Below are 115,343 nucleotides of genomic sequence, written 5' to 3' on the forward strand. Positions count from 1 at the left end.
GATACTTTAAATCCAGTTGTTTCAGATAGGTAAGTGACAACTGGTTTCCACGATTTAAATATTTTCACTGGGCTTTGCTGTGGCACGATACCTAGTGTGTATTCTTTTGCTTGCACTGACAATGACCATGCAAAGCAGCACGATAAAATACCTAAGAAGATAAGTTTCATAGTTCCTTTATCCTGATTTTTATAATTTTGTGGAGAGGCCAGTTTTCTCTAAGCCTTCGTTTCAGTATCAGTGAACAATGACAGCTTGCGCCATGCTATGGCCTGAATGAAGGTACTTTTTATAAACAAATTAGGTGATTAAAATTGAGTTAATGGCTTTAATTAATGGTTTTTTATTGAAGAGGTAAGCTATTTTTTTAACCAGTAATTTCTGCTTCAAAATAGTGCTTTATTTTTATACTTATTTTTAATTGTTTTCAGTGGCCTGAGAATCTTACTAAAAACGCTATAGTTTATGTGTAAATTGTATGCTATTTTTCAGCACTATAGACTGAAAAAAGGCCATAGAGGAGGTGCTGATTTATGGGTTATAAAGTAAGCACTAAAAGTGGGCGAACTTACCGTGCTTCAAAAATAGAACACAAACCGGGCTTTCTAGAAATGCACTGCTGGGACGGTGAACACCGCATACCAGCAGGTGAAGTGACTTACATAAAATCAACAGGTTTTGGCCAATCTGCCAAGAGCGTTTTTCCAGGTTTTTTAATGTTTTTTATCTTATTTGTCATTTTTTTCTTAGTGATTGTTAAAATTTTTGCACCGTATTAACTGTCCTCTGGCATTCAAAGCCGTTTATCTTGCTGCATAATTAATTAAAAAACTTTACTTGCATGCATTTCTGAAATTGTTATAGTCGAAGCATGAACACATTAAACACACAGCGATTTATGAAGCCAGTCGAGCAATCTGCCCTTAACGGGACGGGTTATTTCTGGCTGGGTTATTTTTACGTATTTAACGAATAGATCGCTACGTAAATTGTGTAGGCGGTCCTGGACCGCCTAAGAGAGAACCCCGATAGGCAGTCTGCTTATCGGGGTTTTTTTTGGATTGAGGAAAAGGAAATGAACAACAATATTTTAGAGGACTTGAACGTGCTAAGTACAGAACGACTAGTTACACCAGCTGAGCTTAAAGAGATTATTCCAGTCTCAGAAGCGGGCATGAAAACCGTCACAGAAGGTCGTAAAACGATCAAACGTATTTTGGACCGTACCGATCCGCGTTTATTCCTAGTGGTTGGGCCTTGCTCTATCCATGACCCAGAAGCTGCAATTGACTACGCAAAACGACTGCAAGTTCTGGCAGAAGAAGTCTCTGATACCCTCTACTTAGTTATGCGTGTTTACTTCGAAAAACCTCGTACTACGGTAGGTTGGAAAGGTCTGATTAATGATCCACACTTAGATAACTCTTTCGATATTGCTGAAGGCTTAAGTACAGGACGTAGACTTCTGACTGACCTTGCTGAGATGGGAATACCAACATCGACAGAAGCGCTTGACCCTGTTTCACCTCAATACTTGCAAGACTTGATCAGCTGGAGCGCAATTGGTGCACGTACGACCGAGTCACAAACTCACCGTGAAATGGCATCTGGTTTATCGTCTGCAGTTGGTTTCAAAAATGGCACGGATGGTGGTTTAACCGTCGCCCTGAATGCACTTCAGTCAGCTTCTGCACCGCACCGCTTCCTTGGTATTGACCATGAAGGCCAAGTTTCTGTGGTTCATACTCGCGGTAATCAACACGCACACATTGTATTGCGCGGTGGTAACAAGGGTAGTAACTACGATGCAGCAAGTGTTGCAGAGTGTGAAACGGCAATGGAAAATGCAGGTCATACCGCCAACATTATGATTGATTGCAGTCATGCAAATTCTGATAAAGACCACAACCGTCAGCGTAATGTTATGCAAGATGTAGGACAACAGATTGAAGAGGGTAACGACTCCGTGATCGGCTTCATGGTCGAAAGTAATATCGGCGAGGGTAATCAGAAGTTGACTGATAATCTGGACGATCTTAAATATGGCGTATCGATTACCGATGCTTGCGTAGATTGGGAAACGACTGAAACGATGATTCGTGACTTACGTGTGCAAGTGAAGGATGTTTTGACATCACGCACAGTTCAGTTGGCGAAGAAGGTTGCTTGATTTAACCTGACATTTACATTGAAAGCACCCGCATACCACTTGGCCTAGCGGGTGCTTTATCAATTTAATACCAGTCATTTTAGGTGTGTTTTTAAACGTACTTAGGGTGTTGTAACCCCAGTCCAAGCACGAACCTTCTCAAGGTAGAGACCAAAAGGACGGCTGATGACCAACATAATGAGCGACACTGATGCCATTAGAGTGAGTATTTCACTGCCATCTGCACCCGCTATGACAAGCGTTATCGCATAGATAGGAAGTTGGAAAGACATGAATGCAAGGCTATCGATAAGGGTCTTGCTCCAGACGTTTGTTGGGTTGGTGACTTTGAAGGCCCAGTCACGCCATACCCCATAAGGGCGGCCTGTTAATACCATCATTGGGATCATGATCAGGCGCGTTGTCAACATTTCGCTAAAGGCCATGCCGGCAATAAATATTTCTGTGGTTGCTGCGAGAATAGTGAAGAAGACGACTGTGGCGACAGTGTCGATGATGAAGCTGCGCATTTTCATTGAGTTGGTTCATTTGAGGTGTTTAGAGTCGCGAGGCTATCGACTCTCTAAATTGCTCAAACCCTATCATGCCCATTAGGTGATAAGTAGTCTCATCAATTTAATGCTGATTTTGCAGCACGATATTCTGTTACGGCTGGCGAAATGCTTACTCGATCCGCTTGTTACTCTTTGGTTACTTATTAAATATAGAGCGGTAACCGCTCATGTCTTGTGTTAGTGTTAGCTTGAACTTGGTGTTTTCTGTCTTTTATACCCCGTTAATAAGATGTTACACCGAATACTTGGAGATGATTCTTGAAATCTTACTTACACCAATTAACGTTGGTGAAACGTTATTTGTGGGTGTCTTTAAGTCTCACAGTCATTCCACTCGTCATTATTGTTGCGTTGTATGATGGCCACAATGCCTCCCTTGCTAATCGTCTGCTGCTTGAAAAAACAGAGGGAGAGATTCAAGCAACCGTTGTAAAGCTAGAAAGTTTTATCGACGTTCAAATCAAAAGGCTAAATGACCTAGCAGACCTGCAAGTGTTTGATAGTGTGTTTAACCGACAACTTCAAACACCTATTTTTTCTGAACAGTTGTTAGATTTTTTATATTTTGAAACTAGTGATGTCGATATATATAGCATTGAATTCTATGATGACAATGGGCTGTTTTTGTCATCCCTACCAAAGTCTAATGAAAAGGTTAACTACCTTCGTGAGTCAGGAACTCAAGTCGACCTAGTCACTGTGTCTGACCCAGTTTTACCGAGTTCTGGAAAGCCTGGGTGGTTTCATATTTATAAACGTGTGATTCGTAGAGCTGAAACGATTGGAACTATAGCCTTGAAGGTTAGGTTGAGTTCATTAACTGAAAAAACAGCCTCTCTTTATCATGCTGGTATCTACGAACCTGTCATTTTTACGCCTAATAAGAAGTCATTAAATACAGTCGGCACTGTCATAAATCATGAAGTTTCGCTCATTAACTCCCAGACCTTTATGGCTGGTTGGCATATTGGTTTAAAACAAAATAGTCAGCCGGTTGTGAAAACAGGAGTTAGGCATTGGTTACTATTTTTAGTGCTGCTAATGGCGGTCGGCATTATTTCACTTTTTTTAAGTATGTCCCGACGATTGGCTAGCTGGGTAATTCCGTTAAGTGATGGTGCTAGAGCGATCTCAAGAGGAGAGCTAAACGTCAAAGTAGCAGAGGATGGACCGGGAGAGTTAGGTATGTTGGCACGTTCGTTTAATGATATGAGTGATCAGCTAAGCTCAATGATCGAATCACGAGTAGATGTAGAACGAAGAGCGGCACTGGGTAATTTAGCGACTGGAATAGCGCATGAAATTCGTAATCCATTAGCGACCATAGGGACAACGGTTCATGGTTTGATTGGTTCTGAAAAGAGCCCAGAACGAAAAAAAATGTTAGAGGCCGTGGATGACGAAATCATACGTACGGATGCAATCGTAGAAGAGTTCATGAACTATGCGCGTCCACGTGAACCAAAAATGGAAACAGTCTCGATCAGTGACGTCTTTGATCATGTAAAAATATTGGTTTCAGCAACCGCTTTAGAGTCAGACGTTGAAATTAATTTGTTAGGCCAACGGTCTTTAATGGTGTTTGCTGACTTAGGGCACTTAAGGCAAGTATTGATGAACATTATTTTCAATGCATTGCAGGCTATGCCAAATGGGGGGCATTTACGCTTAAGAGCGGTGGCCAAAGGAGATGTTGCTGAGATTACTATTTCTGACACAGGTATCGGTATAGACGCTGATAAGTTAGCAAGCGTACAGCAGCCATTTTTCACCACTAAAAGAAGTGGTACAGGTTTAGGTTTATCAATATGTGCCCAATTGATTCAGTCCAATAATGGCTCATTAGATATTGATAGCCACCCAGGGGTCGGTACAACCGTCACCATAAGCCTCCCTTTGTTAAACAGTAATGATTTAGAAGGTGGCAATAAATGAGTTCAATAAAATGCTTAATTATTGATGATGAAGTTCAGTTGGCAAAGTCACTGTCTTACACGTTAAATTTGTCTGATATTAGTTGTATTGAGGCATATGACGGGAGTAGTGGTTTAGAGGCGTTGCAAGAGCATCGACCAGATATTGTTTTATTAGATTTAAGATTACCTGATATGTCGGGCTTGGAAGTATTAGCAAAAATAACTCAGTTGAGTTTAGACATTCCTGTGATCATGATTTCGGCTCATGGACAAACCAAAGATGCGGTCAGTGCGATAAAACAAGGTGCTGTTGATTACTTAACTAAACCATTTGATGTTGAGGATCTTGTGCGGTTAATCAATAGAACCTTGACTCAAAAGCGTTTGACTAAAGAGGTTCAGTATCATCGTAAGAAAGTAATATCTTCACAAACCTTAATTGGTGAAAGTCAGATTATGCGAACGTTGGTTGCTGACCTAGAAAATATAGCGAAAAGTAAGGCTAGAACCATTTTACTCAGTGGAGAAACGGGGGTTGGTAAAACTATTGTTGCTAAAGAAATCCATAATAAATCAGACAACAAAAACTCACCCTTTGTAGAGATTAACTGTTCATCATTACCCGAAAACCTCATTGAAGCAGAGTTATTCGGTGTAGAAAAAGGTGCTTACACCGGAGCCAATTCAACGCGTGTTGGATTAGTTGAAGTAGCAGAAAAAGGCACACTATTCTTAGATGAAATAGGTGAGCTCCCCTTAAATTTACAAGCTAAGTTATTAACGTTATTGGAGTCTTGGACCTACAGAGCCGTTGGTTCAACGCGAGAAAAAAAGGCCGATATTCGTGTCATTGTAGCGACAAATCGAAACCTTGAAGAAAGTGTAGAGAAAGGTGAGTTTCGGAAAGATCTATTTTTCAGGTTAAATATTATTCCTATTGAAGTACCTGCATTACGCTATCGAGGTGATGATATTTGGTTGCTTGCAAACTGCTTTGCCGAGCGTTTATCAAGTCGTGAAGGGTGTTTGCCTTTGGTGATGCCTAATAATATTCGAGTCATTTTTGAAAAATATGATTGGCCTGGAAACGTTAGAGAACTAAAAAATATTATTGAAAGATTAACGATCTTATACCCGAATAAAACGATCATACCGGCATGGTTGCCGATAGATCTAAGAGGCTCTCCCAGTAAGAGCGATAACATTAAAGATGCCATCCATGATGCTGAAAGGGAGTTAGTGCAGAGAGCGTTAGGAGAATGCGATGGCAAAAAAGGGTTAACGGCTGAAAAACTAGGTATCTCTCGTCATGCATTGAAGCGTCGTATACAAAAACTAGGTCTAGAGTGATTTATCCGATGATGAAACTAAGAAATCAAAACTGTCTGAGGTTGCTTCTGTATTGTTTGATGACATTTCAATTATTAACAAATGCTGTAGCTGCTACCGATACAACCACTGATGTTGTGAAAGTCGGCTGCTTGTATCCGCTGATAGGGCCCGGCGGACTATACGGTCGAGACAGTGTTGCCGCGATTAAAATTGCTTTAGACGACTTAAAAAATTCAACTCAATATGATTATCCGACGTTAGAAGTTTTGCTGGGTGATACCCGTTCCAAGTCATTGCGAGCGGTACACATTGCCCGTGGTTTTATCAAGGATGACAATGTCGACTTTTTGTGTGGTGTAGTGAGTTCAAAAATCGCATTAGAAGTGACTGAAGTTGCAAAAGAAAATGAGGTGTTTTTTATTGGTACAGACCATGCATCACCGCGTTTGATTGATGAAATGTTACATCCTTATTATTTTCGAGTTAGCAATGGAACAAGGCAATCCATGCAAGCTGGGGCAAAATATATTAAACAAAACTATTCTCACAAACCTAACTTAAAAATTGCTTTTATTGGCCCAGATTATGATTACGGTTATCAGGCATGGGAAGACTTGCGGTTTTTCTTAAAAAAAGAAAAAGTACCGTTTGAAATTGTAGGTGAATACTGGCCAAAATTATTTGAAACAGACTACTCAATCTATGTACATGAGTTGAACGCAAGTCAGCCTGACATCGTTGTAAATGGTCATTGGGGACAAGACTTTGTTACCTTTATTAAACAAGCTAAGCCTTTAGGTTTGTTTGATAATGCCAACATTATGAATTTTGATGCGGGTGGTAACTACGCAACCTTAGTGGCGATGGGAGACGATATGCCAATAGGTTTGGTTTTGTCCGCTAGGCATCATGTTAATTGGCCTGAAACAGAAAAAAACCGACATTTTGTAGAAACCTTTAGAGAGCGAGTAGGGCGATACCCAAGCTATGCCGCAGAAGGTGCTTATGCCGGTATCATTGCTATTGCTGAGTCTGTGCGCTTAGCGTCCAATAAGAATGATAAAGATCAGATACGGCATAACTTAGAAAACTTAGTCGTTAATTTGCCTGAGGATCCCGCTGGATTTTCTTCTCATATGGATCCTGTTAGTCACCAAATACTACAAGTCCAAGCTATAGGGAAAACGGTTCTCAATAATGAATATAAACCCGCCAAAGTACTTTTGGGTGATTGGTTTATACACTTTCCTAGTAAGCAGCTTCCTGCTGTATCCAACTAAATAACTCCCTTTTTAAGAAGCAGCGCTCGCTTTATATAATCTCAGATGAGCGGCTACCGCTCGTACATAATTATATTTCGAGCGATAACCGCTCGCACTTATTCTTCTTTTAGCTCAATGTAATAATAAGTTATTTTAAATCAGTGGTTTATGTTTTTATTACTGGTTGGCATGTTGTTTGCAATGTTTATTAGTAGTACAGAAAAGAGCCGTAAAAAGCTGTTTATTATTTTCAGTATGAAGACAACATATTCCGAGGAGGAATTGATCATGCAAAACAATACTCAAGTCTTGTCAAAGCGCACATCAATCTGGCTAGCCATTTTGGCTGTTTCGAGTGTCGCTGCCACTTTTTCAACGCAAGCTGTCGCAGATGATAAAGAAGTGAAGCTCGGCATAGTTACATTCTTGTCTGGTGGAGCCGCTGGTCCTTTTGGTATTCCGGCTCGTAACGCTGCCGAGTTAATGGTCGAATCAATTAACGCGGGTACAGTCCCAGCGCCATACTCGGCTAAAGGATTAGCGGGAGCAATGGTGACGCCGATTTATGTCGATGAGGCGAGTAAGCAGAAAGTTGCTGATTATAAAAAATTAGTCCAGAAAGATAGCGTTGACGCAATTGTTGGCTATATTTCTTCTGGAAGTTGTAAAGCTATTGCGCCAGTCGCTGAAGAAGAGAAAAAACTAACGGTACTCTTTGACTGTGGCACACCGCAAATCTTTGAAGATATTGTGACAGAGCCGAAGTACGTTTTCAGAACAGCAGCACACGCGACAATGGATAACGTCGCCGCCGCTAAATATGTTTTGGATACGCACCCCGATGCAAAATCGATTGCCGGTATCAATCAAAACTACGCGTGGGGACAAGATTCTTGGCGTGATTTCTCAGCATCAATGGCTGTACTTAAAACTGATGTGACCACCACAACGGAACAATTTCCTAAAATATATGCAGGTCAGTACGGCTCAGAAATTTCTGCATTATTGACGAAAAAGTCAGACATTGTTCACTCTAGTTTTTGGGGTGGAGATATGGAAGCGTTGGTTATTCAAGGTGGCGGTAGAAGCTTGTTTAAACGTAGTCAGGTAGTGCTCACTGCAGGTGAAACGGCTATTGAAGGCTTAGGCGCACAGATGCCTGATGGCACAATCATTGGTGCTCGTGGTCCCAATGGTCCGTTAGCGCCAGATAATGCGTTAAATGATTGGTTCCAAAAAGCGTATTCAGATCGTTATGGATCAAGCCCAACATACCCTTCATACCATATGGCACAGGCGATTTTAGGTGTTAAAGCAGCAATGGATAAAGCTGGTTCAACGGATCAAGAAGCAGTAATAGCAGCACTAAAAGGCTCTACGTTTGAATCTCCAAGCGGCACGGTTTCTATGGCGTTATCTGATGGTCATCAAGCGATTCAAGAAACGGCTTACGGTACTTATAAGTTTGATAAAGAGACTGGTAAGAGCACGTTAGTTAACATCAAACGTTATGCCGCAAACTGTGTTAATCCTCCTGAAGGCACTAAAAGTATCGACTGGATCAAATCTGGTTTTAAAGGTGCTGACTGCAAGTAAATAAATGTTCGCATTTTAGAGCCTCTCTTTCATCAGCAGTTATTTCATTTTTACGATGTAACTGCTGACGAGTTTTACTGAGAGGTCTCTTCTCGACTTCTATCTTATTACTTTTCAGGAGAGCATATGTTAACTGCAGTCGCTATAGCGGTAGATGGCTTGGGCTTTGCCGCCTGGCTTTTTCTATCCTCCGTTGGTTTAACACTGATTTATGGTGTTATGCGTATTTTGAACATTGCTCACGGTGGGTTTTACGCACTGGGTGCCTACTCGTCGGCATGGGCTATTGGTTTGTATACACAAACTGGATCAACAATCGCTTTAACTTATTTAATTATTCCATTAGCAGCTCTTGCGGTGGGTGTTATCGCTGGCTTGCTTATTGAGCGGGGCATTTTGCGCTTCATGTATGGCCGTGATGAAGTGTTAATGGTGCTAGTGACTTATGCAATTTTTCTTATCTTAGAAGATGTGACTAAGTTGATTTGGGGGACAGGTTCAATGGTCGCTTATCAACCGGCATACTTCCTAGGAACCATCGAGATTTTTGGTATCCCATACACCATCTATAAACTTTGTTTGGTTGGATTAGCCATCGTCGTCGGCGCCGTACTTTGGTGGGGATTGAACCGCACTCGTATAGGTAAACTTTTGCTCGTGGTTATTGAGGACCGAGAAATAAGTCGTGCATTAGGCATTAATGTCACATTGTTTTTTACGGTGACCTTTGTCATCGGCGTCACCTTAGGTGCTTTGGGAGGGGCTGTGACCGCACCTCAGATTTCAGTCGTTCCAGGGATTGGTGCCGAAATTATCGTTATGGCTTTTGCCGTCATCGTGATTGGTGGAATGGGCAGTATCGGAGGCGCAATCATCGGAGCCATCTTTGTTGGTTTTGCTAGAGCCTTGTCCGTTCACCTCTACCCGCCTGCTGAACTATTTTCCATCTACCTTGTGATGGCAGTCGTCTTAGCCTTTAAACCTTATGGTCTGTTCTCATTAGCAGAAGGGAGAAAGATATGAGGTCTCAATTAGATCGTACTGAAAAACTCCTAATCGTTGGTCTTCCCATTTTGATTGCCTTAGGTTTTATATTACCTGAGTGGATCGTTAATTATATTCAAGTGTCGCTAGGCACAGGTCTAGTTGCTCTGGGTGTCATGATTCAAATGCGAGCGGGTTTAGTGAGTTTTGGCCAAGGTTTGTATTTCTGTATCGGTGGATATGCTGCGGGAATGGCGGGTAAGTTCTTAGGTATTTCAGATATCTTTCTGCTACTTGCTTGTGGTCTTATCGCGAGTGTCACGATTGCTTTTGCGGCGGGTTTTTTATTACGTCGTTATCGTGAAATTTTCTTTGCCATGCTGTCACTAGCACTATCAATGATCCTATTTGGTCTGCTCTCGAAGTTAGAGATGTTAGGAAGTACTGATGGATTTAATCTACCTAGCGCGACTTATCTTGGATGGGCGCCAGAAGGTGATACGGCCAAACATGCGCTTTATGTCGCAACCTGCATCCCAACGATTATTTGTGCCTTCTTACTAAACCGCTATCTTCGCAGCCCTATGGGTTACATCGGTGAAGCGTTGCGTGAAAATGAAATTCGTTTGGAGTATTTAGGGACTTCTGCGCACCGAGCGGTACATATTAAATATGTCATCGCAGCGGGTGTGTCTGGTATCGGTGGGGTTTTATGGGCGTTAGCACTGGGCCATGTCGACCCAGAAATGACAAACTGGACGACCTCCGGTCAATTTGTATTTATCTCCATATTGAGTGGTACGGGTAATATTGTTGCACCCTTGTTTGGTACTTTTATCCTAGAAATTGTGCGTGTCTATGCGGTTGAGTTATCACCCAATACTTGGCAAATGATTCTCGGCACATTGATGCTGTTAACCATCATCTTTTTACCAAGAGGACTTTGGTCCTTGATACAAGAAAAGAAGCATGCCAAAAAGAGTGGAGGTGAAAAGTGAGTACTATTCTTGAAACGGTCAACTTAGAACGAACGTTCGGTGCGGTTGTTGCCGCCTCAAATATTAATATAAAAATATCTGCTGGCGAAATACTGGGTGTTATCGGCTCTAATGGTGCGGGTAAAACGACTTTCGTCAACATGGTAACGGGCTATTTAAAGCCTAGCTCTGGAAAGATTTTATACCGTGGTGAAGATATTACAGGTAAGCCAACCCGCGATATAACTCGCTTAGGTATCTGTCGTTCATTTCAGATACCACAGCTATTCCTTGAGTTGCCCGTCATAGACAACATCATTATCGCTTTGACCATCGCAAAGGAGGTTAAGCCATCATTATTGAAACCTGCTATCACGCCTGAAATAGTTGATGAGGCGATGGAGATTCTAAAGCGTTTTGAAGTGGCCCAATATGCAGAGAGTGAAGTTGGTGTATTGGCACAGGGGATTCGTAAGTTAGTCGATATTGCCATGGCTACCGTTAATAACCCCGACTTACTCTTTTTGGATGAACCAACCAGTGGTGTTAGTGCTGAAGAAAAAATCCAGATTATGGATGTTTTAATGGCTGCGTTAAAGACCACTAAAACAGCAGTACTGTTTATAGAGCATGATATGGAAATCGTTGAAAAATACGCTCCTCGTGTCGCGGCATTTTATGAGGGTACCATCCTAGCTGATGGCCCAACAGGGGAGGTTTTGGATGACCCGAAAGTGCGCGAGTTTGTAATAGGAACAGAATTTCATCGGAAAGTAGAAGAGAATCAAGTAGGAGGGTCAGTCTGATGTTGACGATTAATAATTTGAGTTTGTCGATTCAAAAAGTCCCTATCTTGAATGATATTGAGTTATCAATTGAGAAGGGGCAGACCGTGGGTTTGATAGGCCGTAATGGTGCTGGAAAAACTACATTGATGCGCGCAATTATGGGACTGATCGAGCTGGAGTCTGGTGAGATTTTTTATAAGGACACCGCTCTTCATCAGTCTAAAGCCTTTAAACACGCGCTTCTCGGTATTGGTTATTTGCCCGAGGATCGACGCTTAGTGCCCCACTTTACTGTCGAAGAAAACATTATGGTGCCGCTGTGGGCTAATAAAAATGCTGACTTGAAGCGCGTTAAATGGGTGTATGAACTGATGCCCGAGATAGGGCGTTTTGCTGATCGGCGCGCACTGACGTTAAGTGGTGGACAACAAAAGCTAGTGGCGTTAGCGAGAGCCTTAGTGGTTGGCTCTGACTTGTTGTTATTAGACGAACCTTTTGAAGGTGTGGCACCCGCACTGGCTCAACGTTTGATGGAAGTTATTTCTAGCCTTAAACAAGAGCACTTATCGGTACTTATTTCAGAGTCAGATTATTCACATTCTGAAAAAGTGGTGGATAAAGTGTACTCCATTGAGCGAGGATCAATTAGTACATTTAATCATGATGCGGTAGTCGCATAATAGGCTAAGAAGATAGCTGGTAGGTGTTTAACAACGGGGTGATTTCAATCGAAATCACCCCGTTTGGTGTAACGAATTTATCAGGAATAAAGCTACACAAGCGGCATAGCTTCACCCCAATCAAAACTCCTTACTTATCCCCACGTCCTAAGAACTTACGCTCTTCAACATGTACTTTAATAATGTCACCTGTAGAAATATGCTCAGGCACATTCACTGTCAAACCTGTCGACAAAATAGCAGGCTTAGTACGTGCAGTAGCAGAACCACCTTTTAGCGAAGGATCTGTTTCTGTGATCTCAAGCTCAACGTGCGTTGGCAGCTCTAGTCCAACAGCGACATCGTTGACAATAACTACCTGAATGCCCGGCGTTGACTCGGTAATAAACAGTAGCTCATCTTCGATAGCGTCTTTGCTTAGATTGTACTGCGAATAATCTTCAGAGTTCATGAAGACATACTCTTCACCATCAATGTAAGAAAACGTCACTGGCTCGCGTGATAAGTCAGCTAGGTCCAACATCACTGAGTCTTTAAATGTTTCGTCAATCTTGGCATTAGTTACAACGTCGTACATACGCATACGGTATAGGCTTCCGCCCGAACGACCTTGTGGTACAGAGCGCTCTATGTCACGAACGATATAAGTTTGGCCGTTAAAATCGACCGCCATATTCTTTTTGATTTCACTTGCTTTAGGCATGTTTCTCGACCCTGAATGTGTGTAATAAATATTGTAATGACAAGCATTGTAGCTGATTCATGGGGTGTGGTGTACAGACGCTTGTAAAGATGTGTCTAGATAAACGACGAAACAAAAAATTCCAACAAATGGCAAAAATGTCATTTTCCTGAAAGATTCATGTCAATGTTCAGGTGCAATACTGGCCTCACTTAAACGAAACATGAAAGGTTATCCCATGACAACACTATCAGAGCTTATTGCAACGTCAGCGTTAATCATTGGTTCGACTGCAGCGAATGCAGCGTACTTTGGCCCATCGTCAGACACAAAAAGTGAGCTAAGAACTGAGGTTAAAACGAGCCGTGAAGATGCTTATGAAGCAGCTGCAGCAAAGCTACATTCACTTAAGTCAGAATCTTCTCGAGAGCTAGCTAGCGAGCTAGAGCTATACTCTTCAAGCATAGACAAGAACACTGTCCAGCTAGATGAAGGTGCTTACATCACGATCGAAGAGCGTGTGACATTAAAAGGTGAGCTACGTTTCGTCGGCGTCATCCATGTACACGTTAGCTACGCGATGATGGATATGGTTAGCTAATGAGCCACTACAATACACAACAAAAAGCTCCGGCCAGTGGTCGGAGCTTTTTTGTTTGTGGCCTAAGCGCTTATTAAAAATAAGTCGGTTAAAGCTTCTCTAACTTCAAATCGAAGTGAACACTAATATAGTCTTCTTTGACCTTACCCGAAATTTCATAACCATCAGGGAAGTCAGCAGCCTTTTGCGGTACATAAGTCATCACCAAATCTTCACGCACCCCAAACACGGTATCTTGGTTTAAATAAGGATCATCTGACGGGAATACTTCTGTTACCAATGTCTTGAAGCCTGGAGCTTTAACGATGTAATGAAGGTGAGACGGACGCCAAGGATGTCTGCCAGCCGCTTCAAGAATCTTACCAACAGGGCCATCAGTAGGCACGGTATATTCCACAGGCTTGACCGTCGTAAAACAATACCAACCATTATCTTCTGGCGTCATTAGACCGTGAAAATCATAGATCTCCTGATCAGGGTCTTGGCTTGAGTACAGGCCATTAGGCGCTGTTTGCCATAGATCAACCGTGACACCTTGAATAGCGTTGCCTTCAGTATCAGTTACATAGCCTTCGACCAATAAAACTTCACCACCGAAGTCCTTCTTCATGTCGCCACCGACAGCTAAAGGTGGCGCGTTTGAAACATGGAATGGTCCAAGTACGCTTGAGCTAGTTGCGTCATCATTGGAGTGAAGCATATCAACCAGTGATGACAGACCAAGCACATCCGACATCAATACAAACTCATTGCGCTCTGGCGTGGTGATGTCACCTGTCCACTTCATCAGTTCAAGACCAGCTTGCCACTCATCATGAGTCAAATTAACGTCACGAGCAAAGTCATGCAAATGACTGGCAAGGCTCGTCATGATTTCTTTAACACGAGGGTCAGTGTCCTCACCGAAGTAGCTGGCATAAACCTCGGTGATATTGTCTTTAGTTACGTTACGCATTGGGAGAAAACCTTAATTGAGGAGAACCAAACTGAGTTGCGGATAAGCAATCAGGATTATAAGTACAACAAGCATCACTGCTGCAAACGGAAGCGCACCCAGAAATACATCCTTGAGCGTTATTCGATCATCATTAAGTGAGGCCTTAATAACGAAGCAGGAGATGCCCAGTGGCGGGGTGAGGAGACCGATTTCAGCACCGACAACCGTCACGATACCGAACCAAACAAGTGATAAACCCATTGGCTCAATCAGTGGTAAGAACAGCGGAACAACGATCAAAATGATAGAAGCGGTATCCAGCAGTGTTCCTAAAAACAGCATCAGTAATACATAGAAAACCATGATCTGGAATAGCGCGAAATCACTGTTCGTCATGTACTCGCCCAGTTGATTAGGCAAGCCTGCTAAACCAAGCATTCGACTATAAATAGACGCAGCGGTGATCAAGAACAAGATAGTCGCGGTGATATGACCGGTCTCTATCAGTACTTCCCAAAAGCCTTTCAACGTCATGCTGCGACGCAAAACCGCGATCACTAAACCGGCTAACGACCCAGCGGCACCCGCTTCAACCGGTGTCATCCAACCCGTATAAATACCACCTAATACAATCGTAATAAGTGACAGTGTTGGCAGTGTTTTTGAGGCTATTTCTTTCCACGGCATGCGCTCGTAGTCAGAGGCTGGTCTGCCGCCAACAAACTTAGGAAATAGCTTACCCATTCCCCAGATTGCACCGATGTAAGCAATGGCCAACATAATGCCAGGCACAACACCTGCTAAGAACATATCGCCCACTGACTGCTCAGCGACAAACGAATAGATAATGAGCATAGCAGATGGTGGAATGATCATCCCTAGTACCGATGATCCAGCAACAACACCAACGGCAAAGCGTGGGTTGTAGCCATTCTTCAACATCTGTGGGACGGAGACTTTTGCAAACACAGACGCAGAGGCAATAGAGGAGCCTGTTACCGCAGCAAAGACTGCATTTGCACCAACAGTTGCCATACCGATACCACCTTTAACACGACGGAAACCGGTACTCATTACTTCATAGATGTCTGACCCTAGTCTGGCCTTGGAGACTATGAGCCCCATAAAGGTAAACAAGGGGATGGTGGCAAACGCGTACTCCATTGCGCTATCGCCAATGGCGACTTTAAGTAAGTTAACGGAAAGGTCGAAGTTATCACGCATCAGCCAAATCGAAACAAACGATACAGCGGCTAGTGCAATGGGAATGTAGACGCCTATATAAATCAGCAGGACAATCGCTACAACTGAAATGGCACCAATTTCAATAGGAGACATTATTTGCTTCCTCCTGCTTTAGGAATCAATATTTTAAGAATAAACAACACAGTACACAGTGCCGCACTGCCCAGAATAATGAGTTTGATAGGCCACCAAGGTGCGGTAAATACACCGGGTATGCCGAAGTAATCTTTGCTTTCCCACATTTCAATAAATTCAGGAAACATCGCTAAAACGATGAGAGACATGACCGCTGCCGAGAGCAAGTTGATAAAGAAGTGAATGACGCGTGCGACTTTTGGTACTTTGTGCTCCAACAGTAGCAACATACCGTCTGAGCGAGTCAGTCGACCCACTCGGACAACGTCGGGGAGTTGTAAGAAAACGATTAACACCATCGAAAATTGAACAACTTCGACGGCGCCACGAAAGGGCGAATTAAACAACCCTCTCGCGAAGACGTCGTAGTTGATAATAATCACTAAGCCCAACACCACCAATGTGCCGATGACGTTGGCTAATTTGGAAATACTATTAGCGATCTTTGAGATACCATGAAAGGTGCTCTGAAACATACTTTCCATCCTCCTTTCAGGGATTTCAGTGTTTAATAGTAGGGGTTACTTAGCCGTCCAGTCGCGAACGCCAACGTGGCCAGCATCTTTCAACTTACCCAGGTAGGCATTCAGCATTTTTGTGCCGTCTTCGCCACGCTTGTTTAAGTTTTCAGCCCACTCAGTCGCAATATCAGGAATCGAATCGACCCAAGCTTTACGCTCTTCATCACTTAGCTTGGTAACTTTTCCGCCAGCTGCTTCATACGCTTTGATACTCTCAGCCGCTCGGTCCATTGCAAGTCCTGCAAGGTGATCACGGTAGTCAACTGCGACTGTTTGTAGTGCTGTTTTGACTTCGTCAGGTAGCTTTTTCCAGTAGTCTGCGTTTACTGTGACTGTTTTAGAGTTCACTGCTCCGAGACTCACATCCAACATGAACGGCGCAACTTCTGCCATTTTGAATGTCGCCGCCGCTTCAGGCCAAAGCATCGCGTGGTCAACAAGTCCTGTTTGAACCATGTTGTAGAAGTTAGTTAGACCACCACGAACACCCGCAGCATCTTTGATTCCTTCTAAATAACGCAGATTCATACCTGCACCAGCAACCTTGCTACCTTCCAAGTCTTTTACAGAGGTGATCTCTTTCTTACTAAAGATTTGGTAAGTGTCTAAAACAACACCTGTTGCTAGATACACTTGGTTTTGCTTTTTGAATTCGTTCTGCATTGCCGGAAATTCTTTAGCAATCTCATCAACAGCTTTAGACACTGCACGAGCATCACTAGAGACAAAAGGTGTCACCGCTGCAATAGCTTGGCTAGGTAATTTAGATGAATGAAAAATAGTAGTAACAATACCGATGTCACCTAATCCTAGCTTTACACCTTCTAATACACCTTTAGGTTTTACGATGGATCCACCGTAACTTTCCTGCCAATCCATTTTGTAATTGCCCGTCTTAGCAAGGCGAGCATCAACCGCAGGTATAAAGAAGTTAGTAAACTCCTTAACCCACAGTGCGCGAGAAGGGTAGCCGTCGATAACAACTGCTTTAATCGTGTCAGTCGCAAAGGCAGGCGCTGTTGTTATACAGCAAGCAGCCACACTTAGGCCTACCAAGGTTTTCTTGATCCAATGATTCATTTCTTCCTCCAAGTGGGGCGATATGCCCCGTTTCAAGCGGTTCGTTTAATTCATGATTTAAATAAAACGACAGGCTTGTTCAAAACTAAATCGTGGCAACTTTTGAAACAGTGCCGTTTCATCCGCGTAGCCAAAGTTACAAAGAAAATTTGATTTCCAACCGTTCTCAGAGAAAAACTCCTCGTCAACGATTTGATTTGAGAATCCAGACATCGCACCCACATCTAAACCCAATGCACGAGCGGCAATCATGAAATACCCACCTTGCAATGTAGAGTTACGATAAGCAGTGTCATAGGCATAAGCTTCATTGCCATCAAACATAGGCATACGGTTTTCATGTGGGAATAAGAATGGCAGTTGCTTCCAGAACTCAGGGTCCCAAGCAATGATGACGGTAGCAGGTGCATCCATCATTTTGTCTATGTTCTTAGCCTTAAGCGACTTTGCTAGTCGTTGCTTCGCTTCGTCGCTTTGTACGAATATGAATCGTGCAGGGCAAGTGTTCATGCTGGTAGGACCAGCGATCGTAATGTCAAAAAGGGTGCGAATGATGTCGTCAGACACCGGTTTATCTTGCCAAGCGTAATGAGAGCGAGCATCTGTGAGTATTAAATCGAGTGAAGCCTGATCTAGGCATTGCTTATTAGCGCGTACTTTGCGGACAGCTTCCTGTGCAAAAAGTCGTGCCTCAGCTAACTGTTCGGTATTCATTTCCATCGGTGACTCTCTCCTCTAATGACAAACACTTTTAAGCGACGTTGAAAATGTTCATTTGAAAATCTCACTTATATTTAACGATAAAATGATGTATTGTCAAATAATATCGATTTTATTATTTATCGTTAACTTAAAAGGAAGGAAACCAATGCCAGCATGGAATGATTATAAAAAAGAGGCTAAGGACAGAGGCTGCCTAGCTCATGAATTGTATGTAGTAGATACCGTGGTAGCGTCTTCACCAGAGCTTGTGAAGGCGACGTTAATGGAGCACTTGGCGTATCAACAAGAGATGGAGACTCAGGGGAAGTTAGCGTTTGCAGGGCCAGTATCGGACGAGTCTGGTGAGCTTATGCAGGGTAATGGATTAATCATTTATAAAGCCTCTTCACTAGAAGAAGCACGTGAGTTCGCTGAAAATGATCCAATGCATCAATCAGGAGCAAGAACGTATACACTGCGTCGCTGGTTGATAAATGAAGGCTCACTTTCAATAAATGTAGGGTTATCAACAGGAAAAATCAGTCTAAGCTAATATCTTTTGGTGATATGCTGTTAGATCCTCCAAAAACGTTTACCTTTTCAGTTTGTTAGAAAGCAGACTAGAATCCTTGAAAATTGATTTAGAGAAGTCGCCAAAACATGCCAAATGAAACAACCGCCAGCACAGAAAATACATCCCTGACGAACCAAACCTATCAGCGTATTTACACGATGATTATTCAGGGGGACTTAAAGCCGGGGGTTAAACTCAAGATCGAAGAGTTACGCAAAAATCTTGGGACAGGCGCAAGCCCAGTGCGTGAAGCGCTAAGCTTACTAACGTCTGATCATTTGGTTGATCGTATCGATCAGCGCGGTTTCAGGGTGTCTCATATCAGCGCAGACGGCTTCACTGAGCTACTCAAGACACGCTGTTGGCTGGAGGAGCGAGCACTGAGAGAGTCAATGGGGGCTAAAGACGTGCACTGGGAAGAACGCTTGGTGTTGGCTCATCATCGTTTGAAGCGTGAACACCGTATGCTTGAAGATAAGAAAACCCCTAACCCGGTTTGGGAGAGCAAACACAAGGAGTTCCATATGACCCTTCTGTCTGTTTGTGGCTCTTCTATTCTTATCAAGATCTGCGATCAGCTTTATGATCAGAACATTCGTTACCGAAATGCGGCTAAGACAATGGCCTACCCAACACGTGATGTAACGGCAGAACACGACACTATTCTTGAACATGTGTTGAATCATAATGTCGATAAAGCAGTTGAAGAATTAATTTCTCACTACACGAAGACAGGTGAGTTTTTGTCTATGCACCTAAAGCAGCTGGTCTTCTCTTAACCTTTTATGAACAAATAAACGACGTAAAAAATCTCAAAACTTAAAATATCGATATTTTTATAATTGACAAGTATAAAACGATTATTTAGGATGATCTCTAACGATAACTCACAAAAAAGAGATGATTATGAGATTGGTATCCTTTTTGCACAATGGAAAACAGCGTATTGGTTGCCCTGACGGCGATCAAATTATTGACCTTTCAATTGCGAACCCTGAGCTACCAACAGACTTACTGAGCCTTCTTGAAGCAGGCCCAGAAGCAATGACTCAAGCTAAAGCGGCTGCAGCTGATGCCGGTATGGATGCACGAGTGCCAAGCGCTGAGGTGACATACCTTCCTTTGATTGGACGCGCACCAAAAGTGATCTGCATTGGTCGTAACTATGCAGCACACGCCAAAGAAGGCGGGGTAGAACCACCGTCTTACCCAGAAATTTTCTACCGTGGAAATACATCTCTCATCGGTCACAACCAACCTATCATTCGTCCAGAATGCTCTGATAAATTAGATTACGAAGCTGAGTTAGTGGCTATCGTAGGTAAGCGTGCACGTCACGTATCGAGAGAGAACGGTTTGGATTATGTTGCAGGTTACTCAATCTTTAACGATGCAACACTGCGTGACTACCAGCGTAAAAGCTCACAGTGGACAATCGGTAAAAACTTTGACGACACCGGTGCCTTTGGTCCTGAGTTCGTCAGTGCAGATGAACTTCCCGCTGGCGCAGACGGTCTTAGAATACAAAGCCGTCTAAATGGCGAAATCATGCAAGATGCGAATACAAGTGATTTTATCTTTCCAATTGACGATCTTATTGCCAAGTTAAGTGAGTGCATGACGTTAGAGCCAGGTGACGTGATCGTTACTGGTACACCAGCAGGTGTTGGTTATGTGCGTAAGCCGCCAGTATTTATGAAGGAAGGCGATGTCTGCGAAGTTGAAATCGAAGGGCTTGGTATTCTAAGTAATCCTATACTCAACGAAGTTAGATAGTATTATCTGGCGTAGCCCAAGTGGTTGCGCCAATATGAGTTTAAATATAGTACGATGATTATATTAGTTGGCCAAAAGGGAAGACTTTAACGATGAAAAAGCTAGCAATGTTGGTTGCTGCAGGAATTCCTCTGCTAAGCATACTTTGGGCATTAGATGTTCCTCTTATGTTGGGACTGGCAGTGGCTAAAACGCAATTCCTTGCCGTGTTGTTTGGCTTGGGTGTCGCGCTGGTTTATTTGTCTAATATGTCCGCGGCCGTGACTAAGAAAAGTTACCTCGATATGGCTGCAGCGGCGGCATCGGTGCTTGTCTTTGGTTGGATTGGTGTTGAGTATCAGCGTTTTCTTGAAGACTTTGCGTATCTAACCATGGAAATGACGGTGCTAGGTGCAATCGCCGTCGTACTTACACTAGAAGCGCTTCGTCGGGCAACCGGTTGGATTTTACTCTGCTTGATTGCTACGTTTGTTTTATACGCATTGTTTGGTGGCAACATTCCAGCCCCATTAACAGGGACAAGCGTTACCCCACAAGAGCTAGCGGTTTACTTAGCGTTTGATCCAAATGCGCTATTAGGTACACCACTGAGTGTGGTTGCAACGATTGTCGTTGTGTTTATCTTCTTTGGTAAAATCTTGGTCAAAACAGGCTGCGGTGAGTTTTTCATCGACCTAGCAATGGCAGGAATGGGTAAGAAACGAGGTGGTGCGGCAAAGATATCAATTGTTGGCTCTGCACTGTTCGGTTCTATCTCAGGTAGTGCAGTGTCAAACGTTGTCACAACAGGTGTGATGACGATTCCTTTGATGCGTCGCTCAGGTTACACCGGTGTTCAAGCGGGCGCGATTGAGGCTATTGCCTCAACAGGTGGCCAGCTTATGCCGCCCATCATGGGTGCTGCGGCATTCTTGATGGCCCAGTCGCTAGAAATTCCTTATGCAGAAGTCGTTATGGCGGCATTGATTCCCGCGATACTGTATTACATCTCAGTATTCATTCAGGTCGACTTGATCGCTGCGCGTGATGATATTTCAGCGGTTGAAAGCGAGTACCGTTCGGTGGGACGAGTCATGCGTGAAGGCTGGCATTTCATCATCCCATTCGCAATTTTGTTATACGCAATGTTTGCACTCAACAGCTCAGCGGCGATGGCCGCGTTATACGGCACAGCGGCCATTATTATTGCAGGCTTCATCCGTAGTTACCGTGGTCACAAGTTAGATATCAGTGGTTTATTTAACGCATTGCCAGATACAGGAAAGTCAGTGGTAGAGCTGATTATGATTGTTGGTGGTGCAGGTTTAGTGATTGGTTTGTTGAATATCTCTTCAGGTGGTTTTGCATTAACACTAGCGTTAGTTCAGCTAGGTAGTGCCAGTATTGCCATCCTGTTATTGGTGTCGGCAGGTGTCTGTATCTTGTTAGGAATGGGGATGCCAACGTCAGGCGTGTATGTACTACTTGCTGCCTTAGTTGCACCATCGCTTATCGAGACAGGTATTGATCCAATGGCTGCTCACATGTTCATTCTTTACTTCGGAATGATGTCGATGATCACCCCACCGATTGCGCTGGCAGCCTTTGCCGCCGCAACCATCAGTGAAGAAAAGCCAATGAAGACAGGCTTTGAAGCGATGCGTTTAGGTTGGGTTGCTTATGTCATTCCTATGTTATTTATATTTACCCCTGCTTTAATTATGAAAGGGAATACCTTTGAGATCTTGCTAGCCTTTGTGCTCGCGGTGGTCGGTATTTACTTTATATCCGTGGCGATTGTTGGATTCTTTCAGAAAAAAGTGGGTGCATTGATTCGTTGGGCGCTACTGCTTGCTGGCGTATTGGCCATGCTGCCAGAGCAAGTGTTTGAGTTGGGTTACTTGCCAACAGTAGCAGGAGTTATTGCAGGAATAGGGTTGCTGTATGTCATGAAGCAACAGGCTAGAACAGTAGTGAGTATCTGACATCGCTAATTATATAAGTTAATTATCTAGATTAATGACCATGGTCAAATAATGGCCACGGCACTCAGGAGGAACATCATGAACAAACTAACAAAAATTTCAATGGTAGTCGCACTAGGTCTTGGAATCAGTAGTGTCGCTTCGGCAGAGGTTTATACGGTCGGAACTAATCCACAGGGGTCTCTGTTCTACTCAATGGGAACAGCCATGGCTAAAGTCATGGTTGAAAAAACGGATAAGCAATATCGTGTGTCGCCTTATGCGGGTTCATCGACGTTTATTCCTATGCTTAACACAGGTCGTTTAGCGTTCGGTTTTGCTAATGGTGGTGAAGCGACATTTGCCCACCAAGGTAAGGGTAACTTTAAGCGCGCTAACCCAAACTTACGTCTTGTGGGTGTTGCAATTGCCACACAAACGTCGTTTGCAGTACCGACTAATTCACCCGCTAAAACGGTTGAAGACTTAAAAGGTTTGCGTCTAGCGTCTGGGTATAACTCTGGTCGTACTTTCCACTTCTATTCAAATGCGGCACTTTCATCGGGCGGCATGACAATTGATGACGCTAAAAAAGTACCAATGCCTAACTTTGTTAAAGCAATCAACGGTATGTCAGAAGGGCGTATTGATGCGGCACTTGTACCAATGAATGCCGGTGTGGGTAAGAAAGCAATGGCAACCATGAAAGATGGCTGGCGCTATGTGTCATTGAATAACTCTGACGAAGCAAAAGCAGCAGTCACAGAAAATCTACCTTCTGCACGTATCGTGAGTGTGAAGCCAAGTGCAAGTAAGACGGGTGTTGTTACTGACCCAACAAACATGATCGAAGTTGATTTCTACATTCTAACCGGCGCGCACATGTCAGATGACGCAGTGTATGAGCTAGTTATGTCGATGAAAGATAATAAAGAAGCACTAGGTAACGCGTTTGCAGCTTATAAGCGTTTTGACCCGATGGGAATGGTTCAGCCAAACCCTGTTCCATACCATCCTGGTGCGATCAAAGCTTACAAAGAAATGGGGATTTGGAAAGAGTAATTTCTCGACCAAAGCCTAAAAATAATGCGCCTTAACCTTTCTATTTAGGCGCATTAGTTAAAATACTTAATCCTTGAGGAGGGAAATATGAGTATGTCAAAAATTAAAATAGCATTAGCGGTAACAGCATTAATCGGCTTTAGCAGCAGCGTGACCGCTGAAGAGCTTCGTGTTGGTACAGCGAGTCAGGGTGGTGCATTTTACCCAGTAGGTCAGGCTGTTTCGACGCTGGTAAATTCGCATGCTAAAGACTTAACGATGGTGCCTGTTGTAACGCAAGGTTCTGTTCAAAACCCTAAGCTAGTGAACAACGGCGAAGTTGATGTTGGTATCACTAACAACAACTTAGCGGTATTTGCTAACAAAGGCATCCTTGCTTATAAGAAAGATGGCGCGATGGAACTACGCGGTCTGGGTGCATTGCATTTCAGTATTTTGCACATGGTGACGTTGGCTGATTCAGACATCAATACCGTTGCTGATCTAAAGGGTAAGAAAATCGCAATTGGCCCAGCTGGTGGTGGAACGATTCCATTCACAAAGCAGGTGCTAGGCTTACATGGTGTTGATATTAAAGATATTACGCCAAGCTTCCTGTCTTACTCAGACGGTTTTAGCCAATTGTCAGATGGTAATGTTGACGCAGCATTTGCACTGAGTGGTTTCCCAGCAGGTGCGGTGATGCAAGCACGCGTGAACAAGAAACTGAAGTTCATCAAGATCACGCCTGAAGCATTAGCAACAGCACTCGGCAAGTATGAAAACTATAACGAAGTGACTGTGCCGAAAGATGTTTATGACATGGATGATGACAGCGTAGTACTTGGCGTAAATAACTTGTTATTTGTTCGTGCTGACATGGACGACGAAAAAGCATACCAAATCACTAAAGCGGTTTACGGTAACTTAGGTGAATTTCAGGAGCTGAACTCTCATGCGAAGCAGATCAATCCTGAAAACTCTAAAAAGCTAAAGATTCCACTACATCCTGGTGCAGCACGTTTCCATAACGAATAAGCGGTACTTGGTCTCATGAAGCACTAGTGAGACTCCCCAAGAAAGTCCTAGCGTACCGCGATCAGTGGCGCGCTAGGCACCCCTAATATTCTAAGGTTAAAGTATGTCATTCTCTTCTGAACGGGCGACAAAAGCCCTGATTGTCATTTTTGCGTTTTCCATTGGTTTGTTTCATCTCGCCAATGTGTCTGGTGTCTTTGTATTGTCGACGCAGAGCATTCGTATTTATCACCTGATGATGATGTTGGCACTGCTATTTTTATCCAAGCCGTCTTTTCCAAGTTTTAAAGACAAGGTCGTGGATAAGTGGGTCAGTGGTTTCCTGACTGTTGCATCCTTAGGGACAGGTCTTTACATGCTGTCGCGCTGGCAAGATATTGCGATGTCAGGTGGTGAGACTGAGTTGTTAGACGCAATCGTTGGTGTCGCAATATTGGCACTGGTACTTGAAGGCGCAAGGCGTGCGGTAGGTAATATTCTTGCCATCATCTGCCTAATGTTCTTTATCTACCCATTTGTAAGTCCGTATTTACCGGGCGTACTAGAAAGTCGTGGTTACTCACTACTGCGTATTTCTGAGATCTTGACGACAACATCTCAAGGTTTGTACGGCATCCCACTGGGTGTATCGGCAACCTACATCATTCTATTTTCTATCTACGGGGCCTTCCTAACTCAGTTTGGTGCTGGAGAGTTCTTTTTCAAAATAGCCAGCCGTGTCACGCAAAACATGCGTGCGGCGGGTGCTAAAACAGCCGTTATTTTCTCAACACTATTGGGAATGGTTTCTGGCTCAGCCGCTGGAAACGTGGCAGTTACCGGTACGCTCACCATCCCAATGATGAAGCGTGAAGGTTACAAAGGACATCAGGCAGGCGCGATTGAAGCGGTTGTGTCTACTGGTGGTCAGTTGATGCCACCTGTCATGGGTGCTGCGGCATTTATTATGGCCGAGATCATCGGTACGCCTTACACCAACATCATGAAAGCAGCGATTGTGCCTGCGTGTTTATTCTTCTTATCGATCTTTTTAGTGGTGCATTTACAAGCGTGTAAAGCCGATCTAAAACCGATGGAAGTGGACAGTGATGATCGCCCAATGTGGAAAGTGTTGTTAAGTGGTGGTCAGTACATCATCCCATTTGCAACGCTAGTGATTATGATCATTCAAGGTTATTCACCGTTTAAAGCGTGCTTCTACTCGATCCTTATCTTGCTGGCTTGCAACGTCATTTGGGAGCGTAAGATAAACAAAACGTTCTTTATTAAGTCGTTTAATGCGATCACCCAAGGTGCGAAGTCTGTTATCCCGATTGCAGTTGCATGTGCGGCGGCAGGTATTATCGCGGGTACATTAGGCATCACTGGTCTTGGCTCGAAAATCTCAGGCATCATTATTTCAACGTCTGGTGGTGTGCCGATCTTTGCTCTACTACTAACTATGGTTGTGGCGATTATCCTAGGTATGGGTCTACCAACAACCGCGGCTTATTTGATCTTGGCGACCGTTGTTGCACCCGCGTTATCACAGCTAGGTGTTGATATTCTAACGGCTCACTTGTTTGTATTCTTCTATGGTTGTGTCTCTACCATCACTCCACCAGTGGCCTTAGCGTCCTATGTGGCGGCGGGTATTTCTGGCTCGAGTATTAGTAAGGTGAGTTGGACGGCGTTTTTCTACGGGATTACCTGTTACATCTTACCGTTTATGTTTTTCTACGGGCCGGGCTTGTTACTACAAGGCTCGATACCAGAAATCTTATTAGCAGTCAGTACCGCTATTATCGGTGTATTTGCTATCGCCTCTGCAGTGGTTGGATTCTACCGTTACAGCTTGAGTATCCCTGTTCGTGTGGTGATTTTTGGAACGGGTATCTTGCTAATGCTTCAAGGGATTACTACTGACCTAATTGGTGCCGCTATCTTAGCCGCCTTCCTACTTCTTCAAAAAAACTTAACTCCTAAAGGACAACTTAGCAATGACTTATAAAGTACGCCGTGTAGTAACGGGCCATGACAAAAACGGCAAAGCAATCTGCGTGTCAGACAGTATTGCCACTGATGTATTGCAACGTGAGAGTCGCCCAGGTGTGACCCTGACAAACCTGTGGAAAACGACGTCAATGCCATCGAAATTTGATGGTCCAGATGAGTCGCTGGAAGGGCCGTTTGTGCTGCATCCACCAGAGAACGGCACTATCTTTCGTGTGATTGAGTTCTTACCAGAAGATCCAGAAGTGATTGCGAACATCGACGGTAAAGCAGCGTTTGCAGCCATGGGCGCGGCAGATAACATTATGGAGGATGCACGTCATCCTTATATGCACCGTACGGATACGCTGGACTATGCGATGGTCATTAAGGGCGAAATCTGGATGGTGATGGAAGAAGAAGCGGATGACGTGTTACTGAAAGCAGGTGACGTGGTTGTGCAGCGAGCGAACTACCATGCTTGGGCAAACCGTGGCACAGAGCCTTGTGTGATGATGTTTGTACTGACGGATGGTGAAGGAACGCGTTAAGTCGCTTGCTTCGAAACCTAAAAAGCCTACCGAGTGTATTCAGCCTCGGTGGGCTTTTTTATGTTCTGATTATCGAGGTTGCTAATAAAATATTGGGCACGATTGCACGTTAGTTTTTTGCCCCGTTTAGGCTGAAGTATCCTGCTGTGTGTGCTACAAAGTATTGTCGATTACTAACCTAAAGAAAGTATTACTCATGACTGCTACGACTGAACGCTTAGAGCAACAACTCGCCTTTCTTACCGAAGCTGACAAGCTAAAATCAATACTGCGTGCGACATCACTTTGCGACGGCTCACGTCGTGAAAACTCAGGTGAGCACTCATGGCATATTGCGCTGTACGCGATGACGTTGGCGGAGCACAGTAACCGCCCAATCAATATATTGCGCGTGATTAAAATGTTATTGATTCATGACTTAGTAGAGATTGATGCGGGTGATGTGCCTGTTCATGCAGCCTATGATGTCGCAGCGCATGAAGCGAAAGAGCAAGCAGCGGCAGATCGATTATTTGGTTTGTTACCTGACGATCAGCGTGATGAGTTCCGTGAAATTTGGGATGAGTTTGAAGCGGCTGAGTCTGATGATGCAATTTTTGCAAAGTCGATTGATCGTGTGCAGCCAGTGATTTCTAACCTTGAAACCAATGGCGGAACATGGCCAGAGTTCAATGTGACTGCTGAGCAGTTAGAGTCACGAGTAGGGGTTAAGGTCAGTCGTGGCGCACCTGCGGTTTGGGATATATTGCAGACGCGTATTCGGGCTTGGTTTAAGGCTTAGTCGTTTTAGGTGAAGGTGATTACTAGTTGTTTTTAGTCAAATGGTACTTAAGCGCCATGCTGATACAAACCTGCACTTCGTTTTCAGGAAGTGCTTGGTTGATATCAAAAACGACCGCTCTATCACCCTCACACGTTAGTTCTGGAAATAAAGAGCGGTACGTATCAATGAGCATGGTCTGACAATTAACGTACATTACATATTGCTCAGGGTGTTTCGGCTTCCAATCAATTCGAATCGTTGTACCGCTTTTAGTCTTTGTTGTTAAGTAGGCAGGCTCGCCCCATTTCAGTGTTTCTTCTAGCTCGCCAATGCTTTTGTCACTGGCCGCGACATCTAAAATAAGTTGGCGCAAGTGTTCTAGCTTTGGGCGAATATGCTCAGGGTAGGATTCGAACTTCTTCTGCACGTCTGTATTCATTTGATTTAGCCCTATTGGTCATTTGCTACGATTATTTCCTGACACCTAACCGTCACAACAAAAGTTATCCACAAAAGGTGTGGATAACTCTGTTAACAGTATTCCAACAACTATATAAGAGTGCGCTATAGCTTACTAGAATGCTAGTTGCTTGTTTTTTAGTCAGCGGTTGTGTTGACGATGGTGACAACAAGAAAATACTCAATAACAGACAGAACAACGGGTATGTAATAGTGCTTATTACTGACTCATTAATTACAAACCACTTCTGTTAAGCTCCCGACTCAATTAAGTTATAGAAGAAAAGGTGTAACGATGAATGGACTCACGGCACTTGTATCTGGAGCACTGTTATCAGGCGTAGTACTACTGACACCAAGCGTTGTGTCGGCTGCTAATAATGAACTGATTAAACACTCCAATACGAAATATAGTGGCGACTATACATTTCGCCACTGCAAAGCGATTACTAAAAAGCCATTTGACCTCAAGGCGCAAAGGCGTAAGGTATTGATCATTGGCGATAGTCAGGCATGTGACTTTTATAATGGCGTGGTTGAAACAGGCCGCCTTAAAAAATACCAAGTCAGCATGCGCTACATTCCGTACCAGTGTCAGCCGACATTTGATACGAATGTGATCGCGCCTAAAGACCGCCCTCTATGCTCAAAAGAGGCACGTGCTGATAGCTTGAGGCTGGCGGCAGACCAGATAAAAGAGGCTGATATTGTTATCTTTACTGCACGTTGGAAGCTCAAAGCTGCACGAGCATTGCCGCATACCCTAAAGTATTTAAAGTTTCGGGCTAACCAACGTGTGTTTGTATTGGGGAATAAAAACTTCGGTAAAATCAACATCCGAAAATACCTACGCATGTCTCCTGACAAGCTTCCTAAGCAAACCAACGATGTGCCTCGCCACATTCGAACGGTCAATACCATCCTGCAAGAAGGACTCAAAGGCACGCGTGTGAGTTATATCGACCAACAAAAGGTCTTGTGCGGTGGCTCGGACGAGCACTGCCACGTCTTTACCAGCAATCGCAAATTGATTTCTTATGACGGTTGGCATTTAACAGAGTCTGGTGCGCGTTTTGCCGGCTCATTGTTATTCAGGAAAACCAAACTCGGAAGTTTATAAAAAGTCCTAAGGCTGCTGTTAAAGTGCTTTGAATTACATAAGTTATGATATAACGTATCATTTATAATTCAAGCTAGCCAAATAGGACTCGTAAATGAACCCTAGTACGACGGGATTACTCCCAGTCACCGTGCTTTCTGGTTTCCTCGGAGCAGGGAAAACCACGGTACTTAGCCATATCTTGAACAATCGACAAGGCAAGAAAGTTGCAGTGATCGTGAATGATATGAGCGAAATAAATATAGATGCATCGATGATCCAGCAGGACGTCAGCTTAAACCGCAGCGAAGAAAAGCTGGTAGAAATGAGTAATGGTTGTATCTGCTGCACCTTACGAGAAGATCTCTTAGAAGAAGTCACCAAGCTTGCGCAAGACAAGCGTTTTGACTATCTGCTCATCGAGTCTACGGGTATTTCAGAGCCTTTGCCCGTTGCCGAAACCTTCACCTTTGCTGATGAAAATGGCGTGTCCTTATCCGACGTTGCCAAGCTAGATACCATGGTCACCGTGGTTGATGCTGTCAACTTCCTAATCGACTATGAAGAAGCGCTATCGTTACAGGAAAAAGGCGAGTCTTTAGGCGAGGATGATGAACGCAGTGTGGCTGATCTGTTGGTTGATCAAGTAGAGTTTGCTGACGTTATACTGATCAGTAAAACGGACTTGGTCGACAACGCTGACATTCAGCGTCTAACCGCCATTTTGAAAACGCTTAATACAGATGCTCGCATCGTGCCGATTGTAGAGGGTGGTGTAGACCTTGATGCGGTATTGAACACGGGCTTGTTTGATTTTGACAAAGCGCAACAAGCACCGGGTTGGCTAAAAGAAATGCGTGGCGAGCACGTTCCTGAGACGGAAGAGTACGGCATTAGCAGCTTCAGCTATCATGCACGTCGCCCATTTAACCCTGCAAAGTTTTTTCACTTCCTGCACAACACCGAAGGCCATGGAAAACTCATTCGTTCGAAAGGTTACTTTTGGTTGGCCACACGTCCTGAGTTTGCTGGCTCGTGGAGTCAAGCAGGCGGGATTGCGCATTACGGCTTTGCAGGTATGTTTTGGAAAGCGATTCCTGAATCTAACTGGCCAACGGATGAAGAGTCGCTCGCTGAAATCAAAAAGCAATGGGTTGAGCCTTTTGGAGACATGCGTCAGGAGCTGGTCTTTATTGGACAAGGGCTTGATGAGGAAATGTTTACGACGCTACTCGATGAGTGCTTACTGAGCCTTGAAGAAATGGCGCGTGGTAAAGCGTATTGGACGTCGTTGGATGATCCATTTCCTGATTGGGATGATAATGAATGAGTGTGAGTTATGCCCTTGCTGATATTCATCAGGATGATGTCAGTATCGCTATTTCGCAGCAAACGATTAGCGGTCGTCTGAAGTGTGCGGTGGAAAGTTTCCTTGATGAGAGCCCTAACTTTAAAATCATCACCACGATGTCGTCGAATGATGCGTTAGCTGAAGTCAGTCAATTCGCCAATGGAACCATACCCACTGAGCTAGCTGGAAGCATTGCGCTGCATGTAGACACGTATTGCAAACTCTTCAAGATCGACTCTGTCAGGCTGAGTTTGACCGCGATTAACCATGTCATGTGCCCACAGTTTCATACTGATCGAGTGACTTGTCGGTTGATTACATCTTATTGCGGCCCAGCGACGGAGTGGTTGCCGCATGATGCTGTAGACCGCTCAAAGCTTGGACTAGGGAATAACGGGTTGCCTGATCATTTGTCGGGTTTGTATGAGCATGACGATGACATTCAGCAACTTGACTGCGGTGATATTGCGTTGCTTAAAGGGACGCTTTGGGCAGAGCGTGAGAACGCTGGTCAGGTACATAGATCACCGTCGGTTGGGCCTGGTGAGCGGCGGTTATTGCTGACGTTGGACTTTGGGAGTTAATGGTACTTTGGGGAGTCAGAAATTAATCATGTCACCTTACGTTTAGTGGCAATATTCATTAGCCGCAAAAACGTCGGACACTCTAAATGATCTGGGGCAGAACAGTTTGCGGCATGCCTTAGCCCATCACGCATGGTGGTGAGCTTCTTAATACTCCGATCAAGCTCATCTGCTTTGTCCATCAATGCAATACGGTCTAGCTGCGGCTTACCATCGGCGCCAAACATCTCACCGACCTCATCTAAAGAAAACCCTGCATGTCTCCCCAAGGCAATGACAGCCAGTTGGTCTAGTACTGACTCTTGGAATAAGCGCGTTAAACCCCGACGGCCACTCGACTTAATCAAACCTTTCTCCTCATAATAGCGGAGTGTAGATGCGTTTAAGTTGGCGCGTTTGGCGACTTGCCCGATAGTAAGTGTGTTTGAATCTGAGATAAGGCTTGACCTCAAGTTGACTTGAGGTTTTATCCTAGACACATCTAACGACGAAAACAACAGGATAAATTATGGAATTCAATCATTGGCACGACCGCTGGGAACAAAATCAAATCGGCTTTCACGAAGGGCAACCAAACGTTTTATTGGTTGAGTATTTCAGTGCTTTAGCATTGGATAAAGGCAGTCGAATCATGTTGCCCTTGTGTGGCAAAACGGTAGATATTCACTGGCTGTTGGAGCAGGGCTATCAAGTTGTTGGTATCGAACTCAGCGAGATTGCGGTTAAGCAGTTGTTTGAGGACTTAGCGACCACGCCAACGATCACTGAAGTCGGTGCGTTAAAACGCTACGAAGCGACAAATGTTGTGATTTATGTCGGTGACTTCTTTGAGCTAACGGAAGAAGCGTTAGGGGCTGTTGACCTAGTGTATGACCGTGCAGCACTCGTCGCACTGACAGAGCCGCAACGCAAACGTTACACCGCACACTTGAGACAGATTACTCAGAACGCACCGCAACTGGTGATTTGTTATGAGTACGACCAATCAATTGTGGCAGGCCCACCGCATAGCATTAGTGCTGAAGAGATGCGTCAGCACTATGCTGAATATTTTGAGTTGAAGCATTTGGCGGAAGTGCCTGTTGAGGGTGGGTTGAAAGGGACGTGCCCTTCTACTGAGCATGTTTGGTACTTGGAACCAATTAATTAAGAAAATACTTTGTATGAGCTGAGTGGAATATAGCGTCTTCAAACAAAAAGCGCCCGACCCGTTTCCCGGCCGGGCGCTTCCATGTTTAGCTAAAAAATGCTTCAGTCAAATTACTGCTGAACACCTTCTGTGCTAACAAAGCTCTGTGTACTGTACTCAGCGATAGGCAGCTTCGCAATCGTATTACCCGCTGCTGTCTCCGCTTCAACATACTCAACGAAAGACAATGCATAGTCCAAGAAAGTATCTGTCTTTAGCCCATCAACGATATTGCCGAACGTGTCGTAACCATCACCACCCGCTGCGATAAAGCTATTTGTCACAACCTTGTACGTTGCACTAGTATCAATTTCTGCCCACTCACCCGCAACACGAGAATTGATCTCTACATTAGTGAAGCGCTCGCCTTCAGCAGCTGACAGATCAACGTTCCAACGTAGTCCAGAAGCATAAGGGTAGGCCCCTGACGAACCGTCCAATGTTGCAATTGCCGCTTCTTCTAGTGTGTCGATGATTTGCTGACCCGTCATTTCAATCTCAACGAGCGTGTTGGCAAACGGTAGCAAGGTATAAGCCGTGTCATAAGAGATCTCACCCGCTGGTACGTCGATACGCACACCACCACCGTTTTGGATACAAATATCAGACGTGTTACTCATCTCAAGGAACGCTTTTGACACAATGTTTGAAATATCAGAACCGTTTGAGAATGTCTCCGATGCATCACAAATCGTGCTTCTACCTTGTCCTGGGATACGCTCTAGGCATAGGTCTTCAGCTGCTGAACCAATCACTTGCTGCTTTAGCTCATCCACTTTTTCACTGAAAGTCGCTAAGACTGCAACCGTATCCGCATCTTCTTCCGTGATCGATAGTTCATCCATTGCATCAATCGCTGCTTCTAGTGTCGCTAGCTCAGCACCTTCTGGTGAGTACTCTTCACCGTCAGCATCTTCACGAGTGAATGTGTCTGCCAATGGCATGTGTGGTGTACCTTCACAGCTGGTGACCACACCATCTGCGTCAAATGATACGTTTAGCTCACCAAGGATAGACGCGTACTGCCACGCTTGAACAACACAGACTTCATCGCCATCTAAGTTAGTCACGACAGTTGGATAAGAACCTGCAACCGTCTGGCCCATATCAACATACGCATCACCCAATAATGTATGAGAGTCACCGCCCACAATGACATCGACACCTGTTAGGTTACGACCCAACTCAAGGTCATTTTGGAATTGGTAGTGGGTCAGTAGGATGATCTTGTTAACACCCATATCCATCAATTCATCAATGTATTGCTGAGCCGTTTCAGTCTCATCAAGGAACACTGTTGTCTCGTCAGGGTTTGATGAGTTTTTAGTTTTATCGGCAATATCAATACCAATAATTCCGTATTTCTGATCGTCCACTTCTTTGATTGTGTAAGGCTGAATATAGTCCGTTGCGCTGTTTAACGCGAGCGGTGAAACACCTACCTCAGGCACCACATTTGCCGCTAGCGCAGGCGTCGTACAGTCATCAGAACTGTTTAGGTAATCTAAGAATGTCACCAAACCCGCATCGCCGCTATCAAACTCATGGTTACCCAGTGCGAAAGCATCGAAACACACTTGATTCATCATGGCTGCGTCAGCTTCACCCTTGAATAATGTGTAGTAAGTTGTCCCGGTGATCGCGTCACCCGAGTGTAGTTTTAGCACGTCACGATCGTTGTCTTCTGCTGCGGTTTGCAACTCGTTAAACTTGGTCACTAAGCGAGGGAAACCACCCGCAGTTACTTCTGTTTCGACGCCGATGTTTAGGTCTAAGTCATCTGCTTCAAGGTGTGAGTGATGGTCGTTGATGTGCAGAATGCTTAACTCTGCAGGTGTGCCCGTTGATACGCTTTCGTTGTTATCATCGTCGTCATCATCAAATAAGTTACAGCCACTTAATAAGCTGGTGGTGACCAGCATCGCTAATAAAGATCGCTTAAATTTCATTATAGTCTCTCCTGTTGAATGGAATTCGTCAGGCAAAATCACTCCATGCAGGCCGTGGCTGACAAAACAGGTCGAGCTTATAAAAAAGATATTAAACTTATGTTACAGATTAGTTGTTTTTGTAGAGGCGCTTAGTTTTAGCGCGAGCCAACCAAAACAAAAATACTGTACGACACCCAGATTCAATTCATTTACCAGCACACCTAAGGCACAAAATACCTTTATACCTGCCTTAATAAAAAGGTAGCATGCGCGGCTAGTTTACGTAAAACAAAGGACATTGCCGCTATGTTAGGCAGCACCATCATATACGAACCTGATTGCATCAAATTAGCAGGATTAGGGGAGGTCGATAACATTGAAGATGTTGTCTCCGTTGACTTAGAGACACTGTCGCTGGTCGACCTTTATCCGCTATTGCAGGATAAGAGCATTCGCTTACTTGAAGAGGAAGAGCCTGTAATCGAAGATCCTGAAAACGACATCCTGATGTTAGAAATAAACCCAGACGGGTTACAGTATATTTTGAAGCAAGCGGCTAATGGCGCGTTTGCTGAGTATGCTGATGACTTTAAAAAGCTCGCTAGAATTACCAAACATAATGGCTTTGAAGATTTCTATGAGATTAAGTCATTGTATTGAAGTGCCATAAGTGATCACAGTGGTTTGGTGCTGGATGGTGTATTGGTGCATAATTTTGGTGAATTAGTGTTTTTAGGAGTAACAATATGCGTAGCAATATCGTACTAGATGAGGCGTTAATTCATGAAGCGTTTGAATTAACCGGCCTAAAAACTAAGCGCGAGTTGATTAACTACGCATTATTAGAATTAGTCCGTCTTAAAAAGAAGTCACTTAAGAAAAGCCTGTGTGATGCTTTTACAGAACTAAACAAGCTTGAACTAGCAAACGATCCGTTTCCCGAAATCAAGCGTGAGAATCGTCCAAATCCTTTAGCAGATCAGTTGTAATGATGCTTGGTGACTATTGTGAGGTTTTGCCAGTCACGGATAAGATCGCTCGTTATGCAGGTGAAATAAGAGGAAACTTACAGGCACAAGGCCAGCCGCGTACCCAGGCTGACATGATTATTGCCGCAACCGCAGCGGTACATAACCTGACGCTGGTAACGCGAAATGAGAAGGACTTTCTGTCTTGTGGGGTTACTGTTATCAACCCATTTTCAACAGATTAGTACCGACCTCTATCTGTTATTTCTCACGCATCGAGATCATCGGTTTTATACAGGGTGTACCTTCATAGAAGTAACTTATATCACTACCCTTCATATACAGCGCTCGATGATCAATTTAGTCGGTTAGCGCCTGTTTGAGCAGCACTATTATTTCAACGTCTATAATCGGGTTATGCTCCATTGCTAGTAGATAATCGTCCTTATCGACGTTATTCCAGTCCAAGACCTGCTTTAATTCGTGTTTTAGAATGTGATCCAGCCAAATACAAGTGATACGGCCATTACCTTCTCTAAAAGGATAGGTAGAATTAATTTCCACACACTTCTCAATAACTTCATCAATACTGAATTGAGGCATGGGAGTGATGTTTTTAGGGCGACACCGAGATACATCATGGGGGCGAATCTGAAATTACCTTTGGCAATGTTTCCTAAGGTCATACTGTTACGTGCTCCTTATACAAACTATTGAGGGCGATGGTAAATCAAAATTAATGGGTCCGTTAAGCGAAATTATTGTCTCATGAGTACGGCAAATGCGCCCCTATCCAGATAGTGCTTTTAGGTGCATTGAGGTAGCACTGCGTTCAACCACCACTATCTGCATCATCTACGGTATGCCTAACTGGTGGACTATTCTTAGTTGTATCGCTTTTTCCAAGTGCCCCCCCCATTTTTGTGAAGTTTATCGGAAGTTTTATCAATGTCATTGTGAGATTTTTAGAGGGGAGAGGCTTGGACAGTATGTGAAGTTAGGCACCTCAACCCAGAACCCGCACTATTACGTCAAAGTTAAACATACACACATTAGAAGTTATGATGATAATTAAACAATAAAGATGGATATTAATAAATTATTATGTGTTTTAAGGGTAGTTGTTTTTAATTTCTACTATAGTTGATATTTATATTAGATTTTTTTAACTACTTGCTAAGCTTAAGACTGTCTTAGCAAGCTAAGGACTCTCAAATAGTTGTCATGCTGGGAAGCGCGTTATGAGTGTAGCATTTACGATAGAAATTACTTTACAGCCACCCCAAAATAAAAGTTGGCCTATTGCTGCTGTTCTTAAGTCTGGTAAAAGCGAGACACCTCCCCGTTGGTGTTTTAGTAATTTATCTTTTGATGATAGTTGGCGAGAAGATCTTCTATCGGTGTCCAATAATCCAGAAGACTACGGACGTGTTCTGGGTCGGGCATTATTTACAGAAACTTTGCAGGCACTTTTAAAGGACGCGTTGGTTGATTCAGAGCATATACGTCTGTTCTTGGTCATTGAGGCTCCCGAATTAAAGTCAATTCATTGGGAAAGAACTTATTTTAATGATGAGACTGGGCAGTGGACATCATTCGCTCAGGACCAGCGTATTCTTTTTTCCTTATACGAACCTGGTCAATCAGAACGATACTATCCTCGTTTTGTTCAGCGAGAACTGAAGACATTGGTGGTGATCAATAGTCCTCACCCAGACTATCAAGATGCAGCGGGAGCTAACTTCAGTACCTTTGATACCGACTTGTTAGCGGGGCAGTTATCAGGAATAAATAAAGAGTTGCCCGATACTGTTTCCCCCCCAGTTATTCTTTCAAATGCACCAAACAATAGTTGGCGGTCAATGACGGCTGCTTTAAATACGGGGCAGTACCATATTTTACACATTGTTTGTCATGGTTTTTATCATGAAAGTAGCCAGGAGAGTTATTTGGCCTTTCAGAATGAAGATCAGCGTTTGGAAGCGATTTCAACCAAGCAGTTTGTTAATGACCTTAAAAAAATATCACCACTGCCTCAGCTTATATTTCTATCTAGCTGCGACACCGCTCACCCAGAGGCATCAGTAGACTCCCAAGGTCAATTTGCCCAACATATTCGTCAGGCACTTGGCACACCAGCCGTAATTGCCATGAGTGGTAAAGTAGCGCAGTCAGCGGCTAATACCATCAGCCAAACGTTTTACCCACACCTCTTATCAGCACCTCATGTGGATATCGCATTGAGCCGTGCCAGTCATGCCTTATATCAAGACAAAAATAACAATCGTTTCATGCCTGTCCTTCGTCAACGGCTCGGTCATGAGAGTTTGTTTGGTTTGAGTGAATGGTCGATACATGAACTTAATACCGCACAACTAACCTCAGGTTTGAAGCGACTAGAAGAGTTATTACCTGAGCGTGCGCCTATGTACAATCAGGAACTGGCAGACATCCTAACTAGTCTTGATTTAATTGAAGAAGAGCCTGAATCAAAACTACTTACCCCTAATCAAACAACATTCCTCCCCAATGTTGATATAGACCCTAACCTAGAAGTCTTAGATCGCTTCTGTCATGACGTCACAGGTATTGACTTTGCTACCCTGACACAAGATGAAAGCAGTCTACCGGAGTATGATAGTCGCTGTCCTTTTCCAGGTATGGAGCCATTTAAAAACACGGACCGGCAAGACTTCAGGCAATTCTTTTTCGGGCGAGACAAAGACATAGCGGCTGTTTGTCAAAAGCTCATCGACGAGCCTATTGTTGCTGTTGTTGGATCATCCGGCTCTGGAAAGTCATCATTGGTCTTTGCTGGTATTTTACCTAAGTTAGCGACAGAAGGATGGCAGCTATTAGGAGATCAGCAAGAAGGCATTCGCTTACAGTTATCAGATCAATCGCAACAAAGCGGTAATTTAGAAGCTCAGCTTAATCAAGCGTTAGAGTCATTAGATGCCAATCAGAAAACGCTGCTGTATCTGGATCAGTTTGAACAAGTCTTTGTAGGTTCTGATGAACATTATCTCAAGCAGCGTCAAACCCTCTTCAAGAAGCTGTTTGAATTACCAAAGCAATTCCCCAAACTCCGTGTCTTGCTAACGATCCGAGCAGATTATGCACTTGAAGATGCCAAGCAATACCTAGGCGATATCATAACCGAACAGCGTTATGACCTAAGTGCTTTTACCACTCCCGAATTACGTCAATTAATAGAACAGCAGGTGGCAAGTACAAACCTTATCTTCGATGATGGACTAGCTCATCGAATACAAAGTGAAGTGATCGAAGATCAAAAGGGTGTACTGCCACTATTACAGTACTTACTTTGGCAGCTTTGGCAGCGTCGCAAAGGAAGGTTACTTAGAACGCAGGATTACGAAGCACTTAACGGTATCCAGCACGTTGTGACCACCATCGCTGATCGAGTGTTTGAGCAATACGAACCAAACGAGACCACGCCACAAGAATATAAAGACGCACAGTACTACCTACGCAATATTTTCATGCGACTTACACAACCGGATAAAGAGCGCAAAAAAGCGTTTGGTGACCACTACCGTGATATCAAGCAACCAGTTGCAAAGGCTTCCTTATACCCATTTGGTGTCGATGAGGGTGTGATTGATGAGTTATTGATTACTCTTCATGACGAACGTCTTATCACGACTCGTATTGATGGGGCTGGTAAGCAACAAGTTGAAATTGTTCATGAGTCACTAATACAATACTGGGATAAGCTGAGAGGATGGCTACAAGACCGTCAGTTGATCGAAATGCAGCAAGAACTGAGTGAATACGCACAGCATTGGAGTGAACGATCCAATAAAGTTACCAAACGCAACTCAGGCCGACTGGAAAACAATGAAGCACTTCGGCACAGTGGTTCTCAGATTAAAGAAGTCTGTGATCAAGAAGATAATCAACAGTTGTTTTTGAATAGTACTGAGCAAGAATACTTGGGTGAATGTAAGCGAAAAGATATTAGGATTGAGAAAAATAGAAAACGAGTTAAGGTTTTTTCATGGTTTATGGCTTTTTTATTAATTATTGTTTCTACTATGTTAATAGTGGCATTAAATTTAAAATATCAGTCTGATGAGCGGCTAGCCAGTCAATATTTTGATCAAGGTCTTAAGTTGAAGGAGAGTAATATGGAAGCTGGCATAGCTAATACATATTTTTCGAAGGCAGTTGATGCTACTTGGTCACATCAATATGCTTACAACTACGCAATTACAGAAAGACAGAGCACTCATGGGGATTTAGTAACAGTTTTTGAGCATGGAAATAGCTCTCCGGGGATAAATATCTTTGAAAATGGAGAAAAAGTGGTTACTTGGAGTTATTCTGGCCTAGTGCGAATTTGGGATATAGCAACTGGTGATCAAGTAAACGCTCCAATTCAATTGCGAGTTTCTAGAGGTCAAGGGGCTATCGAGCAAAGAAGTCATGGAATCAAATCATTGAACTTATCGGATAACAATTTAATGTTAGTTGGAGTAGATACTTCTGGTGGTATAAGTATTGTAAACCTTTTAACTGGTCAAGATATAACTCCTACTTCATTGTTGGGTAAATCAATAAGCCAAGCAAAATTTTTTGATAATGATTCAAAACTGCTTATTGAGTTAAGCAACGGAATAAGAGTTTGGGATATTATAAAAAGAGAAGAGGTTAATATTTGCGGATCAACTCCAAGACTTGGATATTCTTCAAGAATGAATAATGAGTCAGTATTCATGAGAAGCTCAAAATTTATAGCAGGAGAAAGTAAAGGTAGTATTTGTATTCTTGACTTAGAGTCCGAAGATTTATTTGATATAAAGCACTTAGGTATCGAAAGTGTAGAAAGCGGGTTAGAAATTCGGTTGTTTGATAATGGGTCAAAGATATTAGTGTGGAATAGGAGTGATTCTTATAGAAATAATGAAAGCGTAATAAAACTTTGGGACTTAAACACAAGGTCAAAAAAAACAGCAATAGTTCCCCAAAAACTAAATAAGAATATTAGAGAAGTTTTCATACTAGATGAAAATAAGTTTTTAGTCTTAACGGATAAATCTACTGTTCATATTTGGGATTCACTTGTCAATGAGTTTACAACTATTCCGATAAAATTTAACTCTAGTTTGGCTGCGAAAACAGTCGTTGAGGGAAACTTAATTCTTTTTTCTTGGAAGTCTGAGTTAGATGTTAAGGTCAGCATATGGGATATAAACTCAAAAGTTTTAGTAGCGCTCCCAGATGATCATCGAGGAGAAATTTTAAGCGCCCAAGAGCTGAAGGGTAAGAAACAGTTTCTGACGGTGGATAGTACAAATATAGTTCGTTTATGGGATGCAAAAACTTTAGAGTTGATCAGTAAAAATATAGAACACACACATTCAAGTGATTTTTTTTACTCTATACAAACTATTAAACCTATGAACCGCTCTCCTAAACTATTAGACAATGACTCTAAATTACTTACCCGAAGTGAAAATGGTTCACTTTCTCTGTGGGAGCTAACAACTGGCGTAAAACTGTGGAGTATTATGCCTAACGGTTTGGAAAGCTTTGATGACGTTCACCTATTAGCAGGTAGTGGCCAGTTATTAACATCATCTTCAAAGAGTGGTGATGTGCAAATATGGGATTTTAATATTGGAAAAATAATCGCTAACCCATTAATTTTAGATGAAAAGGTTTTAGGTGGCCGTATTTTTGCATCCGGTAAAAAAATTCTAACTTGGAATAATCATGGTGAAATTCGAATTAAAGACTTACTAACCAGAGTAGATTTATTCCCTCCTCTTTTCCATAAAAAAGGTGAGAGACAGATGACTCGAACGGTGAAATTTAACCAATCACGAAGAGCTAGAGTTGTACGTCGGTCGTCTTCTATTGAATACAATCATTCTGATACACAAAAAATTGAGCGGCAACAGCCCAACCCAACCAATGTTTCAAATGTCCGGGTGGGTGATATACCTTTACCTTCTGAAAGAAATTCTACCCCAGAGGAAGTTTCTCTTGAAGTAGATTTGTTTGCTGAAGGGACGAAGTTGTTGACATATAGTCGAGACGGAATGATCCGATTTTGGGATATTCTAGTAGGTAAGGAAATATATGCTCCTTTACAATTAAAATACTCTAATAGTATAGGAGGTGTTCGGCTTTTTTCAAATGAAACTAGGTTACTAACATGGTCTCATGGAGGGCGTATGTATGATATTTGGGATGTTTCAAGTCAAAAAAAATTAGCTAATTGGAAGTCATCAGGAGGAAAACCAACTATTTTTGCTAATGGTACCAAGGTAGCTACGTCCGCGGATACAACTAGTGAATCCCAAGTTATTAGAAATACAGACGGTGAGATTATAAACTCTAACTTGAAGAAATTAAATCTATTCAAAGGCCTAGCCAGTCATAATGAATTGGTTTGTTCCGAGGCTTATCAGTTAATAGCACAAGATAATAGAATCAAGGTATTAACTGTTGATAGAGGTAGTTTGCTAAAAGACTTCTCCGTAGGGGCGATAATTACTGAAGTCAACCCTTTTAAAGAAAGTTGTGGTGTTCTAATTTGGACCTCTGATGGTTTGGGCCGTATCTTTAATCCTTTAACGGGTGTAGAAGCTCAAATTCGCATGGATAATAGTGTTGATGTTGTTGAAGCGGGGTTCTTAGATAGTGAAACTAAGATTTGGACATTAGGAAGTGATGACGGCATCAGAATTTGGGATTTATCATCCTTTAAACAAGTTGGTATTACTTTGAAGCATACTAAAGCAGTGGAAGAAGTATATTTTTTATCTGATGAGCGAAGGTTATTTACTCAAGGGAAGGGTGGAACAATCCTTCTTTGGGATGTAGTAACAGGTGAGATTATAGGAACACCTATGAATCATGCAGGCCCTATTGAACATTTGGAGTTATCTGAAGATGAGTCGATCATGCTGGTGGTAGCAGGTCAAGAGGGGAGACTCTGGATGTTACCTGACCAAAGTCAAGATATAGGGTTTAATCATGAAATAAAGCAAGCAATTAAGTCTGGGTTCTATATAAATGACTCAGGAGACTCAGTCTTTTTAAGTAGTAGTGATATTAACAGTTGCATGGAAGAAATTAAATCTATTGAAGATTGTAACAGCTCTTCAGAGGCAAAGTGTTGGATTAAAAGAAAAGTATTGGGCGTTTTAAAGCTCTTTGACCAACTTCCAAGGCCAAGTAACTGTGTAGGAGTTGCTACAGAGGAAAGTACGATTCAAAATATGGCAGGAACTACACAACCTGCTGGTATGGGCATGTAATACATTCATTTTTGATGTTAGAAACTGAACGGATTTATTAAATCGGAAGGCTATTCAATGAAATAAGGATGAGTCGCCAAGAAAATTTTTAGGTGGATAGCTTGAATTTTACTTATTATCACGACTTTCGATCTAAACTGTTATAGCACATGAAGGTAGCAGGGTAATAAGCGTGTAAGCTTTTCTATTTTTCGTTATATGGTGGATTACTATATTCAGGTGGTAATTATTTAAAAACTATTTCTATCTGTTTTTGGAATATTTCTCTAAGTGGTTGAGGTGACCAATTTTTTTATGATTAATTTTGTTCCTTTTGGAGAGTGATAATATGCCTCATTTATCTGTAAGCCATGATGGTAGTAATATTCAATATTTCCTAATCTGTTACGACAAGCTCGGAAACGAGCGTGAGGACGACCCTCATGGTGACTCTGGTATACTGAGTCTAAAAGTAATCCAACTTGCTAACAGTTGCGAATACACAGATATATTCCTCATCAGTCACGGATGGAAGGGTGATATACCTGCTGCAATAGATCAATATAACCGTTGGATCTCGGCAATGGCTGCTTGCAAGGCTGACCTAGATCGACTTCAAGCAAGACCCGAGGGCTTTAATCCTCTAATTATTGGTTTGCACTGGCCGAGCTTACCATTTGGGGTTGAGGAGCATGCTCAGCTCTCTGAAGACCTTGATCCCGAACTACAAAGCTTTGATGTGAGCCCAACTAGTGATGACTGGAAAGATCAGGCTATTGAATCAATCGCTGATAGTTTAGAAGGGCAAGAAGCACTTCGTGCCTTTCTGGACGCTTATGATTTTTATGATTCACCTTATGAGCTAACGGATGAAGCGTTTACTGCCCTCAACTCAATACTTGCTACTGAAATTCAAACTTCTGATATACCTACCGAAGAACAAGTAAACGTTGATGCAGGGACTTTGTTTTCTGCAATTAAAGATCAGGTTGATAAAGAGTCTTCCTCAGATGCCTTTGTGTCATTTGGCTCAACGGTAAAAAAAGGTGGGGTAATTGCGGGTATTTTGACTCAGTTATCCGCTTGGAAAATGAAAGAACGTGCCAGAACATTTGGTGAAAATGGCGCGAGTCTGTTATTACGAGAGCTTCAGTCAGTTACAAATACTGATACCCAATTCCATTTAATGGGCCATAGTTTCGGCACAATCGTTGTTTCATCTGCAGTTACTGGTGAAGGGGGTAGTGAGGTTTTGAAGCGTCCAGTCAATAGTATGATGTTAGTTCAAGGTGCTGTTTCGTTATGGGCTTTTTGTAAAGATATACCGGTTAAAAAGGGTACAAGTGGTTACTTTCAACAGTTGTCTAATCCTAATTACATCTCAGGGCCGTTAGTTGTGACTTACACGGCTAACGATACTGCTGTAAAAACTATTTACCCCTTAATGTCATGGACTTCAACATACGAAACCGTTTCATTTGATTCTAAGTCTTACCCTAGACACGGTGCTATTGGTCGCTTTGGTGTACAGGGTGATGGTGTACAGATTGAACAACTCGAGATGTTGTCTCTGAATGGGAAATATTCCTACAAGTCAAATACGTTTTATAACCTACACTCTAGTGAATACATAAAGGAGAATGAATCGTTATTTGGCGGTGCGCATAATGATATTGATCACCCAGAAGTAGCGCACGCATTTTTATCTGCAATTACTTAAAAGGAGCTCTTGGATGACTGATGAAACAAAGAATGATGAAAGCTTAATTGCTTTTAATGGTATCAATGGATCTACTGGTGAGGAGCTTTTTCAACCAGTAGGTGTATCTGATGTTGCAGCAGTATTTCGTGGTGAAAAACTCGATATCGATAGCTATAAATACGCACGGTATATTGAGGATGAGAGAAGCTTGGATCACTTTGGTGTCGTAGGTAACGTCGAAACGGATGTCACTAAGGCAGGTTGGGGAATTGTTATTAACCCTGAAATGAACGATTTCAAAGAAATACTTGCAGCTCTTGATCCGCTACTAAAGCATCGAGAAAACCAAGTTGATGCGGGATTATTTAAGCGTTTGTCCTTTTTGCCTGACAAGGACGTCTTAATTACGCGCTGGTTAGCAAGAAATGGTGCAGGAGCATCTGCTGTTGAGCCAGAAAACATTCCTTACTATTTATTGATAATAGGGTCTCCAGAAGATATCCCCTTTTCATTCCAGTACAGCTTAGATACACAATATGCAGTTGGGCGTGTTGACTTCCAGTCGGTAGAAGACTTTGCAACTTATGCTGCACAAGTTGTAGAAAGAGAAGTGAGCACTACACATCGTCATAGCAAGCAAGCGGTTTTGTTTGGTGTAAAAAATGAGGATGATGCGGCAACACATGCTAGTGACGTTAAGTTGATTCAACCTTTGCATGCATCACTTTCAACGGAGCATAGCGATTGGAAAATTGATGTTGTAAGAGGAGAAGAGGCAAGCAAGAGTCAGTTATCAAAAATATTTGCCAAAGATGATTTACCCTCTTTTTTGTTGACCGCGTCACATGGCCTAGGCTTTGAAAAAACCGATGCTAGGTTCGAAGCTGACCAAGGTGCTTTACTCTGTGGCGATTGGCCAGGAGTCTCAAAATGGGGCAATAACCCGATCCCTGAGGAGCACTATTTCTCTGCCAAAGACCTTCCAAATAATACAGATTTACAGGGAATGGTGTGCTTTATTTTTGCTTGTTATGGTGGGGGTATGCCAAAGTTTGATGCATTTGACCATCAAGCTACTGGTAACGTTAATATCATAGCAGATGCTCCTTTTACCTCTAAGTTACCTTCGCAATTACTGGTTTCAGGTGCATCAGCGGTTATTGCACACGTAGAGCGCGCATGGGCAGCATCTTTTATTGGTGACTTTTCTGTTGATAATAAAGGGGCATTTAAAGGGACTATTGATGACTTGTTGACAGGAGTACCTGTTGGTCACGCCATGCACTTTATCAACGACTACGCATCTCTTATGCAAGCTGAAATGGGTGATTTGCAGGAAAATAGCCGTCTTGACCCTTTTTATATTGATAACCATGACATTACCGACCAAGTAATGGCTGGTGTTTATATTCGGAAGAATGATGCACGAAATTATATATTGTTGGGAGATCCAGCGACTTATCTAAATGTAGAAAAGTAATTTAATTCCAAGGAGAAGAGCTAAATGAGTACGAATTTGTTGTGTTGTTTGAAAGAGCCTTATGCTCGGCAAAAGGAACTAGATAAATTAGCGGAGTTTGATCCGTTTCGTTCATTTGCGATCTTTGCATTGGATCAAATATGGATGAAGGGAAGTGAGATTACTTACCATTTCTTTGATGAAAGCAGTGACTATGGCTACCTTGAGTCTGATACAGATCAAAAAAATAAGGTCAGTTGGGTTGGAGTAGAGGCTGAAAAAGAACTGGTAAGAAAAGCATTTAATGTTTGGAACAGCGTTGGGATAGACCTTGACTTTGTTGAAGTGACCGATCGTAAACAAGCTAAAATACGTATTGGTTTTATGAAAGGCGATGGTAGTTGGTCTGCTGTAGGAACAGATTGTTTGTTATACAAACATGCTGATACTCGTACAATGAATTTTGGTTGGAGAATTTCTGGCGACCCAGATCTTGCACTGCACGAAATTGGCCATGCGTTAGGTATGCACCACGCTCATCAAAATAAAAATGCAGGAATTGAGTGGAATGAGGAAGCGGTCATTAAAGAGTTCTCGGGAAAGCCAAACTACTGGAGCGAAGAAGATATAAGAAACAATATATTAGCGCCTCTTGCACCTGCTAAGTACTCTGCATCGAACTGGGACAAGGATTCTTGCATGCAGTATCACCTTAATGCCGGTCTTATTAAGGAGCCGACTGAATACATGACGAAAGCGCTTTTACCCAAAGGAGGACTATCCGACTTGGATAAAGAGTGGCTGAAGAAAATTTATGGTCCTGAAGAACAAGCGCAAAATGCTTCTGCAATCGAAGTGCTCAAGTCAGAAAAGCTCCAAATGAACAATGGAGATCAGAAAAATTTCCCGATTGAAGTAAACGAAACACGTGAATACAGCATACAACTATCGGGAAAGTCAGATGCGGTAATGGTTCTTTTCGAAGAAACATCGTCTGGTTGGCAACAAATAGCTGCAAGTAACGATAGTGGTACTGATGCTAACGCGCTGATACAGCAAACTTTGCATGCAGATAAACGATACAACCTTAGAATACAACTGTATTGGGAAGGTAGCGCGGGTGAGACTATTGTGACGTTATGGTGAATATTGGGTCGGAGAGGGGGGGGGGAATATAGATGCTTAGAATCTTTGGTAGAGCTCAAATACGTAGAGAAACTTGCTATCACCGGAGGTTTAGAGTTAGCATTTTTAGGGTGCTGGGTTAAGGATAGTTTTAAACCCTAATATGCTTAATAAGAATTAAGTACTGGAGGCTTTAAGTCTCCATGTTACCCAAAAAAGTTGTAGGACACTATGTATAGTTAAATTTAGCAATCAAAAATGGCACCTACTAGGTATCAAGTTATAGCCGCAAAGCGGCGAAACGATCTTAAAATAAGAAGTGTTTAATGCAACCACCGTTAATAAATTGGGAGTTAGTCTCCAGTAAATTTATAATTGGTGTGATCAATTTAACCACCTTTTATATAAATAATTCTATAGTTTATTTAATATGAGGGTTTAAATCAGTTGATTCTCGACACTTAGTTATTGTTGGTAGTTCGCCCAAAAACTGTTGAGCTGTCCACTTTGTTTTACACCATAAGTTGCTTTCAATATTGCATTCTTTGTAAGGTTCAGTGGCTTTATCGCAGCGCTTTAGCTGATCAGAACTTAAGTATCTTGGCTGACCATACTCATCAATATAAGTCCCCGTTTTAACGGCTTGATTCATTTCATTAAGAAACTGATCGGGGGAGGGGGCTAAATTGAGCTTCCATAAGTAAAGCTTCTTTTTACTCCAGGTTATAATAGATTTCTGATCAGGGGCTACTCTAACTCCTTCAGTATAATTTTTTTGCATCATTGGATAACTTAGCATAAGTCCAGTCTTTGCATCCCAAGCACGTATTGAGTTTTTACTGAATGTCAATATTAACTCTCCTTGTGGAAATATAGTGGCGCCACCTATATTTTTGTAGATAACGTGGTCGCTCCTTAAGTTAGAGGCTCTCATTACTTTTTCAGTTGGATCGTCAGGTAAGATGAAGCTGTGCAAGTCACTTTCACTCCATTCAGGAATAGGTTTACGGCCTCTTTCGATTGTTAAACTTTTGTTTTCTGAGAAAAAATCTCCAGAACTACCACTAAAACTACCGCCTTCTGACGTCAGTATCAACTTTCCTGTTTGTTTTTCTCTTATTTGTAATACTGTTCCGGCGCCTTCGGATGTGCTCCTGATGAATATATACTTTCCACTTTCTGATTCTGTGGCGGTAAAGCTAAACTCATGCATTCTGAACCCGATAAAACCTTCGGGATCATGACTAAATGCAACGCCAACTTTACCCAAAATTGCATCATAAATCTGTATTTCTTCTTCGTCGTTGACGAACAATAGAGTCGCCGAGCTACCCAGTACCTGCAATCGAGCATCGATTGTTTCATCTCTAACTTTTATTTTATCTCCAATTTGCTCAAAGGTTAATGCATCCCAGAATTGTACTGTATCACCGTAGTTTGCTAGAAATCTTTTTTTATCGAAGGAGACAAGCACTCTCTTATTCCCATTATGCGGGAACGTAATACCAGTAGACTTTCCGGTAGCAACATCCCAAGCGTGGGCATGACCGTCATCACTACTCCATGTTAGTAAGTGTTTATCGTTATACAATAAAATAGGGGGGGCAGATTCGCCTGAATGTTTTTTTGCCACGCCTTTTTCTTTAATTTCTTGAGTTGTTGATATATCCCAGAGACGTGCAGAATCAGTTCCCCATGTTAATAATTGTTTGCCCTTAGAAAATACATGAAAGCCGAGGATATCCGTTCCATGCTTTATTGTATTGCCTATAACATCAGGTGAAGACTTATCCAAAATATGAACGACCCCATCAGTGTATGATATTATTAGTTGATTATTACTTGTTAGCTGTGCATTCTGAATGGTTGGGGGAGCTGCTTGGTTGTCTGTATTTCTAACAGCAATTTTTATCGAGTGTTTACTCAAAGTACCAATTCGGATTTTATCCATTAAATAATTTGTAAAATATAACTCATTAGAAAGCTCTGAGTCTAAATTTGGTTGTATTCTGTTAACAGAGGAGTTTTTTAAAAACACACCTCGGCTTGTTAATAAATTATCGTAATAAATTCCATCAGAATTTTCACCTGATGTGCACTCACTTGAAGAAAATGGATTCAGAACTCCTTCTTCTATTTGTCTTTCTAACACTTCAATATTAATTCTATCTATTATCTGGCCTGTCTGTATGCTATGGATATCTATCCATGAGTCGTGAACAATATATGCACATTTTTCATTCTGGGATATGCTAATCTCCGTATCTAAAAACTCTTCAAGTGAATTGTCGTCTATAATATTTAAAGTTTTTAATGTAGGTACTTCGATGATGTGAATTTCCCCATATGAGCGACCTACAGGCGTACTAATAAACGAACGTGAACCGTTAATAAGTAACCTCGTCTCTCCCCTTAAAAGCCCTATTGAGTCTATCTCTCTGCCTGTAGCTTCAACGCTTTTGATCAGTCTACCTGTAACTAAATCGTACAGATATAATTGACCATCGTAATCCCACGATAACAGGCTTTGTTCATTATTAAACACAATACCGCCTGTAAACACACTCGTAGGGCCATCAGGTTCCCACGGTGTTGCCTCATACCTCGTTGCACTGTGCTGCATCAACCCGCCAATACTTACTCCTGTTGATAAATCCCAAACTTGTGCTATCCCAGCTTCATCTACAGTTAAAACTTTTGCACCATTTGAAATTGGTGTTGCGTCTATAATATCGTTCTTTGTAAATTTTATAGTTGGCCCAAGCTTGTTCTTTAAGTCAATATCCCAAGCCTCAACAAAATTACCACCCCACACCAATAGCTTGCTACTGTTATCAAATTCAGTTATTCCTAAAATTTTATGTTTAAGCGTTTCAGCCAGCTTAAAGTCTAAAAGGCCAATTTCTGCGAATGCGTTATGAATAAGGTTCTTAGTTTCCTCTGTTGTGCTGGCATCTTTAGCTTTAGCAAATGCTACAGATGCTTGGTACCAAAGGTTGTCAGCGCTTAAGTTATACCCTATTTTCAAATATCTCTCAGCGTCTAAGTTACTTATTAGATTTTTTTGACCTATTGCTACCCACGATATAATCCCTGAAATAGAAAGTAGTACAGCAAAGAAAACTGCTAAAATGCGTACATATCTTTGATTCCTCTCCCGAGTATGATCTTCAATTTTACAGGCTTCCAAATACTTTTCTTCATCCTTGGTCGTGAAAAGCAACCCTTCAGCTTTATATTTCCCAATGTCTTCTAAGCGAGTTCCCGTATGCATCAACTGACTTTTCTTATAGTTCTTATCTGTCTCCTCTTTCCAGGCTCGACTCGCTTCAATAAGACCTTGTCTAATTATGTTTATGCCTGAATCATTAAGCCAACGATCTAATCTAGGCCAATTATGAATCAAACTTTCATGGGCAATTTCTACATCATGCTCATAAGTTACGATTAAACGTCTTTCACCATCTGACAGTTCCTGAATAAGTTGACGAAGTAGTATCTTGTTTGCATCTTGAGGGTATAGTTCTTGTTGTGAAATGCGTTGACGAGTATCTCGGTATTTATCATTTCCAATTTGCGTTTGTCGTTCGTTATCTGGTCGTGTAAGGCGTAGATAGATATTTCGAAGGTAACGCTGAGCTTCTGAGTTATTCTTATATTGCTTGTAATGGGTCTCAGCAATCTCAGCAATTGCATTGCCAGATTTTTTGATTTTGTCGTATTCCTGATTGCGCAAGTGTTGCCCTCGTCGTCTGTTCCAAAGGGAGCGGAGGGATTGTTGTAGTAATGGCATAGCGCCAGGCTGCCCATCTACATCATTCAAAATGCGTTGCAGTAACCCTTGCTCTAAAGTGAGCTTAACGGAGTCTGCTTGCTGCTCAATAGCTGTGCGTAACTCTCTTTGATTCATCGGTGGTAAAAGTTCAGCCTGGTCCTGAACTATTTTCCGAAGGTTTTCATAGGGAGCGCAATCACCACTGAAATCTACCCGCATCGTTAATACGACTTTACAAAGAGGGTATTTATTGGGGATTTCTAGTAGAGTATTGACATAAGTTTTGATGGCTTGCTTTGTTTTTTTCGCATCATATTGTAGATGAGTAGTAAAAATTTCTTCAAACTGGTCAACAAAGAGAATATTATTTTTTTCAGGGTTTATCTGGGTAATAAACGTATTTAGCTGTTCTAGCTCATGATTGTGAGGACGTAGGGTTGTAATTACCAGCGGTTGGTTTTCTTCTTTTGCTTGTCTATCTATAGCCGGTAATACGCCAGCGTATACAATCGAAGATTTACCCGAACCTGAGTCTCCTTTGATCATGAGTACACTGAGTGAATCTAGGCGCTTGGTTAGTTCTTTTACTTTTGTCTCTCTTCCAAAAAAGTAAGGCCTATAGTCAAAATTGTCTCCAGTATCTTTATCCTTAAAAGGACGTAAGCCAGGAAACGGACAACGCGCATCATAGGATGCAACCGCCTTAGCCTGTGCAAGTGCTGCAAAGCCAATGCCAGTTGTTTCTTGTGTGAGTTTATCTAGTTCCCGAAGAGTATCTTGTTGTTCACTAGCGGACTTACTGATATCCAGTTGCTTATATAGCTTTTTGTAAGCGGAAGTTAGGGCTGGGGCACGTTCATCTATAAGTCCATTATTTCCATTTATATTACCTAGTTGGTCACAGCCATATTTAATTTCAGCTGGCGTGAGTTGATCTAGAGATTTTTCTTCTGTTGTAAATAGTGGTCTGCTACCTAAGCGCTGATAGAGCACAGGCATGTGGCGATCAGCCGCATTTAATAACGATACTCCTGCTTTAGATAATGCAATATCAACGTGAGCTTCCTGAGTTAAGTGACCGTAAAAGTGTTTTGTTAGTGTGTGGGCGGTATCAATCGATACCTTATCACTCATAGCAATAACAGCAGGTGTTCCCAAATCTTCTAACAAGCGAAGTGCTAGAGGTCTAGACCTATTATTGTCGTCAGTGATTTTACTGGCTTTCGGGGTAGCAGTCTCGCAGCAGGATAAGACAATTAGGTTTGGTAAAGTAGAGAGGCGTCCCAACTCTTTAACTATTTCATCTTCGTTAATGATTGAGCGACCTTGATAAGGGATGATTAATGCATGTTGTTTGCTTTGTTCATTGTAAAAACCATGCGCTACAATATGAAGGATGGGGTAGGGCCTTTTATTAAGAGTTTGAAGAAGACTTTCCCAGCTAACCTCTTTTTTATCGCAAAGATAAGTAACGGGGGGGGTGATGCGACCTTCTGACTCATAAGCCTCTTCTATTTTAAAAGCCTGCTTGGCTGTATCAATGTCAAAGGGGTGGTAGTCTCCTAGAGTGTTAGAGGGGCTGCTAATGACAGCTAAAGTGTGCAGATTATGTTTGCTAAGCACCGGATATCTACGATCAATCAAACTCGGGATGTAGTAAGAGAATACCAGTTGCTGATGTTGTGCTAGCGACTCCCATTGACCAAGGTCATTTTTGAAGCACAGTCTTTCCCATTTAAGGTGCTTTAAACCTTTTGCTTCGACATTAAGAAAAACCTGTGTGAAAGTTGGTTTGCCGTTGTCATAACTGTTTTTGGTAGCATCCCTAGTTATATCGAAGATACCATCATTGAATAATGCTCTACCAATATATTCGCCGTATTCATCAGAGTTAAGGTCCAGTGCAAGTAACTTACTTTCCCAGTCCTCTTCTAGCTTGAGTGTGCTTTCTCTGCGATGAGGCAATGCATCATGATGATGCAATGTTGCAGTCACTGGCCAAATGTTTTCATCTGGTGATTGTAGAGTAATTTGGAGATAAGCGTTTGGCATGCTAATTATTCTTTTAGTCCAAAGACATGAAAATCAAACTTTTTCTTCATAGTTTAGAACGGTAGGGATAATGAATGCCATGCTTTCCTCACCGAAAACGATTTTCTGGATTTCACGAAATGCATTCATATATTCTATGCAAGACTCGACATTGAGCTTGGTAGGTGCTGGTAGGTATTGACCTAAGGGACCAGTGAAGCCTGTTACAGAAATTCCCACTCGAGTGTCAGTGTCTTTGAGTTGGGCGGATGCTGCTAAATTTGGCAGTGTTAGGTCAATGTTAGTATCTAAATTACTTGTAGCTACAGATAACCTGACGGCTACACCGATCTCCACGTTATGTTTATCTGTTGATTCGATTGAAAAACGCTTGGCTTCGTGAATAACTCCAGCTTTTACCTTTTCCACCTCTCCTCCAAATAAGCCAGCTAGGAGGCTGACTTTAGCGGCCTGTTTTTCACTGTACGCGTAGGCTTGAATGTCCCATCGCTCGAGGGGGTAGTTTGTTTTTTTAGATTCTATTTCGTCAGTGGTTGCTGATAGGGTTGAGAAAGATTGGTTGGCATCAGAGTCAGGCTCTTTGGAACTCTTAAAAAAAGTAATCATCTTACTATCTCTAAGGCTACGGCTAATCTCTGCTACATCAGTAGGCAAAGTTTGCGCTGATGAATCTGCAATAATCTTTTTCATGAATTTGACACCTCTCCATTACATAGTAATTACACGAATATCATATATAGCATAGGAAAAATATTCTATTTTCTTAAGTGTTTTTCGTTTTAAATTCAGGTGATTAGTTCATTTCTCTATTATTTTCACATAAATTTAAATATTGATCTTTTCTCCATTCTCCTAAACCCGGGTTTTACCTTCGTTTCTTCAGAGTGAAATTTCCGTTTTGTATAGCCTGTTGGGGTCTTATCTATTTCATGGTGTTATTCTTTGTGGAAAGTGGTTTTTACAAAAGCGTAAACATCACCCCAACCCCCTCAACAAAAGCGCCGGTTTAACACTCATCCTCCTGTGCAAATACTGCGCCCCAACCACCAACGTACTAACACTAACCACCAGCGCAGTGACAAACCCCACCCAAACCAAGTCCGTAGAAGGTAGTTTCATCCGCCATTCCAACAACGGTATAGCAATAGCCGAACCCAGCAACACTGCAAATAACGCAGTCACCACCGCGATCAGGAAAAACTCCAAATACAAACTTTTACGAATTTCAGAAAGCCGCACACCCAGCGCATTCAACACTGACGCTTCGTAAACCTGACGCACACGACTGGCGGCGATCACGCTAAACAACACCAGCAAACTAGCAAGAAAACTAATCACCGCAACCACCAATAATCCACTGGTGGCTTGGCCGAGTAGTTCACGCGCACTGGCCAAAATACGAGCGGTGCGAACGGTCACGACATTGGGTGCAACATCGCCAATGCTTTTCTGCACTTGCAGGGCTTGGTCGTCATCCATCCAAGCTGCGCCGACATAACGCTGAGGCGCGTCGCCAAACACGCCATCCGAGACGATGCCTTCAAACCAGAAGCGCGTTTGCACACCTTTTTGTCGGTGAATCGCTGCGATGTTAAATGTCATGTTTTGGCCAGCGACTGCATAGCTAATGCGATCACCCACGTTGATGCCAATGCGACGGGCTTCGCGGTCTTCCAGTGACATGCTCGGAATGGTTTGGTCTTGGTCGTCACTCCACCAGCTACCTTCAATCAGCTCAATGCCATCGACATTGCCGCCGCGATAACTGAGTTTGTGGTCGTCGTTTAAGGTGTCGCGCAAGTCGTCTTCACGGTCAGAGCCTGCGACGGCATTCTCCAACAAGCTGGCGACCGTTTCCCCATTAACCGAGACGATACGGCCTTGGACTAATGGTACTAGCTCTGCTTTTGCTTGTGGCGCGCTTGTTTGTATGGCGTTTTTAACGTCATCGACCTGACCAGGACTGATGTCGTATAACACCAACGCGGGTGACTCTTCAGGAATGGTTGCCTGAATCGTGCGTTGCAGCGACACCACTACCAAGGTACAAATCACCAGCAAAGTCAGTGCTGAGCCGAGTGATAATAAGGAGCTGCGAAGCGGTGCCGCTGGGCGATGTAGGTTAGCCAAGGCTAAGCGAAACGCGATACCTGTGCGGAAGTCTTTAGAGTTTTCAAGTCGCTGTGCGCCACGTCTAATCAGGCGAAGAGTGACTTCTAACAGCCCCAACATCAACGCCACGACCAGAATAAAACCAATACCAAACAGTAAGGAAGGCACGCTGATCAGTACCAAGGTAATGATCCCAACCGCACAGGCAGCCGTTGCTATCGCCCAGTTACGCGGCACGCTTAATGCACTGTTGCCACCGTCACGAAACAGGCTCGCGGGCGATACGGATAATGCCGTTCCAATCGCAGGTAAGGCAAAGCAAAACGCGGTTAACAAACCAAACACAACAGCACTAAAAAACGGTGCGGGTAGGGCGGCAAAGGTGGTGCTAATCGGTAACTCTGCGGCCACCGCCGCACTGCCGAGTAACGCCAGTGTCATGCCCAGTAATCCCCCTAACAAACTCGCACCACCACCCATGATGCCGACTTGTAATAGGTAAACCGCTGCGATGCGTCCATTGCGCAAACCCAAAGAACGTAGGGTCGCGATGGTTTTTAGCTTGCTTTGTAAATACGATTGGATGCTGCTGAATACGCCCAAGCCGCCAATAAACAGCGTGCTAAATCCGATGATCAACAGACCAGAAGCGATCTGCCCAATACGTTGAGAGATGCGTTCGCTACGGTCTTCAAAGGTACGTACTTCCCAGCCGCGATCAGGGAATTGCTCATAGAACTGATCTTTCCAAGTGGCGGTGGGCAGCTCGGTTGCGACTCGATAATCGTAGCCAACACGTGAGCCGGGTCTGAGTAACTGCGCATCGCTAATCGCTTGCGGAGAGATCAGTACCGGTGAACCACGCCAGTCTGCGGTGAGGTTACGGTCGGGCTGTTTTATGATCAGCGCGCGCACGTCCATTTGCAGGCTACCGATGGAAACGGTGTCACCCACTTTTAGCTCATAACGTTCTGCCAGTGAGTTGTCGATAGCGACACCCCAGCGTTCGTTTTGCTTGCTGATCAGTTCGCTTAACGGTTTTTCAGGTGCGAGCTCTAACTCTCCATAAAGTGGATACAGGTCATCAACGCTTTGTAGTTCGACGAGGACAAAGTCTTCTTTGGGTGTGCCGAGCATGGTGCGCAGCTCGATAAGTTCTGACACTTTGCCGCGCGCTGACATCCATTCCACAGCTTCATCGGGAAGCGCTTGTTGGTTGTTAACACGGACTTGCAGGTCACCCCCTAATAACTGGCGCGTGTCTGATAACAGCGCGTCACCGACTAAGCGATACATGCTGCCACTGGCTGAAACTAGCGTCACACCGAGCACTAAACAGGCACAGAAAATCCACAGTGAACGACCACTGGCGCGCAGGTCACGCCACGCTAAACTAAGCAGAAATCGCATCGGTAGCGTCCTCTACTAATCTACCTTGTTGTAGGCGGAATATACGTTGGCATTGTGCGGCGATGGATTCGTCATGCGTCACTAAGATCATGGTTGAGCCACTCTCGCGGTTTAAACCAAACAGTAATTCGATAATGCGTTCGCCTGTTTTTGCATCTAGATTACCGGTTGGCTCATCGGCTAATAGCAAGCGTGGTTTGTGAACGAGGGCACGAGCAATTGCTACACGTTGCTGCTCACCACCGGATAGTTGTGTTGGGTAATGACCAGCACGCTCGCCCAAGCCTACGCGTTCTAGTATGGCGATGGCGGTTTCGCGGGCATTGTCTCGTTCGGCTATTTCCAGCGGTAACATCACATTTCCCAGAGCGGTTAGGCTGGGTACTAAGTGGAACGACTGAAACACGATGCCTAAGCTGTCACGACGCAGGTCTGCCATTGCGTCTGCGTCTAGTTTGGCGAGGTCTTTGTCATCTAGCAAAATAGCGCCGCCAGTGGGTTGCTCTAGTCCTGCTAGCAGTAATAAAAGGGATGTTTTACCTGAGCCTGACGGGCCTAAGATGGCGACGGTTTCGCCTTGTTGGAGCGTCAGGTCAACGTCGATCAATACGTCCAGCTTGGACTCTTGCATCTCGTAGGAGAAGTTTAGCTGCCTGAGGTCTACCACGGTTTTTGTCTGTGCTGTGTCAGATGTTTTGTTAGCCGAATTCGAAGTCATAGCGCTTACGTCTCTGTCAGTGGTTCAAGGGCTGGTGTGTTGGGTTGAGTATAGATGTTACACCAAACTTTAAATGTAAAAAGATATCGCTATAAGAAACGGGGATATGTTGCGGGAGGATGCGGAAGTTTTGTTAAGATTTTGCAAAGATGGGCTGCACTAGTGTCGCCATTAGTTGCTGTAGTATCAGCTCAACTGACTTGCAATACGATATAACTAATAACGACATACCGTAGCAATTTACCCGCAGTCACCAATATAAGAAACCAGTGCAAGCGAATCCGCAAAACACCTGCTATCACGGTTAACGGGTCACCAATGATGGGCACCCAAGCAAAGCATAAGGACAGCATGCCGTATTTTTTAAAGCGTTGTTCTGCTCGCAAGAAATCATCTTCAGACATCTTTAACCATTTTTTCACGAGGGGAATGCCTCCCCAGTAGCCAAGGGCATAGTTTGTTAGAGAGCCCAATACATTGCCTGTTGTTGCAGTGATGACCAGTAGGGTGGGTGATAAACCATTGAGCAATAACGCACTCAGCACAACTTCCGAGCTTAAAGGTAAGATCGTTGCGGCTAAAAATGCCGAGATGAAGAGGCCAAGATGTCCGAGTTCTGTAAAATATTCCATGATGGGGAATAGTAACGATTAACGCTCAGATTGTCTGACTTTAAGTATGAATAGATCCTGCGCTAGTTCGTACTGGTAGCAAGTTGCATAGGAGTGCGCTAGTGTCGCAGGGCTAAAATCACAAGGTGAATGAGATGAAAGACACACTAACGCCATTTAATGATGACAACTCTTATCATCTGATGAGTGAGGACTAATATGACTATTGAAACATTGGACGTTAGCCCTTCTGCTAAAGTGAGACACGTTGTGAATGCTGAAGGTGAGATGCTAGCCGTTCCAGACGGTTGGATATTGCTTGAACCCGGTGATGCGGCACTGAGCCGACGGATTAAGAAAGATGGGCCAACGTGGACCATGAAGGAGAAAAAAGGTCGGCGGCTTTTTTCAAAAGGCATTTGGGCACCTGCGGATAGAATCGCTGTTCTACGCGCTGAGTTGGAACAAGAGCGCCTCGACCCGTCTTATCAAAAGAAGCTCGATGCGGGTCGAAAGCGGCGCGAAAAAGAACAAGTTGCCTATGCCGCTGATTTTGAAAGCTCTGTACGTGACTATTTATCCTTCGCGCCTGTCTATGATGCACTCGCGATGGAGATGGCTAAACAAATAGCTGACCATGCGACGCCTGTGGGGAGTGGGACGGTTGCACGCACTAAACGGATTTCGATTGAGCAGCGTGCAGAGGCGGCGACTATTGCTTGGATGCGGCATCAGACGACAGCTTATGACGATATGGTGATTCCACGGGTTAAAGGGCAGCGCCGCGAAGTTCGAAAACAATTGGCTCAGCGTTCTAAGCAGTTGCTTAATGATTATCGTAATGGTGCGGAAAGGCCTCAGGAGTGTCCGTTGGCTGCGGCTTTGAAGGGTTGAGACGTTGGTTCGTTAGTATGAAAATTACTATGGTTCAGTTAGATGGATTTGCTTGCTGTTTTAATCACACCGTTCAGCATTTTAGTAAGCTGCTTTTGAATTCAACAGCACTGGGGTAAAGTAGCCCCCACCCAACAACCGTGTGAACCTCAGTGTCTTTCCAAAAACGATTTAATACAGTAGCGAGCGCATGCTACCTATGTCTGTGCGCTTGCTTACTCAGTTTTTCCGCTCAAGCAGAAGAAGACTACCCCGTCATGACGCTCTTTGGTGAGTCAGATAGTGGCGTGTTTCATGACTTAGCCTCGGGTAAACTCCTCAAGACTGTAGAAGACAAACTGGGTACGTTTTACCTAGAGCAAGATGGTGATATTTTTGAAGAAGATGTTGCCACGCTAGATGACCAATATTTCTCGCTGCAAAATACTTACTCCTTTAGCAAGTCAAAGCGTCTGTTGGGAACTGAGGTCTACACCGAGCACTTACTCGCGTTCTATAGCGGCTGTCGTTACCGCTTGTATCAGAAGAAATTCATCCCCGTACAAAGTAGCTGTGGCTTCAAATACCGTAAGAATAAAGCGCGCTCAGAGCGAATAGAGTGGGAGCATATTGTACCTGCTTGGCACTTTGGGCATCAGTTACGTTGTTGGCAAGACGGTGGCCGAGCGCATTGCCGCAGTAGTAACGAACAGTTCCGTGAAATGGAAGCTGACATGCACAACCTTGTGCCTGCGATTGGTGAGATCAACGGTGACCGTAGTAATTATAAATACGGCATGATTGCTAACGAGCCGCGTCTTTACGGTAGTACGGTGAACATGGAGGTCGAGTTCAAATCAAGTAGTGCAGAGCCACCTGAGAATGTGATGGGGGATATTGCGCGTGCTTATTTCTATATGGCTGACCGCTACCAACTACAGATCAGTGATCAACAAAAGAAGCTGTTTATCGCGTGGAATAATATCGACCCCGTGGATGATTGGGAGCGTGAGAAAAACCAACGGGTAAAGGCGCTGCAAAACACTGAAAATGAATATATCACTCACTACAAAAAGCTAACGCAGAATGAAGTAGTAACCAGTGCACCAGAGACTGACTTTGGCAATATTGCGCAGTCGCTGAGAGAGCGTTTTAGTTTCTTGTTTGACTATCTGCCTGCACAAATCGTTGAGGTGTTGATACTGCTGGGAGCGGCTTATTTGTTTTGGCGAAATCGTCGTAAGAAGAAGGCGAGTGCTAAAGAAGAGAGTGCCAGTACTGAGGATGGTAAGGGGACTGAGAAAGTTGAAGCTAAGAAGCAAACGGACAAAGCGCCCACGAAAGAGGCTGACCCTGAATACGTTAAAATTCGCTCGGTGATGAATAACTATGTGTTGTCTGTCGAGGATGATGGGCAAGTGGTTGTGGAGAAAAGTAGCCGTGCCCATGCGCAGCGTTGGCAGCTTATTGATACGAATAAAACCGAAGGCTTTGTGTTTATTCAGCACTTGGAAACTGACAAGGTTTTGGCAGTTGAAGGCGGGCTTAAAAAGGATGGAGCGCCTGTGGTATTAGAGGCGCAGAAGCGACGGTCTAATAATCATCAGGAGTGGAAGTTTATAGAAGTGGAAGCTGGTTTGGTTGTTGAGAATCGTGAGACTGGGTTGGCTTTAGTTATTGATGGGAGAAGTAGTAGAGTTATGGGGCTGGAGAGTAAGTCTAAGGGTGCGTTAAATCAGCCTTGGCGTGTTGAGTTGAAGAACTAAGTAACTGTATCTTGTGGGTATCTATGAGGTAGTATTCTGGTAAAGTAATTGAAATGGCTATATCTGAAAGTGAGGATGACATGAAAATTAAACGCTTATTAACCAATATTTGTTCGCAAGATTTGGCTCAATCCAAAGCCTTTTACATCTCCTTATTCGCATTTAAGGTCGACTTCGATAGTGATTGGTTTGTACACCTAGTTTCAGAAGGTAGAGAGCTGGAGCTGGGTCTAATCCTTCAAAGCCACGAAGTAGTGCCTGAGCAAGCGAAAGCGAGTATTACTGGTGCGTACCTAACCTTTGTCATTGATGATGTTGATCGCTTTTATAAAAAAGCGCAGGGCTTGGACGTTAACATTCTACAAGCACCTGAAATGACGCCATACGGTCAAAAGCGTATGCTACTACAAGCACCAGAGGGTACAGTTTGCGATGTTTCGTCGCCTGTAAATGTGTAACTAAGTTATGACAGGCAATGTGCAGAGGAGGGCCTATGAGCATTAAAGTACACAACATTCAAAAAGACTTTGTCGTTTTAAGTCCAGAGAAAACAGCCACTGTAGAAACGGCTGATTCAACGCTATATCAACGTCTTGAGCAAAACTATCAAGGCTTCAAAGGCCACGAGATGATTGCCGCGTTTGAGTTTGAGTCAGACTGGGATACATGGGAAATTCACCCCAATGGGGATGAGATTGTGATGTTGATGTCTGGAGAGATAACGTTCGTGTTAAAACTTGAAGACGGTGAGCAAACAGTCGATTTGAAAGAGTCCGGTACTTATATCATTGTGCCTAAAGGTGTATGGCACACGGCAAAGACTACTGTTAAAAGTAAGTTGCTGTTTATTACCCCAGGTGAGGGGACGAAAAATGCTGCTGAGCCGTGACAAGGCCAATGTAAGTTAGCAACAGTTTGTATTAAGTTAGGCCAGTAAAACCAGCAATCATGGACTATATTAGTAGTTAAACACACTACATTCATAGGATAAGGACTCATGCCCTGTCGCATTCGCTTGGCCAGCTTCGTGTCATTAGTACTTGTTCTAGTACTCACAACTTCCTGTACACAAAAAAGTAGCAGTGAGCCGGAGACTAATGGCCCTGACTCCTCAGAAGGCTCCGATAAGCCTTTACCCCCAAAAGTATCAACAGCGCCTCCATCAGCAATTGTGAGAAGAGCGCCTACTGCGGCTGCAGCTCCCATGAAAGTTGAGGCATCTGACTCATTCAGAGCGTTCGGTCAGATTCTTTACAACCCACCCACTGAAATGACGCTCAATGTTGCAGAAATGATTGAGGTCAGAATAGCCAAAAATGAAGTGAGTGATAAAGGGTTGAGCGGCAGCGGTGAGGTTAGACGGGAGGAAGTTCCAATCACTCAAGTGATGAGCGTGCGCTTGTGTTGTGGTGACTCAGGCAATGGTGATCCATTTGATATAACGACTGCAAGTGCTGAGGAGCAGTTAGTAAATTCTCCTTTGCTTATAGAGGGAGAGTTTACTGAATGGGTGTTTCAGGTGACCCCGCGTGTTAAAGGTGAGCAAAAACTCACGCTTCATGCTATAGCAAACTACACTCTAGAAGATGGTAGAAGCGTCCCTATAGGCAAAGTACTGAGCCGCGATATTGTGGTTCAAGTCGATGCCCCGACAGAAGTTTGGCGCTGGCTAGTAGAAAACTGGTATTGGTTTGGTATTTTACTGGTGATCCCGTTGACGGCATTACTCATTAACCGCCGAAACCAAGCCTCCAGTATCCCCCATATTCCTTCAGGCAACGAGTCAGTATTTATTAGTTATCGACGGGATGACAGCAGTGGCCACACTTTGGCTGTTTACGAAAAGTTAAAGTCAGTGATGGGTGATGAACATGTGTTTATGGACTCGGATGACATCCCTCATGGTGCTGACTTTGCTGAGCATATTGAAAAGGTGCTAGACAGCGCGAGTACGGTATTGGTGATGATTGGCCCAGCTTGGTTAAACGCGAGTAATACGCAAGGTCGTCGTTTGGATAACCCTCAAGATTTTGTCCGTATGGAGGTTGCAACGGCGTTGGAGAAAAAATTACGGGTGATTCCAGTGCTCTTACGAAACACTGAAATGCCATCTTCCGACGAGCTACCAGACGTGCTAAAGGGCTTGAGCACGCGTAATGCTATTCGTATTTACGATGATCAGTTTGATTCAGGCATTCAACGTCTAATAAAGTCAGTGGTTAATTAGTCGCTGACTTTTAAAGCCTCGCATCCTGCCAAGTCTCAATAGGCTCCGCAGGGTATGGCGTCAGTTTCACCGTTTTCACCGCTTCAACCGCCACAAATTCATCCTTATCAGAAGCGTCACCACTGACACCTACCGCACCAATTACCATGCCTTCTTTATCACAAATAAGTACGCCACCTGGTACAGGTACAAATCGACCTTGCGAAGCCGCAGCTAACGCACCTTGAAAAGAAGGGCGATCTGAAAGGCGATTACGAATAGTTCGACTAGAAATACCCATACCTAGCGCACCCCATGCCTTACCTGTCGCTATATCTGCGCGCATAATGCCCGAGCCATCTTCACGCTTCATGGCGAGCATATGACCGCCAGTGTCTAGCACCACGACAGTCAGTGGTAATAGTCCGTACTCTTTACCAAGCTTCAAAGCGTGGTCGACGATAGCTGAAGCTGCTTCAAGAGGTAGTGCTACCTTTAGATGCTTGACGTAATAATCAGACATAGATGAAATCTCTTTTTTTGATCGTTGTTTTTTAGTAGCTAGGCTCTTGGGAGAATTATGAGCCTTATTGACTAAAATGATAGATAAATTTAATACCGATTATATCGCTAAAACAAATAAAATGTCGATTTTATTTGTTTTAGCGTGGGTATTTGTTTAATATAAAGATTCTCAATAGCCAACAGAACTCCATGACTATGTTTCAATTAATAGATACTAGAAACGGATTGCTTAGCGACCTCTTAACAAGAGTGACGGATATTGGGAGAAGTCTCGACTCCGTTATTAAGCAACGGGAAAAGCCGCTGCTTGAACAGTGCGAAGGCCTGTTAGATAAGAATGGTGAGGCCGCTAGTCTTGCCAAAGCGCAACAGTTGCTAAAGCATTATGATGAGCTTAATGATGAGGAAAAGGGCGTTTTCTTCCTTGAAATATTAGCAAATTTTGGCACAGATAACGCAGCCTTAGAGAAGGCGATCAATAACTGGAAAAGTGACAGTAGTGAAGCCAATGCACGCGTTTTGCACTTTGCCAGTGAGCCAAGAAGTCAGATTTTATTACGCCGTATTAATCAAGCGCCGAATGGCACATTGGCGTTGGTAAAAATGCGTGCAGATTTGTTACGTTTTACACGTACTCACCCCGAATTAAAAATCTTAGACCAAGACTTTGCACACCTGTTTTTGTCGTGGTTTAACCGTGGTTTCCTCAAACTACAAACGATGGACTGGGGCACACCCGCCAATATTTTAGAGAAAGTCATTGCCTACGAGGCGGTGCATGAGATCAGTAATTGGAGCGCGTTACGTCAACGCGTCGCTGACCCTGACCGACGTTTATACAGCTACTTTCATCCAGCCTTGGGTATTGAGCCGCTGATTTTCGTACAAGTGGCATTGACCGACCACGTTCCCGGTGCGATTGCACCCATACTTGAGAAACAACGCGAGCCGCTAGATCCTGAGAAAGCGACTACGGCAGTGTTTTACTCCATCTCAAATTGCCAGACAGGTTTGAAAGGTATTTCCTTTGGTAACTTCTTAATTAAACAAGTGGTTGAGAACTTACGTGAAGAGTTCCCAAAATTGGAGACTTTCATCACCTTATCGCCAGTGCCAGGCCTGAGACGATGGGCGTTACAGCAGCTTGAAAAGCCTGACGCTGTTACGACAGCAGAGCACTTGGAGTTGATACGTGACTTAGAGCGCGCTCGGCTTGAGGGTACTTTGACTTCATTGCTGGAAAATAATAAAGCGTTTAAAAACTTAGTCGCAACTTATTTAGTGAGCGCACGCTCACCTAGAGGTGGCGCGACTGATCCAGTGTCTCGCTTTCACTTAGGAAACGGTGCGCGACTTGAAGATATTCACCTTCAAGGGGATGTCTCAGAGAATGGATTGAACAACTCATGGGGTTGCATGGTTAATTATCAGTATAGAATAAGTGACATCGAAAAAAATCATGAGACTTATGTGAATGCGGATAAAATTATTACGTCATCAGCAGTAAAAAGTCTGCTGAAATAAAACGACCCACCAATTTAAGGAGTTTTAAATATGACAAGTTCTATGCCGCTAGAAGGCATTCGAGTGATTGATATGACGGAGGCTTTGGCTGGCCCCTATTGTGCGATGATGTTGGGTGATATGGGGGCAGATGTCATTAAGGTTGAGCGTACAGGTTCAGGTGATCAAGCACGCAAATGGGGCCCTCCGTTCTTAGAGAGCGAGAGTGCCTATTATATGTCGACCAATCGAAATAAACGCTGTATCACGGTCGACATTAAAGACCCCGATGATCTGGCGCGGTTGCATAAACTACTGGAGACAGCGGACGTTTTTATTACCAATAATCCGCGTCTCGATTCACTAAAACGCTATAAATTAGACCCTGATTACTTGCGCTCCATCAATCCTAAGCTGATTTTTTCGGCGTTGAGTGGTTACGGCCATACGGGTCCAAAAGCAAACCGTGGAGGCTATGACCTTATCGCACAGGGCGAAACAGGTTTGATGGCGATTACCGGTGGCCCAGAAGACGGACCGATGCGATTCCCTACACCAATTTCGGATATTACAGGTGGCCTTTACTCAACGATTGGTATTTTGAATGCCTTGTATGCCCGCGATAAAAAGGCAGGCGGATCGGGCAGCGGTCAGTTCCTTGATGTTGCTTTAGTAGACTCAGAGATGACGTGGCTAGCAAATTTAGGCGGTAGTTACCTAAATGCAGGTCAGAAGCCTAAAAAGATGGGCAATCAGCATCCAACGATTACACCGTATCAACCGGTACGCGCTAAAGATAAAGATATCATTATTGCTGTCGGTACTCAGGCTGTCTGGGGGCGTTTTTACAAGATTTTAGACTTGGATGAGGCATTAGTGGCATCGCGCTTCGCCACCAATGAGCAACGCAACGAACATAGAGATGAGCTAATTGCATTGATCGAAGAGGTACTGATGACGCAAAACGCGGATCATTGGATCGATCAATTTGTCGCGCACCAAATCCCCGCTGGACCAATCAACCTACCTGACGAAATTTTAGAGGATGAGCACACCTTGGCTCGTGGCATGGTGATCGAAATGGATCATCCACTCGTGGGAACTGTTCGAAATATTGGTAACCCAATTAATTTATCGGAGACACCCGTCACTTATAGGAAGCATCCGCCAATGCTGGGGGAGCACAATGATGAGATTGATGAGGAGATTGGTTGGCAATAGTGTGCTAAACGGAAGGGTTAGTCATGTTGAGAGCAAAGCATTGCTCAATACTGACTTGGCTAAGTACAAGCAGCCTAAGAAGATTTTCTTTGTGGACGAGTTAACTCGTAATGCGATGGGTAAAGTTCAGAAAAAAGCGTTACGTGAAACTTATGACGGAAGTTTTTTTAAGTAACAATACAGTGTTAGTGAAATAGTTACTTTTGGTTGAGTAACTACCTTGGGCGCTGCGGTCATGCTTTGAAATATAGGCATGGTTGCAGCGCCATTTTTTATTGTGGCGATAAGGATAAAAAATCAAACTGGTACTTTTTGACTGACGCAATCAGTTTCTGTTTCTGTAAAGGCGCCAGTGAGTTGAATAAGTCTGACATCAACGTCAAGGTCAGCTGCTTACGTTGCTGATAAGATTGCTTTTCAGCAGCACTAGCGTAGCGCTCTTGAGTCTTAAACTGAGCAAGAATACTTCGGTTAAATTGCTCTGGGTTAGAACGATTGTTTAACAGCTTAGGGACGACCTCTGAAAGACGTTTATGGCGCTGCTCTCTTAGCATGTTGTTAGAGGCAGTGGCTTTTGCCCAGTCAGCAATGAGGTTGGCTTGTGATTTAGTCAATCGGCCAACTAGCTTAGCCATGCGCTTTATCATTCGGTTTTGTCGTCTGACTACTTGCTGCTTAGGTGTTCTGGCTAGGTCTTCTTTTAAGTCTTTCGTTAATTCTCGTTCAATGTTTTTAATCACGGAGGGAATTTGTTTGGCGTCTAATGAAAACAGCATGGTTGTGATAATAGGCACTAGCTCATCTACACTGGCCATTACTAAATCAAAGACCTCATCATAAATCTTGCTAACGTCCTGAGGGTTCAGTGTTTCTTGTTTGAACTGAACCGCTTTTTTAGCCATAAAGTCGGCATAGACTCGCAGCTGTGTTGATTGATGCCAGTAGTGAAATTTATTGATATCTCGATTTAACGCAGCACCTTGCGAGCTTGTTAAAGACACATAATCATTGATCTTCCAGCGTATCGCATTATCCAAAAAACGATAACTGACTTTGATGGTGCTGCAACCTACTAACAGCGACAGTAATAAGGTAACTAGCAGCGTTTTTAGAGATATTCTTACGTGCATTGTTTGACTACCTTGCTGTTAGTTGCTGAGAGTACTTGAATGAAAGCACAGAACTTGGCTGGTTGTCCTATTACTGTTTATTTACTTTCCTTCAAACACTGACCATATAGGGTGTCATTAAAAATCAAGCTTGCTTTTGGATTTATTTAGACGTATAAATAAATAATAAATATACGTCTAAATAGGTGTAGTGACATGCAAACCAAACTTACATTGCGCGTAGAAGATTCCCTAATACAACAAGCTAAGGACTACGCAAAGAAAAATGATAAGTCCTTATCACAGATAGTGACTGACTACTTTCGAGCTTTGACAGAAAGTAAAAAGCTTTTGGAAAACGCACCTATCACACGATCATTGATTGGTGTGTTAAGTGAGACAAAAGTTGATGAAAGCGACTACAAAAAGCATTTAGAGGATAAGTATCTGTGAAGGTTTTGATTGATACTAACGTCATTCTTGATGTGCTTCTAAATCGCGAGCCATTTGTTGAGCTTTCAGCAAATATCGTTAGCTCTGTTGAGACTAAAGATATTGAAGGCTACCTGTGTGCGACAACTGTTACTACGTTGGATTACTTAATCTCTAAAGCGAAAAACCGTCAACAGGCTAAGTCTGAAATTAAAAAACTGCTACATCTCTTCGGAATAAGTGATGTGAATGCGCGTGTTTTAGCATTGGCAGCGGACTCTGAGTTTACGGACTTTGAAGATGCTGTTTTGTACTATTCAGGGGAGTGTACTGGCGTTGACTGCTTGGTAACGCGAAATGTTAAAGACTTTAAGCATGCAACATTGCCTGTTTATACACCTGAGGAGCTTTGGGGCATATTGCTGGTTAGATAAGTAGTTAGATGTACATGTCGGTAGTATACGGAGAAGAGCAAGTTATGTTATTTAGTGGCAAGGGGGCCGATAGTCGTTTTTGCGCAGTACGTGATAATGGGCCTGATTTTAATTTAGATATAAATGGTCAAAAAGTATTTGTAGAAGCAGCTGTTGCGAGTAGAGGCACGACTGAGGATAAGATACCTGATATAGGTCAGTATGATGAGACTAGAGAACCTTTAGTTCCGTTTAAAGAGCTTGCTCTTAGAGTAACAGCTAAATTAAAGGATAAAGCCGAAGCTAATAATGCTAGGGAAAACGCTAAAGAAGGCCCCTATATTATTGCGATTAATTTACCTTATAAGGAAGCTTGGCTCTGTTCTAGCCCACCATTAGCTGCTCAAGCAGCACTGGGTGTTAAGGGGCAGTTAATCGAATTTAATGAACATGGGGTGAGTTCAAGTTTTACTCATAACCCCAATATATCAAGGTCTACTGGTGCCTTGGTTCCTACAGAGTACTTTCTGAGAGATGAGTTTTCACATATTAGTGCATTAATAGTGGCATCAGTAAATCCATTTAGTACAAGTTATTCAAGCCCTTCGTTGGAGTTATTACATAACCCAAAAGCAACTAAACCAATAGATCGTGGGTTGATCACCCTTGGGCGAGAATACTGGGTTGAATCAGGAGTATTGAAAGAACTTAACTATGATGACTAGCTCATAGGAACTAATATTTATTCAGTAGTAGTCTTACGCATTACATGTTTTGATAGGCGAAGTTAAAATGTGTTCTGATATGTAAGGTTGTATTGACAACTTTACTGATTAAGCCTATCGTTAAGCCATGAACCTAAACAGCCAATCTCCCATCCCGCTTTATATCCAACTCGCCCAGCGTCTACGCTCGGGTATTGAGAGTGGCGTATATACCGTGGATGAGAAAATTCCCTCTGAAAATATACTGGCAGATCAGTTCAGCATTGGCCGCCCAACGGTTCGCCAAGCGACTGATTTACTCGTCAGAGAAGGGCTATTACAACGACGTCGCGGCTCAGGTACTTACGTACTGCCACCACCACAAAAGATTGATTTATTCTCACTAACAGGCACAACTGCTGCTTTGCAAAAAAGTAAGGTAGCCAGTGAAACACAGCTACTGTGCAAACCAGTGTTATTGTCTGCCGATGAAGTCTCTACGCAGTCACAACTTCCCGCAGTACTATCTCAGCGCGAGCTTTACACGCTACAACGCCTAACTAGTCTTAACGGCAAAGCGGCGCTAGTTGAGCACATGTATTTGGTTGCAGATGTTTTCCAAGGTATCGAAAACCTCGACTTGGAAAATCAATCATTGTCACGAGTAGTGAGTGATGAGTTTCACTTACATGCAACCGCGGCAGACCAGTCATTTGATATCTGTTACCCCGAGCTAAAAGTGGCTCAAGCATTAGAATTAGAAAGCGCGCAGCCTGCGTTACACGTTAGCCGACTGCTGCACTTTGGCGATCTTCAAGGGGCGGTTTACTGCGATATTTATTGCCGTACGGATCGTTTCCAGTTTTCACAAAATATTACGGTGACTGAGTAATGCACTCGGCACTTTTTACCGCATTTAACGATAGGATTCACTCATGAAACACAGTGGTTATCACAGCCGATTCGGTGGCGCGTTTATCCCCGAAATATTGCAAACAACTTTTGATGAGCTAGAGATAGCTTATCTTACAGCAAAAGACGACCCCACTTTTTGGGCAGAGTATATGCACCTTATGGGTACGTACTCTTGCCGTCCAACGCCAATTACGTTTGCAGAGAATCTGACGAATCACTTCGGTGGCGCACAGATTTATATCAAACGTGAAGATTTAAACCACACGGGCGCGCACAAGGCGAACAACGTGATGGGGCAGGGCTTGTTGACGAAGCGCATGGGTAAGACGCGTGTAATCGCAGAAACAGGTGCGGGTCAGCACGGTGTTGCAACGGCAACGATGGCGGCTAAGTTTGGTTTTGACTGCACGATTTACATGGGTGCGGTAGACGTTGAGCGTCAGCGTCCAAACGTATTTTGGATGGAGCAGTTGGGTGCAACGGTTGTCCCTGTGACTGACGGTAGTGGTACGCTGAAAGATGCGATTAATGAGGCATTTCGTGACTGGGTAACTAACATGGATAACACGCATTACGCTTTGGGTACGGCGTGTGGTCCTTATCCTTTCCCTGACATGGTGACATGGTTCCAGTCGGTTATTGGTACTGAAGCGCGTGAGCAAATCCAAACGTATGCTGGTCGTTTACCATCACGTGCTTATGCGTGTGTGGGTGGTGGCTCTAACGCGATGGGGCTTTTCAGCGGCTTTATGGATGATAAAGAGGTAGAGCTTGTTGGTGTTGAGGCTGGAGGACGTGGTCCAGGTATGGGTGAGCATGCGGCTCGCTTGGCTTATGACGATGCATCTGTCGGTGTTGCTCAAGGTTACAAGACGTACTTCTTGCAAGATAAAGACGGTCAAATGCAGGAAACACACAGTATTTCAGCAGGTTTGGATTATGTGGGTGTATCGCCAATTTTAGCGCATTTGCATGAAACGAAACGTGTGCGTTTTGAAGCGGCAGAAGACAAAGATGTAGTTGCTGCAATGTCACTAACAATCAAGAAAGAAGGTTTGATTCCAGCACTAGAGACGTCTCATGCATTTGCTCAAGCGTTTAAAGAAGCACCAGAAATGGATAAAGATGAAGTGATTTTAATCAATCAGTCGGGTCGCGCAGACAAAGATATCTTCACCGTTGCAGACGCACTGAAAGATCCGAAATGGGAAGAGTTCATCATCGCTAAAGCTAAGGAGTATTCAAATGCTTGAGCAATACATTCGCGATAAACGAAAAGAGAAAGACCTGCTGTTAATGACGCACATCGTACTGGGTTATCCTTCGTATGATCACTCGATGCGCATGGTTGAATCGATGGTTGAGGCGGGCGTTGATCTCATGGAGTTACAGATTCCATTTTCAGAGCCGATGGCTGATGGCTCGGTGATTTTGCGTGCAAATGCAGAAGCACTAAAGTCTGGTGCGACGGTTGAAAAGAGTTTGGAAATGGCGGAGAAGATCACCGCTGCGTTTGATATTCCTTTCTTATTCATGACGTACTACAACATTTTGTACCGCAACGGCGTGACGCACTTTGTGGATAATATGAAGCGTATTGGTATTCAAGGTTCTATCATTCCTGACTTGCCGCCAGAAGAGGCTGAGGAATACTTGGCAGCGATGGCGAAGAACGAGCTTTGCCCAATTCACATTTACACACCAAACACGAGCGAAGAGCGTTTGAAGTTTTTGGGTGAGAAGAGTGAAGGCTTTGTTTATGTGACGGCGCGTAAAGGTGTGACAGGTAAAGACACTGCGTTTGACCAAGACATCGCTGATTACCTTGGCAAATGTCGCAAGGCAACAGACTTACCATTAGCACTAGGCTTTGGTGTGAAGTCGCGTGAAGATATGGAATTCATCAAGGGCAAAGCTGATATTGCGGTTGTTGGTTCTGAGTCTATTCGTGTGATGGAAGAGCAGGGCGTTAAGGCTGTTGGTGGGTTTATTAAGAGCTTGATTCTATAATTGCTTTGACTAGTAACTACTGCCTCAGCAGTTATGAGGCACAGATTTGGTGAAGTCTTTAATGTACTCAAGGGCTTCACCATTTATTTGGTGTCTTCAGCGACCTCTGAAACATCATCATAAAACGCAAAGTTATTCTTACCCTTTCGCTTCACAGCATACATCATGTCATCCGCTTTCTTGATCAATAGACCAGGTTCTTTCTCATGATCAGGGTAGAGGGCAATACCCACGCTGGCACCGATGGAGGCAACTTCTCCGCTGATTGTGAATGATGCCGACATCGTATCAATAATTTTTTGAGCGACAGCCGAGACATCGTCACGGTTCTGAATGTCACTCAGCACAATAATAAATTCATCACCGCCTAAGCGTGCAACCGTGTCTACTTCACGAATACACTGAGTCAGTCTTTCAGCGACCTTCATTAATAAAATATCACCAATGTTGTGCCCAAGCGTGTCGTTAACGTTTTTGAAGCCATCCAGATCAATAAATAAAACCGCTGCTTTACTATGATTGCGACGCGCAATCGCGAGCGCACTCATTAGTTTTTCCTGAAACACACGACGCATGGGTAGGCCTGTTAGCGTGTCGTGATCGGCAAGGTATTTAAGTCGCTGCTCGGCTTTCTTCTGCTTGGTAATCTCAGTACGAATGGCGATATAGCGCTCAGGTTTTCCGTGATCATCTAAGCAAGGGACGATACTGGCGCTAACCCAATACTCTTCACCTTTTTTATTCAGATTACATAACTCACCACGCCAGACCTTGCCCTGCGTAATCGTTTCCCACATCTCTTTGAAAAACGTCGGGGAATATATATTCGTTCTTATCATGTTATGAGTTTTGCCAATTAACTCTTTGCGAGAGTAGCCGGTGATATCAACAAACTTTCTATTTACACTAGTGATTAAGCCGTTTTTATCCGTCGTGCTTACAATCGCATGTTCATCAACGACATGCTTTTGAAACGTTAACTCTGCTGACATCACACTGAAAGAGTTTGTCAGCGCACCGATTTCATCGGGTGTAACCTTGGGTAATTGGACATTAAAGTCACCTAGTGTGATTTTGTTGGTGGCTTCGATGAGTTTTTTAAGCGGCCTGTAAATAATCCGATACTGACTGAGCGTGTTGATAAACAAGATTAGAATGATCGTTAATATGATCATGTCCCTAATGCTTTTCAGGTTCTCTTGGATAAGCTCTTTTTCATGACTCCAATCGACATCGACCTCAAACTGCCCAAGCTCCGACGTCCCCATTTTAAGAGGATAGACAACGTGTAAAATATTGTCTTCATGATCTGTAGCATCGCGCTTTTTCTCGAATAACGGATAGATCAGTTTTTTGTTTTCGTTATAGAGTTTTATATTTAACCAGCGGTTTTGATAAGTCTCTTTTATATAATCCATGCTGGAATAAAGTGCACCGAGGTCTCGCTCCAACAGTTGTTGAATGATGCCTGACTCGGTCGCAACGAGTAACTCTTGCGTATGCTCGGTAAAGTGGGCCTTGGCCTTTTTCAGTTGTATTGGCTCCCAATAGTTATGGATTAGCACAATAGTGACTACTAATCCGATAACGGAAGGGAGCGCGAGTTTAAACTTAATTCGCATTATTCGTTTATTGGTGACATATAAAAGCGTTCAAGGCCTAAGCTTTTAAGTGGTAAGTAATCATCCATACTCGCTAAACCGATTTCTTTCATAGGGATTTTAGACAGTAGTTCTTTGCCTTCTTCTGACTCCCCAATCTCCATCAACGCTTTGTGAATGCTCTCTCTTATTTCTTTATCAACACTAGGAAGAATGGCAATAGGGTGAGGGGGAACAGCCTTGGTCTTATGAATGACGCGTAACATGTCTTGGTACTCTTCCTTTTGACGGCCGAGCGTCTTTTGTACGCCACCGCCCGCAGCGGCCTCGCCTAATAGGACGTTTAAATAAACCGAGTCATGTGTTTTTACAAAGTTAGACTTAAACTTGATGCCAAAGTCATCCTCAAGCTCCTGACGCATTTGCAAGGAAGCGCCCAGTGCATTGGGTGCGGGAAAGGCTAACGTCTTGCCATCCAGTTGTTTAGGATCAGTGATGTCACTGTCTTTTTTTACAACCAATACGCCAGACAAACTACGTCCATGATCTCTCACTAGCGGGATATACCCTGCGTATTCATTGGCGATCACTAGGTGATAAGGGTTCATATAGGCAATATCAAATTTGCCCTCAGTCAGTTCTTTTTCAAATTTTGGGATGGATGGCGAACCACGAAGCTTAAATTTATAACCTGATTTTTCTTCTAAAAGATCAAGTATAGGCCGCCAAGTGCTGTGGAGCACACGTGCCTCAAACTGAGGAACAACACCCACAATAAAGACGCCGTCATGGTTGTCAGCATAAGTGACAGGGCTGATGGCGCTCAACGCTAAAACAATCGTGCCTAATAATCTTTTCATATGCTGTAAGCCTAGTTATAAAAACTTCGTTTGTCTCATTTTAAACTTATATTCATTAACCTAGTTTAAATATGACCTAGCTAATGTACTCGTTCACGCACTGTGTAAAGAGTTATTGCTTAAAGTTTAGTATATCTGGCTCAGGGGTTTGGTTCATTGACTGGCTTCAATAACAGCCTTTAAGCGTTCGACGAGATACAAAGGCAGAGAATGTAGTGGGTATTTCACCGCTTTTGTTTTTTGTCCGTTTTGAATGGTTGTTTCTACTGTGCTAACTGAGGGAAGAGAGGCGTCAAAACGAACCGCTATTGGCGATTGTTTCTCGCCCATAAATTGGTGCAAAGATTTCATACTGCCGTTCTTGCCCGCTTTAATTTCAATTGGAACAATTTGCCCTGAAAGCGCTACGACATAATCGACCTCAGCATTTGCCGAACGACCTTCTCTAAGCCAATAAGTAAGTTCTCTATTGGGTGAGTCAGCTAATAGCCCTTGTAGGTGCTGCCCAATGAATTGCTCAGCGATTGATCCCTCGTTCACCAGTTTGTGCTCATCCATTTGGGAAAGTGTATTGTAATTTAAGCCGCAAATCGCATTCATCAAACCGACATCTAAAAACAGTAACTTATAGGCTTTTTCATCTAAGTCAGCTTGCAGAGGTAAGCCTGAACAATGGCTATGAACAACCTTGCTAATAACACGCGCCATACACAATAACTCTAAGTCGGCTTTCAATGTAACGCTCTGTTCCTCCCTAGAAATATTGCTATATTTCACTTTTACCCCTGCATTACGCGCAGCGAAGTTAAATACGTTCAACATCCTAGCGAGGTTACGACGGTCACCGTACTTCGGAAAATCTTCACGGTAGGTGTCAATAATCGAGTTGTGCACCTCACTAACGGCTCTAAAGCTTTTGGTTTCTGCATACACCGCAACAGCTTCTGGCATACCACCAACGAAATAGTAAGTACGTAACAAACTTAGTAGGCGTTTATGGGCGATGTCAGGAATAACATCATGGGGTAGATAGTTACTGATTAGTTGATGTAGTTTGTCTTCTCCAATCGCAGCTAAAAACTCAGTAAATGTCATTGGCCCCATTTGTAGGTACTGGACTCTGCCTACGGGCATGGAAAACTTGTGGTCGGATAATGTGAACTCTAGCAGTGAACCAGCACTGATTAATGGTAACTCAGGCATATCTTCATAGAAGTAACGTAAAGCGGGGATTGCCTCTGAAACCGCTTGGATTTCATCCAAAAACAACAGTGATGACGGATCGAGAGCTGGAGTGCGGGGTAGCATTTCAAGCGCACTGACTATTTGTTGAGGATCGTTACTGATAAATGTGGTTGCTAGCTCAGGATAACGCTCAAGGTTTACATTCATTAATGTACGTGACTGCTCTTTGGCAAATAGCTCAACAAGAGTTGATTTTCCTACTTGGCGCGCACCTCGGATGATCAGTGGTTTACGATTTTTATTATTAAGCCATTCTTGTAGGAGGTTGAGTTGTTGACGATACATTGTGCTAGTCCGTGGTTGGTTCTTTTTATGATACCATTTTCTTATGAGATTATCATTTTAAGGGGGTGTTTTAGTGTCCTTGTTATTATTTTAGAGGGGTCTTTTTTTTCTGGTGTCATCTATTCAGACTACAGGGCTAGCCGTCATTGTTGCTGACTATAGAAGCCTGTACCACCATGCTAGTATAGGTAATAACATAATTCTTGGTGGAAAAGTATGCAAACAATAAAGCAAGAAACACTAACGGTTACAGAAGCAAACCAAGCGCTTGAGGTAAATTACGAATCTGGTCTATGGGCATTAATTGTCAAAATGATGGCCTATCCAGAGCTAACGTTTGACGCCAAAAAAGAAACCATCGTTTTTGAAGGATTTGTGCCTTTCCAAGAGCTTGCTAAGGAGTGGATTATTGGCATCAACGATGGCACTTATGATGTACAGCAATGCCAGTCTTGTGATGCGTATTTCGATATCAATACCGCAGAAGGAATCTATGGCAAACCTGAAGAGTTTGAGGAATTCATTTGTATTCCTTGCGCAGATAAAATGACGGCACGTGAGTATTATCAGCGGTTTGTGGAACGCACGGTTTGATCTGTCTAAAAATGCTTTTCCCTCAATCTTACTCATCTTAGGCAAATGCTCTATAATGTTGTTTTTTGACTCTGAACCAATAGAAAGGCTCTTCCATGATCATAGCACCCAAAGTCCGTGGATTTATTTGTATCAACTCGCATCCAACAGGTTGTGCGGCCAATGTACAAGCGCAAATTGACTACATCAAAGCACAAGAAGGTTATGTTGATGGTCCGAAGAATGTACTAGTCATTGGTTCATCGACTGGCTACGGCATGGCTTCTCGTATTACAGCGGCCTTTGGATATGGCGCTAAGACGCTGGGTGTATTCTTTGAAAAGCCACCAAAAGCTAAGAAAACGGGTTCTGCGGGTTATTACAATGCCGCTGCATTTGATCAAGCGGCTAAAGACGCTGGCTTGTACGCTAAAAGCATCAATGGTGACGCATTCTCTGATGAGTGCAAAGCAAAAACGATTGAGCTGATCAAAGAGAACATGGGCAAAATTGACCTAGTCATCTACAGCTTGGCATCGCCTCGTCGTACTGACCCAGTCAGTGGTGAAGTGTTTAACTCAACGCTAAAGCCAATCGGTAACAGCTACACGGCTAAAAACCTAAACACAGACACAAAAGTAGTCGGTGAAGTTACGGTAGAGCCAGCAAACGAAGAAGAAATCGCTAACACTGTAAAGGTGATGGGTGGTGAAGATTGGGAGCGTTGGATGAGCGCACTTGCGGATGCAGACGTTCTGGATCAAGGCGTTCAAACCGTTGCTTACACATACCTTGGCGAAAAGCTGACTTGGCCTATCTATGGTCACGCGACGATTGGTAAAGCGAAGGAAGATCTTGACCGCGCAGCAAGCGCACTTCGTGACTCACTGAAAGGCCTAAACGGTAATGCGTCTGTTGGTGTGTTGAAAGCGGTTGTTACACAGGCGAGTTCTGCAATTCCTGTGATGCCTTTATACCTAGCGGTTTTGTTTAAAGTAATGAAAGCAGAAGGTACGCACGAAGGTTGTATTGAGCAACTAGATCGCCTTTACCGCGAATGCTTATACACAGATACGCCACGTCTTGATGATGCATTGCGTATGCGTGTTGATGATTTGGAGTTGACGCCAGAAGTACAAAGCAAAGTAGAAGCAATTTGGCCACAGGTTACGACTGAAAGCTTGGATGAGTTGTCAGACTTTGCGGGTTACCAAGATGAGTTCTTGAAGCTGTTTGGTTTTGGTGTGGATAGCGTTGACTATGATGCTGAAGTATCACCACTTGTAGACGCTGATTTCATTAGTTAATAAAGCTCAATTAGAAAAAACTAAGGAGTTATCTCGATAGATAACTTCTTGGGGATAACGTGGAATGATTTAAGCCTTCTGAGTTGAGCGGTTTTAGTATCCAAAACCCACTCTTTCATCTGTTTGAGCTTTATACATAGCTGGTTAGCCGTAACATTGTTTTTATTCGGAATAACAAATGAGGCACTACGTGCACGAAGTGCGGACGCATAGGCCGTCGGTATATTGGTTGCGTAAAGATAAGCCAAGTATTCTCTTTCAAGTTATTTTGTGTTGAAATAATGGTCAATATAGATTGAGCCTTGAGTTAATCGCTTAAGTAATAAACGATGAATGCATTGATTATTGAACCTTCAGATGTTGTCAGAACGTTTCTACGTGAAATTTTTGAAAAAGCAGGCTTTGATGTTGATACTCCTTATGGGGAAGAAGGCTTGTATATCGGCGTGCATGATGAGTACCAGTTTATTATTTGTAATGCATGGCTTTTTTCTGACACCTCTGAGAACTACACAATGTCAGGACTTGCTGCAATAAGGGTGTTTCGAAATGAGGGAGTTAATTGCCCAATTTTGATGTATTCAGCAAGAATTAGCTGGGATGACCTGCTTGCGGGGTACATGGCAGGTACTGATGACTACATCCGTAATGGAGAGGGAGCAACAGAGGATAGTATTTTATTACGAGCTAGGCAGTTAATGGCTGGAGAAGAGAGTGCTGAAAAATCGACCGATATAAGCTATATCAGGCAAAAAATGCAGGAAGAGGGAGAACTAAAAAGAATAGCTTCAGCTAAAATTTTGGACCACTGCAAGGCTGATCGCGTCTGGCTTCCCTACGAAGTTGAAGAGGAGTGGCTGTTTCGAGAGAAAAGTAGGCAGGAAAGAATAGAAGCAAGACTTAGGGCCGTTTCGCAACTTTCCCGTATAATTAACGAGAATCATCACACCCGTAATACGTAGTACTCACCGCGCTTTTATACCCGCGATGTCCAGTTTTTTTGTATTGCTTTAGTGCTGTTTACCACTGTTATTGCTTATTTTTGCTGAGCTTACTTAAGCAAAGCTGCAGGTGTTAACTATCGACACTTGCAGCAGACTTCTTTACTTATCACTGAATAGACAGCCTAGCTCCACTAGAGTACGCATTAAACTCAGGCGCATACACACTCTGTACCTGCGCTGGCGCAACTCTAAACTGTCCCGACGTGGTCGCTCTCAAACGATACTTAAACGTGTACTGCCCAGTCCGCAGCGAATCAAAGAAGTAGTTCATTCCACTATCTCGAATCTCTTGATAGAAACCTGTCCCACCTTGCCAACGATAACCTGACTCAGTCTCCATCGGCTCAAAACCTGCACCACGCGGCGCACGTAAATGCACGTATTCCGCATTGTGCTTGGAGCGTAATACCAACTGCACTTCCAGTTGATCACCGACTTTAACCGTCGCACCTTCTGCCAACGGTTGCAGCGTCCAGTTGTTATTCACCTGTACTCGTTTAAAGAACTTTCGTGTCACACCAAAGAAGTCACCTTGCGCACTCGTTGGGGATTTCTCTGTGGAGAAGTGCCATGTCGCAGAGGCAAACATCAACGACTTACTCTGGTTATTCAGTTTGATCGTCGCCATGTCAGGCGTGATGTCTTTATCCTTTACTACTAAGTGCTGCTTGCCGCCTGTGTACTTGCTTGGCTCAAAGACAAAGTCCTTTTGCAGCGTGTTACCGACCTTAACCGACATGCGTTCTTGCTGGTTGAGCTGTCCTTCTTTCTTCATGTAGTGAACAAGGGAATAGATGCTCTCAGCCGTGGCGCGTGTTGACTTCCAGTGGTTGAGTTTCTTGTTCAACATCAGCCACTGAACCAAGCCGTGACGACGCTCATCTTGCGGTGTAATTTCCATCATCGCGCGCAACATAAAGGCATGCGTGTCGATGCGGTCGTTATACCAAAGCCATGAGCGATTTTGCTGCGGCCAGTAAGTCCCATTGTCCTTATCAGTACGTGCTGAGTTCATGATGCTGTCAAAAATCAACGCAGCTTCTTTGGTTCGTCCAGCACGTTTCATGCTGAGTGCAAGTTGTGCCTTTAGCATGGTCGGTAGCTTGAGCCAGTCAGCAAACGCGAGATTCAAAATGTACTGTTTGTCAGCCGCCGTAAACACATTATTCGTCCAGCTTGTGTCAGGGTAACTCGACAACATGTAACTCAAGGTCGCTAACGAACTCACGTTTGTACGCTTGTTTGCGATCTCAGGTTTCAGCGTTTTGACGTAGTGATCATGCAGGTATTTCCAAGCACGCTGCACATTCGCCTTTGGCACTGGGATATTAAACTCAGTCGCTTTAGCAAAGCTTTGGAGCAAGTAGCGAGTCATGTAATACGACGAATTACCACCGTCCCACCACGGGAATCCACCGTCGCTATTTTGCGCTTTGAGCAGCTTAGCAAGCGCACTTTTTTGCTGTGCATTGGCAATAGCAGGGTTGAGGATATTAAGTACTTCATTATCATTCGCACCGCTTTCTGCTTGTCTCAGCCATGGTGTTTCTTCTAGTAAAATACGGTTGTTTGGATCTTTGTTAATCGCATCCCACTTCTCAAGCTTAGTACCCCGAGTGGCAAAGCTTCGAGCCATGGTGCGTAGTGCAGGGGACTGAGCAAAGGTTTGATTGATAATCCCCGTCGATAAGAAACGGTTCATGGTCTGCTCAGTACACTCATACGGGTACTGCGTCAGGTACGGCAGCGCTTTGAGTGTTGAGTAAAACAGTTGGCCGTCTACCGTGACCACAAAGCTGTCATTAACCAGCGTTGAGTCGTTGTTACGCGCTAGCTCGCTGAACTGCAGTGTGCTTTGCGTGTTGCCTTGCATGGCAGCGAAACGGCTTTGCGCGAGATGGATACGACTCGGCAATACAGGCAGTGGACGTTGCTCGCCATCGCCAAACTGTTGTGTACCGTCTGAAGCGCTGGCCTTGGCGCGTATGGTTACCATGCCTAAGTCTTTCGGTGTGGTTATTGAGTAACGTAAGCGCGTGCTTTGTCCTGCTTTGACGTTGAATGCGCGAGGTTGTGGGTTGAGCTTAAACGTCGATGCGATGGTCTTGTCAGTTGCAGGGTCGATAATGTCAAAACTCATCTTTCCTGACATAGCTTTGTCGCTAGCGTTGTTAACAAGTACTTCGATGTTGGCCTGATCACCTGTGCGCAAGAAGCGCGGTAGGTAAGGGCGAACCATCAGTTCTTTGCTGGTACGAGAAAGAGCGGTTGTGCTGCCGCCGCGTAGGTCGCGAGTGATAGCAGATACCCAAACTTTCCACTGTGTTAGTGACTCAGGGACTTCGAACTCAAAGGTCACGGTGCCGTCTTTTTCAAGGATTAAGTGAGGTTTGAAAAAGGCGACTTCGTTAAAGTTTTTGCGGGTTTCTATGTTGTCTAGGTCAGTATTTGAAGAACCATTGTCGGTATTGCTATCATCGCTATCACCTTCAGCTTTGATCTTAGACTGCTGGGCAAACACATCGACCGCTCCCCCTGAGGTGCGCTTGTAAACGCGTTTCTCTACTGCTCTGACCATCCGCGGAGCAGCCGCTGGTGCTGCCATCGCTACCATAGGTTTTGGAGCACCATAACCATGACTACCAGCATTCCCCTTATGACAATGCTTAATCTCCTTCGTCAAAGCATTAGCAGGGTGAGTATGGCAGTTCAAATCAGAGAAGATATTAACCGTTAGATTAAGGTCAGTACTTGCATAAGGCGCAGGCGTTGGTGTTTTATAAGGGGGTCTAACATAGTTAGATGCGCGGTTTTCACCAAGACTATCGTAACGACTTAAGGTGTTACTTTTACTACGATAAAGCCCCTGAACCGACGGATACGTGTGGTTACCAAATAACTCTAAGCTTCGATCAAACATAGACGCGAGCACTTCTGCTGCACCTTGTTCCAGTGGTCTATTTTTCGAGTCTTTAACGCTAATGCGCCAAGTCTCTTTTTGTCCAGGACGTAGCTTATCTCTAAACGTTGAGAAGCTAACGTTGAGGTTACGGTCAGTCCACGGCACGTTAACGAACTTTTCTTGGCGAATCAGTTGGTAGTCTTTTAATGTCGTCAGTACAAAGCTCAAACCACCACGGTGCTCTGCGGTGACTGCAAACTGTTGAGTCTTAATCCCACCTTGTAACGTGGTGCGTTTAAGCAAGGTATTACCGTGATAAACCTCTAGTAAACTCGGTGTCTGAGTAAAACCAGAGCCTGCCAATAACGACACTCGCTGGCCCACTTCAACACTCGACTGAGCTGTTTCTAGGTAAGCAGGTAGTTGAGCGACCGTTTGCTGCTGGTTACTAACCACAATAGTTTTCACTGCTTTAACGACTTGCCCCCACTTATCTTTCGTGGTGTAACGCAGACGGTATAAACCCGCTTTTGGCGCTTTTAAGGTCACAACCACATCGCCACTTTCAGGGTGACGTATTGAGCCTTGGGCAACTTTACCCGCATCTCGCCACTCATCTATGTAGTCGGCTACTTCTGGATAGCTGGTCCAGCGGGCGTGTTGTTTGTCGCCTTTAGTTGCGTAGCGAAGCTCAGCTTTTGAGAGTCCTGTAACAGGTCTTTCAGAAGGCATAATGATATTTTGTGGTTGCTGAATAGGGTGGAAAGACCAGAAGCCAGAACCCGCACGACCGTTACTGTCTAAGTCCTGTCGGCTAATGGTTAACTTAAACGGACGACCCGCTGTAACAAACGCAGCATCACTATTAATCTGAGCTTTGATGGTTGCCTTCGCAATAGTAAATGTGCGGCTTGTACTACGTGTCTCGCCACCAGTATCTGTAATGTCTGCACTAATTGTATAATTGAGTGCTGAGGCGTCATTAGAGCCACTAGTCGGTATAGCACTTGGTTTAAAGGCAATTGTAAATTCACCTTTGTCGTTGAGTTGCACTGTTCCGTTGGCGACTGTTTTAGAGCTATAAGACTGTCGGTTAGTATAAATCGCATTTCTAGTTACTCGCCAAGTAACCTTTCCTTCGGTCACTGCGCCACCAAAATAATACTCAGCAGAACCTGTCACTTTAGCTGCTTGATCTAGTCGCAGCGCTTGTTTTGGTTTGCTGATGCTGGCTTTAAAAGTAGGGCGTTTGTACTCCTCGACCTTAAGGGATTTGCTGCCACCCCAGACGGTTTCAATACGCCATTGCCCAAGTAGACGGTCAGCTTTAGCAGTGAACTCACCGGAGGCAGAGCCAAATGCATTCGTCGTGACAGCGACTTTCTGTACCTCTTTATTGTTGGCGTCGAGTAGTCTGACCCAGCCTTTAGCATTGGGTGAAACGCGGTACTTGCTCTTATCCGAGTCACCACTGTAGGCAACGACCTTCCAGTTAATTGTTTGGCTAGGACGGTAGATGGCGCGATCAGTAAAGACGAGTGCGCTTTTTACTGTATTTTGATTAGCGTAGCCGCGGCCGTAAGTATTAACGTGACTCACAATGGCGGTGCTGCTTTGATGGTTTAACAGTAGGCTGTATTGCTTATTCTTATCAGCATTTAATAGCGCAACACCTTGAGCATTGGAGCTCACTCGTTGCACGGCTTGTGCGCCATTTTCAGGCCATAACTCGACTGATACATTGGGCGTTATTTTTCCTGACTCGCCATCGTAAGTGAGGACTTCCAGCTTATCGTTTGTATAACGAATGTCTGCGGTGAGCTTGGTCAAGTCAAGTAGATCCGTTAGTACGTATTTTCCCTCGACTTGTTTCTCTGAAAAATCATCCTGACTAGATGCAGCGATCAACCAATAGCCTTCTTCACTGATAGGCGGTGTGATGTAGCTGTCGTGGTTTTTATAGTTCGTGTTTTTCTCTAACGTTGACTGCCACACAGCATCAGGCTTAGTACCTTGTCTCAGCTTTATACCTAGGAAAATACTGCTGCGTGAGTGGGTAGGGGTTGTCAGCGCTTGCTTAGGATCAATTTTCCATGCTCTAAAATAAACCGTCTCGACATTATTGTGAGTCAGCTCAATAGAGCGCTTACCCAAACCGTCAGATAGGCTCATAGACATACCAAGAAAAGGCGCTTTGATGCTCTCTTCAAGGTTTTTACACAGTGTTAATAGCTCAGGTAACTGCTGGCTAGTTAGACACGGCTTTAACGCTGCCAGACTTTGAATATTTGAATCTGGAGTGTTGAGTGCTTTTAGCTTCGTCGCCAACTCAAGTCGAAGTCTGTTTAGCCATGGCGTATGCTGCTTCGCGTTTTCTTGCTGCTTAATGCGTAAACGCAGCGCGTGAAGAATTTGTTTTTTATCAGTTTCAGACGACTTGTTATTGCCAATAACGTTGAGCTTAACTCTAAATGCTTCCAAGTTGCCGTCAACATTGCGTCGTGACAGTTGGTGTTGCTCTAAGTCACTCAATATTTTAACCGCACGCTTTAACGGATGCTGTTTCAAGTCGTAAGGGTTAACCGTCTCACGATACGGCGTCGCTAATAGCTTCGGCGTTAACAATTTAGCACTTTGTGCGTCTTGCTCTGGTGTCCAGTAGCTGCTGTTTTGAAGCGCGTCTACCCACAGGTAGGTCACCGTGTCTTTCAGTGTGCCACGGACATTTTTTGGGTAAGGGTTTTCACTCGTAAAGTAACTGTCTAAACGCTGCAGTGACAGCTGACTGACTTGCTCAACTCTTTCACCACGTTGCTGTGCCAGTCGGTGAGTCTTTGAAAATGCAGTATGCATGGCTGTTTGTAACTGCGTCATGGTTTGTTTTGCGACAGGTATCGGCTCTTTAGACTTCACTTCTTCACGATTACGAATCTGCCAGCGGTGGTTGCCGATGTACTTTGTTAAATAATAACCAAGGTGCAAGTTAAGCAGTAATTGAGAGTCTTGGTCAGTTGGCCAAGCTTGTTTAGTGAGTGTGTCGATTGCTGTTTGTGCATCTTGGCTATATTCGCCCAGTGCTGCACTAGCATTGAGAAGCAGTGCCTCGCGCCATGCTTTATTGTCTTTGCGTTGTTTAGCTTGCTCAATAATGAGCGGGATTTGTTTTTGTACGTCTGCAAGCTTGCCTTGTTTGGCGAGGGCTTCTACCTGCGTCCAGTTGGGAGCAGCGATGGAGGTGGAGGCAGTCGCCCAGAGGCATAGAAAGAAAATTAGGCAGTTTAATAAACGCATTTTTTATAGTCTCAATAAATCGCAAAGGAGCAGCTGTTTTAGAGTTTTAGTGGCTATAAGTTAACGCGTTTGGTGGTTTAAATCTACGGCTAAAGAGAGAGGTTAATAATATTTGAGTGCCCGCAGAGTGGCTCAGAAAGCCACTTGCAGGGATGAATTATAGAGTTTGTTGGTTTGTCTTTTAATAACCGCAGTCAGGATATTATGATCAGACAGGACTTCGTCTAATACGGTTTGCTCAGCGATCTCAAACGCTGGGCTCACTAATATCCAATCGATACGTGAGTTCAAAAAAGGAAACGTAACGATTGAAGGATCATCCACTTTCCATGCTTTCAGTTGAGTCTCTTTGAGAAATGCAGGGAGTAACTCTTCCGACATATCCGTATTAAAGTCGCCCATCATAATGACTGGCTTACCTGAATTTTTCACAGTCTCACTAAGGACGGCTAACTGCTTTTCTCGCACGTCATTACTCGCAAAATCAAGGTGCAAGGAGATTACATCAAACTTAAATGAAGGGTCACCGGGCCACTCGGAAGCAACCACAACAAAGCCTTTACTCAAGGTCGGGACGTTCTTTTCAAAGGTAACCTGACGGGCTTCTGACACTTCTAACTGAGTGACAACCGCAGTGCCATACTGCAAGCCTAAGCCTTCAATATTGGTGCCTTGAACCGCTGACTTCATCCCTGCTAGTTTACCGATAGCGTTCACATGTGAGTAATTACCACTCCACCAAGACGGTGCGTCCGCTTCTTGTAACGCGACAACTTGAGCAGCTTCCTTTGCTATTAAATGCCCGATTGCAGTGACGTTCTCTTTAATGGCGTCATTGGATTGGAGTATCTGACTTGTGCCGTCACCTCTACCGTGTGCGAGGTTAATGGTCATCACCTTTATCTGGTCTGTGTCGAGTGTTTGCTGCTGGTTCTCTATGGAAAACACACTCACCGATTTACTTTGGCCATGAGTCGCATGAACGGTTGCGTAGCTACAGATTGCCAAAGCGATAATAAATAAGAAGGGTAAAGCTATCCGCTTTTTTTTAAGAGTTTTTATCATGTATATAGCCAATAGGTTGTTTATTTTTAAAAGCATCGTGCCACTTAAAAAGAACACAATATTGCTTGATATTATTAATGATGGGGGCATTGTCACTACCACACAAGTAGTTCGAGATTACAAATGATGCAGAAGATAGGGTTGAGGCGTATATTTAATGTGCCGACAATAATGCTGTCTGTATTAGACATAAGAACTCAGGAGCGTTCCATGAAAGTTGCAGTGTTAGATGACTATCAAGAAGCCGTAAAAACGTTAGATTGCTTTGATCTACTCAGTGGTCATGACGTGACTGTCTTTAATAAAACGTATACCAACGAAGACGAGCTTGCTCAAAAGCTCGCTGATGTTGAAGCGGTGGTACTGATAAGAGAGCGAACTATTATTACCGACTCTCTACTCTCCAAATTGCCCAAGCTGAAACTGATTAGTCAAACAGGCAAGATCAGTAATCACTTAGACCTCGCGACCTGTCATAAGTTCGGTGTTGCTGTGGCAGAAGGTAGAGGCTCACCAGTGGCTCCTTCTGAGTTGTGCTGGGCTTTGATTATGGCTGCTTCACGCAACATTCCTGAATACGTTAATAACCTTGAACAGTCACAATGGCAACAGTCCGGCGCTGTTGGGCTAGGGCGCACCTTAAACGGTTTGACGTTGGGTATTTGGGGTTATGGCAAGATCGGTCAACGTATTGCGCAGTACGCAAAAGCCTTCGGAATGTCTGTGCTGGTTTGGGGAAGTGTGTCATCCAGAGCCTTAGCGGTGTCGCATGGCTTTAGTGCTGCGCAGACTAAGCAAGCGTTCTTCAGTGCAGCAGATGTGGTGTCACTGCACCTGCGCCTAAACGAGGCAACGAAGCACTGCGTCACACAAGAAGACTTGTCAGTGATGAAGAAAGACTCGCTGTTTGTAAATACGAGTCGAGCTGAGTTAGTTCAGTCAGGTGCTTTGTACTTAGAAATGAAAGCCAACCCAACAAAGCGTGCCGCGTTAGATGTGTTTGAAATAGAGCCTGCTACGCTAGACAATGAACCTTTAATTTCATTAGCTAACGTGTTGTGCGCACCGCATATTGGCTATGTAGAGAAGGGGAGTTACGCGCTGTATTTTAAGATTGCGTTTGAGAATGTGGTCGCGTTTGCAGAAGGGCGGCCGGAGAATATTGCCTGATACTTACAACATAGCTAGGGTCACCAAAATGGGTAATATGTGTTTTGGAAGAGCACATATTAATTCGGACAGCTCACTAAGTTAGTGTACTTATAGGCAAGCATTAAATGCTGTCAGGTTAAGTGGTGATTCCTCGTTGTTCAATTTCTGCCTTTGAAGACCGATGTGGTGTCTGAGAAAAAGTACTCTGACCGCATACTAGAAACACTACGCAAGTACCACAACCGAGCGATTGAAACTGCGCAAGTCATTGAAGAAATGATTCAAATGGCTAAGGATATGGCGGCAGATGCTGAGCTTGCGGAGAAGTCGGGGTTAAATACGGATGAGTTGGCGTTCTATCGTGCATTGATTCAAAACGAGAGTGCGGTGAAGGAGTTGGGTGATAATACGCTTAAGGCTTTAGCGACTCATGTGACTGAGCAGCTAAGAAAATCTACAACGGTGGATTGGCAGGTGCGGGATAGTGTGCGAGCTAAGTTGAGAAACTTAGTGCGTCGTGCTTTGCGTAAGTGGAAGTACCCACCAGATGGGGCTGATGAGGCGATTGAGTTGTGTCTTAAGCAGGCTGAGGCGCTGAGTGAGCACTGGAGTGCTGGCGTTTAGCTAAATTGTGCATGTTGTAGCGTTTGCAGATGTGAAACCGTAGAACACAGTGAAGATATAGCGCAAATGAAAATAGCTTTCCCATGAGCTGGAAAGCTATTAGTTATTCGAAGGGTTAGGTGTCGCTTTATAAAGCAATGCCATTAACTAGCCCGGGAGATTGGTAAAAACATAGTGTTTATATAGTTTGAAGCCGAATCCTGAGGCATACGCATATGTCTGATTTTAGGTTCTTTCACAAAGTCAGCGAGCGTTATGTCATTCAAAAACTCATAAAGCTTGAAGCTCAAGTCTTCCCACAACTTGTGAGTTAAGCAACGATCACCACTGCTACAGTCTTCTGCACCCAAGCACTGTGTGCTATCGATGGATACATCTGCTGCTTGCATGATTTGAGCAATCGTAATCTGGTTGATTGGTCTTGCTAGTCGGTATCCGCCACCTGGTCCACGCACACCTTCTACCAAGTCTGCCTTTCTAAGTTTAGAAAAGATCTGCTCTAGGTATGAGAGCGAGATACTTTGATTCTTAGAAATGTCAGCCAAACTCATTGGGCCTGTGCGGTGGTTGATCGCTAGATCCATCATTGCCGTTACTGCGTAACGCCCTTTTGTTGATAATTTCATTCTCGAATACCTCAGTCTATGACTGATTGAAGGTTAAAAATGCTTGGTTTTGGTAATAACCAAGTAACTTACTAGGTATTAATTATATATAACCTACTAACTCAGTCAAGAATATAGGATATTATGTTTTGTTTAGGTGTTAAGTTTATGATTTAAAATGTTTTTAATGGTTTTTTTTCAAACCCTACTTAATGAAGGTTAAGTGTTAGAGAGGTGATCTAGGAGGGATTTGCACTAGTTTGTACGCGGAGAGAGGGAAGGTTGGATCTCAAAAGTGCAGTGGATTTCTTTGAGATAAAAAAAAGCCTACTTATGAAAAGCAGGCTTTCTTCTAACATTCGGTGTTGTCTTACTTCTCTACGCCGATATCAAACTCATTTTGCTTCACGCCTTGAACGAATGCTTGCCACTCTTGCTTTGAAAAGCTAAGCGTTTTGCCTGTCTCTTCTGTGTGACGAACTAGGATATTACCTTCTAGGTCACTTGCTACTTCAACGCAGCATTTATCGGTGCAGCAAAGGCTGGATTTTTTGAAGTCTAAATCTAAACTCATAATCTTTCCCTGTATTTTAAAAGTTAAGTTTTACGTTAATGAAGTCATAATCATATACGAGTAATGATATGTTGTATCATTTTATTTGAATACAGAGATAGAAAGATTAATAAGTGCTCGCCACTTCTTGTTTTGGCATGTAGTACTGGTGAGAAGTTGGAGGATCTTTGTGGTCTCTAAAGACCTAAGGGTAGTATTTAGACCGTGATGATGGAATCTCATGTGAAAACGTTTGCTTATAGTTTAAGGTTCTACTTAGGCTGATAGGGAACAACAAGATGGTTAAAGCAGACGGTCTGAAAGCCATCATTGAACCACTCAAAAATATAACTTAAAAGGTCAGTATATATGGTAACTGAAATACAGAAAGGCGGAAACTGTGCCTTAGAATGCTCTAGTGGGACTATTCTTATTAAACATCCGGCTTCAACAGCAATAGATATAAACCTTACTGCATTTTTACTAGATGATTCAGGCAAAGTAAAAAATGAAAATGATATGGTATTTTTTAATCAACCTAGCGATCCAGCCAAAATCGCACAGTTCAAATTACCTGTAGATGCCCAAGGCATAACAATCCACCAAATTGATTTTTCCCTTAATACATCTACTGATATCACTAAAATCGCCATTACCTTAACTGAAGATAATGGTATTGGTTTTACTGACTTAAACTTAACCGCTGAAATTCATTGTAATGGTAATGTTACTCTACTAACTCCTCAGGAGTTTAGCAGCGAAAAAGGTATTATAGTTGCTGAAATATATAGTCGTAATGGACAAATCAAAGTTCGATCTGTTTGGCAGGGTTTTGCAACTGGACTTGCTGGTTTGTGTGAACGTTATGGTGTCGAAGTAGATGACAAGCCAGAGCCGAAACAAGTAGAAAAAGTCAGTTCCAATATCAGTCTGGAAAAAGTTAGCGGGAAAATAGATTTATCCAAGGGTAAAAAAGCTATTCTCATTGAAAAAACACCCGTGATCACCGCGTCTATTTCTTGGGATAGCAATACCGACTACGATGTATATGCTTTGGTTTATCTCAATAATGGGGAGCAGGTTGATGTTGCTATGTTTGGAGCTGATGGGATACCAAGTTTGCAAAGCTATGATAAAGGGGTAGTGCATCACTGTGGAGATGTTGGCAACGTTAAAAAAGGTTTGTTTCAGCGAAAAAATAATACATGCAAAGAAGAAATAAAAATCCGTCTAAATGACACAATTAAAGCGGTCGTGCCTGTTGCTTATTCAGCCCAGTCTAATGGTACTGGTTCATTTCATAAATATAATGTGTCTATGTTGATTGATAATCATCAAGGTACGGAAGTTAATATTCCTGCAGAAAATGCTAATAAAGATAATAATATTTATACCTGTGTTCCGGGCGTGATTACCAACACGCCAGATGGTGTAGTCATTAAGGCGTTAGAATATTACAGCAAGCCTGGTTCAGAAAATCGACCTAAATTAAAAATGGGCTCAGACGGTATTGTGGATGTATTAATGGACGAGGGGGCAAAGAATGATTATAAATAATGCTTCTACTTGTGTTGGTTCTGAATACCTGACAGCACTGTGAAGTGCTGATTTTTATCTTTTGGTTTAGAGATTACCTAATAAGTTCATTAGGTAATCTTGGGGAGCGGTATTTACGGATAAGTCATTATTTTTAGGCAAAAAAAAGCCCATCAACTAGTGATAGGCTCTTAGGTCGTCACTACGCAGCGACTTAAATTGGTGCCGGGAGGGGGAATCGAACCCCCACTCCGTGAGGAACCGGATTTTGAATCCGGCGCGTCTACCAGTTCCGCCATCCCGGCAAAAGCTATATAAATACAGCTAGTTTTGAGGGACGTATTCTACCTGAATCAAACCATTTGTCATTGGTTTTTTCACCCAATTTGTCATTTTGTTTAGTGCGCATTCATTTCACTCACCACAGTACAGATCGCAGCTGTAAGTTTGCTCAACTCTGTAGGCTCAATAATAAAGGGCGGCATGATATAAACCAGCTTACCAAACGGACGAATCCACACACCCAGCTCAACCAATCGCGGCTGTATCCAAAACGAATCCACAGGTTCTTTCAACTCAACGACGCCAATCGCACCCTTCGTTCGCACATCCGCAACGATTGAAAGCGAACGACAAGGCTCAAGCTCGGCAGTCATTTGCTGTTCAATATTGGAAACGCGTGTTTGCCAGTTAGATGCTAGGAGTAGCTCGATGCTTTTAACTGACACAGCACAAGCAAGCGGGTTAGCCATAAAAGTAGGGCCGTGCATCAACACCCCTTGGCCATCACTCCCAATACCATGGGCTACTTCACGACTCGTTAGCACGGCAGATAGCGTCATATATCCCCCCGTTAACGCTTTGCCCAGTACTAAAATATCCGGTTGAATATCTGCATGTTCGTAAGCAAACATCTTACCCGTGCGGCCAAAGCCAGTCGCGATTTCATCTAAGATAAGCAGTACGTCAAACTCATCACACAGCGCGCGCACCTGACGTAAATACTCAGGATGATAAAAGCGAATGCCACCAGCGTTTTGCACGATAGGCTCAAGGATGACGGCTGCAACTTCGGCATGATGTTGAGTGATCATTGCCTTAAATGAGTTAATATCACTAGGGTTCCAATCATCGCCCGCTTTATGTATCGGTGGCGCTTCTGCAAACAAGTGTTTAACCAGCACACCCGTAAACATATCGTGCATGCCGTTTACAGGGTCGCACACTGACATCGCAGCAAAAGTGTCACCGTGATAGCCACTGCGTACGGTGAGGAGTTTGTGTTTTTCAGAACGGCCTTGAGCTATCCAGTATTGCAACGCCATTTTGATCGAGACTTCGACGCCTACCGAGCCAGAGTCAGCAAAAAACACATGCTGCAAATTGTCTGCGGTCATATCAATGAGTTGCTTGGCTAGGTTCACCGCGGGCGCGTGAGTCAGTCCACCAAACATGATGTGGGACATTTTCCCAAGTTGTTCAGTGGCCGCTGCGTTTAGCGCTGGGTGGTTGTAACCGTGCAGCGCAGTCCACCATGAAGATGTTCCATCAACTAACACTTCACCTGTTTCTAGCGTGATTTCGACGCCGCTTGCGGAGGCAACAGCGTAAGCAGGAATGGGGCGCTGCATGCTGGTATAAGGGTGCCATATATGATCTTTATCATAGGCGATGAGTTGTTCTGGCGTCATGGCATTCCTGCGGGAGCGATTCTGGTTTACAATTGCGCGTTACTCTAGCTGTAATCACGAGTAGCTGCAAATGACAGTCACGGTGATACATGACAAATCGGCCTGAGTTTTTATAACTATATTAGAGAAAGACATGACTGAAACAACAAGGGGTCGCATTACGACTCGTACCATTGCTATGCCTGCTGACACAAATCCTTCTGGGGATATTTTTGGTGGGTGGGTATTATCTCAAATGGATATTGCCGCAGGTATTTGTGCAGGTCAGCGTGCTCAAGCGCGTGTAGTCACGGTCTCATTAGAAGGGATGAGTTTTATTCGTCCTGTAAAAGTCGGTGATATTTTGGGTATTTATACCGAAGTTGATCGCGTAGGACGTTCATCGATGGATATTCACGTAGAGGCATGGGTGCGACGCGGTCGTATCGGCATCCGTGAAAAGGTAACAGAAGGCACGTTTAAATTTGTCGCGGTTGATGACGAAGGTCACTCTATCGCAGTACCGAAAGAAGAAGATTTACCCGCGTATGCACTAGAAGCGCTTCGCTCTACAACGTAAAAAGGCAGTAGATTGTGATTCCAAATATGAAGTTAAGTGATTTTGATTATGAGTTGCCACCGGAGCTAATCGCTCAGCAGGCATTGAGTGATCGTGCCGCGAGCCGTTTGTTAGTGGTTGCTGATGATGGTGAGTGCAAAGACCAAACCTTCCGCGATATCGTGGATTTGATCGAGCCAAACGACCTGCTGGTGTTTAACAATACTAAAGTACTACCGGCGCGTTTATTTGGAGAGAAAGCGACCGGCGGAAAGCTGGAAGTGTTGGTCGAGCGTTTACTCGATGATAATAATCTTCTGGCACATGTTCGCTGTAGTAAGTCGCCTAAGCCGGGTGCTTTCATCCAGCTAGAAGGTGCGTTTGACGCAGAAGTGGTTAGACGCCATGACACGTTGTTTGAATTACGTTTTATCTCTGGTGATGAGCGCAACGCGATTGATCTGCTTGAGCAATATGGCCACATGCCATTGCCACCGTATATTGAACGCGATGATACGCAGGATGACCGTACGCGTTACCAAACTGTGTTCGCAGAAAAGCCAGGTGCGGTTGCTGCGCCAACGGCGGGTTTACACTTTAACGAAGCGTTATTTAAAGCGATTCTCGCGAAAGGCGTGGAAACAGCCGAAGTTACTTTGCATGTAGGAGCTGGAACGTTCCAACCTGTACGTGTAGAAGAGTTGTCAGAGCATGTTATGCATTCTGAGTGGATTGATGTGCCACAGTCTGTGTGTGATGCGGTAGCGGATTGTCGTGCGCGTGGCGGTCGAGTGATTGCGGTCGGGACGACGACGGTTAGAAGTTTAGAAACGGCTGCTCAAAGTGGTGAGTTAAAACCGTTTCAGGGTGATACCAATATCTTCATTACACCGGGGTATCAGTATCAGGTAGTTGATCGTTTGATTACTAACTTCCATTTGCCTAAGTCGACATTGTTGATGCTAGTGTCTGCATTTTCTGGTTATGACACCATGAAAAAAGCATATGCGCATGCGGTGGAGCAGAAGTATCGTTTCTTTAGTTATGGCGATGCGATGTTTCTTAAGCGCAAGTCAGACTGATTGAACGTTGTTTCTAAAGGCTATAAGTACAAGCTACTAAAGAATCGCTTCCAACGAGGCGTATAATCTTCTAGCCACTTTATCGAAATCATAATGCCAAAGGCACGGCCCAATAACTCACTACGAGGGGCTGTGCCGTAAGTGCGAGAGTCTGCACTGTTGTCACGGTTATCACCCATAAAAAAGTAATGATCTTCAGGCACAACAATAGCCACGGTATCGCGGCTAGGGTTGTACTTCGTGTCATCTATTATGATTAGGTGTTCGTCCATGTCTGGCATAGATTCTAATGCGTAGAATCCGTTATCACGATCGGGTGCAACAGCAGGGATGCGAGGATCATCCATCGGCAGTTTTTGGTACGTTGCCATTTTGCCGTTGATGATGATCTGGTCGTTAGTCACTTGAACCTTATCGCCCGGCAAACCAATTAGTCGTTTAATCAAACGCTTGCCTGATTTCTCCGAACTAAACACAATGATGTCACCACGCTCAGGTTCGTTTAAGCGCATTAGCGTGGTATCACTAAACGGCAGCTTCAAGTCATAAGCAATCTTGCTTTCAACAATCACATCGCCTTCTAATATAGTGGGTTTCATTGACCCTGTTGGAACAGGGTGCCAGTCAAAAATAGAGCCACGTACAATGAACAGTGCAAATAGGAATAAAATAAACCCACTGTTGTTTTTGATGACGCTCATAATTTTTGACATGCGTTTATTATTTCCTAAGGGGAGTGACGCCCTATAGTGTTCCGGCGAAGTACTTTTGTAAGAACTCGTCGAAGTTTATTTGTGGTTCTGCTTCTAGTTTTTGTTGTTCTAGTATTGAGTCAGCAGCCTTTTTGGTAAATTTATCCCATGTCGCTTGGTCAAGTTTACGTTCCTTGAAGTAGTCAGCATTTCTTTGTGACTGGTGGCGCGCAAACGCATAGTAATTACCATGCTCATTCATAATACTGTCGAGCACTTTCGCAGAAGGTGTCAGGTCACTATTTTGGAATAGTTCTGTCTGTTCTCCTAATGCTTTTTGATAGCAGGTGTTGGTGTTTGCGTGATCCAGTAGCTTAGCCACAGGTAACATCGCACCCATAAGTTCCTCTCCCCACGCTTTCAAACCAATAGATTTGCCATTGCGCTGTAGTTGTAAGTCTGGCTTACGGCCACTGTGAGCAACAGTACTTTGATTATCATCGATCTCTTTGCGTTCTTCGTCAGTAATCGCAGGGCTGTCTTGCAGTAAGCAGAACAGCATAAAGATTTCGAGATAGAACAACTGTAAATGAGTGATGCCAGCAGGGTGGAAGGCATTAATATCAACCGAGCGTAACTCGACATAGCGCACACCACGATTAAGCAGTGAATCAATCGGCTTTTCAAAGCCTTTCAAAATCTGTTTAGGGCGAACGGTACTGTAATACTCGTTTTCTATTTGCAGAATATTGGTGTTTAGCTGGCGATATTTACCATCGACCTTAACGCCAATTTCTTCATAGCCTGAGTAAGACGTTTCGATCGCATGGCGCAAGCTATCGGTATACGTCTTAACGGAGGTGTAGTCTGCTTTAATACCGACTTTATTTGTTTTGCGGTTAGTGTAACCGATGTCACCCATGCGTAAGGACGTTCCCCACGGTGCGTAACAGGTGTTTGTGTTAAATATTTCTAGTGCATCTGGTACATCATTACCGTCTAAAAACGATTTGCAGATAGCGGGAGAGCAACCAAATAGGTAAGGAATCACCCAACCATATCGTTGAAGGTTTCTAGTCATACCCATGTAACGAGCATTAGAAAACTCCACTGGTTCGCCGCCGTCCTTTTCTATCTCTTTAAAGAATGGCCAGAACTCTTCTGCAACGGAGTGGTTAAAGTGTATGCCTGCAATCACTTGCATCATCTTGCCATAACGCGATGCTAAACCTTGACGGTACACACTCTTCATACGGCCACCATTTGAGGTGCCATAGTCTGCAATTTTGATGTCTGCTTCGCCGTTGATAATACAAGGCATGCTAGACGTCCAGAGTAATTCCTTATCCAATTTTTGGTAAACAAATGACTCAATATCTTGTAAAAAGTCCAAAGACTTATAAGCGGGATTACATGGTGGTGTGATCAACTCAAGTAACGACTCTGAATAGTCCGTCGTGATCACATCATTTTTTAACGCTGAGCCTAATTGCTTAGGGTGAGGGCGTTGAGAGATGTAGCCATCTTCGTCCACACGTAAGCTTTCTTTTTCCAGACCTGTCAGAGATTCTTTTAGCAGCCGCTGAGCATTATTGTCTTCGATATAACGAATACGTTTGTTGAGTAAAGTATACAAAGCGTTGCCTCTAATTGATCTCTGATTTAATGCAAATGCCCTCAGCTTACACTGAGGGCATTATTACCGTCATTCAAGTGAATGAATGGTTGGAAATTATTTTTCTACTTGTGTCACGTCACGAACTGCACCGCGAGATGCAGATGTTGCCATGGCTGCATAAGCACGAAGTGCGGTAGTGATTTTACGTGTACGTACTTCAAGTGGCTTCCAAGCTTGGGTTCCACGTGAATCCATCTCTACGCGACGTGCTGCAAGCTCTTCATCAGAGATGTCTACGTTGATAGTACGGTTCGGGATGTCGATTTTAATCGTATCGCCTTCCTGTACCAAGCCAATTGCGCCACCTTCAGCTGCTTCTGGAGAAGCATGACCGATAGATAGACCAGACGTACCACCTGAGAAACGACCATCAGTGATTAGTGCGCACTCTTTGCCAAGACCTTTTGATTTAAGGTAGCTTGTTGGGTACAGCATTTCCTGCATACCCGGGCCTCCTTTAGGCCCTTCATAACGAATCAATACAACATCACGTGCCACAACTTCGTCAGCAAGAATCGCTGCAACCGCTGAGTTTTGCGACTCAAAGATACGTGCGCGACCGTCAAACTTAAGAATGTGGTCATCAACACCCGCCGTTTTAACAACACAACCATCTAGGGCAATGTTTCCGTAAAGTACTGCTAAACCACCATCTAGTGAGTAAGCGTGCTCGATGTCATGAATACAACCATTCTTAGCATCTAAGTCTAAGTCCCAGCGCTTGTTTTGGCTAAACGCTGTTTGTGTGGGTACGTTACCCGGTGCAGCACTGTAGAACTTACGTACTTCAGGATCATCTGAACGACTGATGTCCCACTTCTCAAGTGCTTCACCCATCGTTGCGCTGTGAACGGTTGGAATGTCTGTGTGGATCAATCCGCCTTTCTCAAGCTCACCCAAGATACGCATCACACCACCGGCACGATGAACATCTTCCATGTGGTAGTCCTGAGTCGCAGGCGCTACCTTACTTAGGTTAGGGACTTTACGAGATAGACGATCGATATCATCCATTGTGAAGTCTACTTCTCCTTCGTGAGCCGCAGCCAGTAGGTGAAGAATGGTGTTTGTAGAACCACCCATAGTGATGTCTAGACTCATAGCATTTTCAAACGCTTTGAAGTTTGCGATGTTACGAGGCAATACTGACTCGTCATCTTCTTCATAATAACGACGTGCCAAGCTAACAATCTCACGACCAGCGCGTAGGAATAGTTCCTTACGATCAGCGTGCGTAGCAAGTAGCGAACCATTACCAGGCAGTGAAAGACCTAGTGCTTCTGTTAGGCAGTTCATTGAGTTAGCAGTGAACATACCTGAGCAAGAACCACAGGTAGGGCATGCTGAACGCTCAATGTTATCGACGTCTTCATCGCTTTGCTTGTCGTCTGCTGCTGACACCATCGCGTCAACTAAGTCTAGCTTGATTACTTTACCTTGGATGACTGCTTTACCAGACTCCATTGGGCCGCCAGATACAAAGATCACAGGAATGTTTAGACGCAGTGCAGCGTTCAACATACCCGGTGTGATTTTGTCACAGTTTGAAATACATACTAATGCGTCAGCACAATGCGCATTACACATGTACTCAACCGCGTCAGAGATAACTTCACGTGAAGGCAGGCTGTAAAGCATACCGTCGTGACCCATCGCGATACCGTCATCAACAGCGATTGTATTAAATTCTTTTGCGACACCACCAGCGGCTTCGATTTCACGTGCAACTAGCTGACCAAGGTCTTTTAGGTGAACATGACCCGGTACAAACTGTGTGAATGAGTTTGAGATAGCAATGATTGGCTTGTCGAAATCGCCATCCTTCATGCCAGTGGCGCGCCACAATGCGCGAGCACCGGCCATGTTGCGGCCGTGTGTAGTGGTGCGGGAACGATATTCAGGCATGGTGGATCTCCAGAGCAAATAATTGTGTGTCAGACATTCTACCCCGACAGAGTCGACTTTTGAATAAGCTTGACGCAACTGAGGCATTTTAAAATTAAGGAGAGAGGGCTTGGCGAGGAAATAATAACAAATGAGGCGCTTGGAAAAGCTAAAAAGCAGGGGTGCTAAGGTGAGGTGATTTGCTACCTAAGTACTCTACATTGGGTTGAGTACTTAGGTTTTATAACGCTTACTTGCGGCTATATCAGCAGTTAAGTAAGGTATTTGTCGAACGAGACTGATCTACTAGTATCACCTTTTTAAGCATAAGCTTTTGTTTCTTTGGTGGGACTCGAGTGCAGCCTTGTAATAAAGAGATAGCGAGTACAGTGACGAGGCATGCTGCTACTTTTGTATTCATTTTACAATCCATGTAATTACCTGACGAATAAACTACAAAATACCACCACCAGGGGAGGCTAACCTAGCAATATCGACCTTGATGATCAGTATTTGAACAAAAAGTTATGGTTTGATATAAGTTGCTGGGGGAAGGTTATCCCAGCTTGTGAAACCCTCTCCACTGCGAGTTATGGTGTAACCCAGTAAGCCATTTTCTTTAATAAACTGCTTACCTTTCTCTTCACCTAGCACCATGATCGCGGTTGCAAAGCCGTCAGCCATCATTGCGCTTTTATGAAGGACAGAGATCGAAGCTAGTTGGTGCGTAATCGGCTTGCCAGTCACAGCGTTAATAGTGTGAGAGTAACGCTTACCGTCACGTTCAAAGTAGTTTCGGTAGCTACCAGACGTCGCTACGCCGATATCTTCAAGCACCAAGCCACGTTCTATCGCTCGTTCTTTAGTACTTGGCTTCTCAATAGCGATTCGCCATAGGCTGCCGTTTATTTTTCGGCCACTTGCACGTATCTCTCCACCAATCTCAACTAAGTAGTCACTAATCCCCGATGCTGCTAGCTCGTCAGCAATCGCATCAACAGCATAGCCTTTCGCTATCGCACTAAGGTTAATACGTAGGACAGGGATAGATTTACGTAACGCGGGTGGGTTTTCACGCACTTCAAGATTTTGGTAGCCCACGGATTTCTTAGCTTCAAAAATTGCGTCATCGCTAGGGTTGTTGTTTTTAAAGTCTTTGCCAAAGCCCCACAAGGTGATCAGCGGGCCAAGCGTAATATCAAACGCACCATCACTTAACTGACTGATGTTTTGTGCGGCTTGAGTGACTTTTAAAAACTCAGGCGAAACAGGAAACCACTCTGTTGACTGTGAGTTATTAAAGTGACTAATCTCAGAGTCTTCAATCCACGTCGACATCTGCTGGTTGATGCGCACCAGTGAGCTATCTATCTTATTTTGCAGTACTTTGCTGTCGAGTGTTTTACCTTCTGCGGGGTAGAGCGTGATGTGATAGCTCGTCCCCATTGTTGGGCCGGTAATTTTGGTGGCTTCAACCGGCTCACTACAACCACTCAGTTGAGTGGTTAGTAGCACTAATGCAGTCAGTGTAAGAAGAGACTTAAAAGGTAGGAGTGAGAATTTGTTCATTGCCGCCGCGAAGTATCGTAATTTCTAAAGAAGGTGAGTCAGCAAATTGCTGAAGAACTGACAGGTTAGAAGGTGATCCATCAATCACAACATCATTTACTTGTTTAATGATGTCTCCATTTCTAAAGCCAAGTTCTCTAAATAACGCTCTATTTTGACTTGGGTATACTCTAAGTCCAGTCACTTGGCCATTTTCCCTTACGAGTGATGGCGTTATAACGGTCGTAATAATCTGAGAGTCTTCCAATAGTGCATCACGTAGCTCAGCTAATGTTTGTAGCTGGTTTGGGTCGTTGCTACCTAGTCTATTGGTTGCTGCACGAGTCGGCCTTGCTTTTCTGGCAGTAGTCGCTCTTGTTGGTGCTGCTTTGGCTGCGCTGCTTGAGCTAGTTAGGCTCGCCTCTGCCAGCTCCAAAAGCTGCTCCGTGCCGTTATTATCGATCACGACTGAGTTGTTATCCACTCGCTTTAAAATAACACCGCTGAGCTCACGCTCTTTATCCATTTCTTTTTTTGGAAGCTCTTCACCGCGTTTGTAAGTCTCTTGCGTTTTACCGTTGAAAGAGATCATTGCAAAACCATTGCCATCCTTATTGGACGCGACTATACCGTGCAACTTGAGGTTTAGGTTTTTTGCGACAGGTGGCGCCACTGTTTTAGGTAGGTCTCGTCTTACGGGAGCTGCCTTAGGCGCTTGCTTTGGAACAGCACCGAACATGTGCTCGTCAGCAATTAATTTGCCGTAGTTTTGCTTGGGCGAACTAATCGCTCTGGGCGCACTTGCAAGGACTGCGGCTTCAGCCGTAGCTGCTGCGGGTGTTAATACCAACCACAGAAGATTGGCTAGGGTTATACCTAGCGCAATCACAAGAAAAAAAGTCAAAAGGCCGGGTACTTTATGTAACCACTTTTGTGCATCATTCATGCAGTAGACTCAGTCAGACGGCTAGCAACTTCCTTGTACTTTTCTGCCGTTTTTTCTAATACTTCCGCGGGCAAATCCGGCCCCGGCGCTTTTTTGTTCCAGTTTAACGTTTCTAAATAATCACGTAAGAACTGCTTGTCGAATGACGGTGGGCTAGTGCCTTCCGCATATTCGTCGGCTGGCCAGAAACGTGATGAGTCAGGTGTTAGGATCTCATCAATAAGAATAAGCTTGTCATTCTCATCAAGACCAAACTCAAATTTTGTGTCAGCAATAATAATACCGCGCGCTAGTGCGTACTCAGCGGCTTCTGTATAAAGCTGCAAACTAGTGTCGCGAACTTGCTTAGCGAGTGCTGGACCAATCTTTTGTTCCATGACGTCATAGCTAATATTCTCATCATGATCCCCAACGTCAGCTTTACTAGCAGGGGTAAAAATAGTCTCTGGTAATTTACTCGCTTGATTTAAACCTGCAGGTAATTTAACGCCACAAACTTCGCCAGTTTCTTGATAATCTTTCCAGCCAGAACCAATTAAGTAACCTCGAACAACCGCTTCAACCGGTAACGGACGTAAACGACGAACCACAATCGCACGACCTTCTAAGTATTCTGCTTCTTCATCAGTTACTGATAACTCGTCAATGTCGATATCTGTTAGGTGGTTTTCAATCACATGAGACAACTTGTCAAACCAAAAATTTGATACCTGCAACAGTACCTTACCTTTGTCTGGAATAGGCTGATCCATGATTACGTCAAACGCCGATAAACGGTCAGTTGTTACGATCAACATGTGCTGCTCATCGATCGCATAGATGTCACGAACTTTACCTTGGGCAATCAGTTCATAGTTCTTTAATTGTTTCATTGGTTGACTCATATATCGTTTACGTAGAGATAATAGAAAACGGTGTTATAATATCAGGTTTTTTGCAGGATATTGGAGTGAATGTTATGTCACAACCTGTGGTAGGTATCGTGATGGGCAGTAGTAGTGACTGGCCAGTGATGTGTAAAGCGGTAGAAATACTAGAATCCTTTGGAATTCCTCATGAATACAAAGTGGTTTCAGCGCATCGTACGCCGGATCTATTGTTTGAATATGCAGAACAAGCGAAGTCTCGTGGACTAAAGGCAATCATTGCCGGCGCGGGCGGTGCAGCACACTTACCAGGTATGCTGGCTGCGAAGACAATTGTCCCTGTTTTAGGCGTTCCTGCGCCATCGAAATATTTGAAAGGTGTTGATTCTTTGCATTCCATCGTTCAAATGCCTAAAGGTATTCCTGTTGCAACGTTTGCAATTGGTGAAGCAGGTGCTGCAAACGCTGCATTATTTGCTATCCAAATGCTGGGTAATAATGACCCTAAGATTGCAGAACAATTAGTAGAATATCGTGAATCACAGCGCCAGCACGCGCTGAATATGAGTTTGCCACCAGAATAATGAACAAAGAAATGATTTTACCGGGCGCAACCATCGGCATGATTGGCGGTGGACAATTGGGGCGCATGTTTACTATCGCTGCGAAATATCTAGGTTACAAAGTCATCGTGCTTGAGCCAGATGAGCATAGTCCTGCAGGTCAAGTAGCGGATACGCAATTCATCGCACCTTATGATGATGCGGATGCCTTAGCGGTATTTGCTGAACAGTGTGATGTGATTACCACCGAATTTGAAAATATTCCTGCCTCTGTGTTAGAGAAGCTTGCTGAAAGTTGCCCTGTGCATCCTTCCGCTGCTGCACTGTCTAAAACACAAGATCGTATTATCGAGAAAGACTTTATTCGGTCATGTGGTTTGTTGCCTGTGCCTTATGGTGTGATTCGCACGCGTTCTGACGTTGCGACGGCGGTTGCTGCGATTGAGTTTCCTGCGATACTCAAAACAGCGCGCTTTGGTTATGACGGTAAAGGTCAAATCACCGTCAATACACCTGAAGAAGCGGTTGAAGGCTACGAGAAAACGCATAAGTCAGCAGACTGTGTATTAGAGCAGCGTGTTGATCTTGCTTGCGAAATCTCAGTAGTACTGGCGCGTAATGTTGACGGTGAAATGCAGGTTTTCCCTGTGTCTGAAAACGTTCATGTAGACGGAATACTATTCCAAAGCATCGTGCCTGCACGCGTTGAAGAAGATATTGCTCGTGCAGCACAGACAGCAGCTAAGCGTTTGGCTGATGAGTTGGGTTATGTGGGTGTATTGGCTGTTGAGTTCTTTGTGACAAAGCAGGGCGCGTTACTGGTTAATGAGATTGCACCGCGTACCCATAACAGTGGTCACTTCACGATAGATGCTTGCGTCACGTCTCAGTTTGAACAGCAAGTACGTACCGTGTGCAACTTGCCATTTGGCTCGACTGAGTTATTGAGTCCTGTCGTGATGACTAACTTGCTAGGTGATGTGTGGGGTGACTCGCAGCCTGATTGGACGAAAGTACTAAGTAGTCCAAAGAGCAAGCTACATTTATATGGTAAAGCAGCTGCACGTCCTGGCCGTAAGATGGGACACTTTTGTACGCTAGCAGAAACAAATGAAGCGGCTGAGCAAGAAGCAAAGCAAATATTTAACGACTTGAGTAAAGCATAATGGCTAGCAATGAAGCTTATTTAAATACACTGCGTAAAGACATCCTGTTCTCTGCGACGCTTGCTGGTAAAGAAATGAAGTTCAGCTCAACGTGGGGGATTTTTTCACCTCGTGAAATTGATGCGGGAACAGAGCTTATTTTACGTTATCTCAAGCCTGCGGAAGATGCGAGCATCTTTGACTTGGGTTGTGGTTATGGCCCTATCGGTTTGACGCTGGCTAAGCTTGCGCCTAAAGGCGATGTGCTGATGGCAGACAAAGACTTTATGGCGGTTGAGTACGCTAACAAAAATGCGACGTTAAATGGCATTACTAATGCTGAGGCGATTTTGTGTAATGGCTTTCAGCACGTTGATAAAGATCGTCGTTTTGACTTAGTGGTATCTAATGTACCTGCGAAAGTCGGTAACGAAATGATGTCGTTGATGCTGCATGATGCGTATCGCCACATGAATCCGGGTGCGAAGATTTACTTGGTGACGGTGAATGGCTTGCGTCAGTATATGAAGCGTAATTTGAAAGAAGTGTTTGGCAATTATAAGAAAGAAAAGCAGGGTGCGGCTTATACGGTTCAGTGGGCTGTTAAAGAGTAAGCTTCTTCGTTAGATTTTTGTATATCCGTCCGTAAGGCATCGGGTACCTTCAACGGCTCCTCCTCCTTCGTCGGGAAGTCGCTCTTTTGAAAGTACCCGATGCCTTACTGCTACTTCCCTTCTGAGTTTCTTTAGGTAGCTTCTGCCTAATATCTTCATCGCTTGTTATTGTTTATAGTCTGGATAAGTCTTGCTACGGAGTACTTACTAATATGCAACCAATAAATACAGCGCGAAAAGTCAGTCTCTTTTGTGACGGCCGAAATCAAGCTATTCGTATTCCCAAAGAATATGAGTTAGAAGGCTCGGAAGCGGTTATTCGTCGCGTGGGCAACTGTTTGATTATTGAGCCAGTTACCAAGCTAAAGCTGTTAGATTTGTTGGCTACGCTTCAACCTATGGATGAGTTACAACCAGAAGTTGATGACCTACCTTTGGATGATATTGATCGATGAGAATGATTTATTTATCGTGTGCCAGCGCTTAAAGTTGAAAACTGGGTGGCTAATTGAATTTAGAAGATTAACCTCTGATTAATAGTGTTGCATTTTTGTGATATCCTTCGGTAATATTGCTGGGACTTAGGGGTAAGTTTCAGCTATTTTCCAAAAGGAGAAGTAGTTTGCTGTCATTCAATATCATCTCAAAAAAAGTAATACGTAGAGCAGCCAATAGTGAAGAATAATCTTGGTATTCATGCCATTGCGGGCACAGAAAACTCACAGCGGAAGTTAGATGTACTCTTTATTCACGGCTTAGGTGGTGACGCTTTTACGACTTGGCAATATGAAAATAAAGCTGAGTACTTCTGGCCTAAAGGTTTGGTAGGCGATTTTCCAGAAGTAGGCGTTTGGACTATTGCTTACGGTGCGACACCTTCTCGTTGGGTAGAGGATGTTATGCCGATGGAAAGACGGGCTACAAATTTACTGAAGCAATTTGTCTTAAGTGGTATTGGGAAGAGACCTTTTACCTTTGTAGCACATAGTATGGGAGGTTTAATTGCGAAATACATACTGACTCAGGCTGAAATCAGTAATGATCCTGATTATCAAGAGGTAGCTGATAATTGTCGCGGTGTTATTTTTTTAGCTGTGCCACATGCAGGTTCAGGTGGGAGCAACGCACTAGGTTACGTGAATGTATTGGTTCGTGGTAATTACATATTGAAGCAATTAGCAAAAGACTCAGCAGCACTTAATAATGTTGATAACCACTTTCGCCAACTGAGTAAGAGAAAGGGGTTGAGGAACTATGCTTTTATTGAAACTAAAGAGGTTCGTATAAGAACCAAACTACTTTGTTTTTTCTCAATACCGAAAGGCATTAAAATAGTTAGCGAAACTAGTGCTAGTGCAACAGAGTTAGCAGAGCCTCCTGTTCCGATGGAGGACGACCATCTTTCTATTTGTAAGTTAGACTCAAAAGACAATTTGCTCTATCAAAGTGTGATAGACATCATAAAAAAATACCTTGCTGTGCGCCCAAAAGAAGATCCCGAAAAAAAAAGGCTGAAGACGAAGTAAGAAGTCATAGGCATTGGCTTTACTACACAATGGCTCATGACTATCTCAGTAACCTATCTATGAAGAAGTGCTTTCAAAACCAAAACTACTTTGTTGGTTTCTACACAGGTGAACGAAATGACATCCCTTACAGTTTTGCCGTGGATTATTATACAAAGCTGAAAATACCGTTGCTGTCAGATGAGGTTTGGGAACAAATTTTGGAAATTGAGTTAGATGGTGCGGTAGAGGATAGTTTTCGTAATGGCCTTTATAAGAAACTCTTGCCGAAAGATTACTTAAAACTACAAAAAATTGATTTAGATGAGGTGGTTACTTCTAGGATGAAGGCTGACCGACAGCTTGTGATTTACGTTCAAATAGATAGAAACAGATCAGAGAAAACAGACATTATTATTAATGGTGCTATTACTTATCTTCAGAGTCTCAATATCCAAGATAGCCACTTTGCCGTTTTGTTTAATCGCAAAGAGGCTGTGGTAGCGCTTCCAAACTTCTGTAACGATATGGCTGGATTAAGAAAGCTAACTTCTGAAGATATTGAAGATTGGATGGAAGTGGTAGAAAAGAAAAAAGTAGACACATCAAGACTTGAACAAGCGCTTTCCCAGTTTAATGATAAGCAACAGTTCAGCTACAAAGACGCGTTGAAACAACTAGAAACACTCCCACCAGCAGAAGTATTAAAAGGTAAATATTCATGAGTAAGCGCTTCTACAACGGTCAAGGCAAACGTAACTCCGAGCCGTTAATACTCCCCACAATTAATCACGATATTCAAACTACCCCAGAAGGTTACTTAGCCACAGCTGATCTAGCTGCGGCAGTGGACACAGCGCTCACGCTTGGGATGCCTTTATTACTGACAGGTGAGCCGGGCTCAGGTAAGTCAGCTCTGGCCAAAAGTATCGCCTGGGAAGTGTTAGGTGAAAACGAAAAGCCACTAGAGTTTACGGTAAAGTCAGATACACGTGCGACCGATTTGTTTTACCGTTTCGACACTGTTGGGCGTTTCCATGCGGCCAATGCGCCTGATGGTGAGGTTTCTGCAAAGAACTTCTTACACTTCAATGCGATGGGTAGAGCGATCTTGCAAGCTAAGCCTTTTAAGTACACTCAAGACTTACTTCAAAGTGAGCAGCGCGCGCAACAAGTTCATACAGGTGAGCAGAAGCGCAGTGTGGTGTTAATTGATGAAATAGACAAAGCGCCACGCGATGTTCCCAATGACATGTTGGTAGAGCTAGAGCGACTTTGTTTTGATATTCATGAGTTACAAACCCTCGTTGAATTAGAAGGAGATGAGTGTAACCACCAGCCAATTATCATTATCACCAGCAACTCAGAAAAAGCGCTACCCGAAGCCTTTTTACGTCGCTGTGTATATCACCACCTAGAGTTCCCCGCGTTTGATGCGGAAGAGGGTAACACTGTCACCGTAAGAGATATTGTGGATCGTCGTTTAGGCAACCGTTTTACATGGGAAGAAGGTTTACTCAAGGACGCGATTAGTTGGTTTAAGTTTTTGCGACAAGTGCGCGGTATAGAGAAAAAACCATCGATGGCTGAATTCCTAAGCTGGTTGGAATACCTGCAAGCTACAAACCCTCATGCAACGGAATTAAACCCTGACTCGGTACAGCTACAGCAAAGTATTTCCCACGTACTGTTAAAAAAGTCCCAAGACCAAGACCAAGCGCAATGTAAGCAGTGGTTGAGTCAGTGGAAAGCCGAAGACTAAGCAATGTCTGACGTTGATAAAACACCTTATGCTTGGTTGGAGAAACTACCCCAGCTAAATAGCCTGCTACTAGCGAACGGCATCACAGTGAATGCCGATGTATGGGTGCGTGTGTATGATTTATTCATCGCCCAATACCAGCAAAACCGTTTACCAGAAGACCCTGCGCGTTTAGAAAATGCCTTAAGCGGTTTAATAGTGACTAGTGCTGAGCAGCAAAAGCAGTTTAAGGGACTATATCGACAATGGCTCAGCACGATTGGTTCAGCGGAAGCGGCCCAAGCTGATCAAGATAAAAAAAGCAGACAGGAAAAACAACAAGCTGAGTTTGAAAACAAAGAACAAGAGCAAAGGAAAAACCGTAGCGTAGTAAAAACCATTACCATAGCTTTATTGCTACTAGCCATTATCAGTATGGTAGTGGTCTACCTTTGGCCTGAAAAAGTGGTAGAGCCACCAATAGTTCCAACGCCAGTGGTATCAACAAGTATCGCAACTACCACGACTACTAAACCTATAATGGCGCTTCAACCGACGCCACTAAGGCAAGACCTGCTGCCGAAAGCGCAGTCAGCGAGTCAAAATTTCGTGCTCGACCTAATTGGCAAAGGCTTACCGTTTCTACCAATTAGCCTGTTTGGCTTTTTCCTATGGGCAAGGTGGCAACGCTGGCAAGAAGTGTTAAAACAGCAAAAAGGCGACCCTAAAGATCCTTTGAGTGTGATTAGCCTGTCGGATAAGGCCGAGTCGGCGGAAAGCTTGTTTAGTAGTCCGCTACTATCCAGTGCACTCAGAGCGTTGCACAATCCTATCAAAGTACTTAGCCAAACGCTGAGTATGCGGGAAACTGCGGAAGCAACCGCTAATGCAGCTGGTTATTTCACACCAAAGTATCAACAGCGCGCTTATATCCCACAGTGCATCATGATGATCAGCTATCAACACGGGCAAGACCAAGCCAGTGGTTTGGCCTTGCTGATGCAGCAACGCCTACTTCACGCAGGTTTAGAGGTTTACACCTACCTGTTTCAAGGTACACCTGAGCACCTGTATGCTTTAGAGGGTATGAAAGCGACTAGTCTTGCAGAAGTGACGATGCGCTACCCGCAGGGTAATTTATTACTGATCTCTGACCCTGACATCTACTTGAGTGCATGGTCAGGCGAGCTACAGCCGTGGGCTAACGCGATTAGTCAGTGGCAACAACGCGCACTGCTGACAACACGCCCGACAACCGAAGCGATGCGTAAAGCGTTCGATGCGCTGCAACTGCATAGTGCTAGCCTAAGTAGCGAAGGGTTAAAGCAAATTAGCCAAACACTGGCAGGTGTGCGTAAAGCGAGTGAGGTAAATACTAGCCAACACCCATTGCCGCCAGAGCTGGCGCGTTTAACGATTAATGAATGTGGCGAAGAGTTAAGCGAAGAAGAACAGCAAGAACAGATTGATGCACTGCATTTGTTCTGTGACCCGCAAACCTTCCGCTTGCTGACGGTTGTTGCAGCTTACCCTGAGTTGCACTGGCCGTTGACTCAACGAATAGAAAGTGAGCTATGCGCTGATCAGTCAATGGTGCAGCGTGAGCAACGCTTGCTTAACTTGCTGCGCTTGCCGTGGTTACGTGCAGGAAAAATACCTAAGTGGCTACGTTTATACTGTTACTACGAACAAAGCCTGAAACAACACCAAGAAACCCAAGCGCTATATCGGTCGCTGTTTCATCAGGCAGAAATAAAAGCCGAAGGTAATGATTCAAAGGATTATTTAGCGCTACCGTTTAACGCCAGTGCCGCGAAAAAGCCACATCAAGCTGCGTTTTTACGTTGGTTAAAAACACTTAACAAGGCGCAGGAAAGCACACTAGATGATAGCTTGTGGGAAGACCAAATATTTGTCGATACGCTCTGGGGTAAGCCAAAAGACCTAGATGTACCATTAACCAAGCGGCTAGCAGTCCGTTTGCCAAAAGGTCGCTGGGGGCGTTTATACCCTCGTATCGCCTTATGGTCGACAGCTGCTTTATTGTTGGGTGTTATATTGCATCAAAGCTGGCAAAGTAAAGGGCGAGAGGAGTTTCAGGCGCTATTACCCCCTGCTGGATTGAGCGCAGGGCTTGCGAGTACTCCTATTGAAATCCTAATAAACAAACCTGAAAGCTACGAAACAGGTGCGCAACTAGTACAGTTTGAACAACAAAAACAAGCAGCGAAACTGTTGACGGAAGCCTTGAAGCAACAAGGTGTGACGGGTGAAATTAATACCAGCATAGCGATTGCTGCGACCAGTGATCAAGTGAGTCGTATTAGTTACAACACAACTCAACAAGAGCTTGCAGCGTTAGCGGCAAAGCAACTGGCCCATATCACTTGGGGTAATACATCAGAACTATCCGCTGCTAACACAAGTGATACCTTAAAAATTCAGCTCAATCGATTAATCCAAGAAGGGTCTACTTTTAGTGATCAAGCAAAGCCTTTAAGTAAGAGTGAAAAGGAGACTCAGTTAATACTCTTTAATAGTACCGATGTGACATTAACTGATATGAATAAATACATATTTGGTTCTAATGACACACCATTCACTGTGTTTAGTGATGTCAGCAAAGACAATGTGCCACTACCGCAAATGGTCGCCTTACCCAGTGGGACTTTTCTGATGGGGTCACCAGAAAGTGAGCATGAATCTCCCCAGCATGACGTAACCATAAGTGCTTTTGCCATGAGTCAAACTGAAATCACTTTCGAGCAATATGATGCTTTTGCCGATGCAACCAAACGCGAGAAGCCAAGTGATCAAGGCTGGGGAAGAGGACAGCGTCCTGTGATAAATGTGAGTTGGGATGATGCCAAAGCTTATACCGCATGGGTTAGTGAACAAACTGGACAAGTGTACCGTTTGCCGAGTGAGTCAGAATGGGAGTATGCCGCTCGTGCAGGCACACAAACGCAATTTTCCACGGGAGACTGTATTCATACTGACGTTGCTAATTACAATGATAACTTTGAATACAATAACTGTGGTGCAAAAACAGATGTCTACCGTGAAAAAACAACGACAGTAAGCGAGCTAGCACCGAACTCTTGGGGGTTGTATGCCATGCACGGTAATGTTTGGGAGTGGGTGGAGGATTGTTACCAAGGTGGTTATGACGGCGCGCCTGATGATGGTTCAGCGAGGCAGGAGGCTGAGTGTGCTATTCGAGTCTTGCGCGGCGGGGGGTGGAACCTCAATCATAACTACATCCGTTCTGCCTTCCGCTTCTGGAGCGATCCTGATGTTGCTATCAACCTTACGGGTTTTCGTATTGCCAGGGCGTTATGACCCTTTGTTCTTTTGCCCTTTTGCACTTTGATTTTTCAGAGAGCTTCGGTTTTACGAAGGTGCTTGTTAGGAGCTGGTTATGAATAAATTCCACCAATTACCACAGGTGATTCAAGATACTCATAAGGTCATTGAGTGGTTTATTCCCCAAATTGAAAAGCTGCCACGTAGTCGGAAGTTCTGCCAACCGCAACAGGAACAATCCTAATGAAGCAAACAACAACACGGGTTTTCGTATTGCCAGTACGCCTAGCGTTTTGGGTTTTTAACAAAGCTCAAACGTGGCCAGAGTGGTTGACTCTTAGGAGCCAAACAGTGTGCCGCTGGGTGCCCATGAGGTGTTTTCCTGTGCAACAAAAGGAAGGTTGCCAAAGAAAGCGGCAAGGACTGCCACAAGTAGGGGTTAGTAGCCTATTGATTGGTTTTAGGCGAAACCCCTTGCTTGATTTTATGATGTTTTCTCTGCTGTGCTTATTTTTGACCCTTCCTCAAGCGAGTCACGCAGCCGTAGGTGATGAGCCTGTAACGCTTCCACCCAAGCCTTGCGTTAATACTTTGAATACGCTGCCAGAGATGCAGTTAATCCCAGCAGGTCAATTTCAAATGGGTTCACCTGAGACAGAAGAAGGTCGTAGTAATGATGAAGGCCCAGTTCATGCAGTCAGTGTTTATCGCCCCTTTGCCTTATCACGTTGTGAGATTACCGTAGGTCAGTTTAAGCGCTTTGTGAATGATACAGGCTACAAGACAGATGCAGAGCGTGGTGACGGGTGCTTTGTTTTAAATGAAAAAGGAGATAGTGGAGAGAAGCAAAAAACGGCTAACTGGCGTTTACCTAATTTCACACAAACAGATGATCACCCTGTTGTTTGTGTTTCTTGGCAAGATGCTAAGGCTTATACACGTTGGTTGTCATCGGTAACGGGTGCGGTGTATCGTCTACCCACAGAAGCAGAGTGGGAATATGCCGCTAGAACAACTACGGCAAGTGAGCTAAGTCGCTATTGGGGTGATGAACCTAATGGCTGCGCTTATGCTAATGGTGCAGATCAAGCTTTAAAAGAAGTGGTTTCTTCCGTTACTACTATAGCTGATTGTAATGACGGGGCTGTTTTTACACAGCTAGCTGGGAGTTACCAGCGTAATGCGTTTGGTTTATCGGATATGCTAGGTAATGCATTGGAATGGGTTGAGGACTGCTACAAAGATAATTATGAAGGGGTAGCGATAGATGGTTCAGCAAAGCAAGAAGCTGAGTGTGCTCGTCGAGTGTTGCGCGGCGGGGGCTGGAACGACGAACCAGACCTCATCCGTTCTGCCAACCGCAACAGGTACGATCCTTATGTTGCAAACATCTACTTCACGGGTTTTCGTATTGCCAGGGCGTTATGACCCTTTGTTCTCTTGCCCTTTTGCCCTTTGAAATTTTATTAGTAAAGAGATCTACTAACAGATTGAAAGTAGGCTTAGACATCCCCCCCTGTAGTAAAAAGCTAACCGTCAACCACCAAACTAGATTTACAAACCCTCTAGCAAGCGCAGTATGTTGAAAAAGTGAATTTGAACCAAGAGGCCATTCATAGTTTCGTAAGAGCGACTTCCCGACGAAGGAGGAGGAGCCGTCGAAACTATGGATCGCCTCGACTACAACTCAACTTTTTTCACCACCCAGCAAAGCCCCAACAAACGTCTCAGCATCAAACGTCTGCAAGTCATCAATGCTCTCACCAACGCCTACAAATCTAACTGGTATTCCAGTCTGATTCGCAATCGCAAACAAAATACCACCCTTAGCCGTACCATCCAGCTTAGTAACAGTAATACCCGTCAAGCCCAATGCCGCGTTAAACTCTTTCGCCTGCGCCAATGCGTTCTGACCAATACTTGCATCTACCACCAACATGATTTCATGCGGTGCAGTCGGATCAATCTTCTGCATTACACGCTTAACTTTCTTAAGCTCTTCCATCAGGTTAGTCTGCGTGTGCAAACGCCCAGCGGTATCTGCTAACAAAATATCAACGCCACGCGCTTTCGCTGCTTCCATACCATCGTAAATAACCGATGCAGTGTCCGAGCCTTGGCCTTGTGCAATCACTGCAACATTATTGCGCTCGCCCCAAGTTTGAAGCTGCTCAACCGCTGCTGCACGGAAAGTATCACCCGCTGCCAACATGACAGTCTTGCCTTCGTTTTGGAATTTCTTAGCAAGCTTACCAATAGTAGTCGTTTTACCCGCACCATTAATGCCGACCATCAAGATTACATTTAGCTTACGACTTTCATCAAAGACTAATGGCTTAGCAACAGGCTCCAATATCTCCGTCATGCTTTTGTAAAGCACCTGCATCAACGCTTCAGTATCCGCTAATTCGTTACGTGCAACTTGCTGAGTGATCGTGTCGATGATTTTAGTCGTTGCTTCGACGCCAACATCGGCCATCAAAAGGCGTGTTTCTAGCTCTTCTAAAACATCTTCATCAATCTTCTTAGAGCCAAGGAAAAGGTTCCCCATGCCTTCAGTAAGGGAGCTTCCTGTTTTCGCTAGGCCATTTTTAAGGCGTGAAAATAAACCCTTTTTGTCAGTAGTGCCTGGGCGTTCTGCTGTTTCTAAAGCATCTGTAATAACACTTTTAGGCGTATCTTCTGTAGTCTCAACGACGGCGATTGGCGCTTCGGGTTCGCTTACTTCTACAGTAGCTTCCGGCGCTTCGATTACGTCAGTTTGAGTTTCATTTCCTTGTTCAGGCTGTTTTTTCTTCTTGAAAAAATTGAACATCGTTTATACTTCATTTTTGGTTAATAAATGTGAATCTAGTTATGCAGAGAATCTTATCACTTGGGGCGCCAATGCGTAACTGCCGATTGTTACTCGCGGCGATTACACTGGTTACGTCGTCAGCAATGGCAGAAAGTACCGCAACCACTCCAGAGAAAGCGCCTAGCGTTTCCGAAAAAGTTTTAAAAAATGGTTTAAAGGTGCTGGTCAAAGAAGACCATCGAGCACCGATCGCCGTTGTGCAAGTTTGGTACCGTGTGGGTACGAGCTACGAGCACGAAGGTATTACCGGTTTATCACACGCACTTGAGCACATGATGTTTAAGGGCACAACCAAGCGTAAGTCAGGCGATTTTGAAGTCGTTTTGTCACGTATTGGCGCGCAAAACAACGCATTCACTTCTCAAGACTACACGGCTTATTACGAAGTACTTGCCGCAAAGCATATTGAAACAGCTTTCGAGTTAGAAGGTGACCGTATGCGTAACCTTGTACTCGATAAAGATGAGTTTGCTAAAGAAATCGAAGTCGTTAAAGAAGAGCGCCGCATGCGCACAGACGATAATCCAAACGGTGTTATGCGTGAGCAGTTCAACGCTGTGGCTTACTTAAATAACCCGTACCGTGCGCCTGTTATTGGTTGGATGAATGATTTGGATCATATGAATCTTGATGATCTAAAAGACTGGTACAAAAAATGGTATGGCCCAAATAATGCAACGCTAGTGGTTGCAGGTGACGTTGATCCTGAAAAGGTTTTTGAGTTAGCTGAAAAGTATTTTGGTCACTACGAAAAGTCAGTGCTTCCAGAGGTTAAGCCTCGTACAGAGATCCCTCAAATTGGTAAGCGCGAGATACGTATTAAAGCACCTGCAAAAGTACCAAGCTTTAGAATGGGCTTCAAAACACCGGGCCTGATTACGGCGAAGCAAGGCAAAGTCGAAGAGTGGGAGCCTTATGCATTAGACGTTCTGGCTAATGTTTTAGACGGCGGTAGTAGTGCTCGTTTAACCAAGAAGCTGATTCGCGGAAAAGAAATTGCTGCGGGTACAGGTGTGGGGTATATGAGTTATGGCCGTATGCCTGAGATGTTTATTATGACGGGTGTTCCAGCGACTGACGTCAGTGTTGATACGTTGCGTAAAGCCTTTATGGAAGAAATCGAGTTGATGAAGACGACGCTAGTGACTCAGGATGAATTAGATCGAGTGACGGCGCAGGTTATCGCTTCAGAAATTTATCAGCGTGATTCGGTTCAGCACATGGCGACGACACTAGGTATGTTGGAATCTACGGGTATCGGTTGGCAGTTAATGGATGAGTACGAAGAAAAGATATTGGCAGTGACTGCTGAGCAAATCCAAACGGTTGCGAAAAAATACCTAAACGAAGATCAAATGACCTTTGCTGAGTTAGTACCGCAGTCATTAACAGAAGGAGCGAAGTAATCATGCGTAGTTTATTAAAAGTAAGCGCGACTCTGTCATTAGTCGGCTGTTTGTTCGCTTCTATGGCTGCTTCGGCTGGCCCAAAAATTGAGTTTTGGACGTTAGACTCTGGTTTGCGTGTTTATTATGTCGGTATCGATGATTTACCGATGTTGGACATTAACGTCACTTTCGATGCAGGTAGCGCGCGTGACGGTGATAAGTACGGTTTAGCAAACTTAACACTGTCTATGTTGGATGAAGGTGCGGCAGGTAAAGATGCCGATGAGTTGTCGGAAGCCTTTGAATCAGTCGGTGCTAATTTTTACGCGAGTGCGTCAAAAGACATGGCTAATATTGGTCTTCGCACAATTACGCTGAAGAAGCCGTTTGATTCAGCTGTTAATGATTGGTTGTCAGTGATTAAGTCACCTGAGTTTCCAGAAGCAAACCTTGAGCGCCTTAAAAAGCAGTTGATGGTTAGTTTTGAAGGTGCAAAACAGCGTCCAAGTAGTATTGCGGGTAAAGCGTTTAACGAGAACCTTTATGGTGACCACCCTTACGCTAATCCTGGTAGTGGAACAGAAGAGTCGATTGTGACGATCAGCACTGATGATCTGAAAGCCTTTTATAAGCAATACGTCGTTGAAGAAAATGCGATGGTGAGTATTGTGGGTAACGTGTCACGGGCTGAGGCTGAGGCGTTAGCTAAGCGTGTGGCGGATGTGTTGATTGCAGGTAAAAAGCCTGAGCCTATTCCAGAAGTTAAGCCGTTAACTGAGTCAAAGACAGTTTTCATTCCTTTTCCATCGAGTCAAGCGACAGTCATTATGGGGCAGACGGGTTATAAGCGCGGAGACCCTGATTACTTCAAACTTTACTTGGCGAATCACCCATTTGGCGGAAGTGGATTTACATCTCGTCTTATGAAAGAGGTGCGTGTAAAGCGTGGTCTTAGTTATGGTGTGTCGAGTTATTTCTCGCCTTCACGTGAGTTAGGTCCGTTTGTGATGAGTTTGCAGACGAAGATTGCTCAGGTTGATGAAGCGAAGAAAGTCATGACAGATATGTTGGCGACTTATTTAAAAGAAGGGCCGACTAAAGAAGAAATTGAAGGCTCTAAGCTAAATATCTCAGGTGGTTTCCCAATGAATATTGCGGGTAATAGTAATATTGGTAATTACGTTGATGTGATTGGTTTCTTCGGTTTGCCACTTGATTATCTTGAGCGTTTCACTGATGAAATAGACTCTATTACACAAGAGCAGGCGAAAGAGGCAATGCAACGCCGTGTGAATCCAGATGCCATGCTAACGATCGTTGTTGGTGGTGAAAGTAAAGAAGACGAGAAGAAAGATGGCGCAAGCAAATAAAGGTGTAAACA

At 43.9% G+C, this 115,343-nt stretch carries 101 protein-coding genes and 1 tRNA gene (2 of these 102 cut by a window edge); 66 read left to right on the forward strand and 36 right to left on the reverse strand.

The features are described from left to right. Nucleotides 1-170, reverse strand: partial view of a phosphate/phosphite/phosphonate ABC transporter substrate-binding protein gene (locus DKT75_RS15480; RefSeq protein ID WP_109824341.1) — the 5' portion only. It extends 652 nt beyond the left edge of the window; the window shows 170 of its 822 coding nt (coding positions 1-170); it begins with the start codon at nt 168-170; its stop codon lies beyond the left edge, outside the window. A 363-nt stretch (nt 171-533) separates the two neighbouring features. Between DKT75_RS15480 and DKT75_RS15485 the strand changes: the two genes are divergently transcribed. Continuing rightward, complete coding sequence (locus DKT75_RS15485) at nt 534-779, forward strand: hypothetical protein (protein WP_109824343.1); 246 nt, start codon at nt 534-536, stop codon at nt 777-779. A 296-nt stretch (nt 780-1,075) separates the two neighbouring features. Next, nucleotides 1,076-2,170, forward strand: coding sequence for a 3-deoxy-7-phosphoheptulonate synthase (locus DKT75_RS15490; RefSeq protein ID WP_109824345.1), 1,095 nt, complete (start codon nt 1,076-1,078; stop codon nt 2,168-2,170). 101 nt (nt 2,171-2,271) lie between these two features. On the opposite strand, the gene alaE is transcribed toward DKT75_RS15490, so the two are convergent. Continuing rightward, nucleotides 2,272-2,685, reverse strand: coding sequence for an L-alanine exporter AlaE (gene alaE, locus DKT75_RS15495; RefSeq protein ID WP_211665456.1), 414 nt, complete (start codon nt 2,683-2,685; stop codon nt 2,272-2,274). Between the two features lie 297 nt (nt 2,686-2,982). On the opposite strand from alaE, the gene DKT75_RS15500 reads away from it, so the two are divergent. The 8 genes from DKT75_RS15500 to DKT75_RS15535 all read left to right on the forward strand — a co-directional run bounded on the left by DKT75_RS15500 (nt 2,983) and on the right by DKT75_RS15535 (nt 12,259). Further along, on the forward strand, nt 2,983-4,659 hold the full coding sequence (locus DKT75_RS15500) for a sensor histidine kinase (RefSeq protein ID WP_109824347.1): 1,677 nt from the start codon (nt 2,983-2,985) through the stop codon (nt 4,657-4,659). Beyond that, entirely contained in the window at nt 4,656-5,990 is a 1,335-nt protein-coding gene (locus DKT75_RS15505) for a sigma-54-dependent transcriptional regulator (RefSeq protein WP_109824349.1), read from the forward strand. Before DKT75_RS15500 ends, DKT75_RS15505 begins: the two co-directional genes overlap by 4 nt. Nucleotides 5,991-6,049: 59 nt before the next feature. Beyond that, nucleotides 6,050-7,252, forward strand: coding sequence for an ABC transporter substrate-binding protein (locus DKT75_RS15510; protein WP_211665457.1), 1,203 nt, complete (start codon nt 6,050-6,052; stop codon nt 7,250-7,252). A gap of 270 nt (nt 7,253-7,522) precedes the next feature. Continuing rightward, nucleotides 7,523-8,830 carry an ABC transporter substrate-binding protein gene (locus DKT75_RS15515; protein ID WP_109824573.1) on the forward strand — a complete coding sequence of 436 codons (1,308 nt, stop codon included), beginning with the start codon at nt 7,523-7,525 and terminating at the stop codon, nt 8,828-8,830. Between the two features lie 126 nt (nt 8,831-8,956). Further along, complete coding sequence (locus DKT75_RS15520) at nt 8,957-9,853, forward strand: branched-chain amino acid ABC transporter permease (protein WP_109824353.1); 897 nt, start codon at nt 8,957-8,959, stop codon at nt 9,851-9,853. After that, entirely contained in the window at nt 9,850-10,812 is a 963-nt protein-coding gene (locus DKT75_RS15525; protein ID WP_109824355.1) for a branched-chain amino acid ABC transporter permease, read from the forward strand. The genes DKT75_RS15520 and DKT75_RS15525 overlap by 4 nt, the downstream gene beginning before the upstream one ends. Then, complete coding sequence (locus DKT75_RS15530; protein WP_109824357.1) at nt 10,809-11,597, forward strand: ABC transporter ATP-binding protein; 789 nt, start codon at nt 10,809-10,811, stop codon at nt 11,595-11,597. The genes DKT75_RS15525 and DKT75_RS15530 overlap by 4 nt, the downstream gene beginning before the upstream one ends. Continuing rightward, nucleotides 11,597-12,259: an ABC transporter ATP-binding protein gene (locus DKT75_RS15535; protein ID WP_109824359.1), complete on the forward strand. Its 663-nt coding sequence runs from the start codon at nt 11,597-11,599 to the stop codon at nt 12,257-12,259. Before DKT75_RS15530 ends, DKT75_RS15535 begins: the two co-directional genes overlap by 1 nt. A 130-nt stretch (nt 12,260-12,389) precedes the next feature. Here the strand turns inward: DKT75_RS15535 and efpL are convergent, their stop codons facing one another. After that, nucleotides 12,390-12,962, reverse strand: a complete 573-nt coding sequence (gene efpL, locus DKT75_RS15540) for an elongation factor P-like protein EfpL (RefSeq protein WP_109824361.1) — start codon at nt 12,960-12,962, stop codon at nt 12,390-12,392. Between the two features lie 217 nt (nt 12,963-13,179). Here efpL and DKT75_RS15545 point away from each other — a divergent pair, with 217 nt between their 5' ends. After that, nucleotides 13,180-13,542, forward strand: a complete 363-nt coding sequence (locus tag DKT75_RS15545) for a DUF3316 domain-containing protein (protein ID WP_158278889.1) — start codon at nt 13,180-13,182, stop codon at nt 13,540-13,542. Between the two features lie 88 nt (nt 13,543-13,630). On the opposite strand, the gene DKT75_RS15550 is transcribed toward DKT75_RS15545, so the two are convergent. The 5 genes from DKT75_RS15550 to DKT75_RS15570 are packed head-to-tail and all read right to left on the reverse strand — an operon-like array spanning nt 13,631 to nt 18,180. Further along, nucleotides 13,631-14,497 (reverse strand): dioxygenase family protein, encoded by an 867-nt coding sequence (locus DKT75_RS15550; RefSeq protein WP_109824365.1) that lies wholly within the window; start codon nt 14,495-14,497, stop codon nt 13,631-13,633. 12 nt (nt 14,498-14,509) lie between these two features. Next, nucleotides 14,510-15,817: a TRAP transporter large permease gene (locus DKT75_RS15555; RefSeq protein WP_109824367.1), complete on the reverse strand. Its 1,308-nt coding sequence runs from the start codon at nt 15,815-15,817 to the stop codon at nt 14,510-14,512. Beyond that, a complete protein-coding gene (locus DKT75_RS15560) occupies nt 15,817-16,335 on the reverse strand; it encodes a TRAP transporter small permease (protein ID WP_109824369.1) in 519 nt (172 codons plus the stop codon). Before DKT75_RS15560 ends, DKT75_RS15555 begins: the two co-directional genes overlap by 1 nt. Nucleotides 16,336-16,380: 45 nt before the next feature. Then, nucleotides 16,381-17,460: a C4-dicarboxylate TRAP transporter substrate-binding protein gene (locus DKT75_RS15565; protein ID WP_109824371.1), complete on the reverse strand. Its 1,080-nt coding sequence runs from the start codon at nt 17,458-17,460 to the stop codon at nt 16,381-16,383. A 57-nt stretch (nt 17,461-17,517) separates the two neighbouring features. Next, entirely contained in the window at nt 17,518-18,180 is a 663-nt protein-coding gene (locus DKT75_RS15570; RefSeq protein ID WP_211665458.1) for a malonic semialdehyde reductase, read from the reverse strand. A 148-nt stretch (nt 18,181-18,328) separates the two neighbouring features. Here DKT75_RS15570 and DKT75_RS15575 point away from each other — a divergent pair, with 148 nt between their 5' ends. From DKT75_RS15575 to DKT75_RS15615, 9 genes are all read left to right on the forward strand, one after another. Then, nucleotides 18,329-18,715, forward strand: a complete 387-nt coding sequence (locus DKT75_RS15575; protein WP_109824373.1) for a YciI family protein — start codon at nt 18,329-18,331, stop codon at nt 18,713-18,715. 107 nt (nt 18,716-18,822) lie between these two features. Beyond that, the gene (locus DKT75_RS15580) at nt 18,823-19,515 is read left to right on the forward strand and encodes a GntR family transcriptional regulator (protein ID WP_109824375.1); all 693 of its coding nucleotides are present in this window, start codon (nt 18,823-18,825) and stop codon (nt 19,513-19,515) included. 127 nt (nt 19,516-19,642) lie between these two features. Continuing rightward, on the forward strand, nt 19,643-20,512 hold the full coding sequence (locus tag DKT75_RS15585; protein ID WP_109824377.1) for a fumarylacetoacetate hydrolase family protein: 870 nt from the start codon (nt 19,643-19,645) through the stop codon (nt 20,510-20,512). A gap of 92 nt (nt 20,513-20,604) precedes the next feature. Next, the gene (locus DKT75_RS15590; RefSeq protein WP_109824379.1) at nt 20,605-22,476 is read left to right on the forward strand and encodes a TRAP transporter permease; all 1,872 of its coding nucleotides are present in this window, start codon (nt 20,605-20,607) and stop codon (nt 22,474-22,476) included. A gap of 78 nt (nt 22,477-22,554) precedes the next feature. Next, nucleotides 22,555-23,517, forward strand: coding sequence for a TAXI family TRAP transporter solute-binding subunit (locus DKT75_RS15595; protein ID WP_158278890.1), 963 nt, complete (start codon nt 22,555-22,557; stop codon nt 23,515-23,517). Between the two features lie 87 nt (nt 23,518-23,604). Next, nucleotides 23,605-24,534 (forward strand): TAXI family TRAP transporter solute-binding subunit, encoded by a 930-nt coding sequence (locus DKT75_RS15600; RefSeq protein WP_211665459.1) that lies wholly within the window; start codon nt 23,605-23,607, stop codon nt 24,532-24,534. A 103-nt stretch (nt 24,535-24,637) separates the two neighbouring features. Further along, nucleotides 24,638-26,524 (forward strand): TRAP transporter permease, encoded by a 1,887-nt coding sequence (locus DKT75_RS15605; protein WP_109824383.1) that lies wholly within the window; start codon nt 24,638-24,640, stop codon nt 26,522-26,524. Then, complete coding sequence (locus DKT75_RS15610) at nt 26,514-27,056, forward strand: cupin domain-containing protein (RefSeq protein WP_109824385.1); 543 nt, start codon at nt 26,514-26,516, stop codon at nt 27,054-27,056. Before DKT75_RS15605 ends, DKT75_RS15610 begins: the two co-directional genes overlap by 11 nt. Before the next feature lie 196 nt (nt 27,057-27,252). Continuing rightward, complete coding sequence (locus DKT75_RS15615) at nt 27,253-27,837, forward strand: HD domain-containing protein (protein ID WP_109824387.1); 585 nt, start codon at nt 27,253-27,255, stop codon at nt 27,835-27,837. Between the two features lie 22 nt (nt 27,838-27,859). Here DKT75_RS15615 and DKT75_RS15620 read toward each other — a convergent pair whose 3' ends face one another. Beyond that, the gene (locus tag DKT75_RS15620; protein ID WP_109824389.1) at nt 27,860-28,258 is read right to left on the reverse strand and encodes a DUF1801 domain-containing protein; all 399 of its coding nucleotides are present in this window, start codon (nt 28,256-28,258) and stop codon (nt 27,860-27,862) included. Nucleotides 28,259-28,573: 315 nt separating this feature from the next. Here DKT75_RS15620 and DKT75_RS15625 point away from each other — a divergent pair, with 315 nt between their 5' ends. The 3 genes from DKT75_RS15625 to DKT75_RS15635 all read left to right on the forward strand — a co-directional run bounded on the left by DKT75_RS15625 (nt 28,574) and on the right by DKT75_RS15635 (nt 31,312). Continuing rightward, nucleotides 28,574-29,398: an SGNH hydrolase domain-containing protein gene (locus DKT75_RS15625; protein WP_109824391.1), complete on the forward strand. Its 825-nt coding sequence runs from the start codon at nt 28,574-28,576 to the stop codon at nt 29,396-29,398. Between the two features lie 94 nt (nt 29,399-29,492). Next, on the forward strand, nt 29,493-30,707 hold the full coding sequence (gene zigA / locus DKT75_RS15630; RefSeq protein ID WP_109824393.1) for a zinc metallochaperone GTPase ZigA: 1,215 nt from the start codon (nt 29,493-29,495) through the stop codon (nt 30,705-30,707). Continuing rightward, nucleotides 30,704-31,312, forward strand: coding sequence for a DUF1826 domain-containing protein (locus DKT75_RS15635; protein WP_109824395.1), 609 nt, complete (start codon nt 30,704-30,706; stop codon nt 31,310-31,312). The genes zigA and DKT75_RS15635 overlap by 4 nt, the downstream gene beginning before the upstream one ends. A gap of 26 nt (nt 31,313-31,338) precedes the next feature. On the opposite strand, the gene DKT75_RS15640 is transcribed toward DKT75_RS15635, so the two are convergent. Continuing rightward, nucleotides 31,339-31,791, reverse strand: a complete 453-nt coding sequence (locus DKT75_RS15640) for a helix-turn-helix domain-containing protein (RefSeq protein WP_342767363.1) — start codon at nt 31,789-31,791, stop codon at nt 31,339-31,341. Between the two features lie 29 nt (nt 31,792-31,820). On the opposite strand from DKT75_RS15640, the gene tmpT reads away from it, so the two are divergent. Then, nucleotides 31,821-32,462, forward strand: a complete 642-nt coding sequence (gene tmpT / locus DKT75_RS15645; protein WP_109824397.1) for a thiopurine S-methyltransferase — start codon at nt 31,821-31,823, stop codon at nt 32,460-32,462. A gap of 110 nt (nt 32,463-32,572) precedes the next feature. Here the strand turns inward: tmpT and nadN are convergent, their stop codons facing one another. Then, nucleotides 32,573-34,450: an NAD nucleotidase gene (gene nadN, locus DKT75_RS15650; protein WP_109824399.1), complete on the reverse strand. Its 1,878-nt coding sequence runs from the start codon at nt 34,448-34,450 to the stop codon at nt 32,573-32,575. Between the two features lie 288 nt (nt 34,451-34,738). Between nadN and DKT75_RS15655 the strand changes: the two genes are divergently transcribed. The 3 genes from DKT75_RS15655 to DKT75_RS15665 all read left to right on the forward strand — a co-directional run bounded on the left by DKT75_RS15655 (nt 34,739) and on the right by DKT75_RS15665 (nt 35,645). Then, a complete protein-coding gene (locus DKT75_RS15655) occupies nt 34,739-35,092 on the forward strand; it encodes a hypothetical protein (protein ID WP_109824401.1) in 354 nt (117 codons plus the stop codon). A gap of 86 nt (nt 35,093-35,178) precedes the next feature. After that, the gene (locus DKT75_RS15660; protein WP_109824403.1) at nt 35,179-35,421 is read left to right on the forward strand and encodes a type II toxin-antitoxin system VapB family antitoxin; all 243 of its coding nucleotides are present in this window, start codon (nt 35,179-35,181) and stop codon (nt 35,419-35,421) included. Next, the gene (locus DKT75_RS15665; protein ID WP_109824405.1) at nt 35,421-35,645 is read left to right on the forward strand and encodes a PIN domain-containing protein; all 225 of its coding nucleotides are present in this window, start codon (nt 35,421-35,423) and stop codon (nt 35,643-35,645) included. The genes DKT75_RS15660 and DKT75_RS15665 overlap by 1 nt, the downstream gene beginning before the upstream one ends. 115 nt (nt 35,646-35,760) lie before the next feature. Here DKT75_RS15665 and DKT75_RS22525 read toward each other — a convergent pair whose 3' ends face one another. Continuing rightward, a complete protein-coding gene (locus DKT75_RS22525; protein ID WP_211665460.1) occupies nt 35,761-36,003 on the reverse strand; it encodes a hypothetical protein in 243 nt (80 codons plus the stop codon). 638 nt (nt 36,004-36,641) lie between these two features. On the opposite strand from DKT75_RS22525, the gene DKT75_RS15675 reads away from it, so the two are divergent. From DKT75_RS15675 to DKT75_RS15690, 4 genes are all read left to right on the forward strand, one after another. Then, nucleotides 36,642-42,695, forward strand: a complete 6,054-nt coding sequence (locus tag DKT75_RS15675; RefSeq protein ID WP_109824407.1) for an nSTAND1 domain-containing NTPase — start codon at nt 36,642-36,644, stop codon at nt 42,693-42,695. Nucleotides 42,696-43,023: 328 nt separating this feature from the next. After that, entirely contained in the window at nt 43,024-44,394 is a 1,371-nt protein-coding gene (locus tag DKT75_RS15680; protein ID WP_109824409.1) for a hypothetical protein, read from the forward strand. A gap of 13 nt (nt 44,395-44,407) precedes the next feature. Continuing rightward, on the forward strand, nt 44,408-45,856 hold the full coding sequence (locus DKT75_RS15685) for a hypothetical protein (protein WP_109824411.1): 1,449 nt from the start codon (nt 44,408-44,410) through the stop codon (nt 45,854-45,856). A 24-nt stretch (nt 45,857-45,880) separates the two neighbouring features. Then, entirely contained in the window at nt 45,881-46,981 is a 1,101-nt protein-coding gene (locus DKT75_RS15690) for a M12 family metallopeptidase (protein WP_109824413.1), read from the forward strand. Between the two features lie 400 nt (nt 46,982-47,381). Here DKT75_RS15690 and DKT75_RS15695 read toward each other — a convergent pair whose 3' ends face one another. From DKT75_RS15695 to DKT75_RS15715, 5 genes are all read right to left on the reverse strand, one after another. Continuing rightward, nucleotides 47,382-52,787 carry an nSTAND1 domain-containing NTPase gene (locus DKT75_RS15695; RefSeq protein ID WP_109824415.1) on the reverse strand — a complete coding sequence of 1,802 codons (5,406 nt, stop codon included), beginning with the start codon at nt 52,785-52,787 and terminating at the stop codon, nt 47,382-47,384. A gap of 33 nt (nt 52,788-52,820) precedes the next feature. Further along, nucleotides 52,821-53,477, reverse strand: a complete 657-nt coding sequence (locus DKT75_RS15700) for a hypothetical protein (protein WP_109824417.1) — start codon at nt 53,475-53,477, stop codon at nt 52,821-52,823. A gap of 285 nt (nt 53,478-53,762) precedes the next feature. Further along, complete coding sequence (locus DKT75_RS15705) at nt 53,763-56,309, reverse strand: ABC transporter permease (RefSeq protein WP_109824419.1); 2,547 nt, start codon at nt 56,307-56,309, stop codon at nt 53,763-53,765. After that, nucleotides 56,293-57,027, reverse strand: coding sequence for an ABC transporter ATP-binding protein (locus DKT75_RS15710; RefSeq protein WP_109824421.1), 735 nt, complete (start codon nt 57,025-57,027; stop codon nt 56,293-56,295). Before DKT75_RS15710 ends, DKT75_RS15705 begins: the two co-directional genes overlap by 17 nt. Before the next feature lie 191 nt (nt 57,028-57,218). Then, nucleotides 57,219-57,659 (reverse strand): YqaA family protein, encoded by a 441-nt coding sequence (locus DKT75_RS15715; protein WP_109824423.1) that lies wholly within the window; start codon nt 57,657-57,659, stop codon nt 57,219-57,221. A 198-nt stretch (nt 57,660-57,857) separates the two neighbouring features. On the opposite strand from DKT75_RS15715, the gene DKT75_RS15720 reads away from it, so the two are divergent. The 5 genes from DKT75_RS15720 (at nt 57,858) to DKT75_RS15740 (ending at nt 62,504) form a co-directional block, all read left to right on the forward strand. Continuing rightward, complete coding sequence (locus tag DKT75_RS15720) at nt 57,858-58,532, forward strand: DUF2293 domain-containing protein (RefSeq protein ID WP_109824425.1); 675 nt, start codon at nt 57,858-57,860, stop codon at nt 58,530-58,532. A 152-nt stretch (nt 58,533-58,684) separates the two neighbouring features. Further along, nucleotides 58,685-60,277 (forward strand): endonuclease, encoded by a 1,593-nt coding sequence (locus tag DKT75_RS15725; protein WP_146201395.1) that lies wholly within the window; start codon nt 58,685-58,687, stop codon nt 60,275-60,277. A gap of 53 nt (nt 60,278-60,330) precedes the next feature. After that, the gene (locus tag DKT75_RS15730) at nt 60,331-60,735 is read left to right on the forward strand and encodes a VOC family protein (protein WP_109824429.1); all 405 of its coding nucleotides are present in this window, start codon (nt 60,331-60,333) and stop codon (nt 60,733-60,735) included. A gap of 35 nt (nt 60,736-60,770) precedes the next feature. Then, entirely contained in the window at nt 60,771-61,166 is a 396-nt protein-coding gene (locus DKT75_RS15735) for a cupin domain-containing protein (protein ID WP_158278891.1), read from the forward strand. Nucleotides 61,167-61,274: 108 nt separating this feature from the next. Continuing rightward, nucleotides 61,275-62,504 carry a toll/interleukin-1 receptor domain-containing protein gene (locus DKT75_RS15740; RefSeq protein WP_109824433.1) on the forward strand — a complete coding sequence of 410 codons (1,230 nt, stop codon included), beginning with the start codon at nt 61,275-61,277 and terminating at the stop codon, nt 62,502-62,504. A 10-nt stretch (nt 62,505-62,514) separates the two neighbouring features. Here the strand turns inward: DKT75_RS15740 and DKT75_RS15745 are convergent, their stop codons facing one another. Further along, nucleotides 62,515-63,006: a GlcG/HbpS family heme-binding protein gene (locus DKT75_RS15745; RefSeq protein ID WP_109824435.1), complete on the reverse strand. Its 492-nt coding sequence runs from the start codon at nt 63,004-63,006 to the stop codon at nt 62,515-62,517. Between the two features lie 191 nt (nt 63,007-63,197). On the opposite strand from DKT75_RS15745, the gene DKT75_RS15750 reads away from it, so the two are divergent. Genes DKT75_RS15750 through DKT75_RS21850 form a run of 3 tightly spaced genes read left to right on the forward strand, consistent with a single transcriptional unit; the run spans nt 63,198 to nt 65,907 of the window. Beyond that, on the forward strand, nt 63,198-64,532 hold the full coding sequence (locus DKT75_RS15750) for a malonyl-CoA decarboxylase (protein WP_211665461.1): 1,335 nt from the start codon (nt 63,198-63,200) through the stop codon (nt 64,530-64,532). Between the two features lie 30 nt (nt 64,533-64,562). Then, a complete protein-coding gene (locus DKT75_RS15755) occupies nt 64,563-65,732 on the forward strand; it encodes a CaiB/BaiF CoA transferase family protein (RefSeq protein WP_109824437.1) in 1,170 nt (389 codons plus the stop codon). A gap of 1 nt (nt 65,733) precedes the next feature. Then, on the forward strand, nt 65,734-65,907 hold the full coding sequence (locus DKT75_RS21850) for a hypothetical protein (RefSeq protein WP_158278892.1): 174 nt from the start codon (nt 65,734-65,736) through the stop codon (nt 65,905-65,907). A 97-nt stretch (nt 65,908-66,004) separates the two neighbouring features. On the opposite strand, the gene DKT75_RS15760 is transcribed toward DKT75_RS21850, so the two are convergent. Beyond that, nucleotides 66,005-66,862: a DUF6279 family lipoprotein gene (locus DKT75_RS15760; protein WP_109824439.1), complete on the reverse strand. Its 858-nt coding sequence runs from the start codon at nt 66,860-66,862 to the stop codon at nt 66,005-66,007. 195 nt (nt 66,863-67,057) lie between these two features. Between DKT75_RS15760 and DKT75_RS15765 the strand changes: the two genes are divergently transcribed. The 6 genes from DKT75_RS15765 to trpA all read left to right on the forward strand — a co-directional run bounded on the left by DKT75_RS15765 (nt 67,058) and on the right by trpA (nt 71,315). Further along, nucleotides 67,058-67,294 carry a DUF6364 family protein gene (locus DKT75_RS15765; protein ID WP_109824441.1) on the forward strand — a complete coding sequence of 79 codons (237 nt, stop codon included), beginning with the start codon at nt 67,058-67,060 and terminating at the stop codon, nt 67,292-67,294. Next, complete coding sequence (locus DKT75_RS15770) at nt 67,291-67,707, forward strand: PIN domain-containing protein (protein ID WP_109824443.1); 417 nt, start codon at nt 67,291-67,293, stop codon at nt 67,705-67,707. The genes DKT75_RS15765 and DKT75_RS15770 overlap by 4 nt, the downstream gene beginning before the upstream one ends. Nucleotides 67,708-67,751: 44 nt before the next feature. Continuing rightward, nucleotides 67,752-68,411, forward strand: coding sequence for a hypothetical protein (locus DKT75_RS15775; protein ID WP_211665462.1), 660 nt, complete (start codon nt 67,752-67,754; stop codon nt 68,409-68,411). 127 nt (nt 68,412-68,538) lie between these two features. Further along, complete coding sequence (locus DKT75_RS15780; RefSeq protein ID WP_109824447.1) at nt 68,539-69,282, forward strand: GntR family transcriptional regulator; 744 nt, start codon at nt 68,539-68,541, stop codon at nt 69,280-69,282. A gap of 43 nt (nt 69,283-69,325) precedes the next feature. After that, nucleotides 69,326-70,558 (forward strand): tryptophan synthase subunit beta, encoded by a 1,233-nt coding sequence (gene trpB / locus DKT75_RS15785; protein ID WP_109824449.1) that lies wholly within the window; start codon nt 69,326-69,328, stop codon nt 70,556-70,558. Continuing rightward, nucleotides 70,551-71,315, forward strand: coding sequence for a tryptophan synthase subunit alpha (trpA, locus tag DKT75_RS15790; protein WP_109824451.1), 765 nt, complete (start codon nt 70,551-70,553; stop codon nt 71,313-71,315). Before trpB ends, trpA begins: the two co-directional genes overlap by 8 nt. An 83-nt stretch (nt 71,316-71,398) precedes the next feature. Here the strand turns inward: trpA and DKT75_RS15795 are convergent, their stop codons facing one another. From DKT75_RS15795 to DKT75_RS15805, 3 genes are all read right to left on the reverse strand, one after another. After that, nucleotides 71,399-72,937 carry a diguanylate cyclase domain-containing protein gene (locus tag DKT75_RS15795; protein ID WP_109824453.1) on the reverse strand — a complete coding sequence of 513 codons (1,539 nt, stop codon included), beginning with the start codon at nt 72,935-72,937 and terminating at the stop codon, nt 71,399-71,401. After that, nucleotides 72,937-73,776, reverse strand: a complete 840-nt coding sequence (locus DKT75_RS15800) for a phosphate/phosphite/phosphonate ABC transporter substrate-binding protein (RefSeq protein ID WP_109824455.1) — start codon at nt 73,774-73,776, stop codon at nt 72,937-72,939. The genes DKT75_RS15795 and DKT75_RS15800 overlap by 1 nt, the downstream gene beginning before the upstream one ends. A 153-nt stretch (nt 73,777-73,929) precedes the next feature. Beyond that, nucleotides 73,930-75,306, reverse strand: coding sequence for an ATP-binding protein (locus tag DKT75_RS15805; RefSeq protein ID WP_109824457.1), 1,377 nt, complete (start codon nt 75,304-75,306; stop codon nt 73,930-73,932). 216 nt (nt 75,307-75,522) lie between these two features. Between DKT75_RS15805 and DKT75_RS15810 the strand changes: the two genes are divergently transcribed. Further along, on the forward strand, nt 75,523-75,900 hold the full coding sequence (locus DKT75_RS15810; RefSeq protein ID WP_109824459.1) for a hypothetical protein: 378 nt from the start codon (nt 75,523-75,525) through the stop codon (nt 75,898-75,900). Between the two features lie 95 nt (nt 75,901-75,995). Further along, nucleotides 75,996-77,186, forward strand: a complete 1,191-nt coding sequence (gene fabV / locus DKT75_RS15815; RefSeq protein ID WP_109824461.1) for an enoyl-ACP reductase FabV — start codon at nt 75,996-75,998, stop codon at nt 77,184-77,186. 20 nt (nt 77,187-77,206) lie between these two features. Here the strand turns inward: fabV and DKT75_RS15820 are convergent, their stop codons facing one another. Beyond that, on the reverse strand, nt 77,207-77,434 hold the full coding sequence (locus DKT75_RS15820) for a hypothetical protein (RefSeq protein WP_109824463.1): 228 nt from the start codon (nt 77,432-77,434) through the stop codon (nt 77,207-77,209). 81 nt (nt 77,435-77,515) lie between these two features. Between DKT75_RS15820 and DKT75_RS15825 the strand changes: the two genes are divergently transcribed. Further along, on the forward strand, nt 77,516-78,148 hold the full coding sequence (locus DKT75_RS15825) for a response regulator transcription factor (protein ID WP_109824465.1): 633 nt from the start codon (nt 77,516-77,518) through the stop codon (nt 78,146-78,148). Nucleotides 78,149-78,296: 148 nt separating this feature from the next. Here DKT75_RS15825 and DKT75_RS15830 read toward each other — a convergent pair whose 3' ends face one another. After that, nucleotides 78,297-84,383, reverse strand: coding sequence for an alpha-2-macroglobulin family protein (locus DKT75_RS15830; RefSeq protein ID WP_109824467.1), 6,087 nt, complete (start codon nt 84,381-84,383; stop codon nt 78,297-78,299). A 132-nt stretch (nt 84,384-84,515) separates the two neighbouring features. Beyond that, nucleotides 84,516-85,448: an endonuclease/exonuclease/phosphatase family protein gene (locus tag DKT75_RS15835; RefSeq protein ID WP_158278893.1), complete on the reverse strand. Its 933-nt coding sequence runs from the start codon at nt 85,446-85,448 to the stop codon at nt 84,516-84,518. Nucleotides 85,449-85,658: 210 nt separating this feature from the next. On the opposite strand from DKT75_RS15835, the gene DKT75_RS15840 reads away from it, so the two are divergent. Together DKT75_RS15840 and DKT75_RS15845 are read left to right on the forward strand one after the other, a co-directional pair. Next, entirely contained in the window at nt 85,659-86,618 is a 960-nt protein-coding gene (locus DKT75_RS15840) for a D-2-hydroxyacid dehydrogenase family protein (RefSeq protein ID WP_109824471.1), read from the forward strand. Between the two features lie 168 nt (nt 86,619-86,786). Next, nucleotides 86,787-87,224 carry a type I restriction enzyme endonuclease domain-containing protein gene (locus DKT75_RS15845; RefSeq protein WP_245923235.1) on the forward strand — a complete coding sequence of 146 codons (438 nt, stop codon included), beginning with the start codon at nt 86,787-86,789 and terminating at the stop codon, nt 87,222-87,224. A gap of 143 nt (nt 87,225-87,367) precedes the next feature. Here the strand turns inward: DKT75_RS15845 and DKT75_RS15850 are convergent, their stop codons facing one another. Together DKT75_RS15850 and DKT75_RS15855 are read right to left on the reverse strand one after the other, a co-directional pair. Beyond that, the gene (locus tag DKT75_RS15850; RefSeq protein ID WP_109824473.1) at nt 87,368-87,850 is read right to left on the reverse strand and encodes an Rrf2 family transcriptional regulator; all 483 of its coding nucleotides are present in this window, start codon (nt 87,848-87,850) and stop codon (nt 87,368-87,370) included. Between the two features lie 349 nt (nt 87,851-88,199). Continuing rightward, a complete protein-coding gene (locus DKT75_RS15855) occupies nt 88,200-88,403 on the reverse strand; it encodes a DUF397 domain-containing protein (protein ID WP_109824475.1) in 204 nt (67 codons plus the stop codon). 348 nt (nt 88,404-88,751) lie between these two features. Here DKT75_RS15855 and DKT75_RS15860 point away from each other — a divergent pair, with 348 nt between their 5' ends. Beyond that, complete coding sequence (locus DKT75_RS15860) at nt 88,752-89,939, forward strand: TerD family protein (RefSeq protein ID WP_109824477.1); 1,188 nt, start codon at nt 88,752-88,754, stop codon at nt 89,937-89,939. Nucleotides 89,940-90,138: 199 nt separating this feature from the next. Here the strand turns inward: DKT75_RS15860 and DKT75_RS15865 are convergent. Then, a tRNA-Leu gene (locus DKT75_RS15865) sits at nt 90,139-90,223 on the reverse strand. A gap of 93 nt (nt 90,224-90,316) precedes the next feature. Then, nucleotides 90,317-91,609 carry an adenosylmethionine--8-amino-7-oxononanoate transaminase gene (bioA, locus tag DKT75_RS15870; RefSeq protein ID WP_109824479.1) on the reverse strand — a complete coding sequence of 431 codons (1,293 nt, stop codon included), beginning with the start codon at nt 91,607-91,609 and terminating at the stop codon, nt 90,317-90,319. A 133-nt stretch (nt 91,610-91,742) separates the two neighbouring features. Between bioA and DKT75_RS15875 the strand changes: the two genes are divergently transcribed. Beyond that, a complete protein-coding gene (locus tag DKT75_RS15875) occupies nt 91,743-92,168 on the forward strand; it encodes an acyl-CoA thioesterase (RefSeq protein ID WP_109824481.1) in 426 nt (141 codons plus the stop codon). Between the two features lie 26 nt (nt 92,169-92,194). Continuing rightward, nucleotides 92,195-93,229: a tRNA preQ1(34) S-adenosylmethionine ribosyltransferase-isomerase QueA gene (queA, locus tag DKT75_RS15880; RefSeq protein ID WP_109824483.1), complete on the forward strand. Its 1,035-nt coding sequence runs from the start codon at nt 92,195-92,197 to the stop codon at nt 93,227-93,229. A gap of 20 nt (nt 93,230-93,249) precedes the next feature. On the opposite strand, the gene lepB is transcribed toward queA, so the two are convergent. The 6 genes from lepB to DKT75_RS15910 all read right to left on the reverse strand — a co-directional run bounded on the left by lepB (nt 93,250) and on the right by DKT75_RS15910 (nt 100,849). Continuing rightward, nucleotides 93,250-93,942, reverse strand: coding sequence for a signal peptidase I (gene lepB, locus DKT75_RS15885; RefSeq protein WP_109824485.1), 693 nt, complete (start codon nt 93,940-93,942; stop codon nt 93,250-93,252). 31 nt (nt 93,943-93,973) lie between these two features. Then, a complete protein-coding gene (gene gshA, locus DKT75_RS15890; protein WP_109824487.1) occupies nt 93,974-95,557 on the reverse strand; it encodes a glutamate--cysteine ligase in 1,584 nt (527 codons plus the stop codon). 96 nt (nt 95,558-95,653) lie between these two features. After that, on the reverse strand, nt 95,654-97,504 hold the full coding sequence (gene ilvD, locus DKT75_RS15895) for a dihydroxy-acid dehydratase (protein WP_109824489.1): 1,851 nt from the start codon (nt 97,502-97,504) through the stop codon (nt 95,654-95,656). A 504-nt stretch (nt 97,505-98,008) separates the two neighbouring features. Continuing rightward, nucleotides 98,009-99,052: an FAD:protein FMN transferase gene (locus DKT75_RS15900; protein ID WP_109824491.1), complete on the reverse strand. Its 1,044-nt coding sequence runs from the start codon at nt 99,050-99,052 to the stop codon at nt 98,009-98,011. After that, nucleotides 99,024-99,977: a type II secretion system protein N gene (locus tag DKT75_RS15905; protein WP_109824494.1), complete on the reverse strand. Its 954-nt coding sequence runs from the start codon at nt 99,975-99,977 to the stop codon at nt 99,024-99,026. The genes DKT75_RS15900 and DKT75_RS15905 overlap by 29 nt, the downstream gene beginning before the upstream one ends. Next, nucleotides 99,974-100,849: a phosphoribosylaminoimidazolesuccinocarboxamide synthase gene (locus tag DKT75_RS15910; protein ID WP_245923236.1), complete on the reverse strand. Its 876-nt coding sequence runs from the start codon at nt 100,847-100,849 to the stop codon at nt 99,974-99,976. The genes DKT75_RS15905 and DKT75_RS15910 overlap by 4 nt, the downstream gene beginning before the upstream one ends. A gap of 86 nt (nt 100,850-100,935) precedes the next feature. Here DKT75_RS15910 and purE point away from each other — a divergent pair, with 86 nt between their 5' ends. The 10 genes from purE (at nt 100,936) to DKT75_RS15955 (ending at nt 111,145) form a co-directional block, all read left to right on the forward strand. After that, nucleotides 100,936-101,427 (forward strand): 5-(carboxyamino)imidazole ribonucleotide mutase, encoded by a 492-nt coding sequence (gene purE, locus DKT75_RS15915; protein ID WP_109824498.1) that lies wholly within the window; start codon nt 100,936-100,938, stop codon nt 101,425-101,427. Next, a complete protein-coding gene (locus DKT75_RS15920; protein WP_245923237.1) occupies nt 101,427-102,572 on the forward strand; it encodes a 5-(carboxyamino)imidazole ribonucleotide synthase in 1,146 nt (381 codons plus the stop codon). Before purE ends, DKT75_RS15920 begins: the two co-directional genes overlap by 1 nt. Then, a complete protein-coding gene (locus DKT75_RS15925) occupies nt 102,572-103,165 on the forward strand; it encodes a class I SAM-dependent methyltransferase (RefSeq protein ID WP_109824500.1) in 594 nt (197 codons plus the stop codon). Before DKT75_RS15920 ends, DKT75_RS15925 begins: the two co-directional genes overlap by 1 nt. A gap of 212 nt (nt 103,166-103,377) precedes the next feature. Next, entirely contained in the window at nt 103,378-103,620 is a 243-nt protein-coding gene (locus DKT75_RS15930) for an antitoxin (RefSeq protein ID WP_109824502.1), read from the forward strand. A gap of 219 nt (nt 103,621-103,839) precedes the next feature. Beyond that, nucleotides 103,840-104,691: an esterase/lipase family protein gene (locus DKT75_RS15935; protein ID WP_158278894.1), complete on the forward strand. Its 852-nt coding sequence runs from the start codon at nt 103,840-103,842 to the stop codon at nt 104,689-104,691. A 29-nt stretch (nt 104,692-104,720) separates the two neighbouring features. Next, a complete protein-coding gene (locus tag DKT75_RS15940) occupies nt 104,721-105,395 on the forward strand; it encodes a hypothetical protein (RefSeq protein ID WP_109824506.1) in 675 nt (224 codons plus the stop codon). After that, on the forward strand, nt 105,392-106,432 hold the full coding sequence (locus DKT75_RS15945; protein ID WP_109824508.1) for an AAA family ATPase: 1,041 nt from the start codon (nt 105,392-105,394) through the stop codon (nt 106,430-106,432). The genes DKT75_RS15940 and DKT75_RS15945 overlap by 4 nt, the downstream gene beginning before the upstream one ends. A gap of 3 nt (nt 106,433-106,435) precedes the next feature. Beyond that, nucleotides 106,436-109,753 carry a formylglycine-generating enzyme family protein gene (locus tag DKT75_RS15950; RefSeq protein WP_109824510.1) on the forward strand — a complete coding sequence of 1,106 codons (3,318 nt, stop codon included), beginning with the start codon at nt 106,436-106,438 and terminating at the stop codon, nt 109,751-109,753. 79 nt (nt 109,754-109,832) lie between these two features. Beyond that, on the forward strand, nt 109,833-109,961 hold the full coding sequence (locus DKT75_RS22315; RefSeq protein WP_245923239.1) for a four helix bundle protein: 129 nt from the start codon (nt 109,833-109,835) through the stop codon (nt 109,959-109,961). Continuing rightward, the gene (locus DKT75_RS15955) at nt 109,961-111,145 is read left to right on the forward strand and encodes a formylglycine-generating enzyme family protein (RefSeq protein WP_109824512.1); all 1,185 of its coding nucleotides are present in this window, start codon (nt 109,961-109,963) and stop codon (nt 111,143-111,145) included. Before DKT75_RS22315 ends, DKT75_RS15955 begins: the two co-directional genes overlap by 1 nt. A gap of 259 nt (nt 111,146-111,404) precedes the next feature. Here DKT75_RS15955 and ftsY read toward each other — a convergent pair whose 3' ends face one another. Continuing rightward, nucleotides 111,405-112,532 carry a signal recognition particle-docking protein FtsY gene (gene ftsY, locus DKT75_RS15960; protein WP_109824514.1) on the reverse strand — a complete coding sequence of 376 codons (1,128 nt, stop codon included), beginning with the start codon at nt 112,530-112,532 and terminating at the stop codon, nt 111,405-111,407. Between the two features lie 41 nt (nt 112,533-112,573). On the opposite strand from ftsY, the gene DKT75_RS15965 reads away from it, so the two are divergent. The 3 genes in view from DKT75_RS15965 to rsmD are tightly spaced (at most 2 nt apart) and all read left to right on the forward strand, a layout consistent with a single transcriptional unit that may run on beyond the window. Then, nucleotides 112,574-113,980, forward strand: coding sequence for a M16 family metallopeptidase (locus DKT75_RS15965; protein WP_245923241.1), 1,407 nt, complete (start codon nt 112,574-112,576; stop codon nt 113,978-113,980). Nucleotides 113,981-113,982: 2 nt separating this feature from the next. Further along, nucleotides 113,983-115,332, forward strand: coding sequence for a M16 family metallopeptidase (locus tag DKT75_RS15970; RefSeq protein ID WP_245923243.1), 1,350 nt, complete (start codon nt 113,983-113,985; stop codon nt 115,330-115,332). After that, nucleotides 115,316-115,343, forward strand: partial view of a 16S rRNA (guanine(966)-N(2))-methyltransferase RsmD gene (gene rsmD / locus DKT75_RS15975; protein ID WP_109824520.1) — the beginning only. The gene runs 554 nt beyond the window's last position; the window shows 28 of its 582 coding nt (coding positions 1-28); its start codon is at nt 115,316-115,318; the stop codon falls past the right edge of the window. Before DKT75_RS15970 ends, rsmD begins: the two co-directional genes overlap by 17 nt.

The organism is Leucothrix arctica, from assembly GCF_003172895.1.
In the GTDB taxonomy this organism is placed as follows: domain Bacteria; phylum Pseudomonadota; class Gammaproteobacteria; order Thiotrichales; family Thiotrichaceae; genus Leucothrix; species Leucothrix arctica.

Bases quoted from the DNA above. Each gene is read 5' to 3' on its own strand.
- DKT75_RS15485 (WP_109824343.1), top strand. From the start codon at position 534: ATGGGTTATAAAGTAAGCACTAAAAGTGGGCGAACTTACCGTGCTTCA.
- DKT75_RS15490 (WP_109824345.1), top strand. From the start codon at position 1,076: ATGAACAACAATATTTTAGAGGACTTGAACGTGCTAAGTACAGAACGA.
- alaE (WP_211665456.1), bottom strand. From the start codon at position 2,685: ATGAAAATGCGCAGCTTCATCATCGACACTGTCGCCACAGTCGTCTTC.
- DKT75_RS15505 (WP_109824349.1), top strand. From the start codon at position 4,656: ATGAGTTCAATAAAATGCTTAATTATTGATGATGAAGTTCAGTTGGCA.
- DKT75_RS15510 (WP_211665457.1), top strand. From the start codon at position 6,050: ATGACATTTCAATTATTAACAAATGCTGTAGCTGCTACCGATACAACC.
- DKT75_RS15515 (WP_109824573.1), top strand. From the start codon at position 7,523: ATGCAAAACAATACTCAAGTCTTGTCAAAGCGCACATCAATCTGGCTA.
- DKT75_RS15520 (WP_109824353.1), top strand. From the start codon at position 8,957: ATGTTAACTGCAGTCGCTATAGCGGTAGATGGCTTGGGCTTTGCCGCC.
- DKT75_RS15525 (WP_109824355.1), top strand. From the start codon at position 9,850: ATGAGGTCTCAATTAGATCGTACTGAAAAACTCCTAATCGTTGGTCTT.
- DKT75_RS15535 (WP_109824359.1), top strand. From the start codon at position 11,597: ATGTTGACGATTAATAATTTGAGTTTGTCGATTCAAAAAGTCCCTATC.
- efpL (WP_109824361.1), bottom strand. From the start codon at position 12,962: ATGCCTAAAGCAAGTGAAATCAAAAAGAATATGGCGGTCGATTTTAAC.
- DKT75_RS15545 (WP_158278889.1), top strand. From the start codon at position 13,180: ATGACAACACTATCAGAGCTTATTGCAACGTCAGCGTTAATCATTGGT.
- DKT75_RS15550 (WP_109824365.1), bottom strand. From the start codon at position 14,497: ATGCGTAACGTAACTAAAGACAATATCACCGAGGTTTATGCCAGCTAC.
- DKT75_RS15555 (WP_109824367.1), bottom strand. From the start codon at position 15,817: ATGTCTCCTATTGAAATTGGTGCCATTTCAGTTGTAGCGATTGTCCTG.
- DKT75_RS15560 (WP_109824369.1), bottom strand. From the start codon at position 16,335: ATGTTTCAGAGCACCTTTCATGGTATCTCAAAGATCGCTAATAGTATT.
- DKT75_RS15565 (WP_109824371.1), bottom strand. From the start codon at position 17,460: ATGAATCATTGGATCAAGAAAACCTTGGTAGGCCTAAGTGTGGCTGCT.
- DKT75_RS15570 (WP_211665458.1), bottom strand. From the start codon at position 18,180: ATGGAAATGAATACCGAACAGTTAGCTGAGGCACGACTTTTTGCACAG.
- DKT75_RS15575 (WP_109824373.1), top strand. From the start codon at position 18,329: ATGCCAGCATGGAATGATTATAAAAAAGAGGCTAAGGACAGAGGCTGC.
- DKT75_RS15580 (WP_109824375.1), top strand. From the start codon at position 18,823: ATGCCAAATGAAACAACCGCCAGCACAGAAAATACATCCCTGACGAAC.
- DKT75_RS15585 (WP_109824377.1), top strand. From the start codon at position 19,643: ATGAGATTGGTATCCTTTTTGCACAATGGAAAACAGCGTATTGGTTGC.
- DKT75_RS15590 (WP_109824379.1), top strand. From the start codon at position 20,605: ATGAAAAAGCTAGCAATGTTGGTTGCTGCAGGAATTCCTCTGCTAAGC.
- DKT75_RS15595 (WP_158278890.1), top strand. From the start codon at position 22,555: ATGAACAAACTAACAAAAATTTCAATGGTAGTCGCACTAGGTCTTGGA.
- DKT75_RS15600 (WP_211665459.1), top strand. From the start codon at position 23,605: ATGAGTATGTCAAAAATTAAAATAGCATTAGCGGTAACAGCATTAATC.
- DKT75_RS15605 (WP_109824383.1), top strand. From the start codon at position 24,638: ATGTCATTCTCTTCTGAACGGGCGACAAAAGCCCTGATTGTCATTTTT.
- DKT75_RS15610 (WP_109824385.1), top strand. From the start codon at position 26,514: ATGACTTATAAAGTACGCCGTGTAGTAACGGGCCATGACAAAAACGGC.
- DKT75_RS15615 (WP_109824387.1), top strand. From the start codon at position 27,253: ATGACTGCTACGACTGAACGCTTAGAGCAACAACTCGCCTTTCTTACC.
- DKT75_RS15620 (WP_109824389.1), bottom strand. From the start codon at position 28,258: ATGAATACAGACGTGCAGAAGAAGTTCGAATCCTACCCTGAGCATATT.
- DKT75_RS15625 (WP_109824391.1), top strand. From the start codon at position 28,574: ATGAATGGACTCACGGCACTTGTATCTGGAGCACTGTTATCAGGCGTA.
- zigA (WP_109824393.1), top strand. From the start codon at position 29,493: ATGAACCCTAGTACGACGGGATTACTCCCAGTCACCGTGCTTTCTGGT.
- DKT75_RS15635 (WP_109824395.1), top strand. From the start codon at position 30,704: ATGAGTGTGAGTTATGCCCTTGCTGATATTCATCAGGATGATGTCAGT.
- tmpT (WP_109824397.1), top strand. From the start codon at position 31,821: ATGGAATTCAATCATTGGCACGACCGCTGGGAACAAAATCAAATCGGC.
- nadN (WP_109824399.1), bottom strand. From the start codon at position 34,450: ATGAAATTTAAGCGATCTTTATTAGCGATGCTGGTCACCACCAGCTTA.
- DKT75_RS15655 (WP_109824401.1), top strand. From the start codon at position 34,739: ATGTTAGGCAGCACCATCATATACGAACCTGATTGCATCAAATTAGCA.
- DKT75_RS15660 (WP_109824403.1), top strand. From the start codon at position 35,179: ATGCGTAGCAATATCGTACTAGATGAGGCGTTAATTCATGAAGCGTTT.
- DKT75_RS15665 (WP_109824405.1), top strand. From the start codon at position 35,421: ATGATGCTTGGTGACTATTGTGAGGTTTTGCCAGTCACGGATAAGATC.
- DKT75_RS22525 (WP_211665460.1), bottom strand. From the start codon at position 36,003: ATGCCTCAATTCAGTATTGATGAAGTTATTGAGAAGTGTGTGGAAATT.
- DKT75_RS15675 (WP_109824407.1), top strand. From the start codon at position 36,642: ATGAGTGTAGCATTTACGATAGAAATTACTTTACAGCCACCCCAAAAT.
- DKT75_RS15680 (WP_109824409.1), top strand. From the start codon at position 43,024: ATGCCTCATTTATCTGTAAGCCATGATGGTAGTAATATTCAATATTTC.
- DKT75_RS15685 (WP_109824411.1), top strand. From the start codon at position 44,408: ATGACTGATGAAACAAAGAATGATGAAAGCTTAATTGCTTTTAATGGT.
- DKT75_RS15690 (WP_109824413.1), top strand. From the start codon at position 45,881: ATGAGTACGAATTTGTTGTGTTGTTTGAAAGAGCCTTATGCTCGGCAA.
- DKT75_RS15695 (WP_109824415.1), bottom strand. From the start codon at position 52,787: ATGCCAAACGCTTATCTCCAAATTACTCTACAATCACCAGATGAAAAC.
- DKT75_RS15700 (WP_109824417.1), bottom strand. From the start codon at position 53,477: ATGAAAAAGATTATTGCAGATTCATCAGCGCAAACTTTGCCTACTGAT.
- DKT75_RS15705 (WP_109824419.1), bottom strand. From the start codon at position 56,309: ATGCGATTTCTGCTTAGTTTAGCGTGGCGTGACCTGCGCGCCAGTGGT.
- DKT75_RS15710 (WP_109824421.1), bottom strand. From the start codon at position 57,027: ATGACTTCGAATTCGGCTAACAAAACATCTGACACAGCACAGACAAAA.
- DKT75_RS15715 (WP_109824423.1), bottom strand. From the start codon at position 57,659: ATGGAATATTTTACAGAACTCGGACATCTTGGCCTCTTCATCTCGGCA.
- DKT75_RS15720 (WP_109824425.1), top strand. From the start codon at position 57,858: ATGACTATTGAAACATTGGACGTTAGCCCTTCTGCTAAAGTGAGACAC.
- DKT75_RS15730 (WP_109824429.1), top strand. From the start codon at position 60,331: ATGGCTATATCTGAAAGTGAGGATGACATGAAAATTAAACGCTTATTA.
- DKT75_RS15735 (WP_158278891.1), top strand. From the start codon at position 60,771: ATGAGCATTAAAGTACACAACATTCAAAAAGACTTTGTCGTTTTAAGT.
- DKT75_RS15740 (WP_109824433.1), top strand. From the start codon at position 61,275: ATGCCCTGTCGCATTCGCTTGGCCAGCTTCGTGTCATTAGTACTTGTT.
- DKT75_RS15745 (WP_109824435.1), bottom strand. From the start codon at position 63,006: ATGTCTGATTATTACGTCAAGCATCTAAAGGTAGCACTACCTCTTGAA.
- DKT75_RS15750 (WP_211665461.1), top strand. From the start codon at position 63,198: ATGACTATGTTTCAATTAATAGATACTAGAAACGGATTGCTTAGCGAC.
- DKT75_RS15755 (WP_109824437.1), top strand. From the start codon at position 64,563: ATGACAAGTTCTATGCCGCTAGAAGGCATTCGAGTGATTGATATGACG.
- DKT75_RS15760 (WP_109824439.1), bottom strand. From the start codon at position 66,862: ATGCACGTAAGAATATCTCTAAAAACGCTGCTAGTTACCTTATTACTG.
- DKT75_RS15765 (WP_109824441.1), top strand. From the start codon at position 67,058: ATGCAAACCAAACTTACATTGCGCGTAGAAGATTCCCTAATACAACAA.
- DKT75_RS15775 (WP_211665462.1), top strand. From the start codon at position 67,752: ATGTTATTTAGTGGCAAGGGGGCCGATAGTCGTTTTTGCGCAGTACGT.
- DKT75_RS15780 (WP_109824447.1), top strand. From the start codon at position 68,539: ATGAACCTAAACAGCCAATCTCCCATCCCGCTTTATATCCAACTCGCC.
- trpB (WP_109824449.1), top strand. From the start codon at position 69,326: ATGAAACACAGTGGTTATCACAGCCGATTCGGTGGCGCGTTTATCCCC.
- trpA (WP_109824451.1), top strand. From the start codon at position 70,551: ATGCTTGAGCAATACATTCGCGATAAACGAAAAGAGAAAGACCTGCTG.
- DKT75_RS15795 (WP_109824453.1), bottom strand. From the start codon at position 72,937: ATGCGAATTAAGTTTAAACTCGCGCTCCCTTCCGTTATCGGATTAGTA.
- DKT75_RS15800 (WP_109824455.1), bottom strand. From the start codon at position 73,776: ATGAAAAGATTATTAGGCACGATTGTTTTAGCGTTGAGCGCCATCAGC.
- DKT75_RS15805 (WP_109824457.1), bottom strand. From the start codon at position 75,306: ATGTATCGTCAACAACTCAACCTCCTACAAGAATGGCTTAATAATAAA.
- DKT75_RS15810 (WP_109824459.1), top strand. From the start codon at position 75,523: ATGCAAACAATAAAGCAAGAAACACTAACGGTTACAGAAGCAAACCAA.
- fabV (WP_109824461.1), top strand. From the start codon at position 75,996: ATGATCATAGCACCCAAAGTCCGTGGATTTATTTGTATCAACTCGCAT.
- DKT75_RS15825 (WP_109824465.1), top strand. From the start codon at position 77,516: ATGAATGCATTGATTATTGAACCTTCAGATGTTGTCAGAACGTTTCTA.
- DKT75_RS15830 (WP_109824467.1), bottom strand. From the start codon at position 84,383: ATGCGTTTATTAAACTGCCTAATTTTCTTTCTATGCCTCTGGGCGACT.
- DKT75_RS15835 (WP_158278893.1), bottom strand. From the start codon at position 85,448: ATGATAAAAACTCTTAAAAAAAAGCGGATAGCTTTACCCTTCTTATTT.
- DKT75_RS15840 (WP_109824471.1), top strand. From the start codon at position 85,659: ATGAAAGTTGCAGTGTTAGATGACTATCAAGAAGCCGTAAAAACGTTA.
- DKT75_RS15850 (WP_109824473.1), bottom strand. From the start codon at position 87,850: ATGAAATTATCAACAAAAGGGCGTTACGCAGTAACGGCAATGATGGAT.
- DKT75_RS15855 (WP_109824475.1), bottom strand. From the start codon at position 88,403: ATGAGTTTAGATTTAGACTTCAAAAAATCCAGCCTTTGCTGCACCGAT.
- DKT75_RS15860 (WP_109824477.1), top strand. From the start codon at position 88,752: ATGGTAACTGAAATACAGAAAGGCGGAAACTGTGCCTTAGAATGCTCT.
- bioA (WP_109824479.1), bottom strand. From the start codon at position 91,609: ATGACGCCAGAACAACTCATCGCCTATGATAAAGATCATATATGGCAC.
- DKT75_RS15875 (WP_109824481.1), top strand. From the start codon at position 91,743: ATGACTGAAACAACAAGGGGTCGCATTACGACTCGTACCATTGCTATG.
- queA (WP_109824483.1), top strand. From the start codon at position 92,195: ATGAAGTTAAGTGATTTTGATTATGAGTTGCCACCGGAGCTAATCGCT.
- lepB (WP_109824485.1), bottom strand. From the start codon at position 93,942: ATGTCAAAAATTATGAGCGTCATCAAAAACAACAGTGGGTTTATTTTA.
- ilvD (WP_109824489.1), bottom strand. From the start codon at position 97,504: ATGCCTGAATATCGTTCCCGCACCACTACACACGGCCGCAACATGGCC.
- DKT75_RS15900 (WP_109824491.1), bottom strand. From the start codon at position 99,052: ATGAACAAATTCTCACTCCTACCTTTTAAGTCTCTTCTTACACTGACT.
- DKT75_RS15905 (WP_109824494.1), bottom strand. From the start codon at position 99,977: ATGAATGATGCACAAAAGTGGTTACATAAAGTACCCGGCCTTTTGACT.
- DKT75_RS15910 (WP_245923236.1), bottom strand. From the start codon at position 100,849: ATGAAACAATTAAAGAACTATGAACTGATTGCCCAAGGTAAAGTTCGT.
- purE (WP_109824498.1), top strand. From the start codon at position 100,936: ATGTCACAACCTGTGGTAGGTATCGTGATGGGCAGTAGTAGTGACTGG.
- DKT75_RS15920 (WP_245923237.1), top strand. From the start codon at position 101,427: ATGAACAAAGAAATGATTTTACCGGGCGCAACCATCGGCATGATTGGC.
- DKT75_RS15925 (WP_109824500.1), top strand. From the start codon at position 102,572: ATGGCTAGCAATGAAGCTTATTTAAATACACTGCGTAAAGACATCCTG.
- DKT75_RS15930 (WP_109824502.1), top strand. From the start codon at position 103,378: ATGCAACCAATAAATACAGCGCGAAAAGTCAGTCTCTTTTGTGACGGC.
- DKT75_RS15940 (WP_109824506.1), top strand. From the start codon at position 104,721: ATGGCTCATGACTATCTCAGTAACCTATCTATGAAGAAGTGCTTTCAA.
- DKT75_RS15945 (WP_109824508.1), top strand. From the start codon at position 105,392: ATGAGTAAGCGCTTCTACAACGGTCAAGGCAAACGTAACTCCGAGCCG.
- DKT75_RS15950 (WP_109824510.1), top strand. From the start codon at position 106,436: ATGTCTGACGTTGATAAAACACCTTATGCTTGGTTGGAGAAACTACCC.
- DKT75_RS22315 (WP_245923239.1), top strand. From the start codon at position 109,833: ATGAATAAATTCCACCAATTACCACAGGTGATTCAAGATACTCATAAG.
- DKT75_RS15955 (WP_109824512.1), top strand. From the start codon at position 109,961: ATGAAGCAAACAACAACACGGGTTTTCGTATTGCCAGTACGCCTAGCG.
- ftsY (WP_109824514.1), bottom strand. From the start codon at position 112,532: ATGTTCAATTTTTTCAAGAAGAAAAAACAGCCTGAACAAGGAAATGAA.
- DKT75_RS15965 (WP_245923241.1), top strand. From the start codon at position 112,574: ATGCAGAGAATCTTATCACTTGGGGCGCCAATGCGTAACTGCCGATTG.
- DKT75_RS15970 (WP_245923243.1), top strand. From the start codon at position 113,983: ATGCGTAGTTTATTAAAAGTAAGCGCGACTCTGTCATTAGTCGGCTGT.